The following is a 114,135-nucleotide window of genomic DNA, read 5'->3' as shown; positions in this document are numbered from 1 at the left end:
GCGGTGTTGCTCGTGTTCGCATCGCACTTTTACGATTCGGCGGATTACATTCGCGAGTACGGCACCTTCATCGAACAGGTTCGCGCGAACCACGCATGAGCATGCATGTGCTGCAACAGGCGAGGAAACTGGTAAGGACATCTAGCTTTGTTCGGTTCCTCATTTCGGGAGGCCTAAACACCGCTGTCACTTACATTACCTACCTCGCGCTACTCCAAGCCACTTCTTACAAAGTGGCTTACACTATTGCGTACGCATTCGGCATCGTCATCGCCTTCTTCATTAATCGCCTCTTTGTCTTCCAGACACACCGCGGCTGGCGCTCGCTGATAATGTTTCCGCTTATCTACCTTGCTCAGTACCTAGTGAGCTTGGCTGTGGTGTTTGCGTGGGTGGAGCATCTCGGCTTTCCAGTCGCCCTCGCCCCCCTAATGGCAATACTGGTAACCATTCCACTGACATTCTTGCTCTCGCGTTTCGTTTTCGGCTCCCGAGCGACCTCAGAATGAGGTATTAGTCCTTTGCCTTGAAAACAAGGTAATAGGGATTGGATGATGGCAGCCGTTCGAAATGCGCCTCAATGTAAGCCAGAGTCAATGGGTGGGTTTTGCTGTAGCGAAGTTCTTCTCGGCTATCAAGTGGGAAGTCGAGTACGATCGCAAATCCAGGATTAGCTGCTTTTAGCCGTTCCACCTCCTCCTGCTGGAAGGAATCGTTACGCCCTGTAGTTGCATATATTTCCCACAGAGGCGAGCGCCTTTGTTCCATTGCATATGCACCCGGCCAATAGGGCGTCGCAACAAAGGCACGACCATCAGGCGCGTACCGACTCACCATTCGGTTAATCAAATCGACATCCGAAAAAGTGGGACTGTCGAGTACGAGCCTCTGTCCATCCACGACCCTTGTTTCACAATCCCCTGACTGCATACATCTGAACCGCGGATGGGACGGCAGAGTTACACACGCTGTCGCCATGAGTACGAAGACGCCGGAAGTCCAACACAAAATTCTCCGGCCGGAACTTAATAATAGAAAAAGCCCCATAAGCATGGGAAAGATACCTTGCGCAAGATGGCCGACGTCGGCACGCGAGAATGCGTAATGCGCATATGGCACCGCTGTGCACACTGTTGCCACCACGGCAACGTTCACACGGATACGCTGGCGTAGTTGCCTCCACAAGTAAAAACCAGCAACCACCGGATACGCAATCAGACCGGCGAAGCAAAAGCCAATAAAGACCTGGCGTAAGTTACCCCAGGTATCCACTGAGAAAGGCCCTGACCACGGCCAAGGAATGGGCAACGGTAGGTTTGTGCCCTTTAGATCGATCAGGAACAGGATACTTCGCCAGAAGGCGCCGGCAAAGCCTTCAATAAAAAGGCAGGCGAAAATAATCGGAAGAAACCCCGCTGCAATACCGGCGACCCATGCGCAAAGATGGGCAACACGGGGAGCTCTGCCCGAGGCTACCCATGTCCATGCGAAAGCCAGGACCGTCGCCGCCACGGCGTAAACACCATGGTTGCGGCCAAAACAAGCGATGACACCTGTGCAGCAACCTAGCAATAATGAACGGCGTGCATTTGGTTTTTCGATCCACCAGGCAAGCAGTGCCGTAGTGAACATAGAAATCGCGATGTCGAACAGCTTATGCCGGGGAAACATCCACGAACACAATACGACGGACGCGATAATGAGCAGCACTGGATCGCGACGATTTGTATTGTTTTGCAGCAGAAGCAAGCCAAACCCGAGCCCCGCGATCTGAAAAACAAGCACGGCGACGCGGATATCGAGAATGCCTCGACCACCCCATAGCGAGGTCAACCAAGCAACCCAGTAATAACGTGCTGGGTCATACGCCATGAAATCGCGGATGGGAACTTCGCCTGCCCAAATTCGCTGCACGCCATACCATAGAAATCCTTCGTCCCAAATATTCAAACCGAAACGGATCTCCGCGAATTGGAACGCGACGACGACGATGGTAGCCAGTGCGAAAGCCACAAAAACTCGTGACCATTGCCAGTCCGCAAGATCCGAATAGGACATAGTTTTCATTATTTTCTTGGGGCGACGCGTTTGGCCGCGTCACGGAACACCGGTGCATCCTCCAAGGCGGCCGCGCGTTGATAGGCCTCATAGGCCATGGCAGTATGTCCGAGCGCTTCGCTCGCCTTACCGCGCTCGTACCAGACCCATTGGTTCGTCCTACCTACCGCAGCAAACTGTGCACCAAAACTCTCGGCAGCCGCCGCTTCGCCCTGGCGGGAAAGACACTGCATCACCCCGATTACGCGCGCACCTTCATCAGCCAACTGCAATTCGTCGTGGCAATACATGCGTGCCGCGGCCTCGTGCACTGTCATTACCCCAAATTCGGTGGCGGGCTCAAGTTCAATGAGATCCCCCCTCGCATCAAAGACTGCAACGCGATCAAAAGCTGTGTAATCCAAAGAAGAGAACGGTATGTGCACTTTTGAGTCATTCGACATCGCAACGAGCGCCGCCGACGACACAGGGAAACTAACTGCCCACGTGAATGCGACCTCTGAAGTGAGCCTGATGAAGTTATCGCTTTGAAACGGGCTGAATGGCATCAACGGCCCGGCGACAAGGATACGTTCACCAGGCAAGACACGCCCTTGCAGTGCCTCTAACCCGGCAAATGCATGGGTGTTGAACTCATGGTTGGCTTTCACCCACTGGGGCACGATGTTATTTCGCTCGATGCCAGCAATCCCTGCCCCAAGCGCAAGTACCGTCAGCAACACGATGATCCAGCTGCCGCCCTTTCTTCGCTGCCCCGCTAAGATTGGCGCGAGCACAGCTGCTAGCACAACTGTCCCATACCAACCGTACATGGGCAGTAGACGGTCAGGGATCGCGCACATTGGCACTACCGCCAGAACCGGTGCAACGATGGCTATGGCAAAAATGTAACGATCGACGCACCACGCACGCCACAAACCGAAGAGTGCGATAGGAACAAGCGGACCTGGCAGGATTTCACTCGTATAAAACACCAGCGCCTTCATGAAGCTTAGCGGGCCAAGACCCACTTTATAGGGACTGGGTGCACCGCCTAGCTGGATGAAAGGCGATTTGAGCACAATATCTTTCACCACCGAAGCAACGATGACAGCCACACAAGCGGCACAAAGGTAAAGCGTCTTGCGATACCCGTATTTTCGGACCAATACTAGTGGCGCCACGGGGATCAGCGCTGCAAAAGTGGGTTTGGTTTCGAAAGAAAGGTATCCCAGAAGCGCTGCGATTGACGCCATACGTACGAATGCCCAACCGTCGAGTGCCACGCTATTGTCACGTTCGCGGACCAGCCAACCAAGTTGCAGTGCGAGAATCGCACCAGCAAGCATGCCGCCATAGTCGAGCGGATTGAGTTCGTAAAAAGCAGCGGTGCCGAAGACGACCAGGAACACCGCAAAGGCCTGCCAGGCGAGCAACGTTCGCCGCATTAAACCCTCTGCTGACCGCATTAGAAGGCAAGCGAAAAGGATTGCGGGGACGTTGAGGAGCACAAAGAAAGTATGCGCATTATGCACGCCCTGAAGAGCTAACAAAGCGAGCAGCATCAAAGGCCTTGGGCTGCTAATAGCAACCTGCCACGACATCTCATGTGCTACGACGTAGTAGCGCCACAGGTCAGAATGACTCGGAACATCCAGGGCTAGCAGGCCTGGCATGATGAACCACTGGGCAAAGATGAATGCAATTACCGCCAGAACGACACGATTGAACATTGGGGCAGGCCGCTGGACCTTCGTCTCGAGTAGCATGGGCTTGGTCGTCTGTGCAGATGCTTTCAATACTTTTACTCCACTACAGCCGGGGATTTCCGGGAGAAAACGTGCTTTAACTTGAGGCACGGCTTCTCGATCACATGCCAAGAAAGGTAACCAGCGCCGATCGCCACTGCTGCTGAAAGGAAGAAATTCACCGTAGATGTCTCGCCAGGAAACAATCTGACGAACATCTGCTGGATCGGCCATCCCCATAAATAGATAGCGTACGAAGGGTCTCCCCACCCATCAATGGAAGGCAGGCGAAAAGCATAAGCACACCAAAAGCAGAAGTAACAAAGAGCAAAAGCGAACATGTAAAGATAAACGTCGAGACCACGACATAGGTAAGTGGTAAAAGCGATCGCCACCATGCCCGCCGTACTGACGCTCAGCTTGTCCCTAAATGCGAAGATCAAGACACCGCTAGCAAAGTAACCCGAGAGCCGGACCCAGTCAGGATGTAATGGCAAGCCCCACGGAGCAACCACGCCTACTAACATCAGCGCCGAGATGAATCCTAGTAGCGCCCAGCGCTGCGCCAATATGCCTAGCGAACCAATTATCGCCACAAAGACATACATCCTAAACTCGGCCGGCAACGTCCAGAGACTACCGTTCACCACATTCACGGCTCCGCTCTCGAACACACCAGGCAGCGTGAACTGCATTGCCGAAGAAAATGCTAGGTTTCGATATACATACGAAAATGCCTCACTGGACTTAAAGTACGAGCCCAGTGGTAGAGACGATGCCAGCGGCCCTACGATGAATGCCAAAATCATGAGACACACAAAAAAAGCGGGAAAGACACGCAGCACACGCGCTTTCATAAACTCCCATAGGTCTGGTTGCCGGACAAAACTGCCAGCAATCATGAACCCGCTTATTACAAAGAACATGTTGACCGCAATGTCTCCACTGTATATTTGCCAACCCATCGAGACAAATACCTCTTTCGCGGCCCCATTGGGCGCAATATGGAAGCTATGACCGTAGATGACAAGGATAGCGGCAACTATGCGCAACCAAAGAAAGTTATCCTGACGCCGTGCAAGACCCTCGGCTACAAGTATTGAGCGTTGCATGGTTGATCCCCAAGGTCTGAGCTATCTTACGTCGAAGAAAACATCGTCCGACTGGACCAGCTCACCGCTAGGACCTCGCGTCGTCACGAACAGTTTTAACTTGCCTGACACTGAAACGATCTCCAGCGGGACGACCGCTGTGATGGTGGTGCTTTGAGTGGTAGTCACTAGTGGCTTTCCAGCAAGTATCACGCGCGTTACTGATGCGTCGACCGGGCTGCTGAGCTTGACCCATAAAGCGGATGCGCCATCAGGCTGGATGTTGAACGGTTGACCTCTATGTGTCCCGTGCGGACCATAACCAACAATGCGTAAGGGCAAAGCCGGTGTGACCGCCACCGAAGTTGCAGGAGAAGCTATCTTAACTCCGAAACGCTCAGGATACGCAGCCCGCCCACCCTCCTGGCTACACGCCACCATGGCAGCTGTGCAGAGAATCACGAGCGCGCGGAAACTTGATCCAATTCTTCCGAACATCGTCAATGGCTTCCACTTACTGGCGGCAATTCATTCGACAGCGCGCGGAATACGGTTTCGCTTGAGAAGTTCTGCAAGATAAAGCTCTGAGCGGCTTTAGACCTTATCAGCCAGTCTTCGTTATCTTCAAGCAACTTGAGGATGTACTCGGCGTAACTGGGTGCCTCGTTCGTTGCGTAAACGAAAGACTCAGCGTCTGAAAGACCTTGCATACCCGTTGTCGTAGTAACCATGGGAAGACCATGCCGCATGGCCTCCAGTACCTTGCCCTTCATCCCGCCGCCGAATCGCAATGGTGCCACCGCCACACGTGCCCGCTTGTATAGCTGCTCAAGAGCATGATCGCTGACAAAACCCGTGACTGTTACCCTGGGGCCTGCCAAGGCCTGGACGCGTTCAGTTGGCTTGGAGCCGGCGAGCGTGACATGAATGTCAGGCCGCTTCGCGCAGACCAACGGCATGACGTTATGGATCAGCCATTCAGCGGCATCAGCATTTGGCGGGTGGCCGAAACCCGCAACAAACAAAATGTCGCGTCGTGAGGCCAAGTTATCCTGCGCGCCAGCCAAGACCCCGTCGTACGCGTAAAGAGGTACGGTACGGACTGCCGCTTTCATATCATGTTCTTTGGCCCATTGCCTGACGTAGGCTGATTCAAGCTCAGACGGATAATAGATGCCATCCATCCGGGGCCACAACATTTCCTCAAGCAATCGGAAACGTTCTATCTCTGCCTCAACAGCAGGCGAGGGGTCAACTTTCATCTGTTCCATAAGACGCAAGTGATGAATATCGTGACCATAATAGAGGCGTGAAGCACGGCTATGTGCAGAGACGTCATCGATGAAACATGCGCTGATGTGCGGACGACTAAAGATCACCGCGTCGATACTCGCGCCGTTCTCGGCAATCCAACTTCTAAAACCAGTCACATACTCGCCACCATACATTATCTCCACGCCCGCATCCTGGAGGGGTCGTGCATAAGGCTCGTCGTACCACATATTTTCTGGCCAAAACTTCACTGAGTAACCGCGATCCACCAGCAACATGAGCAGCTGATACATGGCGCGCGAGCCTGCATCCCGATCTGGCTGTGGGATATAGTGATCGATGACAAGCACTACCTTCTTAAGGTGGCTACGATCGCGGGCGAGAAAGGGGCGATCGGCGTTTTCCAGGTGCTCGCGCTCAAGAACATCACTCCAACGCTTGCGAAACTTATTCTGATTCTCCAACTGGTACGCCTTGATACCAGCCCCTGTATCAGTGCCATGCGAGATACCTTCGTAGTGAACCACAACCGACTTCGGCTCATAAACGACCTTGCGCCCTGATGCACGCAATTTAAACGCAAGGTCGGTGTCTTCGAAATAAGCAGGCAGATAATATTCGTCGAAGCCGCCAAAGGAATCGAATAACGCTTTTTCGATCATAATCGAAGCGCCAGAAATGTAGTCAACCTCACGCGTGTAGTTGTAGATACTACGGGAAGGGTCGTCCAGTCGACCATAATTCCAAGCACTGGCATCCTTCCAGACAATTCCACCAGCTTCCTGTAAACGCCCATCAGGATAAATAAGCTTGGAGCCAACCAAACCACAGTCAGGCCAGGAACTGGCAGTACTCATCAACGCATCCAACCAGCCTTCAGTCACCTCGGTATCGTTGTTTAGGAAATAGATGTATCGCCCCTTTGCAAGGGAGGCAGCATGATTACATGACCGAAGAAATCCAAGATTAACCGGATTTTCGAAGTATCGCAGCCCAGGCACTTCCTTCAGCGCGCCAATTTGCGTATCGCCGGACGCATCCTCAACAACTAGCACCTCCATTGTTACACGAGGTAGATTTGCGTGAATCGACCTCACACAAGCTGCAGTATGATCAAGCCGTCCATAGGCAGGAATAATGATGGTGACTTCAGGCTTATCGACCACGTCGAAAACAACACCATCCAACAACTTTATCGGATCCTCGTGCGCATTCATCAACAAGCCTTTGGGCGTGGCCGGGCTTGCTTTTCCGCGCTGCATTAGAATGCGCTTCACCGGAGACCGAACGGCATTCAACAGCGGTGTCTGCGTCCAGCGCTTGCCGCGCAAGGAACTTGCTACAGTGCCCCAGTCGCCACGCACCAAGCGCATCGCAAAACGCAGCGGCTTTGTTACACGCCATGATTGCGACCTAAGCAATAAGCTCTCGCGGGCTAGAACTTCCTTCTCACGGGCCAAAGCCTCTTTGAGATGAGCTTTGTCGACTGCTGATTGAGCTATCAGCACGTCAACCTGCCTATCCAGATTTTTTGCCCAAGTGGCAACTTCCTCATGCTCAGTCACCAATGCTGCGTTGCTTTCACGCAATCTCATCAGCTCTGCATCTAGTTGCTTTGCCCACTCCGCCACATCATGATGTTCGATCGACAGCGCTTTATGTTGGGCGAGCACACGCTCCAAACTCTCACGGGTATCACTGAATTCGGCAAGCACATTACCCAGCGGACCTTCCTGGGCCGAACTAATACTCGCCGGCAGTCTGGATTGCGAGAAGTCCGCATAATCTGGCATTCCCGACCTACCTGAAACGGCTAATTGAAAGCGGCTTTCCATTGCCAGATAACGCACGAAATCCTGCACAGAAGGTACCAGCAGATCGCCGCATTCCCTCATTGCGTCTGAGATAAAGTGCACAACTTGCAAATGGCGTGCATCATAGGGCCGAGCCACTCTGACGCAGGCAGCCACCACCTCAAACAGTGCCCGGAAGACTAGATATCCCAGAGGCACAGAACCCGCCGCCCGCCATTCCAGATCGATGAAAACACGAGCTCCGTCGGCACTTTCTATCAGGTTATGCGGCACTAGATCGACTACATTACCCGGCAGTGGCAGACCAGCATCGTAACGCGCCTTAATAAGTACCTCGGGATCAAGGCCAACATGCACACCAACCGCGTCAAGCCACTGCCTGACCCAGGATCCGACATCTTCAATTCGCCATCCATCACGCAGCAGCATCTCGTAAAACGACTTGGTGAACGCACTGCCAGCGATGTAAGGCTCATCCGCAATAGCGCATCGAAACCCATCGACCTCATGGGTCAGGTCAGGCATCAGGAATTTGCGCGTCACCCAGGGTTGGCCGCTGCGCAACTCAAACCGCGTTTCTTTCACAAATGGCTTGTCGCGCTCTGTCGAAAAGTGATATCCCGATACATCGCTGTTATCCACGCCGAACTGCGAGCTACCCGACTGGGTATGCGCGACAATCAGAAATGAATTCGCCATGTCAGGCAGTAGTCCGTTGCGCGCCACTACATCCCAGACGCGATCGATTGCAAACAACGGGGGGCGGCCGACCTGGGGATCGCGCGTAACAGATGCGGCCGCAAGCGCTGCGCCACCATCAAAACATGTTGCGGTCTGCACATCCCTTGAAAACCAAACCGACGTTGGAAGCTTATAATCCGGAAAAGGCAATGCAACCGCGATATCAGCGAAGCCAGCGGCGTAGACCATACTTTCCAGTTCACGACGCCCATAAGTGCGTGCTCCGCTACCTTCATAGATATCTTCCAGACCCAGCATAGGACGTCCGAGATGATCTTCTGGTGCCCCGGCAAAATATTTCAGGCCCAGTTGATTCTCAATCGCAAGCAGTAAAACCCCGCCTGGTTTAAGCAGTTTGCGCGCACAATCTAACCAGTACGAAGCTGCATCCTCTCGATCTGAAAACCGTTCAGCATACTCAAGGACGCCAATGAGGGTAACTACATCAAACTTCTTTTCAGTAACGAATTCTTCAAGGTTGTCGACCACGACGTGAACATTACTGAGATCCTCGCAACGCTTCTTGGCCACTCGCGCTCTACGTATAGCAGGCTCCAATGCCACGACAGTGTTGGCCGTTTCGCCTAGATAGCGCGTAATCGCACCGCAACCTGCCCCAACCTCAAGAACATCCCCTTGCAGCATTCCGGCAAGGGGCCTGAGTAGATTCGCACGGCGTGCGCTGAAATAGTAGCGCGTTGGCCAGTCGGTAATTCGGTCAGCTAGTTCGACGGACTGCACACTTCGATCCATGCAAGATCCAACCAACTGATAGAGATTATCCTCTACCGCATAGCCGTCAGAATAGGCCCACTCTATGCCACTCTCCGCGCGCTGCCAGCAGTTGGTTTGCTTATCGAAAACGTATGCATCTAAAATTGCACTTGGGTCAGAATACTGGGTCATATCAGTTTCAAACTAGCTCGGAGATCAGTGATTCCGATGAAGGGAAGAGTCGACTCGACACATAAGTGAATTGCATCGTATCGCCGATCGTGCGGAACGACCTCGCCATTAGTCTCCCGGCTAGCCAATCCCACGGAAATAAAGTAATCGCCTGCTGCACAATTCAACCTCATTCGGCATTGGGCTATCCCGCTCTTGCCCTCGGCTTTAAATACGCCCTCTACCGCCGCCATCTCGGTATTGGTTCCATACACAGTCAGCCCCTCCTTGGTTTTCAAAGTGATACCTAGAATCGGCCTTATTAGATCGGCGTCGCAACGGTAACGCAAATAAAGTTCTATCTCAGCACCAGCAGGCAAGCTATTAGGAAAAGCTTGGCCTTGAGAGAATAGGGCAAAGTCAAGCAACTCAGCCTTTCCGTCGCCCCAACGGTGTTCGTATGGATTGAACAGTGGACGCGAAGCGAACATCGTTTCTTCACGCTCGCCAAATTCGGAGTCGAACTGAGCCAATTGGTGATCGAGTTGCACGCTGCTTGTTGGCATGACTTGCGATGATGCGGACGCCGCAGCAGATTTCTGACGACCATAAAGCAGATCGAGATACAGATTCACGACAGGGCGAGGCGCACCATCTTCTAACTTCTGGCCCTGATCGATCAAAATCGCGCGATCGCAATGTGTGACTACCTGCTCTGTCGAATGCGTCACAAGTAAGATAGAAGTTCCGCGCTCCCGTAGTGATTTCAGTCGAGAAAAGCACTTCGCTTGAAAGCGGGCATCGCCAACCGCCAACGCTTCATCAACGATTAGCACATCCGGATCGATCTGAGCTTGCACAGCGAACGCCAACCGCACGGTCATTCCACTAGAATAAGTGCGCACGGGCTGGTGAACGAATTCGCCAATATCTGCGAATGCAAGGATGTCATCGAGCTTTGCTTCTACCTCGTCGCGCGAGAGTCCGAGAAGGGATGCGTTGAGATAAACGTTCTCAAGCCCCGAAAATTCCGGATTAAAGCCTGAACCCAGTTCTAGCAACGCGGCGACACGTCCATTAACAGAAACCGATCCAGTGGTCGGCGTGACGGTTCCCGCAATGATCTGCAACAAGGTGGACTTGCCGGACCCATTACGCCCAATTAACGCAACACACTCTCCGCGCTGCACCTGAAAAGAAACCCCATGCAGCGCCCAAAATTCCTTGAAATAACGCCGCTCCCTTAATGAAAAGACGCGCCCCAGGGCGGAGACTGCCATCTGCTTGAACCTGTCGGAAGGCTCGGCGTAGATCTCGTAGCGCTTACTGACTTGATCGACGTCGATAACCGCGTCAAAGGACATCGGCGAACCCCCTGCGCGTCGCATTGAAACCCAGCCAACCGAACCAACAGACCAGGGAGGACACCAAAAAGTAAAGCAAGACGTGGGTTACTTCCGGCAGCGTATTCCAAAGCGCTACACCACGGCCCGCCTCTACTACAAACGTCAGTGGATTGAGCATTGGCAACCACTGATAATCTTGAGGCAAACTGCTACGCGGATAGAAGATAGGTGCTAGGAACACAAGCGCAGTCGAGACGACGGCCATGATCTGCTGCGCGTCACGAAAATAGACGCCCAAGGCAGATATCAACCAGGTGACCCCAGACGCCATTGGCAGGAACAAAATCATGATGAATGGAAACAGCAAAGCAGTTACCGACATGGACGCGCCAGTCAGCAACATTGCAATCAGTAATACCATAAAACTTATTAGCGCATGAAAAACTGAGGTCCCCACCACCACCCAAGTTAGAACCTCGAGTGGAAAGACCACTTTCTTAACGTAGTTCGGGTTGGACGTGATCAAAACCGGCGCCCGACTAAGGCACTCCGAGAAGAAATTTCCAAAAATCAATCCTGAGAATAAAACAACCGCAAAGTGCGTCTCAGTTACGCCCGACCCAGACCAGCGGGATTTGAAAATGTAGCCAAAGACAAAAGAATAAATTGCCAACATTAGCAAAGGATTGAGAAAGGCCCAAAATGTACCACCGAGTGAGCCGCGATACTTTCCGGTCACATCGCGCTTACACAGCTCCCATATCAATTGCCGATGTCGAAACAACGATAAATAGGGAGCGAGTGGACTCAAGCCTGGATGAAAATCTCGCTTATTTTGATTCGAATGACTCATTGCAACGCTTGTTCCAAATCCCCACGCAAATCCCCCACATCCTCAACCCCCACGCTCAGCCGCACCAGCGCATCGCTGATACCGAGTTGTTCGCGGCGGGCTACTGGGATGGAGGCGTGCGTCATGACGGCGGGGTGATTGACCAGGCTTTCCACGCCGCCCAGCGATTCGGCCAGGGTGAACAGTTCGGTCTTTTCGCAGAAGCGCTTGGCTGCGTCGAAGCCGCCCTTGAGCACGATGGAGACGATGCCGCCGAAGCCGGACATCTGGCGCTTGGCCAGTGCGTGCTGCGGGTGCGAGGCCAGGCCGGGGTAGATCACCTTTTCAATGGCGGGATGGGTTTCCAGCCACTGCGCCAGCGCCAGTGCGTTCTCGCCGTGCGCACGCATGCGCAGCGGCAAGGTCTTCAATCCGCGCAGTGCGAGGAAGCTGTCGAACGGGCCTTGTACGCCGCCGATGGAGTTCTGCAGGAAGGCCAGCTGTTCGGCAAGCTCGGCGTTGTCGCCAACCACCGCGATGCCGCCGACCATGTCGGAGTGACCGTTGAGGTACTTGGTGGCCGAGTGCACGACGATGTCGGCGCCCAACTCAAGCGGGCGTTGCAGCATCGGCGAGGCGAAGGTGTTGTCGACCACGATCAGCAGGCCATGCTTGCGGGCGATCGCAGCAATCGCGGCGATGTCGACCAGCTTGAGCATCGGGTTGGTCGGTGTCTCGATCCATACCATCTTGGTATCGGGGCGGATCGCGGCTTCGAAGGCGGCCGGGTCGGTCAGGTCAACGAAGCTGAAATCCAGGCCGGCGGTGCGGCGACGCACGCGCTCGAACAGGCGGAAGGTGCCGCCATACAGGTCGTCCATCGCCACCACGTGGCTGCCGGCATCCAGCAATTCCATCACGGTGGAGGTGGCGGCCATGCCCGAGGCAAACGCGAACGCGCGCGTGCCGCCTTCCAGCGCGGCAACGCAGCGCTCGTACGCGAACCGCGTGGGGTTATGGGTGCGCGAGTACTCGAAACCCTGATGCTCGCCGGGGCTGGACTGCGCGTAGGTGGACGTCGCATAGATCGGCGGCATCACTGCGCCGGTGCTGGGATCTGGCGACTGCCCTCCATGGATCGCCAGCGTTGCAAGCGCCAATGCGCGCTCGCCATCGTGGCTCTTGGTAGTGCGGTTGGACATGGAGGTTCCCGGAAAAAGTGGGCGATTGTATCAAGCAGGTCTGAACGGCCAATGCCGCGCGCCTCACTGACACGCGCGGCCTTGCGCGATCACTGCACGCGGCGACGCAGGTAGTTGAGCAGGTCGATGCGGGTGATCAGGCCCAGGAATTGCGTGCCGTCCATGACGATGGCGACCTGGCCGCGGTCGAACACCGGCAGCAGCGCTTCGATCGGGGAAGCGACATCCAGGCGATCGAGTTTGCTGACCATGGCAGTGGAGATCGGATCGCGAAAGCGCGCTTCGTCGCCATACACATGCAGCAGCACATCGCTTTCGTCGACGATGCCGACCAATTGGCCATCATCGATCACCGGCAGCTGCGACACGTCGTAGAGCTTCATGCGCTGGTAAGCGGTGGTCAGCAGATCCTTCGGACCCACGACAACGGTGTCGCGCTTGTTGTACGGGCGCAGGATCAGGTCGCGCAGGTCGCCGTGTTGCGGGCGCTCCAGGAAACCGTTGTCGAGCATCCAGTAGTCGTTGTACATCTTCGACAGATACTTGTTGCCGGTATCGCACACGAACACCAGCACCCGCTTGGGCGTGGTCTGCTCGCGGCAATACTTCAGCGCTGCGGCCAGCAAGGTGCCGGTGGACGAGCCGCCGAGGATGCCTTCTTTGGCCAGCAGCTCGCGCGCGGTGTGGAAGCTTTCGGCATCGCTGATCGAATAGGCCTTCTTGACCCGCGAAAAATCCGAGATATCCGGCAGAAAATCTTCGCCGATGCCTTCGACCAGCCAGCTGCCGGACTTCTCGCTGACGGTGCCTTCTTCGATGTACTGGGTCAGGATCGAGCCCACCGGGTCGGCGAGCACCAGTTCGGTGTGCGGCGAGGCGGTGGCGAAGGCGCGCGACAGGCCGGTCATGGTGCCGGAGCTGCCGCAGCCGAACACGATCGCGTCCAGCTGGCCGTCCATCTGCGCCAGGATTTCCGGGCCGGTGCCGAATTCATGCGCAGCCGGGTTGTCCGGGTTGCCGAACTGATTGATGAAGTACGCGCCGGGGGTTTCGGCGGCGATCTTGGCAGCCAGGTCCTGGTAGTACTCCGGGTGGCCCTTGGCCACGTCCGAACGGGTCAGCACCACGTTGGCGCCCATGGCCTTGAGATTGAAGATCTTCTCGCGGCTCATCTTGTCCGGCACCACCAGAATCAGCTGGTAGCCCTTCTGCTGCGCCACCAGGGCCAGACCCAGGCCGGTATTGCCGGCAGTGCCTTCCACCAGCGTGGCGCCGGGGCTGAGGTCGCCGCGCTGCTCGGCCGCTTCGATCATCGACAAGCCGATGCGATCCTTGATCGACCCGCCGGGATTATTCGCCTCCAGCTTGAGGAACAGCTCGCAGACGCCGGTGTCCAGGCGCTGGGCCTTGACGATCGGCGTGTTGCCAATCAGTTCGAGTACGGAGGAATGAATCGCCATCGGGATATCGTCGCTGCGCCGCGCGGGCTAGGCCGATCATTATCCGACGAACGGCCGGGGAATGCTCATTCAGGCGGGAAACGATCGTGTCCGCCCATGAACGAGCGTGCTCAACTGCTCACAAAGAGCAGCACGTCGCACAACGGGCCTCTGCCAAAACGAAAGACGCGGACGGTGACAGCCGACGAGGAGGCTGCCACCGCCCGCGACGGTGAACTTGTTCTAACGGTGGGGAAGGATCAGTGCGTGAGCTGGTCGTACATCCGGGTGAGTTTTTCTTTGGCCTGCAATTTTTCGCGTTTCATCTGACCCAAGGTCACGTCGTCGATGGGGAGCACCCCAAGTTCGGCATCCATGCATTTCTTGTTCAAGAGCTTGTGGCGTTGGTACAGCTGCTTGAACTCGGGATCGGACTTGATCAATGCGTCGATTTCGGTCTGCGGTTGCCCTTCGAACATGGCGTTACCTCCTTCACTTAAAACAAGAACGCCCCGGCCGCGGACGGCACAGGGCGCTGCTTGGGAATGGAAGACCCACGAGTCACGTTGACAAAGGTCACAACGGCAGACGCACTGACGAAACCACCATCTGTTCCAACCGCTTGCGTCGCTGCGTGCCCTTGCGTCACTGGCCCGGCCCTCCGTACTTTCCGGGCGGCGGAGTTGCTGCCCGGAGGTACGACCCTACGCCGGTCGCGGAGGGGGTTCAAGGCCGGAACGGCTGCTTTTGCCGTTCCTTGGCGCAATCAGTGACCGCGGTTCAACCGGGCGTCATGCCCGGGTTAAAAGACCTTAACTTCCAACCACTTGCACTACGGCGCCACAACGACCTCGGCCGCACGCGTTTTGCTGGCGGCACCCTTGCCAGCACTGACCTGCAGCCGCGAGGCCGCGACACCGCCAGCGACCAACGCGTCGCGAAGCGCCTCGGCACGCTTCTTGGCTGTGCCCGCATCGCTGTCGAAGCCAACGATGCTGACCCGACCCTTCTTGCCGATGTTCAGATATTCGGCCAACGCCTTGGCCTGCCCGGCCGCATCGCCGGACAAGGCCGCCTTGCCACCAAACGCGCCGCTGCCCAGCGAGAACACTTCGCCGCGGCTGTCCACCTTGGACGACGGCAGCTTGGCGCCGGCCACCAACTCGGCTTCTTCATGGGCGAGCTGGATGGCCTTCTGCTGGGCGGCATTGAGCTTGGCGGTCTGCTTGCCGGCCACGCTGGTCAGCGCCAGCTCGGCATCCTGGCGGGCCAGGGTTTCCTGTTCGGCGGCCTGCCGCATGCGCTCGGCCTCCTCGGCCTGGATCTGCGCCTGCACACGCAGCCGCTCGGCCTCCTGCCGGGCGCGCGAGGCGTCACGGCGACTGGCTTCGATCAGCAAATCGTTGCGCGTGCCTTCCAGGCGGTCCAGCTCGCGCCGGGCCAGTGCGGTGCGGGCGGTCAGCTCGGCGATCTCGACCCGGCGGTCGGCCAGAAACACCAGCGCATCGCGGTCGCGGCGCTTGGCCTCGGCCAGTGCCGCCACGCTTTGCTGGGCCTGCAGCCGCTCGTAGCGGGCCAGATCGCTGGTCTGCGGGTCGTTTTGCAACGCTGCCAGGCGCCGATTGAGCGCGTCGGCCTGCGGGTCGTCCTTGGCGGCCATGGCCAGCGGAGACAGCGTGGCCAGGCTCAGCGCACCGATGTAAAGCAAGGGACGCAGGTTCATCGGCCGTTCTCCCCGGTGTTGAGGGTGTTCTGCAGCTGCGCCACTTCCTTGCGACGTTGCTCCAGCTGGGCGCTGACCACGGCCTCTTCGCTGCGCGCCTTGGCCAGATCGGCATCGGCGGCGGCGCGCAGGGCGATCTGCGGCACCTCCTTGCGCTGGCGCTTGTCCAGTTGCGCCTGCTGGGCCTGCATCAATTCCTGGCGGGCCAGATTGACCAGATCCGGGGCGTATTGGTCGGCATCGGCCTGGGTGGCGCGTTGTACGGCCTGTTCGGCGGCAGTGAGCTCCGGTGCCACCTGGGCGGCGGCCGGAGAGGAAAGAACCATGAAACAGGCGATGCCATACAGGGATCGCCGCAAGTATGCGAAGCTAGCCGTCATTAGGGGAGCCGTAGCGAGGAAGTCTCGAGCACGGCCATTGTCGGAAGCCTGCGGCGGACTTGCAACGAGACGCTGCTGTTTGTTGGGGAACCATTGCGCATGGATATCGGCTACTTCCTGAAGCTGATGACCGAAAAGAATGCCTCGGACATGTTCTTGACCACCGGCGCGCCGGTGTACATCAAGATCGAAGGCAAGCTCTACCCGCTCGGCAACACGGGGTTGCCGCCGGGGATGGTCAAGAAAATCGCTTACTCATTGATGGACGAAGGCCAGGTGCCGCAGTTCGAGCGCGAGCTCGAGCTCAACATGGCCATCGCCCTGTCCGATGCCGGCCGCTTCCGCGTGAACGTGTTCAAGCAGCGTGGCGAAGTGGGCATGGTGATCCGCGCCATCCGCAGCCGGATCCCGAGCATCGAAGAGCTCAACCTGCCGCAGGTGCTCAAGGACGTCATCATGACCCCGCGCGGGCTGGTGCTGGTGGTCGGCTCGACCGGCTCCGGCAAGTCGACCTCGCTGGCGTCGATGATCGACCACCGCAACAGCACCACCACCGGGCACATCCTCACCATCGAGGACCCGATCGAATATCTGCACAAGCACAAGATGTCGATCGTGAACCAGCGCGAGGTGGGCCTGGACACGCACGCCTTCCAGAGCGCGCTGAAGAATGCGATGCGCGAAGCGCCGGACGTGATCCTGATCGGCGAAATCCTGGATGCCGAGACCATGGAGGCGGCCATCGCGTTCGCCGAAACCGGTCATCTGTGCCTGGCGACGTTGCACTCCAACAACGCCGATCAGACCATCGAGCGCATCCTCAATTTCTTCCCGGAAAGCGCGCACAAGAACGTGCTGATGAATCTGGCGCTGAATCTGCGCGCGGTGGTCTCGCAGCGTCTGGTCAAGGGCGTGGATGGACGCCGCCGCCCCGCCACCGAGGTGTTGCTCAATACCCCGATGATCCGCGACCTGCTGCGTCGCGGCCAGGTGCACGAGGTCAAGGCGGCGATGGAAGAGTCGCTGGAAGAAGGCATGCAAACCTTCGATCAATGCCTGTTCCGCATGGTCAAGACCGGCGAGATCGAGCAGGAAGAAGCGCTGCGTGCAGCCGATTCGCGCGATGGCCTGGCGCTGAAGTTCCGCCTGTCCGAAGGCGGCTCCGGCGAGCACGACCCGTATGCGGATTACGAGGCAGCGTCGGCGCCGAAGATCAGTCACGGGTTTATTTGATCTGGAATGCGGCAGCGCCCTCATCCGGCGCTGCGCGCCACCTTCTCCCGCTAGCGGGAGAAGGACTTGGGCGTTGCGGCGCGCTGTGACTGCTCTGCTTCTGGCGCGGCCCGTCGCTGGGGTTTGGCGCTTATCAGGGCTGTCGTTCAAGCCCTCTCCTTACTAGGCACCGCTTAGACACTAGGCACCGCTTCAACGCGCCGCACGTCCCCTGCCTGTGGGAAACGATGGCCGAAGGACTGATGCCGCCCGGACATCTCACCGCACTCACACCGCCGCGTCGGGCTGGGCCTCTGGCCGGGCAGCGTCGAATGGCGGGAGTGCCAGGCACTGTCGTTCGATCCGTTGCAAGGTGGGATACGGTGTCAGATCGACCTCGAACCGACGCGCGTTGTAGAGCTGCGGGATCAGCACGCAGTCGGCCAGGCCCGGCGTCTCGCCATGGCAAAACGTTCCGGTGCGCGAGTCCTGTGCAAGCTGCGCTTCCAGCGCGCTGAAGCCGCACTGCATCCAGTGCTGCGTCCACTGCTGGCGTTGCGCCGCATCCAGCGCAACGCCGCGCTCCAGGTAGTGGGTGACGCGCAGATTGTTGAGCGGATGCACATCGCAGGCGATGACCTGCGCCAGCGCGCGCACGCGGGCGCGGTCGGCTGGGGCGGCTGGCAACAGCTGCGCACTATCCGCAAAGGCCTCTTCCAGATATCCCAGAATCGCCAGCGACTGCGGAATCACCACCGCGCCGTGGCGCAGCGTCGGCACCAGCTCCTGCGGATTGAGTTGCGCGTAGGCGGCGGCATGCTGCTCGCCGCCGTCGCGCACCAGATGCACCGGGTGCGTGACATAGGCCAGCGACTTCAGGTGCAGCCCGATGCGCACGCGATACGCCGCGCTCGAACGCCAGTACGAAAACAGCTCCAGCGCCGCGCTCATGCGCGGCCGCCAGTCACCGCGTCCGCCGGCAGGACGCTACGCGTCATGGCAATGGCTGCCGTTCGACGCGCTGCTCGATCGCGCCGAAGATACTGGCGCCGCTGGCATCGAACATCTCGATCCGCACCACATCGCCGAACGCCATGAACGGCGTGCTCGGCTTGCCATCGCGCAAGGTCTCGACCACGCGCTGTTCGGCGAAACACGACGCGCCCAGGGTGGTGTCCTGATTGGCGATGGTGCCGGACCCGACAATCGTGCCGGCCGACAACGGACGGGTCTTGGCGGCATGGGCGATCAGCTGGGCGAAATCGAACTGCATGTCGTTGCCCGCTTCCGGCGCACCGAACCAGGCACCGTTGACGTGGGTCACCAGCGGCAGATGGACTTTACTGTCGCGCCACGCATCGCCCAGCTCGTCGGGGGTGACGAACACCGGCGACAACGCCGAGCGCGGCTTGGACTGCACAAAACCAAAGCCCTTGGCGAGCTCGGCCGGAATCAGGTTGCGCAGCGAGACATCGTTGACCAGGCCGATCAGCTGGATATGCGCAGCCGCCTGTTCGGGCGAGGCCCCCATCGGCACGTCGTCGGTGATGACCACGATTTCGGCCTCCAGATCGATGCCGTGGTCTTCGCTGATCACCTTGATGGCATCGCGCGGGCCGTAGAAGCCGGCACTGGTGGCTTGGTACATCAGCGGATCGGTGTAGAAGCTCTCCGGTACCTCGGCATTGCGCGCGCGGCGCACCCGCTCCACATGCGGCAGGTAGGCGCTGCCATCGACGAATTCGTAAGCGCGCGGGAGCGGCGCGGCCAGCGCCTGCAGATCCAGATCGAAGACGCCATCGGCGCTGCCGTCGTCGAGCGAGGCAGACAAGGCGTTCAGCCGTGGCGCGACGTTGCTCCAGTCTTCCAGCGCACGCTGCAGCGTCGGCGCGATGCCGGTGGCATGCACGGCCTTGCTCAGGTCGCGTGAGACCACGATCAGGCTGCCATCGCGGCCGCCTTCCTTCAGGGAACCTAGCTTCATGACGATCCTGTTGCTGTGGCTGATCGGCCGATTGTACGACCTGTCGCAACAGTGGTTGCACCTGAAACAACTGACCCGTAGCCCAACCGCAGACGCGGTCTTTTGTGCAGCGCGCCAAACGCGCGTACACTTGCCCGGTCTGCATGCGGCCGTCCGTTTCCCTTTGGGACCGCCGGCGAGGCCAGGATCGATCGATCCGCTCGCCCGCCCCACCCGACGCCTTTCGTGGTGCCGACAAACCCATCGCTTCTTGATCGGGTTGTTCCACCATCTCGCAGCGCGGTTCACGGGAACGCTCCGAGCCTCACTTTTTGCATCTGCAATGCGTTTGCGCTCCGGGCCTGGCCTGGTGGCGACGCTTTACTTGGAGCTTCCTGATGTCTTTTGAATCCCTGGGCCTTGCGCCCTTCCTGCTGCGCGCGTTGGCCGAGCAGGGCTACGAAACCCCCACAGCGATCCAGCAGCAGGCGATCCCGCTGGTGCTGGCCGGTCACGACCTGCTGGCGGGCGCGCAGACCGGTACCGGCAAGACTGCCGCGTTCGGCCTGCCGCTGCTGCAGCACCTGGGCACCACCCCGCAGCCGGTCAATGGCCCGCGCAAGCCGCGCGCGCTGATCCTGACCCCGACCCGCGAGCTGGCCACCCAGGTGCACGACAGCCTGCGCGGCTATAGCAAGTACCTGCGCATTCCCAGCGCGGTGATCTACGGCGGCGTGGGCATGGGCAACCAGCTCGACACCCTGCGTCGTGGCGTGGACCTGCTGATCGCCTGCCCGGGCCGTCTGATCGACCATATCGAGCGTCGCAGCGTGGATCTGTCCGGCATCGAAGTGCTGATCCTGGACGAAGCCGACCGCATGCTCGACATGGGCTTTTTGCCGTCGATCAAGCGCATTCTGACCAAGCTGCCGCGCCAGGACCGTCAGACCCTGCTGTTCTCGGCCACGTTCGAAGAGAACATCAAGCAGCTGGCGCTGGAGTTCATGCGCAACCCGATGCAGATCCAGGTCACCCCGAGCAACACCGTGGCCGAGAGCATCACCCACCGCGTGCACCCGGTCGATGGCGCGCGCAAGCGCGATCTGCTGCTGCACCTGTTGGCGCAGGACAGCCGCGAGCAGACCCTGGTCTTCGCGCGCACCAAGCATGGCAGCGACAAGCTGGCGCTGTTCCTGGAAAAGTCCGGCATCAAGACCGCGGCGATCCATGGCAACAAGAGCCAGGGCCAGCGCATGCGTGCACTGAGCGACTTCAAGGCCGGCCGCGTGACCGTGCTGGTGGCCACCGATATCGCCGCGCGCGGTATCGATATCGACCAGCTGCCGAAGGTCATTAACTACGACCTGCCGATGGTGGCCGAGGACTACGTGCACCGTATCGGCCGTACCGGCCGTAACGGCTCCACCGGCGAGGCGATTTCGCTGGTGGCGCAGGACGAAGCCAAGCTGCTGCGTCAGATCGTGCGCATGCTGGGCCGCGACGTGGAAATCCGCGACGTGCCGGGCTACGAGCCGCAGACCCCGATCCGTTGGGGCAACAGCGCCCCGGGCCGTGCCGAACAGCCGGGTGGCGATCGCGCACCGCGCAAGAGCCACGCGCGTCGTCCGCATGGCGATGCACCGCGTCAGGCGCATGCGCATGCCGGCCCGAAGAAGCCGGGTGGCCAGCGCAGCGCTGGGCCGCGTCAGGCCAATGCGGGCGCAGGTGCCGGCCGGCGCGACAGCCGTGGCGGCGCTGGCCGTCCGGCCAACCGCGGCGCCTGATAGGCAGCGTCTGCTGAGCACAAGGGCCGCCATGCGGCCCTTGTTGTATCAGGCTCGCGTTGTATCCAGGCCTGCTTTGTATCGGGCCCGGCCGGTCCGGACCCTTGCGTGATCCGGCACCACGCCGGCACCTGCCCTTCCCTTTCGTTACTGCTTGCCGATCACCGTCATGGATATCTTCAAAGTCTTTACGCTCGAAGCCGCGCATCGGCTTCCCAATGTGCCGCCCGGCCACAAGTGCGCCCGGCTGCATGGCCATTCGTTCCGGGTCGAGCTGCACGTCAGCGGCGAACCGGGTGCCGACACCGGCTGGATCATGGATTTCGGCGATATCAAGGCGGCCTTCCAGCCGATCTACGACCGCCTGGACCACCACTACCTCAATGACATCGAGGGGCTGGAGAACCCGACCAGCGAACGGCTGGCGATCTGGATCTGGCAGCAGCTCAAGCCGGCCTTGCCGCAGTTGAGCGAAATCGTGGTGCATGAAACCTGCACGTCCGGCTGCCGCTATCGCGGTTGACCGCATGCGCACTGTTCGACCCGAAGCCGCCTGATGGGCGGCTTCGTCGTTTTTGACGATCATCTAACCGATTGAATTGCAAAGCCTTCCAACAGAGTTTGGGGAAACTTCAGGAAACGTGTTGCATCGCAACAATATCCGAGTATGCTGCAACGCAACAAACGGTCACGGCTTTCCCGAAGGGGTTCGCAATGTCGGCGCAGTTCGAAAACAGCTTTACCAGTCAGTTCGCCTCCGCTGCAGCACGTGCCAATCAATTGGCATTGGACACGCTGGAGCAGAACGTCACCGCCACCACCAGTTTCTTGGGTGAGTTTGCGCAGGCACGCGACCTGGGTGCCTACCAGACGCTCTGGCCGAAAGGTCTGCAACTGGCCCGCGACAACCTGGAACGTTCGGCCTCGGCCAACCAGGAAGTGGTCGGGATGGGTTTGAAGATGTCCAGCGAGCTTGGGCAGTTTGCCAAGCAGCAGTTCGACACCGGCAGCGAGCAGGCCGGCGCAGCAGGCAAGACACGGCGCAGCTAACCGCCACCAAAAATTCAGCGTCTTTGCATGGGTCCCTCCCCCCATGCAATCCGGCCCGACAGATCCCTCCCTCTGTCGGGCTTTTTTATTGTGCGTTTGCCGGCCATCTGTCGCCGCGGCTTGCGCGCGGCGAGTGGTACTGGCGTGCTTGCCGCCTGGGCGCTACTAAATCGGTAGCCGCAGCTCCTGCGCCTGGCTGGCGGCATCGGCGCCTGGGCGCCAACGGATCCGCCCCCAGCACGGCATCGCCAGCCGCTGGTGCAGCATCTGGATGTTCTCTTCGACGCGCTCCATCTGCGGGTCGATTGCGTTGGCGATCCAGCCGATGCATTCCAGCCCGTCGGCGGCGATGGCGGCAGCGGTCAGGCGCGCGTGGTTGATGCAGCCCAGCCGCACGCCGACCACCAGCACCACCGGCAGTTGCAGCGCGCGGACCAGATCGGCCTGGTCCAGATCGGCGCTGAGCGGCGCGGCCCAACCGCCGACACCTTCGACCACCACCACCTCGGCCTGGCGACGCAATTGCGCAAAGGCCTGCGCGATCGGGTCCAGCGACAGGGTCACGCCGACGTCGGCGGCGGCCAGCTCCGGTGCCAGCGGTGCGGGCAAGGCGTAGGGGTTGAGGGTGGCGTAGTCCGGTTGCGGGTCGCTGGCCGCTTGCAGCGCCAGCGCGTCTTCATTGCGCCAGCCATCCGGCGTCTGTTCGCAGCCACTGGCGACCGGCTTCATCCCCACCGCGGTGTGCCCGCGCGCGCGCAATGCGTGCAGCAACGCCGTGCTGCCCATGGTCTTGCCGATGCCGGTGTCGGTGCCGGTGACGTACAACGCAGGGTGCTGCATGCGTTCGATCCTGCGGCCGGGCCGCCATTGCCGAGAGGGCGCGCAGCATAACGTGCGGATCCGAGAGCGCGGCTGAGTCGCAATGCCGCTGCGGATGGCCGCTGCTAAACTTCGACCATGTTCGCCACCTCGTCGCTGACCGGCAGCAAGCCGGAACAATATGCCCAGCTCACCGCCCAGGCCAAAGCCCTGGTGCACGGCGAGCCGGATCGGATCGCCAACGCCGCCAATCTGGCCGCACTGATCTTCAATTCGCTGCCGTCGCTCAACTGGGCCGGCTTCTATTTCTACGATGGCCGCGAGCTGGTGGTGGGTCCATTCCAGGGCTTGCCGGCCTGCGTGCGTATTCCGCTGGACAAGGGCGTGTGCGGTGCGGCCGCCAGCACCCGACAGAGCCAGCGCATTGCCGACGTGGACGCGTTTCCCGGGCATATCGCCTGCGATTCGGCATCGCGCTCGGAGCTGGTGATTCCATTGGTCAAGGGCGATACGTTGATCGGCGTACTGGATCTGGACAGCCCGGAGCTGGATCGCTTCGACGCCGACGATCAGCAGGGCCTGGAAGCCATCGCGCAGATTTTCGTCGGTGCGTTGACGTGACCACCGAACGGCTGCGCAACATCGGCCCGAAAAGTGCGGCGTGGCTGCGCCAGGTCGGTCTGCGTACGCAGGAGGATCTACAGGCAGTGGGCGCGGTGGGCGCCTTCGTCAAAGTGCGCCGCGCCGGTTTCAAGCCCAGCCTCAATCTGCTGTATTCGCTGGAAGGCGCGTTGACCGATTGCCACTGGCAGGACGTGCCGGAAGCGCGTCGGCATGCCTTGCTGGCGGAATACGAAGTGGCCAGTGCGCTGTTGCCGGTGCGCGGCCGCGCGGTCGCGGGGCCGGTGGAAACCGTGCACTACGCGCGGGCGGACAACGACGATACGCACGGCGACATGCTCGAAGGACACGATGACGCTGCGGATCCGAGCCAGACGCGCGAGGATTGAGCCCACACAGCGGATGGAGCGCCGTTGCAGTGTCCGCGGTATCGGCGCCCGTACGGCAGTGCCTGACACGATGGCTGCGAGCGTTACGCGCAGCACTTGGTCGCAACGTCAGCGGCACGCCACACAAAAATCCCGCTGCGAACTCCAGCTAGCGCACCCACTCCGCTGTCGACCGCATTGTCGTGTCGCGCCATACACCAGACGCAGTTAACAGCAGCTACGAAGCGATCGTCGGTTGGATGCGGACGCTAGGCTCAGAACCGCAGGACGGAAACAGGACGCGCTGCACCGATCACGTCCGCCTGGCTACCGCGCGGTCGTTTTGTCGGTCGATCTAGGTCAATGCCAGCAGCTCGCGCATGTCATCCATGATCGCCACCGCACCGGAGCTCTGCACATCGAAGCCGCGCAGATAGCCGTAGCGCACCATCGCCAAGGGCATTGCCGCTGCGTTTGCGGCCGCTGCATCGGTGGCCGAATCGCCAACCATCAGGCACTGCTGCGGTGCATGCTGGAATTGCCTGGCCAGGTGCAGCAGCGGCGCGGCATCGGGTTTGCGCTGCGGTAGCGAATCGCCACCGAGCACGCTGCTGAACTGCGCCGCGATGCCCAGATGCTCCAGCAGCGGCGCGATAAACCGCGACGGCTTGTTGGTGCATAACGCCAGCGTGGCACCGGCCTCGCGCAGGCCGGCCAACGCCTCGCCGACACCGGGATACAGCTGCGGGTTATGCAGCAGGCTGGCTTCGTAGTGACGCATCATCACCGGCATCGCGGTATCGGCATCGTGCGTGCCGCCGGCTTCGCGCAAGGCAGTGGCAAGCAGCACGTGCACGCCTTCGCCGATCCAGCCGCGAATCGTTGCCTCGCTGAACTGCTGCAACCCAAGTTCGTGCAAGGTGGCATTGAGCGCTTCGGCGATATTGGGTGCGCTGTCCACCAGCGTGCCGTCCAGGTCGAAGATCACCAGCGGATACGGAAACATGCACAACGCCTCGTTGGGGAGCGGACTGCAGTGTACGAGCGGCTGGATTCAGACCGTGTCAGCGTGCGCGATGCAGATGCGTGATGCATGCAGCGGGCTGAGAGCAGCTAACACAACGTCGCGAGCAGTCGTCAGGTGGGTGTGGAAGGCGCGCTCAGACCTGGGGTGTTCGCGTGGTAATGCCGCACCGAGCGCCGGCTGCGCCCGCTCGGCGCTGAGCACAGTCGTTTGGTAGCTGCTTTACCACACGGCATCGCAGGCACGACGTTGCACTCACTGCGCCGGCGACATCTCGCCGAATAACTCGCCCTGCACCGCGCCCTCTTCGGCATCGCTGAAACCGCTCAGCCCCACACCGACCAGGCGATAACGCGTGTCGTCGGGCAGCTCCACGCGCTTGGTCAGTGCCAGCGCAATCTGCGCCAATGCATCAAAGGAAGCCGGCGGCTGCTCGGGCGTGTACGAGCGGGTCAGGATGCGAAAGCTTGAGGTCTTCAGTTTCAGCACCACCGTGCGCCCGATCCGCTCGGTGCGCCGCGTGGCGAGCCAGGTTTTTTCGGCCAGACGCAGGATGTGCGGGTCCAGTGCATCGAGCGCGAGGTCCTCGCTGAAGGTATCTTCCGAGGACACCGACTGCACTTCCTGGTCTGGCTCCACCGGGCGATCGTCGATGCCGCGCGCACGGCGATACAGGCTGTGTCCGAAGCTGCCGAAATGCGCCTGCAATTCTTCCAGCGGGCGCAGTCGCAGATCGGCCACGGTGACGATGCCCAACGCCGCCAGCTTGCCGTCCATCACCTTGCCCACGCCTGGGATGCGATTGACCTTGAGCGGCAGCAGGAACGCATCCACGCGACTGGGTGCGATGACGAACTGGCCATCGGGCTTGCGCCAGTCCGAGGCGATCTTGGCCAGGAACTTGTTCGGCGCGATGCCGGCCGATGCGGTGAGCCGGGTTTCGTCGCGGATCTGGGTGCGGATCAGCTGCGCGATTTCGGTGGCCAGCTGCATGCCGGTCTTGGCGTGCGTGACATCCAGATAGGCCTCGTCCAGCGACAACGGTTCGACCAGATCCGTATGCCGATAAAAAATCTCGCGCACCTGCCGCGACACCGCCTTGTAACGCGCAAAATCCGGCGGCACGAACACCGCATCCGGACAGAGCCGCTCGGCGCGCAGCGCCGGCATCGCCGAGCGGATACCGAAGGTGCGTGCCTCGTAGGAGGCCGCGCAGACCACCGAGCGCGCGCCGCGCCAGGCCACCACCACCGGCTTGCCGCGCAGGCTGGGATCGTCACGTTGCTCCACGGACGCGTAGAACGCATCCATGTCCACGTGCACGATCTTGCGCATCAAGCTGGTGTCTCTTAACAGGGCTGTGGCCATGATAGAGCAGCCGCGTCTCACGCCTTGATCCAGTACTCACGGCAAAGCGGCACGAAACGGGCGCGACCGTCGCCGGTTCTCGCCTTCGCCATCGCGCTGGACCGTCATGGCGGCGTCCCGATGTCGCTGTTGCCGACGGCTGGATTGCGTGTGCCGGGTCGAGGTGGCGACGCACCCCATTGCGTGCCGCAGCGCGCAATCGTCTGAAAACAGCACGCATGCGTACGGATAAAACGTTTGATTGAACCGCGCCGGCTCATGCACCCTTGCCGGCTTCGCCATTCGCTCCTTGCAGGAAACGTTTGTCATGACTCGTCAAAGTGCGTATTCGCGCGACCAATTGCTGGCCAGCGCGCGCGGGGAATTGTTCGGACCCGACAGCGGCCGGCTGCCGAACGACCCGATGCTGATGTTCGACCGCATCACCGAGATCAGCGACACCGGCGGCGCGCACGGCAAGGGCGTGATTCGCGCCGAGCTGGATGTGCGCCCCGACCTGTGGTTTTTCGGTTGCCATTTCATCGGCGACCCGGTGATGCCCGGCTGCCTGGGGCTGGATGCGATGTGGCAGCTGACCGGCTTCTTCCTGACCTGGATCGGCGCTGCAGGCCGCGGCCGCGCGCTGGGTTGCGGGGAGGTCAAGTTCACCGGGCAGGTGCTGCCCAGCGCCAAGCTGGTGAGCTACGAGATCGATGTGAGCCGCGTGATCAACCGCAAGCTGGTGATGGCGCAGACCGATGCGCGCATGCTGGTGGACGGGCGCGAAATCTATACCGCCAAGGATCTGCGCGTGGGCATGTTCACTTCGACGGAGAACTTCTGATGCGTCGTGTCGTCGTCACCGGAATGGGCATCAATTCGTGTCTGGGCAATGACCTGGACACCGTCTCCACCGCATTGCGCGAAAGCCGCTCCGGCATCACCGCCCTGCCCGACCATGCCGAGGCCGGTCTGCGCAGCCAGGTGGGCGGTGCGGTCACGCTGGATCTGGAAGCACTGATCGACCGCAAGCTCAAACGCTTCATGGGCGACGCCTCTGCGTACGCCTATCTGGCCATGCGCGATGCGATTGCCGATGCGGGCCTGAGTGCCGAACAGGTCAGCGATATGCGCACCGGGGTGATCGCCGGTTCCGGTGGCGGATCCAGCCAATGGCAGGTGGAAACCGCCGACCTGCTGCGCAACCGCGGTGTGCGCAAGGTCGGCCCGTACATGGTGCCGCGCACGATGTGCTCGGCGGTGTCGGCCTCGCTGGCCACCGCGTTCAAGATTCGTGGTCTGAGCTATTCGCTGTCGGCCGCCTGCGCGACCTCGGCGCATTGCATCGGCGCGGCAGCCGATTTGATCCGGCATGGCGCGCAGGATGTGATGTTCGCCGGCGGCGGCGAAGAACTGCACTGGACCATGAGCGTGATGTTCGATGCGATGGGCGCACTGTCCACCGGCTTCAACGATCGCCCGGCAGTGGCCTCGCGCCCGTACGATGCGCAGCGCGACGGTTTTGTCATCGGCAGCGGCGGCGGCATGCTGGTGCTGGAAGACTACGACCACGCCGTCGCACGCGGCGCACGTATCCATGCCGAACTGCTCGGCTATGGCGTGACCTCCGATGGCGCGGACATGGTGGCGCCCAGCGGCGAAGGCGCGGTGCGCTGCATGCACATGGCCATGCAGGGGCTGGATCGCCCGATCGATTACCTCAACACGCACGGCACCTCGACACCGCTGGGCGATGTCACCGAACTGGGCGCAGTGCGCGCGGTGTTCGGCGATAACGTACCGCCGCTGTCGTCGACAAAGGCGCTATCCGGCCATTCGCTGGGCGCAGCCAGCGTGCACGAGGCGATCTACAGCCTGCTGATGTTGCGCGATGGCTTCATGGCCGGCTCGGCGCATATCGACGAACTCGACCCGCGCGCCGAAGGCTTCCCGATCCTGCGGCAGACACAGGAAGCCACCTTGAATACGGTGATGTCCAACAGCTTCGGCTTTGGCGGGACCAACGGCACCCTGGTGTTCGGGCGGGTGTGATGGCTGCAAGCGAACGCGCGTGAGCGCGTTGTGCTGCCACGCGGGTACGGAGAGTCGATCCGTGTCCGCGCCGTGCAAGGGCTTGCCCCTCGTCCATCAGTGGAAGACGGGCGGTGCAACTTCAAGCAACCGCGATGCGACAGAACAGCGTTGCCAGCGCACATGTTGCCGACATGCCTATGTGAAAGCAGCGACGTGCAATCACGCTTTACCTCCCTGCGCCAAGGTGCAGGTGCGGTGCCTTATTCGTCCCGCAAGCGGTCGCAATCTTCCATCGAGGTCCCGCTGCTGGCGGGCTGGCCATTCGCGTCCCTGGCAGCGCTTTGCTCTTGTGCGCGCTGCCTGCTGCGGCACGCCGTGCGGGCCTGATCGCGCTTGAACTGCAAGCTCCTGGCCGCATCGATCTCGGCCCGCTCGCGGTTGGTCCGTTCGGTGTTTACGCGTGTCTCCTGCTTGGCGCGTCTTGCGATGGAGGGGTCGCCGGTTTGCGGCAGGCCCTCACCGGGCGCAAGCACTTCCAGCGCCGGCGAGTTGCCGGGTGAATGGTCGCGCCACAGCGCGCGCTCACTCTCCACGGTCCATTCGCGGCCGCGGTAATGCGCGTCCCAATACGCGTCCAGCGAAAACTCGAGTTTCGGCACCACGCGGCTCAGATCGCCGCGCTCCAGCGCGATCGCTTGCGCAGGCATCCAGCCGCGCGCATCCGGCGTACGCACATCGCACCATCTGCCGTTCTTCAGGCATCCATAGACCGTGAGCGCGTTGCCGGCGCTGGCCTCGCCCACGCGCCGGTATTCCTCGCCCGGGCCTGCGCGCAGGCCGGCGAGACTACTGGCGTGACCGGCGTGCTGCGCCGCGGCCGGTACCGCCGCGGCAATCAACACCACCAAACTCCATGACAGACGTTGCTGCATTGCACGTTCCTTGATGTGCTGATCCAGTCGCGCATCGGCCACCTGAGTGACCGCGCTGCTGCGCTTATACGACAACCCACCTCACTGCATTGCGAACGCTTGCATTGCGAACGCACCGCCTGCCAGCGATGGCAGGCGAACGACTGGCCCGCTCAGCCCGCCATGCCGTTATGCCGCAGCAGCGCATCGATGCTGGGCGCGCGACCACGGAAGGCGCGGAAGTTGTCGGCAGCGCTACGGCTTCCGCCACGCGACAGCACCTCAAAGCGGAAGCGCGCACCGGTCTCGGCCACCTGCTCGGGTGCTTCTTCGAACGCGGCGTAGGCGTCGGCGCTGAGCACTTCGGCCCATTTGTAGCTGTAGTAACCAGCCGCGTAGCCACCGGCAAAGATATGGCTGAACTGATGTGGGAAGCGATTCCACGCCGGCGGGCGATTGACGGCCACCTCGTCGCGCACGCGCTCGATCAGCTGCAGCACGCTGTCCTGTGCCGGGTCGAAACTGCTGTGCAATTGCATGTCGAACAACGCGAATTCCAGCTGCCGCACGGTGAACATGCCGCTCTGGAAATTGCGCGCGGCCAGCAGCCGGTCGAACAGATTGCGCGGCAGCGGCTCGCCGGTCTGCACGTGCGCGGTCATCGCCTGCACGCGCTCCCATTCCCAGCAGAAGTTCTCCATGAACTGGCTGGGCAATTCCACCGCATCCCATTCCACGCCATTGATCCCGGCCACACTCAGCTCGCCGATACGGGTGAGTAGCTGATGCAGGCCATGGCCCATTTCATGGAACAGCGTAGTGACTTCGCCATGCCGGAAGGTGGCCGGTGCATCGCCGCTGCCACGGCCGAAATTGCACACCAGATACACCAGCGGCGTCTGCACGCCGTTGGCGGTCTCGCGGCGATTGCGGCAATCGTCCATCCAGGCGCCACCGCGCTTGCCTTCGCGCGCGTACAGATCCAGATAGAACTGGCCGACCAACGCGCCTTGCGCATCTTCGAGCCGGTAAAAACGCACATCCGGATGCCAGACCGGCGCGCTGTCGGGCTTGACGCGCAGGCCGTACAAACTGTGGATCACATCGAACAGGCCGGCCAGCACTTTCGGCTCGGTGAAATACTGCTTCACTTCCTGCTCGGAGAAACTGTAGCGCGCCTGCTTGAGCTTTTCGCTGACGTAGGCCAGGTCCCAGGCCTGCAGGTCGTCCAGGCCAAGTTCGTCGCGCGCAAAGGCTTCGAGTTCGGCGCGGTCGCGTTGCGCATACGGCTTGGCGCGCACCGCCAGGTCGCGCAGAAAGCCCATCACTTCATCCGGGCTTTGCGCCATCTTGGTGGCGACCGAATAGTCGGCATACCCGGCAAACCCGAGCAGCTGCGCCAGCTCTGCGCGCAGGGCGAGAATGCGATCGATATTGGCGCTATTGTCCAGCGCGGCATCGCCAAATTCGGACGCGCGCTCGGCGTTGGCGCGATACAGCAGCGCGCGCAGGTCGCGGCTATCGGCATCGCTTTGCACCGGCAAATAGCACGGCATCTGCAAGGTGAACTTCCAGCCCGGCACGCCATCTTTTTCTGCGGCAGCGCGGGCGGCGGCGATCACTTCGGCCGGCAGGCCGGACAACTGGGTGTCGTCTTGGGTCACGTACGACCATGCGTCGGTGGCGTCGAGCACGTTCTGCGAAAACTTGGCCGCCAACGCAGACAGCTCTTCCTGGATCTGCGCAAAGCGCGCCTTGGCCTCGTCGTCCAGCTCGGCGCCGCCGAGACGGAAATCGCGTAGCGCGTTGTCCAGCACCTTGTGGCGTGCCGCGTCGTAATCGGCCGCTTCCGGCGATTGCGCCAGCGCCTTGTACTGTGCGTACAACGCCAGGTTCTGGCCCAGCGCGCTGCCGAAGCGGCTCACCTTGGGCAGATTACTGTTGTAGGCCTCGCGTAGCTCTGGCGTGTTCATCACTGCCTGCAGATGGCCGACCTGGCCCCACGCGCGCCACAGCCGCTCGGTGGCATCGTCCAGCGGCACCACGAAGCTGTTCCAGCTCACCGGGCTGACCTGCTCGGCCGCCTTCACCGCCGCTTCCGCCTCGGCCAGCAGTTGGTCGATCGCCGGGCCCACGTGCGCAGGAAGAATGGCATCGAAGGACGGCAGTCCGGACAGGTCGAGCAGCGGGTTGGTCATGAGGCGCTCCGGCGGTGGACTGGATCAGGGATGACGAAGATGTCGGTGACACCTGCCGACACGCGGCGCGGGTCAGCAGGCTCCCGATATGGCGATCATTCCAGCGCAGCACAAGGCAGCTGCGGCAATGCGCCGCCGTTGACCGCGCCGGCAATGGCCGCATCGCTGTCGGTGACATCGATCGCGCGTTCCACATACCAGGCCGGGTTGTAGTAACTGTGCGCATAGCGCTCGCCGGCATCGCACAGGATGCTGACGATGGAGCCCTGGCGGCCTTCCTCGCGCATCCGCTGCGCGGCGTGCAGCACGCCGATGAAGTTGGTGCCGGTTGAACCGCCCACGCGACGGCCCAGGGTGGCGCTGACGTGGCGCATCGCGGCCAGGCTCAAGGCATCGGGCACCTTGATCATTTCATCCACGCAACTGGCGATGAAGCTCGATTCCACCCGCGGCCGGCCGATGCCTTCGATGCGCGAGCCGCCGGTGATCGCCAACTCCTTGGGGCACTGCCCGTCCACCGCGCGGCAATAGCCGTCGAAGAACACCGACACTTCCGGGTCCACGCACAGGATGCGGGTGTGATGGCGGCGATAGCGCACATAGCGCCCCAAGGTGGCGCTGGTGCCGCCGGTGCCGGGGCTGCAGACGATCCAGTCGGGGATGGGGTGCGGTTCTTCGGCCAGCTGCTTGAAGATCGATTCGGCGATGTTGTTGTTGGCGCGCCAGTCGGTAGCGCGCTCGGCGTAGGTGAACTGGTCCATGAAGTGCCCACCGGTCTCGCGCGCGAGCTGGTGCGAGGCGCTGTCCAGATCGCAGGCGCGCTCCACCAGATGGCAGCGGCCACCCTGGAATTCGATCGCGGCGATCTTCTCCGGCGAGGTCGAGGCCGGCATCACTGCGATGAAGGGCACCCCCAGCAAGCGCGCGAAATAGGCTTCGGAAATCGCAGTCGACCCGCTGGAGGCCTCGATCACCGGGCGCCCTGCACGCAGCCAGCCATTGGTCAGCGCATACAAAAACAGCGAGCGCGCCAAGCGGTGCTTGAGGCTGCCGGTAGGGTGGCTGGACTCGTCCTTGAAATACAGGTCGATGCCCGGATAGCCCGGCAGGCCCATCGGAATCAGATGGGTGTCGGCCGAACGATTGAAATCGGCCTCGATCTTCTGGATGGCGGCGGCCACCCACTGGCGCTGCGACATGGGCACGGACGTGATGCGAAAGAGACGCCGATTCTACCGCCGCCAGGCGCGCACCCGGGGCGGGCAGTCATCGGGCGGACAGTTGCGGGCCGGTGGTATGCTCGCAGCGTCCTTTGCCAGCCCCGACCGCCCGTGCTGCGTTGCCTGTTCCGCCTGCTGTTATGCCTGTGCCTGGTCGCCAATACGGCCACCGGCGCGTGGGCGTCGGTAGGCATGGCGATGCCGGACATGGCCAGGCCGCAGGTAGCAGCACACGCGATGCAGGCGCGCATGACAGCAGCAATGCCTTGCCATGACGCCATGCTAGCGCCCGATACGGCGCCGTTGCCCGACAAAACCCAACACGCGCACGCAAGCGACTGCTGCAAGCTGGGCAGCTGCGACTGCCTGCAACATGGCAGTCTGGCCTTGCTGACCCTGCCTGCGGTTCCGGCAGGGCTGCTCGGCCATTCCGCGGTGGCTGCCGCCCTGGACGAAGGCCGTGCCAGCCCGGCACACGAACAACCGGTTCGACCTCCCATCGGCTAACGGCCGATACGACACGACGCGCTTCATCAGCGCTGCGTCGCCGCTGCTCAGCATCGGCAGGGGCTGCGCGAACGCTTCGACGATCCGTGCGTCGTCCGTCTGATCCGACGATCGCGCACCGCGTCCATCGGCCATTCCACGCATGCTTTGCCCCGCGTCCTCGCGCGCGGGATTTCCCAGCGATGCGCTGCGTCTGCCTGCTGTTGCAGACGCGCCGGAGGTGACATGTCTTCCGATTCCCCTGTGTTCGATCCAACATCCACGCCCGCCATCAGCCGGCGCCGTTTTGTGCAGGGCCTGGCCCTGGGCGGGCTTGCCGCAGGCGCCGGGCTGTGGCGCACCGATGCGCGTGCGGCCGGCGCGGTCTCCACGCCGGTCCTGCGCGGCAGCAGCCAGTCGCTGCAGATTGGCCGGCTGCCGGTCAATTTCACCGGGCGCACGCGCCCTGCCATCACCGTCAATCAGAGCCTGCCTGCGCCAACGCTGCGCTGGCGCGAGGGCGACACGGTGAGCGTGCGTGTGCGCAATGCGCTGACCGACCAGCCCACCTCGGTGCATTGGCATGGCCTGCTGCTGCCCGCCAACATGGACGGCGTGCCGGGCATGAGCTTCGATGGCATCGCGCCGGGCCAGGAATATCACTACCGCTTCGCGCTGCGCCAATCCGGCACCTACTGGTACCACAGCCACTCGATGTTCCAGGAGCAGGCTGGTCTGTATGGCGCCATCGTCATCGACCCGCTGACACCGCCGCCGTACCGCCACGATCGCGAACATGTGGTGCTGTTATCGGACTGGACCGATCTCGACCCGGCGGCGCTGTTCCGTCGTTTGAAACAGATGCCCAGCCACGACAATTACGCGCAACGCACGGTGGGCGATTTTGTGCGCGATGCGCGCGAAGATGGCTTGCGCGCGACACTGGCCGACCGCGGCATGTGGGGGCGCATGCGCATGACACCCACCGACCTGTCGGACGTCAACGCCAACACCTACACCTATCTGCTCAACGGCGTGGCGCCGGCCGGCAACTGGACTGGCTTGTTCACCCCCGGCGAAAAGGTGTTGCTGCGTTTCATCAATGGCTCGTCGATGACCTACTTCGACATCCGCATCCCTGGCCTGCGCATGACCGTGGTCGCCGCCGACGGCCAATACGTGCATCCGGTCAGCGTGGACGAGCTGCGGATTGCCGCGGCCGAAACCTTCGATGTGCTCATCGAGCCGACCGGCCAGGACGCGTTTACGTTGTTTGCGCAGGACATGGGCCGCACTGGATTTGCCTGCGGTACGCTGGCAGTGCGGCATGGCCTACGGGCGCCCATTCCCGCACTGGACCCACGCGCGATCCTGACCATGCAGGACATGGGGCATGCCGATCACTCCATGCACGCTGACGATGCCATGCAGGGCGACATGCATGCCGGACATGCGATGCCGATGCCGATGCCGGCCCAGCATGCGCACACCCCGGACAGCGCATCGGACAGGACACCGCACCACCCCGCCAGCGAAACTGGCAATCCGTTGATCGATATGCGCAGCAATGCCACTGCACCGCGACTGGACGACCCTGGCGTCGGCCTGCGCGATAACGGCCGCCGCGTGCTGTGTTACGGCGATCTGCACAGCCTGTTCGACGACCAGGATGGCCGCGAGCCTGGTCGCGAGATCGAGCTGCATCTGACCGGCCACATGGAAAAATTCGCATGGTCCTTCGATGGCATCGCCTTCGCCTCCGCCGACCCGCTGCGGCTGCGTTACGGCGAGCGGCTGCGCATCGTGCTGGTCAACGACACCATGATGCAGCACCCGATTCACCTGCACGGCATGTGGAGCGACCTGGAAGATGCCGACGGCAATTTCCAGGTGCGCAAGCACACCATCGACATGCCGCCCGGTACGCGCCGCACCTACCGCGTGCGTGCGGATGCGCTCGGCCGCTGGGCCTACCACTGCCATCTGCTGTACCACATGGAAGCGGGCATGATGCGCGAAGTGCGGGTGGACGCATGAGCGCGTTACGTATACGCCCACTGTTCGTGAGCACGTGGTTGTTCAGTGCATCGTTGGCCGCACGGGAACATGTGGATGCGCCGAGCAACGACGCAATGCACGACCCGCATATGCACGCGATGCAGATAACCGCCGAAGCTGACGATACCGATTCGCACACAGTGACAGCGTCGGATGCGGAGTCGGCAACTGCGCAGGACACGCTGCCTGCCATGGAGATGGCTTACGCGCATATGCAGCACGTCGGTCAGGCGTCATCGCCTGCAAAGACTGCTAACCACAACGCCGCACAACATGCAGCACACACCGATGTACCGGCATTGCAGCACGCTGAGACGCAGGAATCCGCATCAAATCCGCCTACTGATCACAGCCACATGTCGCACGCGGGCATGGAACATGGCTCCATGGATCACACGGCGATGAATCACGCTTCCATGGATGAATCCCCAACGCAGCAGATGCCGATGGATCACACACCTATGGACCATGCGCAGATGCATCACGACGCACCTACAAACGTGCCGATGCAAACGCATGTCTCCACCCACAGCACCGCACTACCACGCGAGCCGATTCCAGAGCCGACCGCCGAAGACATCGCAGCGGCCTTCGCACCCCTGCACAGCCACGCGATGCATGGCATGGGAATCAACCGGTACGTGCTGCTCGATCGACTGGAGACCTTCGACAGCGATCGCGGAAGCGGCCAGCAATGGGAGGCGCGCGCGTGGATCGGTGGAGACATCAACCGGCTCTGGCTACGCAGCGAAGGCGAGCGACAACAGGGGCGCACGCAAGATGCGTCGGTCGAAGCGTTCTACGGCCATGCCATCTCGCCCTGGTGGGATGTGCTGGTGGGCGTGCGTCAGGATATCGGCACCGACCATCGCAGTTGGGCAGCATTCGGCGTGCAAGGCCTGGCGCCGTACAAGTTCGAAACCGAGGCTACTCTCTTTGTGGGCAGCGGCGGTCGCGCGGCCCTGCGCCTGGAAGGCGAATACGACGTGCTACTCACCAACCGCCTGATCCTGCAGCCGCGTGTGGAAGCAAACATCGCATTGAGCGAGGATACGCAGCGCGGCATCGACAGCGGCCTGGAGCAGCTCGAAGCGGGCGTGCGACTGCGCTACGAAATCACGCGCCGGTTTGCGCCCTACATCGGCTGGGTGCATCAGCGCAGCTTCGGCGACCGGGCCCAGCGCGCCACGATGGATGACGAACCGGCACGCGACAGCCACTTCATCGCCGGCGTGCGCATCTGGTTTTGAGATGGTCACAGCCGTGCGCATGGACCTGGCCGCTCCGGCCCATGCGCACGGCCTGTACGCAGGCAAACTTAGACATACAGCGATGATCGACTACAGCGCGTTGCGGCCAGATCACCGACGCGCGCAATGCAGACACGCCGACAACCATTGCCTCGCTAACATCGGCCCCCACTGCAGCACTGATCTGTGCCCCGATTTCAACAAGGAACCCAACATGCCTCTGACCGATCTGCAACATGTTCCCGGCGCCAGCACCGCGCCCGCTGAAACCAGCGGTTTCGTGTTCAACCACACCATGCTGCGCATCAAGGATGCGCAGCGCTCATTGGACTTCTACACGCGCGTACTCGGCTTCCGCCTGCTGGATGCGCGTCACTTCGCCGAAGCAGAGTTCAGCCTGTACTTTCTCGCACTGCTGCCGGAAGGCACAGCGATTCCCGACGACGACGCAGCGCGCCGTCTGTGGATGGCCGGCATCCCTGGCGTGCTGGAACTCACCCACAACCACGGCACCGAAACCCAGGACGGCCCGGTCTATCACGACGGCAATAGCGACCCACGCGGCTTCGGCCACATTTGCGTCTCGGTACCGGACATCCACGCCGCCTGCGCACGCTTCGACAGCCTCGGCGTGGCATACCAAAAACGCCTGCAAGACGGCCGCATGAAGCACCTGGCTTTCATAAAGGACCCGGACGGCTATTGGGTGGAGATCATTTCCAATACACCGCTGGCGTAATCCACAAAAATGCCCGGGGGTACCCGGGCATTTTTTCAACCTTCACGCATTCCGTTGTGCAGGCAGCCGTGTCGGTCAGTTGCCTTCAAGTCTGGTGCTGATCAGTTGGAGGCAGTCACAGTCGCTCTGTCGGGAAACCACTGCGGCAACTGCTCGGCGAATTTCGCTGCGCATTCGTCGCTATAGGCTTGTGCGGCCTCTTTGACCAATGCGTAATCGTTGGCTTCCCACTCTTCCAACGAGGCGGTGCGCGGTGTGGGCGTACAGTCCAGACTGACTGGGCTCGCCTTGCGCTTGAGAAGGCCCGTGCGTTCCCCACCGATCGTCACTGCGTAGCGTAATTCGTAGGGCGATTTGGTGTCGGCCAGGCTCTGATAAACCAGCAGCCAGTCGGACATCAGCACCTGCAATGGGAACGGATCCACCGGCAGCGCTGCCGGATGCCCGGTGAAGTAGGTCTTCAAATGCGCGTTGACCGCATCGCGCTGCAGTTGATAACCGGGATTGCCCACACCTTCCATCTTCTCGCCTTTCAGCTGACCCTTGCTGAAGGCAGATACAGTAACGCCGCGTGCAAACAAGCTGGTCGCGATCTGCAACCCCACTAACGCTCCGGTATGCCCGCGCCGCACCACGCGCAACATTTCATCGCCGTTGGGCAGGCCGTTCGAGCCTACCCGCATGCTGGAATATAACGGAAGCTGCAAGGCCCAGTCAGACGACGGTGCAGTGACATCCTCTACATCGGCTGGTGTTTGCGTCGATGGCTGCCCTTCTGCCGACGCAACCGCAATCGTCCCCGCTTCAGCCGCCGCCGCGTAGGCGATTGCCGTGGAAAAATCACCGCCCGCCAACGCAGGTACCACCGCAGCGGCTTCCGTCACGCGCGCAGGCGTACAGAACGTGGCAGCTGCACGCATCTGCGCTGCATGGAAACCGATGCCGTTAGTCTGGTGCACCACGGCATCCTTGCCGTACTGCTCCACCAGCTTGGCGATCACTGCATCCGATGGCGGTTGCTGTGCGCAAACCTCGGCAGCGGCGATGCGCGACCAGGCGAACTGCAGTGCAGGATCCCAGCCCATCGCATCTTCGCCCACGAAGCCGTGGTCGTAGTGATACGCATAGATGGCAGGGTCGATTTCCTGCAGCGTCATTCCGCCCTCACCGGCATAGCCCGGCGGCAGGTCTTGTGCAATAGCAAGCCCAGGCAGTGCCAACAGCACCGCCGCGATACACGTCTTCATGAATCCACGTCCCTCTGGATGATTGCGACGCGCAGCATGTCCCCCATGCTGCGCGCACGATGCGCCGCAGCGCATCGACGCTACGACGATCAACACTGCAGGGCACTGATCGTTAGGTAATGGCACTCACCCGGCGGATCTGCCTGCCGGGGTAGTGTGCGCGCAGACGCGGTCAATCGCAGTCGGGGCGGGCCCGACGCGTGTGTCGGGACCACCCCTGCCCAGGCTCACTGCTCAGGCATGCAAGATCCCGCCCGCCCCAGGTTGCCAATTGGGTGGCGTGCGTAACGCAGCAAGGACGCGAACCAACTCGCGATAACTATCGGCCAGTTGCGCGAACAGGCTTGCATCGCTGCAGCGGGTGTCGGCAACGTCGGAATAGGCGCCACGTCCGAGATCGATGAAGTAGTCCACGCTGACCCGGCGACGTTGTGCCAGGCCGGGAAACAGCCCGGCAATCAGCAGACAGCCGTCGCCCACATCCCGCAACAAATCGGCACGCACACTGCCGACCTGCTCCTGCGCGTGCAACCACGCCAATGCCTGCGTGCGCGACAACAGATGCGCATCGCGCTGAAAGCGCAGCAATACGAAGACCAGATAATGCTCACGCGACTCGTCCAGCGGACGTGCGATCCGCTGCCCCGCCTCGCGCACCAACGCCTGCCACAATTCGGCCGGCGCTCCCTGTTTGAAAGACTCGTGCATACGTCCTCCTGCGTGGTGTGGACCCTCGCAAGAAGCTTATGCATAACCTGGGCCAAAGCGTTGGCAGAGGCTGTGCTCGAGCGCCAGAAACCGCTGGCCAAGCTGCTGCCGGCCGTCAGGCAAGTCTGGTCGTTGCGCGAATCGACCCGCGCTACTCGCAACAGCAGAGATGTCTGCGCCTCGCGACCACGGCACAACCACGGCGATGCACGCTCCACTCGCAATCGCTGCCTTGCCGATCGCATCGCATCGCATCGCATCGCAGAATGATTCCGTCGCGAGGGCGGAGGGAAGCGAACGATTCCGCAGCGCGATGCAGAAGCGGGCGACCACCCCACATCACCTTCACATGTCTCAAAGAGTGACTTGGCTCCCGCAGCGAGACATTGGAACCAAGCGAGCACGACTGTGTGACATCTGTTCGCATTCAAACAGCTGCGCATCTCTAGGATGGCGCCTGCCCAGCGAGCCCCACGCCACTGAGCATCATGGTTCTGCGGTTGTAGCAGGCGCATGCGCGTGTGCGATGCACCGCTGTCGTCATCCAGCAATAACCGTTGAACCGTCTTGCACGATCCTTGCGCAACGCATCGCGTGGTGGTCGCACGTTCCGGAAGCCCTTCGCTTCCGCATCAGGAGTGATCCGACATGGGTGTAAAAACCTCCAAACTTACGGCCTTTATCGCAGTGACGCTTTGCGTTGCCAGCACTGATGGCAGCGCATCCCAACGGCCTGATCTGGGCGCTAACCAAGCGCGCACGGGAGGCGCGGCTTCTCCTGCATCGTTTGCTTATCCACGGCCTGACGAGGTGCCGCCAGGTACCGCAATGACGTTCTGGGCATCGCAGCCGGTCGATCGCAACGAGACGGTTGTCGTGAGCGGCGGCAATCTCAACCCAACCGCCACAGTGCGCCTTACCCGGCTCGACGATGGCGCAGTAGGCAGCCCATTGGATGTCGCCGACAGCACCAACAGTGGTTGGATCAACGTGGTGCCGAGCCAGGCCACCGAGCAATCACTCAAGTTTCAGCTGCCTGATCGTGCGCGCGGCGTCTACGCGTATCGGATCGTCACCGGCATCGGGACCGGTGCGACAACGCTGGTAAATGCGCCGGATATCTGGTTCGTGCAAGGCAACGTCGGCGGTGGTGCGTCTCCAGGCGGCAGACTCAACGTCTTCGGCACGGCACTGGGCAGAATGTCGGCATCGAGCCAACCGGTACGGATCGCATTGGTCAGAAACGGAAGCGTGCAGCGAATCCTGAGCGCAGATCTCTCCAATCCGAAGGAAGGCATGTATGTGCAGAGTTTTGCCATTCCCGCCGACGTGCCGCAAGGCGATTATGAGCTGTATCTACACAATGGCTCTGGTGGCCCAAGCGCGTGGAGTCGTTATCAAAACTTCGGCAGCGGACCGGATCGCACGGCGCCGCGCACTACCATCACCAGTATCAACATCGGGTATGCAACCAATTGGCCGCAAACCCGATGCAATGTCGCGCCGCCCATCGGCAACGGCGCTTCGGACGACGCCAGCTTTGCGGCCGCATTCGCCTGCGCGGCCAATGCAAAGGGTGGCGTGGTGTCCATTCCTGCGGGCAGCTACACCTTGTCCGGCCGAGGCTTCGACAATATCCCCAACCACACAGTCATCGCAGGTGCGGGCAAACAGGCAACCGTGCTGAACTTTCCGCAGGTGGTCGGCAGAAAGGATGCGCCGGCGGTGATCTTCAAGGGTGGCTCCACTGCCTACAACCAGGCCAAACAACCTAAATGTGGCCGCCCGATCAATTATGCCGCTGGCGTGTATGGCATACGCGATCTCTCCATCAACGCGCCGAATCTGCGCGAAGGCAGTGCAATCCTGTTCGAACACATGTCCGTCGAGGACCTGCATTCGATTCCGTTCGTACGCGACTCAATCATCACACTCGGCAAGTCGTCAGATCGGACAAGAACCGATCCGCACACGACCGGCATCAAGGCCATGGATACGTCCAACTTGCAGATCACCGGCAACGACATCACCAGTAGCAAACCAATTTTCATGGACAGCAATGTTTATGGCGTGACAGTGCAGGGCAATACCTTGCGTTGGCACGAGACGGCGCTGGCGTTTAACCACGACGCGCAGAACGCGCTCATCACCCACAACAGGAACATTTCCGCAGGGGCGCCCTATTACGGTACACCGTCGGAACTGCAATTCAGCGCGCCAAGCCGGGATGTGTATTACGCCAACAACGCCAATCAATACCCAGTCGACGCCGAGCCCCCACCGTGGCAGCTCACGATGGACGAAGGCACGGGCAACTACCTCGGGAAGGTTGCTGCGGTCTCGGGGAAGCAACTGACATTGGCAAGGCAAGCCATCGATCTGGCGTACCGCTGCAATGCCGACGGCAACTCAGCGATGATCGTCGCTGGAAAAGGCACCGGACAGCAGCGCTACCTGACAGGCAACCCGCTGACTCTCGGCAACACCGTCACCCTAGACAGCGCCTGGCAGATCCCCCCTGATCAGCAATCGGATCTGAGCATCGTGACGACCAATGGCAGGATGCTGTTCGTCAACAACGATTACAACGGGTCCGGCCCTGTCACCAACTTTTATCCATCCGCTGATGTGATCCATGCGTACAACCGTTTTAATCGCTTCGGCGGGAGCCTGGTGCAGCCGAACGGTTTTTACACCGATGCCCAAGCGCTGCTACCCGGTTGGCATTCGCAAATGCTCAACAATGAGGTCACCGCCGAGGCGACGACGAATCCATTGTCGTCGCAAGACTCGACCGCAACGTTTACCGTACATGGCGGCAATCGGATGATCAGCCAAGGCGAAGATCTGCAGAACCGCACGTACACCGGCTCCGTTCTCAGTACCGCCATCATCCGCAACAACCGGTTTGCCACCGGTGCGAGCGGCAGCGTTGGGCTGTGGGATCGGGTGAGCAATTCGCTGCTGGAGAACAACATCGTCCCGGCGTTTCGAATTCAGAATGAAAACGTCAAAGACTCGCTGATCCGCGCCAATCGCACTGCGGGCGGAGGCGAACCGCAGCGCTTGATCAATGAGCCCCGGCCTGGCAACGGCAACATGCTTTGCACAAGCACTGACGCCAGCACCTGCGCAGCACTCAACCGCTAGCGCGCACTCCCGGATGGACGCCGGCGCTGCACGCAAGCAGCGCTGGCGTTACTCCACCGTCACCGACTTGGCCAGGTTACGCGGCTTGTCCACGTCGGTGCCGCGTGCCAGTGCGGTGTGATACGCCAGCAGCTGCACCGGGATGGTGTGGATCACCGGCGACAGCACGCCGGCGTGGCGCGGGGTGCGGATCACGTGCACGCCTTCGGACTCGCTGAAGTGGCTGTCCTGGTCGGCGAACACGAACAGCTCGCCGCCGCGTGCGCGCACTTCCTGCATATTGGATTTGACCTTTTCCAGCAGCCGGTCATTCGGTGCGATCACCACCACCGGCATGGCTGCATCCACCAGCGCCAGCGGGCCGTGCTTCAACTCGCCGGCCGGATACGCTTCGGCGTGGATATACGAGATTTCTTTAAGCTTGAGCGCGCCTTCCAGCGCGATCGGGTAATGCAGGCCGCGGCCGAGAAACAGCGCATTTTCCTTCGGTGAGAAGCGCTCGGCCCAGGCCATGATCTGCGGTTCCAGATTCAAGGCGTGTTGCACGCTGCCGGGCAGGAAGCGCAGCTGCTCCAGATAATCGGCTTCTTCAGCCTCGCTGATGCGGCCCTGCAGCTTGCCCAGCACCATGGTGAGCTGGAACAGCACCGCCAGCTGGGTGGTGAAGGCCTTGGTCGAGGCCACCCCGATTTCGGCACCGGCGCGTGTGTAGCAGACCAGTTCGCTGGCGCGCGGGATCGCGCTCTCGGGCACGTTGCAGATCGACAGGGTATGCAGATGGCCCAGCGATTTTGCGTATTTCAGCGCTTCCATCGTATCCAGCGTTTCGCCCGACTGCGAAATGGTGACGATCAGATGCTTGGGATTGGCGTACGCAGCGCGGTAACGGTATTCGCTGGCGATCTCCACGCTGCACGGCAGCCCGGCGATGGCTTCGATCCAGTAGCGCGCGGTCATGCCGGCGTAATAGCTGGTGCCGCAGGCCAGGATCTGCACGCCTTCGATCTCGCGCAACACCGCTTCTGCGTTGGCACCGAACAACGACGCCGGGAAGCCCTTCGCATCGATCGCCGCTTCGATGGTGTCGGCCAGCGCACGCGGCTGCTCGTGGATTTCCTTCTGCATGAAATGGCGGAACGGCCCCAGTTCCAGCGATGCCAGCGACACATCGGACAGATGCAGCGGGCGCTCGACCGGCGCGTCGTTGGCATCGAAGATGCGCACGCCCTCGCGACGTAGCTCGGCGGTATCGCCTTCTTCCAGGAAGATCACCTGACGGGTGGCCTGCACGATGGCCGAGACATCGGAGGCGACGAAGTTTTCGCCCTCGCCCACGCCGATCAACAACGGGCAGCCCATGCGCGCGCAGACGAAACGCTCCGGCTCGGCCTGGCTCATCACCGCCAGCGCGTAGGCGCCGGTGAGTTCCTTGACCGTGCGCTGTAGCGCGCTGAGCAAATCGCCCGCGTCGGCCAGATGGTGATGGATCAGATGCGCGATGACTTCGGTGTCGGTCTGCGACTCGAAGCTGTAGCCGAGCGCACGCAGCTTTTCGCGCTGTTCTTCGTGGTTTTCGATGATGCCGTTATGCACCAGCGCCACCCCGGCACTGATGTGCGGGTGCGCATTGGCTTCGGTGACGCCGCCGTGGGTGGCCCAGCGCGTATGGCCGATGCCCAGCGTTGCGCCGAACTGTTCGGCCTGCGCCGCCTGCGCCATCTCGACCACCCGCCCGGTCCGCCGCACCCGCCGCACCTGCGCGCCATCGAGCACCGCAATGCCGGAAGAATCGTAGCCCCGGTATTCCAGGCGCTTGAGTCCTTCGATCAGGACCGGGACCACATCGCGCCCGGCGATCGCTCCGACAATGCCGCACATAGGGACAGCTCTTTAGGAAGAAGGCCGGCATTTTAGCGTGTCCGCTGTTGTCCACTGCATGACCGTGCCCGGACAGCGTGTCCGCGTCGGTGTCCGCGGACACTGCGGACACGCGCCCGTCCGGGATGAATGTCTTTTATTTCAGCCACTTGGCGGTTGGCACGCGCCCTGCATTGTCAGCGTGACGCCACCGAGCACGCCGACCATGATTCGCGACACTTCTGCCCAGGACCAGGTTCTCCGTACCCCCGCCCACCACGCGCCATGGCGCCGTTGGCTGTGGCCCAGCGTCGCCACCGTGGCGGTGCTGGCCGGTATCGGTTGGGCGATCAGCGCGTGGAGCGCCGGCAGCAGCTCGTTCGATGCCAGCAGGGTGCGGATCGCCACGGTGAGCCAGGGCGATCTGGTACGCGACATCGCCGCCGATGGCCGGGTGATCGCCGCCAACAGCCCGGTGCTGTACGCCATCTCGGCCGGCACAGTGACGCTGAGCGTGGTGGCCGGCGATGTGGTCAAGCAGGGCCAGGAGCTGGCGCGCATCGACAGCCCGGAACTGCGCAGCAAGCTGGCGCAGGAACAAGCCACCCTGGCCGGACTGGAAGCCGAATCCAGCCGCGCAGGGCTGGACGCCACGCTCGCCCGTGCCAACGCCAGCAAGCTCACCGACCAGGCCAAGATCGACAAGCAGGCCGCCGCGCGCGACCTGGAGCGCTATCAGCGCGGCTACGACGGCGGCGCGGTGCCGCAGGTGGAGCTGGCCAAGGCGCAGGACACCTTGAAGAAAACCGACATCGACCTGCAGCACGCCGAGCGGGATGCGTCGTTGAAGAGCCAGGGTGCGGATCTGGATTCGCGCAACAAACGTTTGCTGGCCGACCGCCAACGTGCAGTGGTGGCCGAGGTGCAGCGCCAGGTCGATGCACTTACGCTGCTGTCGCCATTCGATGGCCAGGTCGGCCAGGTGCAGGCGGTGCAACACACCCAGGTCGCAGCGAACGCACCGATCCTGGGTGTGGTGGATCTGTCCAAATTTGAAGTGGAGATCAAGGTGCCGGAAAGCTTCGCGCGCGATCTGGCGATCGGCATGCCGGCCCAGCTCACCAGCGGCAGCGGCGAACCCTTCCCCGGCGCCATTTCGGCGGTGTCGCCGGAAGTGGTCAACGGCGAAGTCACCGCGCGCATCCGCTTTACCGACAAGCAGCCGCCAGGCCTGCGCCAGAGTCAGCGCATGAGCGCGCGCGTGGTGATGGACACGCGTCGCAATGTGCTCAAGGTCGAACGCGGCCCGTTTGTCGAACAATCCGGCGGCAGCTACGCCTATGTGATGGATGGCAATACCGCAGTGCGCCGCCCTGTGCGCACGGGTGTCAGCAGCCTGGGCGAAGTGCAGGTGTTGTCCGGGCTGCAGGTCGGCGACCGCGTCGTGGTGTCCGGTGCAGATAATTTTGGTGACGCGCCGCGCGTCACCGTTCACTGATTCATTCAATCCTCTTCGTCGCACTCTCTTTCGCAAAGGAATCGGCAATGCTCAAGATGCAAGCGGTCTCCAAGGTCTTCCGCACCGAACAGGTGGAAACGCACGCGCTGCGCTCGCTGGACCTGCATGTGCGCGAAGGCGAATTCGTCGCGGTGACCGGGCCGTCCGGCTCGGGCAAGACCACCTTCCTCAACCTGGCGGGCCTGCTGGAAACCTTTACCAGCGGCCAGTATCTGCTCGATGGCGAAGACGTCAGCCATCTCTCCGACGACGCGCGTTCGCGGCTGCGCAATCAGAAGATCGGTTTCATCTTCCAGGGCTTCAATCTGATCCCCGACCTCAACCTGTTCGACAACGTCGACGTGCCGCTGCGCTATCGCGGCATGCCCGCATCCGAGCGTAAGCAGCGCATCGAAGAAGCCTTGACCAAGGTCGGGTTGGGTTCGCGCCTGAAGCATTACCCCACCGAACTGTCGGGCGGCCAGCAGCAGCGCGCCGCCATCGCACGCGCGCTGGCCGGCAGCCCGCGCCTGCTGCTGGCCGACGAACCCACCGGCAACCTCGACTCGCAGATGGCACGCGGGGTGATGGAGCTATTGGAAGAAATCAACAGCCAGGGCACCACCATCGTGATGGTCACCCACGACCCGGAACTGGCCGCACGCGCGCAGCGCAATGTGCACATCGTCGACGGCCAGGCCACTGACCTGGAACGCAATCCCAGCCTGATGCGCGCGCCCACCGCCACTGCAAGCCTGGCCGAATAAGGACCGCCCCCATGTTCGGCTATTACTTCAATCTCGCGCTGCGCAGCTTCCGTCGCAATAAGGTGCTCACCGCGCTGATGGTGCTGGCGATCGCACTGGGCATCGGCGCCAGCATGACCACCTTGACGGTGTTCTATGTGCTATCCGGCGATCCGTTGCCTGGCAAGAGCCAGACGATTTTCATCCCGCAATTGGATGCGCGCTCGCGCGATCACCGGAGTAAAGAAGCACTCGAGCAGTTCACACGGTTCGACGCAGAAGCCTTGCTCCGCGAGAAGCGCGCAGATCATCAGGCGATGATGAGCGGCGGAAAGGTGGCTTTGGAACCCGACAATGCATCACTACGCCCATTTTCGATCGATGCGCGCTATACCTCGACCGACTTTTTCCCGATGTTCGACGTGCCCTTTCTGTATGGCGGCGCCTGGTCGACCAGCGATGATGGCAGCCGCGCACGCGTCGCAGTTCTGTCGGAGGCGCTGAACAAGCAGCTCTTCCACGGCGAAAACAGCGTGGGCCGAACCGTGCGTGTGAATCGCAACGCGTTGCGCGTCGTCGGTGTCCTCAAGGACTGGCGTCCTACCCCGAAGTTCTACGACATCAACACCGGCAGGTACTCCAAAATCGAACAGATCTTCATTCCCTTCAGCACAGCAGTCGAGCAAAAGTTCGCAACGACCGGCGCGCGTTCCTGCTGGGGTAACAGCTCTGGGTCCAGCAATGAAGAAAAAGGAATTAATGAGCCCTGTGCCTGGGTCCAGTATTGGGTACAGCTGGACAGTCCACAGAAAGCCGTCGCCTATCGCCAGTACCTGGAAAATTATTCCGATCTGCAACGGCGTGCCGGTCGCTTCGAGCGACCCAACAATGTAGAGCTGCGTAGCCTGATGGAATGGCTGGACTTCAAGAAAGTGGTGCCCAGCGATGTCCGCCTGCAGACCTGGCTGGCATTCGGGTTTCTGCTGGTCTGCCTGGTCAACACCATTGGTTTGATGCTGGCCAAATTTTTGCGGCGCAGCGGGGAGATCGGTGTACGCAGAGCGCTTGGCGCGACCAAACGCAGCATCTTTGCGCAAGCGCTGGTGGAAGCCGGGACGATCGGGTTGACCGGCGGCCTGCTGGGTCTCGGCCTGGCCAGCCTGGGGCTCTGGGGCGTACGACAACAGCCCAGCAGCTATGCCGATCTCGCGCATCTGGATCCAGCCATGCTGCTGAGCACCTTTGTGATGGCGCTACTCGCCAGCATCCTGGCTGGAATGCTGCCGGCATGGCGTGCCTGCCAAGTCGCTCCTGCCATTCAACTCAAGTCTCAGTGATGCCTTGTCGGCCGATACGACCTTCGTCGCGTCGGCCGCAGCCAGCAACCAGAAAGGACACGCTCATGGAAATCCGCCCCATCCTATCCACGCTGCAACGGCACAAGACGGCTGCCGCATTGATCGTGCTTGAGATAGCACTGAGCTGCGCCATCATTTCCAACGCGCTGTTCCTCATCGGCAACCGGATAGAGCGCATACAGCGCCCCAGCGGCCTGGCCGAAAACGAAATCGTCAGCATCAGCATCGCTGGCATCGGGGAAGATCAAAACGCCAATGCATTGACCGAAACCGACCTGGCTGCGCTGCGCGCTATTCCAGGGGTGAAGTTCGCCTCCTCGGTCAGCCAGGTCCCGTTCGGCGATAGCATGTGGGTCACCGGTATCAAGCTGACCGCAGATCAACGGGTCCCGACCGTTGACCTCAATACCTACCATGGCGATTCCCAGACGCTCGATACGCTCGGCCTGCGGCTGGTGCAGGGGCGGCGTTTCACCGAAGGAGAATTCAGCTGGAACAATGACGAGAAGGCCACGATTCCCAGCGTCATCATTACCAAGAGCGCAGCGGAAAAATTGTTTCCCGGGCAATCGGCATTGGGTAAGTCGATCTATACCGAAGACACACCTAGCAAGATCGTCGGCATCGTGGAGCACTTCGCGCGTGTCAACGACTATGGTGGAGAGGCTTCCTATGACGACTCGATGCTATCCCCAGTCAAAATTTCCTACAACGATGGGCATCGTTACCTGCTGAGGACCGATCCGGATCGACGTCAGGAGGTACTGCGTCAAGCGGTCGCGATCCTGGAGAAGAACAGCAACAGTCGCATCATCGAGGAGAAGAAGACGCTGGAAGAGATGCGTCGCGACTTCTATCGCCAGGATCGTTCGATGTCCTGGCTGCTCGTCACCATGAGCATCGCCCTGCTGATCGTCACCGCACTGGGCATCGTCGGTCTTGCCAGTTTCTGGGTGCAACAGCGCACCAAGCAGATCGGCATTCGCCGTGCACTCGGTGCCACGCGCGGGCAGATCCTGCGCTACTTCCAGATCGAGAATTTTCTGTTGGCCTCGGTCGGGATCGTGCTCGGCATGTTGATGGCTTACTCGATCAACCTGTGGTTGATGGCGCGCTACGAATTGCCGCGCCTGCCGTTGATCTACCTGCCGATCGGCGCGCTCACGCTGTGGATGCTGGGCCAGATTGCCGTGTTCTGGCCCGCACGTCGCGCGGCGTTGGTGCCGCCGGCAGTCGCGACGCGCAGCGCCTGAGCACACCATGGGACGCTGCCTCAAGCCCATCACCACACCCTGGCGCCCGGCGATGCCGGCCGCTGGTCAGCTGCGCATGCCGACAAACCGCGATACTCACCTCCCAAGGACTCTCTCCCTATGCGTCCGATCGTCCATCCCCATATCGTCGCCGCTGTACTCGCCATCGCTGCGATGAGCGGCACGCTGCATGCCGGCAGTGGCGCCTCCGTGCACCCCACAACGCAGACGCGTAGCGAAGTGACTGAGCGCACCGCGCTGCGTATCGACGATCATCAGCTGCGCTGGCAACACAACGCACAAACGCTGGCACTGACCGCCACAGCCGCCGGTCTGCTGGTCACGCAGGCCAGCGATACGCTGGTACTGCAGCTGCGCAAGGGCGATACCCTGCGCGCAGCCGATGGCCGCGGCATCGCCACCGTGGAAGAACTGCTGCACGCATTACGCGCTGCCGCCGGCCGTCCAGTGCAGGTCCAGGTGGCACGCGGGCAGGCGCCCTTGAGTCTGACCTGGACCGCGCAGATGTATGCATCGTTGCTGCCGCCATTGCCGCCCGCGCCACCGGCACCACCACAAGCGCTGCGGTAGCCGTCGCTTGCAGCCGGGGCCCGCGCGCGCGCGCGCCTGTCGCACGTCCAGCGCCAACTAGACCGGCGCACTGCCCCGTCGCAACGTCCGTTGCCATCGCCATCGGCTTGCGGCACGCGGTGTGCGGCGACGCCGGCTGGCGCCGTATGCTGTAGCAAGTACTTCCCCAACACCTTTCGCCTTTCGAGCGCGCAATGCCGCATATCCTGATCATCGACGACAACACCGCCGTGGCCACCGCGCTGGAGGTGCTGTTTTCCTTGCACGACATCGAAGCGCGGCATGCGTCATCGCCGCAGGCCGGATTGGCCCTGCTGGACGAGCAGGCGTTCGACCTGGTGATCCAGGACATGAACTTCACCGCCGACACCACCTCCGGTGAAGAAGGCGAGGCGCTGTTTACCCAGATCCGCCAGCGTCATCCGGATCTGCCGGTGATCCTGCTCACCGCCTGGACCCATCTGGGCAGCGCGGTGGGCCTGGTCAAGGCCGGCGCCGCCGACTACATCGCCAAACCGTGGGACGACACCAAGCTGCTGACCACGGTCAACAATCTGCTCGAACTCTCCGAGGCGCGCCGCGAACTCGCGCACCGCCGCGAACGCGAGCACCGCGGCCGTGAGCAACTGACCCTGCGCTACGATCTGCGCGGCGCGGTCTTCGCCGACCCCGCCAGCGAGCGGGCCATCGCGCTCGCCTGTCAGGTCGCACGCTCGGAGCTGCCGGTGCTGATCACCGGCCCCAACGGCAGCGGCAAGGAAAAGATCGCCGAGATCATCCAGGCCAACTCGGCGACCAAACATGGCCCCTTCATCGCGCTCAATTGCGGCGCTCTGCCGGGCGACTTGATCGAGGCGGAATTGTTCGGTGCCGACGCCGGCGCCTACACCGGTGCCAACAAGGCGCGCGAAGGCAAATTCGAAGCGGCCGATGGCGGCACGCTGTTCCTGGACGAAATCGGCAACCTGCCGCTGGCGGGCCAGATGAAGCTGCTGCGCGTGCTGGAAACCGGGCGCTATGAGCGACTGGGTTCCAATCGCGAGCGGCATGCCAAGGTGCGCGTGATCAGCGCCACCAATGCCGACCTGCCGTCGATGATCCGCGATGGCAGCTTCCGCGAGGATCTGTACTACCGCCTCAACACCGTGGAGATCGCGCTGCCCGCACTGGCCGAACGTCCGGGCGACATCGCGCCATTGGCCGAGTATTTCCTGGCGGGCGGCAAGCCGTTGTCTGCACAGGCGCGCGATGCGCTGCAACGGCACGCCTGGCCGGGCAATGTGCGCGAGCTGCGCAACGTGCTGCAACGTGCGTCGCTGCTCGCGCAAGGTGCACGCATCGAAGCCAGCGATCTGAACCTGCCACGCGCCGTCGCGGCGCGGCCGGTAGCGGCAGTCGCCGGCGAGCCCGATCGCGCGCGCATCGAACAGGCGTTGGCACGCGCGCAAGGCGTGATCGCGCAGGCCGCCGCCGAATTGGGGTTGAGCCGGCAGGCGCTGTACCGGCGCATGGACCGTTACGGCATCAAACCGGAATGAATCTCCGCATGCGGCATCGCTCCTTCACGTTCGCCCTGTTTTTACGGCTGTTGCCGGTGCTGGCACTGGCGGCCGCGCTGCCGTGGTTCATGGCGTACTGGCTGGATCGCGGCTGGCAGGTGACTGCGATTTCGGTCGTCGTTTTGCTGGCCGCAATGTGGTTCAGCCTCAACCGCGCTACCGCACCGATGCGCTCGCTGTTCCGCGCACTGGCCGGCACCACCAGCAGCTACCGCGATGGCGAATACAACTTCGGCGTGCATTGGCGCGGCACCGACGAACTGGCGCAGTTGGTGCAGGCACATGCCGAACTCGGCGACGTGCTGCGCGCGCAACGGCGCGATCTGGTGCAGCGCGAATTGATGCTCGACACCATGCTGCAGAACACCCCTGTCGCGATGCTGCTGGTGGTGGCCGGCGGCGATGGGCTGCGCCGCATCGGATTTTCCAACAACGCCGCGCGCAAACTGCTTTACGGGGGACGCAAGCTCGAAGGCCAGCATCTGGACGACGTGCTCGAACGCATGCCTGGCGAGCTACGCGACGCATTGGCACGCGGCGGCGACTGCCTGTTCGCCGTGCGCGAGGACGGCGATGACGAGGACGACGAGCAGATCTACCACCTCTCGCGGCGCAGCTTCCACCTCAATGGCCGCGGCCACGAGTTACTGCTGATCCGCACCCTGACCACCGAATTGCGTCGGCAGGAAGTGCAGACCTGGAAGAAGGTCATCCGCGTGATCAGCCACGAATTGAACAACTCGCTCGCACCGATCGCCTCGCTGGCGCATTCCGGCGCCGAGCTGTTGCGGCGCGAGCGCACCGACCGCCTGGGCACGGTTTTCGAAACCATCGAAGAACGCGCGCGTCATCTGGAAGGCTTTATTCGCGGCTATGCGCGCTTTGCCAAACTGCCGCAGCCGCAATTGCAGACCATCGCCTGGGCGCCATTTCTGGAACGCCTGCAACAGCAGATTCCGTTCCAGGTGCAAGGCGACCTTAGCGATGTCAGCAGCCGTATCGATGCAGCGCAGATCGAACAGGCCATGCTCAATCTGCTCAAGAACGCACATGAGGCCTGCAGCGAAGCGCAGCCGCCCAATAGCGACGTTGCGGTGCGCGTGACACGCGTATCGCAGTGGCTGCGGATCGAAGTGCTCGACCGCGGCAATGGCATGAATGAAGCGGTCTTGCACAATGCCCTGATGCCGTTCTATTCGACCAAACGCAATGGAACCGGGCTGGGGCTTGCGCTCACCCGCGAGATTGCCGAAGCGCATGGCGGGCGTATTTCGCTGCACAACCGCGAGCATGGCGGCCTGTGTGTGACCTTGTTGCTGCCCTCGGCATCGGCTGCGTAGGCATCCACTCGCGGCACCGTGGCCCGCTCGAACGCGTGAGCTGACGCGGCTCCCTGATCGATTGCCGGGCTGGCAGGACCACTCCCGCCGCACAGACAGTGACTGAAACACACGCGCGCAATCGCTTTATGAGTGCAGCGCCATCAACCGGATTTCAGCGTGCCACGCTCTGCAATGCGCGGCCGTTTAAGCGCGCCACATGCATCATCTGCACCGGTGGTACGTGTCGCATCGATGGCACGGTAGTAACCGATGCCCACGGTATTGCCGACAAACTCACCGCCCTGCGAGGGACACTCGCCATCGGCTTTGAACCAGTCGGAAAACGCGGCGTATTTGCCGGCCCTGAGAAAGTGGTTACCGCCGACATAGGTCTGGTCGGACGCATCGCGCGTGCGTATTGCGTCGCCGTTGACGTCCACAAACGTATTGCCCTCGATCCGGTTACCAGACGAGTGCCGCGCCAGATACAGCGCGTGGATGAAGCCCGAAGTGTCGGTATCGTTTTCGATCGACTCAAAGCGATTGTGTTCGATGCGGTTGTCGCGCGACTGCTGCAGGCGGATCGCCGCAAACGAATATGCGGCCTCGTCACTGCGGCCGTAGCGCCCACCGATCCGTGCGAACTGCATGTTGCGGATCGTGTTGCCACCATTACCGTCTTCATCGGTCTTGCTGCTGCCCAGATCCAGCGCCATCCAGTAATTGCTGACCTTCAACCCATCGAAGGTCAGGCGCGTCGGTACATTTCGACCGCCTTTCAAGGCGAACCAGGTCGCGCCGCCGCATCCGTCGAAGAGCGGCGGCGTGGTAGCGCCGGGAGCGGCGATAAAACGGATGGGCGCGCCGTTGGCAAAGGTCCATTGCACCGACTGCTGAAGATAGGTGCCCGAGGCGATCACCACCTCCACCGCCGCTGCCGGCCGTCGCTCGACCAGGCGTTGCTGCGCAGCACCGAGACTGCGCAATGCGGTCGAAGGCTCGGTGCCTGCCGCCGCATCGTTGCCATCGGGCGCCAGATACAGCCGATAGCTCGACGCCGCTGCAGTGGCCGGCTGCAGCATCAGCACGCTAAGAGCGGCCAACAACACGTAGCGAGCAATCGTCAGACGGGTGTGGCCGGCGAACGGCAATCTGCGATTGGTCCATGCCGCGTCCGAGCAACCGCCACGCCCGCCTGGCGGCTGCGCCGTCGTTCGATCAGCTGCGCCATGTAGCAGGATCAACAGCGTGTCTGGTCGTAGCTGCATCGTGCACCTTCCGTCATGACCTGCAACGCAGTCCACCGTCGCAGCAGAGGACAACTGCTGCCTCATACGTCCGCACCGCGATAGCACTCCATGCTACTTCTTGGTCGGCCGCTCCCAGCCTTCGATCACGGTCTGACGCGGGCGCGCAACGCTGAGCTGGCCGGCCGGCGCGTCGCGCGTGATCACCGAGCCCGCACCGATGGTGGCATTGGCTCCGATCTCGATCGGCGCCACCAACGCGCTGTTGGAGCCGACGAACGCGTTATCGCCGATGGTGGTCTGCGACTTGTTCACGCCATCGTAGTTGCAGGTGATGGTGCCGGCGCCGATATTGACCTTGCTGCCGATCGTTGCATCGCCCAGGTAAGTGAGGTGGTTGGCCTTGCTGCCCACCCCCATCGTGACCTTCTTGGTCTCGACGAAGTTGCCGATATGCACGCCATCGGCCAACAGCGTGCCCGGACGCAACCGCGCGAACGGGCCGATCATCACCGCACCCTCGGTCACCACGCCTTCCAGATCGCAGTGCGCACGTACCTGCGTGCCGGCACCCAGCGTCACATCGCGCAGCCGTACGAACGGGCCGATCACCACGTCATCGCCCAGCGTCACATCGCCTTCCAGAATCACATCGATGTCCAGTTGCACATCGCGCCCTACCTGCACCGTGCCGCGCTGCTCCACGCGCGCCGGGTCGGCCATGCGCACGCCCTGCAGGCATAGCGCACGCGCCGCACGCAGCTGCCAGGCGCGTTCGAGCTGAGCGAGTTGCCAGGGGTCGTTGGCACCTTCCACATCCTGTGGGTCGCCCACATGCACCATGTCGGCCGGGGTGAAGTCGCCGGCGGCGCTGGCAAACACGTCGGTGAGATAGAACTCGCCCTGCGCATTGTTGTTGGACAAGCCACCCAGCCAACGCCGCAGTGCAGTGGATTCGGCGGTAAGGATGCCGGTATTGATGGTGCGGATGCGTCGCTGTTCGTCGTTGGCGTCCTTCTGCTCGACGATCGCCGCCACCTTGCCTTCGGCATCGCGCAGGATTCGTCCATAGCCGGTGGGGTTGGCAAGCTCGGCGACCAGCACCGCCATCCGGCCGGGCGCATGCAACAACTGCAGCAGGCTCTCGCTCTGGATCAGCGGCACATCGCCGTACAGCACCAGCACGGTGGCCGCATCAGGAATCGCATCCATCGCCTGCTGTACCGCGTGGCCGGTGCCCAGCTGCTGCTGTTGCTCGGCCCACTGCAGATCTGACTGCCCGGCAAATGCGGCACGCACCTGATCGCCGCCATGCCCGTAGACGATATGGATCGCGGCCGGCTGCAGTTGCCGTGCGGTGGCGATGACATGCGCCAACATCGGCTGGCCCGCCAGCGGCTGCAGCACCTTGGGCAGGGACGAGCGCATGCGCTTGCCCTCGCCCGCAGCCAGGATCACGACGTGCAGGGGCAGGGTCATCAAAAATTCCAAAGGCGGGAGATGGGCTAAATTCTAGTCGCAGCCATGCAAAACCGCGTGCTCGATCGATGTCTTAAAGCGACTAACAAGACGTAGCGAGCAGTCGTCAGGTGGGTGCGGGCGGCGCGGAGGAACCGGAGTGTATAAGTGGTACATGCCGCACCGAGCACCGGCCGCGCCCGCCTGGCGGTGAGCACAGTTGTTTTGTTGGCTGCTCTTAAACACGCAATGACAACTTTTTTAGCACTGCGGCGGCTAGGATGGGCGCCCTTTCTTCGTCCCCGGCACGCATGAGCCTGTTTCGCCAAGGCAGTCAGTTCACCCTGATTGGCGGCCTGCAATTGGCTGTGGATTGCGGCATCTTCATCGCCGCCACCGCCGCCGGCATGCCGACGGTGCCGGCCAATCTGCTCGGGCGCATCAGCGGCGCGGTGCTGGGGTTCTGGCTCAACGGCCGCTACACCTTCGCCCAGCCAGGCGGCGCGCGGCTGGGCTGGCAGCGCTTTCGCCGCTTTGCGGTGATGTGGCTGGCGTTGACGCTGATCAGCACCTGGCTACTGTCGGCGACGGTGGATCTGGTCGGCCTGCGCCAAGCCTGGCTGGCCAAGCCACTGGTCGAAGGCGGGCTGGCGATCGTGTCGTTCTTTCTCGGCCGGCATGTGGTGTATCGCTGAATGCACGCGGGCGACCGAGGCTGGAGCGCGCGTCGTTGAACCAAGGCAGCCGACTGTTTCCCGCTTAAGTCACTCAGCAACGCGCGCACTGCAGGCGTCCGCCAAGCGTGCGCTGTCCACACGCTGACGAGGCTTAAGAGCGGCATCTGCGAACGCACCGCCTTTGCGCACCACGGCGACAGCACACCCCATCTGTTGCAGGAAAACGGCAGCCAGCAAGCGGTGCACATTGCACCGCTGCCGGCTTCATCACCTCGATTGCGTTTACAGGCGGATTGCGATCGAGGTGGAAGCCGCGCGGGGCCCTGCGGCGGCTTGGTTCGTATGGAACTGCGTCGACCTTGCTGAAACATCATCACGGCAGTCGCGTTGAGCCACCGCGCCGTGTGCCGACCACACCGCACTAGCTCTTGGCGGGTGCCTGCTGGCAAAAGTCGCCCAGGCCACGCACCAGTGCCGCGCGATGCAAGGCATCCAGCTGCCATTGCCCAGCGTAATGTGCCGCCGCATGTGCCGTGCTGGCCGAGCATTGCGCCGCCGAGCGCGCCGCTGCGGCATCGGCCAGCGCATCGAGCAACTCGCCCTGCAGCTGGTCCAGACGCGCGCGCAGTGCGGCCAGATCCGGACGGGCGGTGTCCGGTGCCCGTCCACGTTCATGCCAATGGTTCAACAGCGCGTACTGCACCGATTTATTGGCCTCGATCTGCGCCGCAAAGAAGCGCGCCGCGTCGTCGGCATCCAGTCCGTGCGCCGGCGCCTGATCGCGCACGCTCTGCAGCACCGCCGCTTCGCGCGCCTGGTCCAGCACCGGCTTGCCGCTATCCCACTTGCTCAGCGCCACCGCATCGCCGATCGCATTGCGTTGCACGATGCGATCCAGCAGCGGATCCAGCGGCGGCTGGCTGCGTACCGGAAGCGCGCAACCCAGCAGTGCAACCGCAAGCGCGCACGTCAGTGCATAACCGCGTAAGCCATTGATCGAGCGGGTCATGGGGTGTCCTCAATGTCGGTGGTGACCATGCCATGGCGCAGCGAAGCGCTGCATGGCAACCAGCCACGCAGTGTGCGCGCTGTCCACAACACGCGGCCTTGTGCCACGCAGGCGCATCTCCCAAAACGAAAACGCCGACACGAAGGTCGGCGTTTCCAATCCACATCTGCCTGCGGCATTACAGCTGGAGCATGTCGCTTGCCTACAGACAATGGGGCAGGCAATCGATCAGTGCTTGAGGGTGCGGCGCAACCGCTCCAGTGCCTGCAACTGCACCGTCGCCTCGGCCAGCTGACGCTGCGCCTGGGCCACGTCCACCGTGTCGCCACGGTTGGCCAGCAAACGCTCGGCTTCTTCCTTGACCTTGCGGACCGCAGCCTCGTCGATATCCTGGGCCCGTATCGCGGTGTCGACCAGCACGGTCACCACCTGCGGCTGCACTTCCAGGATGCCGCCGGAGATGGCGAAATCCAGCTGTTCGCCGCTGGCGGTGGTGACCACCACCTTGCCCGGCTTCAGGCGGGTGATCAGCGGCGCGTGCTTGGGCGCAATGCCCAGCTCGCCCAGTTCGCCGGTGGCCACGACCAGCGTCGCCTCACCGTGGAAGATTTCCTTCTCGGCGCTGACGATGTCGCAACGAATAGTGCTCATGGTGCCTCACTGTAGTGAGGCGGGGAATCGGGAATCGGGAATCGGGAATCGGAAGAGCGGCTGACTGCACGCATTTCCAGCTTCCCGTGACTTCCAACTCACCTATCACCCGCCTTTACGATTCCCGATTCCCGATTCCCGATTCCAGCCGCATAGCGGCTGGGATCAATCAGGCCTTGGAGCTCATCTTGTTGGCTTTCTCGACGGCTTCTTCGATGTTGCCGACCATGTAGAACGCCTGCTCCGGCAGGTGGTCGTATTCGCCATCGCAGATCGCCTTGAAGCCGCGGATGGTGTCCTTCAGCGACACGTACTTGCCCGGCGAGCCGGTGAACACTTCGGCCACGTGGAACGGCTGGCTGAAGAAACGCTCGATCTTGCGTGCGCGCGACACCGACTGCTTGTCTTCTTCGCTCAGCTCGTCCATGCCCAGGATCGCGATGATGTCCTTCAGTTCCTTGTACTTCTGCAAGGTCTGCTGGACGCGCTGGGCGGTGTCGTAATGCTCGTTGCCGATCACCAGCGGATCCATCTGACGGCTGGTGGAATCCAGCGGATCCACGGCCGGGTAGATGCCCAGCGAAGCGATGTTACGGCTCAGCGTAACGGTGGAATCCAAGTGGGCGAAGGTGGTCGCCGGCGACGGGTCGGTCAGGTCGTCCGCAGGCACGTACACGGCCTGGATCGAGGTGATCGAACCGCTCTTGGTCGAGGTGATGCGCTCCTGCAACACGCCCATTTCTTCGGCCAGGGTCGGCTGGTAACCCACCGCCGACGGCATACGGCCGAGCAGCGCCGACACTTCGGTACCGGCCAGCGTGTAGCGGTAGATGTTGTCGACGAACAACAGCACGTCCTTGCCCTTGCCGTTCTCGTCCTTCTCGTCGCGGAAGTACTCAGCCATGGTCAGGCCGGTCAGCGCCACGCGCAGACGGTTGCCCGGCGGCTCGTTCATCTGGCCGTACACCATCGCGACCTTGTCCAGAACGTTGGAATCTTTCATCTCGTGGTAGAAGTCGTTGCCCTCGCGGGTACGCTCGCCCACGCCGGCAAACACGGACAGACCCGAGTGCGCCTTGGCGATGTTGTTGATCAGTTCCATCATGTTGACGGTCTTGCCGACGCCGGCGCCGCCGAACAGGCCGACCTTGCCGCCCTTGGCGAACGGGCACATCAGGTCGATGACCTTGATGCCGGTTTCCAGCAACTCGGTGCTAGACGACTGGTCTTCGTACGACGGTGCGGCGCGGTGGATTTCCCAATGGTCCGCTGCCTGCACGTCGCCGGCTTCGTCGATCGGACGACCCAGCACGTCCATGATGCGGCCCAGCGTACCGGCGCCGACCGGTACCGAAATAGCGCGCTCGGTGTTGGTCGCCAGCAGGTTGCGCTTCAAGCCGTCGGTGGAGCCGAGCGCAATGGTGCGCACGACGCCGTCGCCGAGCTGCTGCTGCACTTCCAGGGTGATGGCGGTGCCTTCGACCTTCAGCGCGTGATAGACCTTCGGTACTTCGTTGCGCTGGAACTCGACGTCGACGACCGCGCCGATGATCTGAACGATCTTGCCCTGACTCATTTGGATAACTCCACTAATGTCTGTTCGATTCTTGTGTCGGGAATGGGAAATCGAGAATGGGGAATGGGAAGATCAAGAGCACCGAAGCCTTGCCTATTCCCGTTTCACGATTCTCCATTCCCGGCTAGACAGCGGCCGCGCCGCTGACGATTTCCGAAATTTCCTGGGTGATCGCCGCCTGACGTGCCTTGTTGTAGATCAGTTGCAAGGTGCCGATCATCTTGTTGGCGTTGTCGCTGGCGGCCTTCATCGCCACCATGCGCGCGGCATGTTCTGACGCGACGTTTTCCAGCACGGCCTGGTACACCAGCGACTCGATGTAGCGCGTCATCACGTGCTCCAGCACGGTCGCCGCATCGGGTTCGTACAGGTAGTCCCAATCGTGATGCGCCACCTTGTGCTCGGCGGCCGGCAGCGGCAGCAGCTGATCGAAGCTGGCCTTCTGCGTCATGGTGTTCACGAAGCGGTTGTAGACCAGATACACGCGGTCGACCTTGCCGTCGATGAAGGCATCGATCATCACCTTGATCACACCGATCAGCTGCTCGACCTGCGGGCTGTCGCCCAGATGGGTCACGCTGCCGACCATGTTGACCTTGATGCGACGGAAGAACGCCGACGCCTTCTGACCGATGGTCACCACGTCGATCTCGGCGCCCTTGTCCTGCCACGGGCGCACTTCGCCCAGCATCTTGCGGAACAGGTTGTTGTTCAGACCGCCGGCCAGGCCGCGGTCGGAAGAGATCACGATGTAACCGACCCGCTTGACCTGCTCACGCTCGACCAGAAACGGATGCTGAAAATCGGTGCTGGCCTGCGCCAGATGCCCGATCACCTGCTTCATCGCCTGCGCATACGGACGCGAGGTCTTCATGCGCTCCTGCGCCTTGCGGATCTTGGAGGCCGAGACCATTTCGAGCGCGCGCGTCACCTTGCGGGTGTTCTGCACGCTCTTGATCTTGGTTTTGATTTCGCGTCCGCCTGCCATTGCTCGCTCCGCTCGTGAGAATCGGGAATCGGGAATCGGGAATGGCCAGAGCCTCCCGCGTCCCACTTCACGACTCTCTAATTCCTAAATCTGGGATTCGGCAGCGGTGATTCGACATGGGCCAACGCCCCGAACCACCGCTCCTACAAACCCCGAATGCCCAATCCCGAATCCCGGCGCCTTACCAGGTGCCGGTGGTCTTGAACTCTGCGATGCCCTTCTTGAACGCGGCTTCGATGTCGTTGTCCCAACCGCCGGTGCTGTTGATCTTGGAGATCAACTCGCCCTGGGTGTTGGCGAAGTGCGCGTGCAGGCCTTCTTCGAACGCCAGCAGCTTGTTGACCGGCACTTCATCGAGGTAACCCTCGTTGACGGCATAGATCGACAGCGCCTGGTTGGCGATGGACATCGGTGCGTACTGCTTCTGCTTCATCAGCTCGGTGACGCGCTGACCGCGCTCAAGCTGCTTGCGGGTGGCTTCGTCCAGGTCCGAGGCGAACTGCGCGAACGCCGCCAGCTCACGGTACTGCGCCAGCGAGATACGAATGCCGCCGGACAGCTTCTTGATGATCTTGGTCTGGGCTGCACCACCGACGCGCGACACCGAGATACCGGCGTTCACGGCCGGACGAATACCGGCGTTGAACAAGTCGGTTTCCAGGAAGATCTGGCCGTCGGTGATCGAGATCACGTTGGTCGGCACGAACGCGGACACGTCGCCGGCCTGCGTTTCGATGATTGGAAGCGCCGTCAGCGAGCCGGTCTTGCCGGTCACCGCACCGTTGGTGAACTTCTCCACATATTCCTCGGACACGCGCGCTGCGCGCTCCAGCAGACGGGAGTGCAGATAGAACACGTCGCCCGGATAGGCTTCGCGGCCCGGCGGACGCTTGAGCAGCAGCGAGATCTGACGGTAAGCCACGGCCTGCTTGGACAGATCGTCGTACACGATCAGCGCGTCTTCGCCGCGGTCCATGAAGTACTCGCCCATGGTGCAGCCGGCATACGGGCTGATGTACTGCATTGCGGCCGATTCGGACGCGGTCGCAGCCACCACCACGGTGTGCGCCAGCGCGCCGTTTTCTTCGAGCTTGCGCACGATGTTGGCAACGGTCGAGGCCTTCTGGCCGATCGCCACGTACACGCACTTGATGCCGGTGCCCTTCTGGTTGATCACCGCATCGATCGCCAGCGCGGTCTTGCCGGTCTGACGGTCGCCGATGACCAGCTCGCGCTGACCGCGGCCGATCGGGATCATCGCATCGACCGACTTGTAACCGGTCTGCACCGGCTGGTCGACCGACTTACGCCAGATCACGCCCGGCGCAACGCGCTCGACCGGTGCGGTCTGGGTGGCACCCAGCGGGCCCTTGCCGTCGATCGGCTCGCCCAGTGCATTGACCACGCGACCCAGCAGCTCCGGACCCACCGGCACTTCCAGGATGCGACCGGTGGTCTTGGCCACGTCGCCTTCGCGCAGGTTTTCATAATCGCCCAACACCACGGCGCCGACCGAATCGCGCTCCAGGTTCAACGCCAGGGCGAAGGTGTTGTTGGGCAGTTCGATCATTTCGCCCTGCATCACGTCGGCCAGGCCGAAGATGCGCACGATGCCGTCGGACACGCTGGTCACGGAGCCTTCGTTGCGCGACTCCGCGGACAGCTTGACCGTCTCGATGCGGGTCTTGATCAGGTCGCTGATTTCGGAGGGGTTGAGCGTGGTTGCCATCGTTCAGTCCTAGGTGCCGGCCGCGAGGGCCATGCGTTTATGTGAATTCAGTGGGCGAGCGAGCTTTGCAGACGCGCGAGCTTGCCCTTCAGCGAGCCGTCGATGACCACGTCGCCGGTGTCGATCACCGCGCCGCCGATCAGCGATGCATCTACCGCGGTGGTGATGTCCACCTCGCGGCCAAAACGCTTCTTCAGTGCAGCGGCGATCGTGTCCAGCTCGGCCGGCGTCATCTCGGTGGCCGAGGTCACGGTCGCCTTGACGACATGTTCGGCCTCGGCACGCAGCTGTTCGTACAGCCCCGCCACTTCCGGCAACAGCGACAGCCGATGCGCATCGGCCAGCAGGCCGAGGAAACGCAGATAGTGTTCGCCAGCCTGCGGCGGCGCCAGCAACGTCACTGCCTGTTCCTGGCGCAGGGCCGGGTTGAGCAGCAGCGCAGCCACGCGTGGGTCGCCGGCCACCTGCGCCGAAAACGCCAGCGCATCGGACCAGGGCGCGAACGTGCCGCCCTCACGCGCGATTGCAAACGCGGCACGGCCGTAGGGACGGGCAAGTGTGAGGGCCTGACTCATCGGTTAAATCTCCGCCGCCAGCTCGTCGAGCAGCGCCTTGTGGGCGTTGGCATCGATTTCGCGCTTGAGCAGCTTCTCGGCGCCGCTGACCGCCAGCACCGAGATCTGCTTGCGCAGTTCTTCGCGGGCACGGGTGGCAGATGCGTCGATTTCGGTCTGGGCCAGATCCTTCTGACGGTTGGCTTCGGCAATCGCCTCGAGCTTGGCCGCTTCGATGATCTGATTGGCGCGCGCATGGGCCTGATCGATGATCTCGTTGGCCTTGGTGCGTGCGTCTTTCAGTGCTTCGTTGACCTTTTCCTGGGCCTGCGCCAGATCCTTCTGACTACGATCGGCGGCAGCCAGACCTTCAGCGATCTTTTGCTGACGCTCTTCGATCGCCTGCAGCAGCGGCGGCCAGATTTTGGTCGCGACGATCCAGATCAGACCGGCGAAGGCCAGCGCCTGGGCAAAGATGGTAAGGGTGATATCCATGGGTCGCTCAATCGCTGTTTAGGGGTGAAAGCGCCGCCGCAGTGGCGACGCTTTCCGACCTTCATCCGCGGGCGCAGCCGCACTGGCTGCATCCACATCCTGCTACCGCTGGATCAGCCGGCAGCCTGCGACAGACGCTCGATGAACACCTGGGCCAGCGGGTTGGCGAAGGCGAACAGCAGGCCGACGGCGACGCTGATGATGAACGCGGCGTCGATCAGGCCGGCGGTGATGAACATACGCACCTGCAGCACCGGAATCAGTTCCGGCTGGCGCGCGGCCGATTCCAGGAACTTGCCAGCCATGATGGCCAGACCGAGGCCGGCACCCAGCGCGGCCAGGCCGATCATGATGCCGACGGCGAGGACGGTGGAGCTCTGGACTTGAGCGAGGTTGGTCAGGACGGCGAGGTACATGGTGATCTCCGAACGAAAGTTTCTAAGGGTGATGGATGAATCGAGATGAAGCGTATGAAGGGTGTAGCGAAACTCAGTGACTGTCTTCCGCAAGGCTCAGATACACGATCGACAGCATCATGAAAATGAAGGCCTGCAGCGGAATCACCAACAGGTGGAACAGCATCCAGCCAAGGCCGAATACGCCGCCAGCGACCATGCCGGCGATGCCCGCACCGCCCAGCACCCAGATCAGCAGGAAGACGATCTCGCCGCCGAACATGTTGCCGAACAGTCGCATCGCCAACGAAATCGGCTTGCTCAGCCACTCGACGATGTTCAAAAGCAGGTTGAACGGCATCATCCATTTGCCGAACGGAGCCGTCAGGAATTCCTTGGTCATGCCGCCAACGCCCTTGGAGCGCAGCGAGAAGACGATCATCAGGAAGAACACGCTGATCGACATGCCCAAGGTGGCATTGACGTCGGCGGTGGGCACCGGCTTCCAAGCGTGGATGCCTGCCCAACCCAGCGGAATGGCGATGAAATCGGCCGGAACCATCTTGATGAGATTCATCAACAGGATCCAGAAGAAGATGGTGATCGCGATCGGCGTCACCAGCTTGCTGCTGCCGTGATAGGTGTCCTTGGCCTGCCGGTCGACGAACTCCAGGCAGATTTCCACGAATGCCTGCCACTTGCCCGGCACGCCGGCCGTGGCATTGCGGGTCGCCGTCCAGAACGCCAGCACCATGACCAGGCCCATCAACACGGCCATGACCAGGGTATCGACGTGGATGGTCCAAAACGTGCCGCCACCCTCGCGAACCGGATAGATCAGGTTCTGCAAGTGATGCTGGATATAGGAGGTAGGTGTTGCTGCCTCGCCCGCCATGTGTCTGGAGCCCTTTAAGTTCGAATCAACGCCTGGCCAGAGCCAGAACCTGAAAAATCAACCCGATGGCGATACCTGCCAACAGAGCCAGAGGAGGCAACCGCCACAGGGCAAAGCCCAGCGACAACGCCGCAAATACCAACACCCACTTCAGCACCATCGCCAGCACCAACCGCACCATCGCGATGCCGGCTGCCTGGATGCCGCCGCCGAGCGCGGTGCGTGCCGCAACCCAACCGCCCAGCACCGTCGCAAACCCGGTCAATGCCAGACCGGCAGAGTAACGGGGACCGACCAACAGCAACCCCAGACTGGTTATAGCTACAGCAGCAAGCGGATATACCGCAGCGCGCAGCATCAACCGCCGACCCGCGTCAACGGAGTTCAGCACTACGATTACCTTACGTGTGAATGAGGGGGGAAGCGCAGTTGCGCCTCGTCGAGCCGCGAAAGTATAGCAATGGGACAAATTGCGAGACAACCGGCAGAAGTCATTCGCTGCTGCAATGCACCAAGCATGCGTCGTGGCGGCGGGTGGGAACTTTGCCACAAACCGGCGGTCAGAACCTGCGAGGCCTGCACATCCTCGTCGAAAGGTACCGCCGCAGGTCGCGTATGGGAGCCCTGGGAGACCGGGGCTCCCGCTTTATTACGCATTTTGTCGCACCCTGACACTTTCCCATCCGCGGTCCAATCCGCCGCACTGCACGATATTTCGATCTGTGCAGTGACTGGGTTCGGGGCACAGCAGCGTGTGAAACGTCATCCGCTGCGCAGTTGGCGGGCATGACCGTACTCGATGGTATGCGCTGCGACACATTTTGCGCGGTTCGTCTTCAACCCTGGATTTGCCGCGCCCTGCGCGCGATGCCCATGCCTGTTGAACCTGCGGACCGTTTTGTCCGATTGCTATATCGGCCTTCACGCGTGTGCGACGATTTCTTCACTTTTGAAAGACGCCGCCTTATCGATAGTGCGCGCCACTGGCCCATCGGCCTGACCATTCCAAGATTACGGAGCTCCCCATGAAACACCTCCTTGCACTGGCGATCCCGTGCGTTCTGGCCGTCGCCTACGTCGCCCCCGCGCACGCCGAAGATACCGATGACCGCTTCCAGATTCGCCTCGGTGCGATGAACGTGGACAACGACAACACCATCCGTGGCAACACGCTTGTGGCAGGCAACAATGTGTCGGTCAACGAAGATTTCAAGCTGGGCGGCAAGGAATGGGAGCCGCGCGTCGATGGCGTGTTCCGTATCAGCACCCGTCAGCGCCTGATCTTCGATTACTTCAAGTACGACAAGGATCGCCGCGAGACCCTGACCCAGGATCTGAGCGCCGGTGGCGTGACCGTGCCGACCGGTAGCTTCATCAAGGGTGAGCTGAAGTATCAGGTCGCGACCCTCGTGTACGACTACTCGGTGATCGATTCGCCGGAATTCAGCCTGGGCCTGCAGATCGGTGCCGAATACGCCAAGGTCGAAGCCAATGCGTATGCCGATCTGGGCAGCGTGTTCTCCGGCGATGTGCTGGACGAGAAGGCCGATGGCGTTGCGCCGGTGGTTGGCGTCCGCTTCACCGCGCGTCCGAGCGAGCATTGGCTGTTCAACGTGCAGGGCCAGTACCTCAACACCAGCTGGGGCAACTTCGACGACTACGAGGGCGACCTGAGCCGCGCCAACGCGATTGCCGAATACCGCTTCACCAAGAACTTCGGCATCTTCGCCGGCTACGACTGGTTCAAGCTCGATGTCGACCAGCGCGGCAGCGATGGCCTGATCGGCCTGAAGCAGGAGTTCAAGGGCCCGGTGGCAGGCGTGACGTTCGCGTTCTGATCTGCGCCACTGTTGCAAGCGAACGGCCCGCTTTGTGCGGGCCGTTTGCGTTTCAGCTGCCAGGCGGCGTCGACGGCACCGGGAACAGCTGGGTGGCCACGCACACGTAGTCGGCCAGCGGCATCTCGTCCATGCCGGCGCGCAGTACGTCCACCTGCGCCGGATCGGCGATCGGCTTGGATACCCAACGTCCCTGCTCTGGGACCAGTTGGCTGCCGTAACGCTGCGGCTTGCCGTTCGCGATGAGCACGCGATCGGTGAGCAACACCAGTTGGTGCGCCGACACCTCGCCACCGCGTGCGCCGTGCCGGGTCAGCGTGCCCAGCACGCGCTCCTGCAAGGCCGGATCGGCGTCGGCATGCTGCACCAGCAGCCAGGCGGCGGCCACGCCGTCGCGTCCGACCTGCGCCACGCTGGGCAAACCATCGTGTCCGGCGACGATGCGACGCATCTGCGGCAGATGCTCGGCGTCCATCGCCACCATCTTGCCCATCGCTTCCTGCGACCAGTCACCGTTGCGGACCTGTTGATCCAGGTGCTCCATCTCCAGCAACCGCGCGCGCAATGCGGGGTCGCTGGGAGTCGCCGTCGCCTCGGCAAGGGTAGCCGTCGCGGCATCCGCCTTGGCCTGCTCCTGCGCGCGCACGAACGCCGCCGCACTTGGGCATTTGGCCAGCGCCGCCGCCATCTCCGGATCGTCCTGCGTGGACGCAGCTGCGGCGGTCACCGTCGCGAGCATGCAGCTCATCCCTATTCCGAGCACGGCCTTGCGCATCGATCGACACTCCGTGTGATGGACTGCGTGGCCGGACATCCGGACAGCTTCCACCTGCAGCATGCCCACGCCACGATGCCTCGTGCAAGACGGGGCGACGGGGTCTTGCAGCGGCTGAGCGGCGGACGCCTGCGCTGTTGGCAGCGTGCGCAGACGTGGCCGCTCGCAGGGATGTCGTCCACATCTGGTTCCGAGTAAGGGCGGCTAACAACACGACTGCGCTCACCGCCATGCGGGGGCGGCCGGTGCGCGCTGCGGCATGGACCACGCGTTCACTCCGGTTCGTCCGCGTCGTCCATACCCACCTGACGACTGCTGGCTACATCCTGTTAGCCGCTCTGGGGCGCGGTTACGTAGCCACGCCATCGGCCGGCTTGTACCGCCATACCCACCTGACGACTGCTGGCTACGTCCTGTTAGCCGCTCTGGGGCGCGGTTGCGCAGCCACACCATCGGCCGGCTTGTGCCGCCATACCCCCCTGACGACTGCTGGCTACGTCCTGCTAACCGCTCTGGGGCGCGGTTGCGCAGCCACGCCATCGGCCGGCTTGTACCGCCCATGCCGCCCTTGCCTGCCGAAGTGCGGTTCTGCGTGCTCTTTCCAGTTCCGATCGCGTTGCCACGCGGCTCGGTGAGTCCCTTGTCGATCAGCGCACCAATGGCGCGCGCAGCGTCAACCAGCGGCATGCTGCAGCTACGCACCGGCGAGCGCCAGGGTGCTCACTCGGCGACGCGTTCGCCGCCCTTGATCACGCCCTCTACCTGCCGCAGCACGGTGACGTCCTGCAGCGGATCGCCACTGACCGCAATCAGATCGGCGTAGCGGCCCGGGGCGATGGCGCCGACGTCACTGCTGCGCCCCAGGGCCTCGGCTGCATCCACGGTGGCGGCGCGGATCGCCTCCAACGGCGTCATGCCCCACTCCACCATCTTGGCGAACTGGCGGGCGTTTTCGCCGTTGGGATACACGCCGCCATCGCTGCCGAACACCAGCTTCACTCCGGCTGCGTGCGCGGCGCGGAAGGTCTCACGCTGCTTGCGCCCGATCTGGCGCTCCTTTTCCAGCGATTCGGCGAACAGGCCGTTCTTTTCGCCCTCGGCCAGAATATAGTCGTCGTTGTAGATGTCCATCGAAAACCAGGTGCCGTGTGCCTTGGCCAGCTTGAAGGACTCCGCATCGGCCAGGCTGGCGTGCTCGATGGTGTCGGCACCGGCGCGGATCGCATCGTTGATGCCGGCGGTGCCATGCGCGTGCACGGCGACCTTCAGGCCCAACCGGTGCGCTTCGTCCACCAGCGCGCGCATTTCCTCCAGGCTGTATTGCTGCCCGCCGACGCTGTCAGTCTTGGACAGCACTCCGCCGGTACCGCAGAACTTGATCACTTCTGCGCCGTATTTGCGCAGCGTCCGCACCGCGGCGCGGATCGCGTCCGGACCATCGGCGACACCGGGGCCGCTGACCTTGACCGAGGGCGGGAATTCGGTGGCATCGCAGTGGCCACCGGTTGCGCCGATGCCGTAGGTCGCCGGCACGATGCGCGGGCCGGGCACGGTGCCGCGCTCGATCGCCTGTTTGAGCGCGACATCGTCGTAGTTGAGCGAACCGACATTGCGCACCGTGGTGAAGCCTGCGCGCAGCGTTTTTGCGGCATTGGCCACACCGACCACGGTCCAGAAATTGTCGGTGTACTCCAGGCCCTTATAGCCGCCCAGGGTGGGGTCCACGGTGAGATGCACATGCATGTCGATCAACCCCGGCAGCAGCGTGCGCTCGCCCAGATCGATGCGCTGCGCATCGGCCGGCAGCGGATCGCCCTGCCGACCGACGCGGGTGATACGGCCGGCGGCCACTTCAATCTGCGGTTTGTCCACATAGCGGCCGGTCTGCACGTCCAGCAGGCGCGCGGCGGTGATCACGGTGGTCTGTGCGTACGCACACAGCGAGGCACACAGGCAGCCAGCAGCGGCGAGCAGCGCCGGCAAACGCATCTTCGACATCGGGGTCGTCCCTGAGCTGCGAACGGCGTGTCCGCGACCCGATGGTGCAAGCGCGCTGCGGGCTGTGCAAGCGCCATGGAGATCGCACTGTGGCAATGCCATGCGCGGCGGCGTCAGCCCTGCCTAGCGCGCGCAATGCACGGGCGCCACGCGCACAGACTGGAGGCTGCCGGATGACCTGCGAAATCCGCTAGCAGGGGTCAGCATTGTCGACGCATGCGATCGAGTGCAGCCGCCAAGCCTGGTCGCCACATGCGGCTGCGTACCACGCTGGAAACCGCGGAAAAATCCGCGCGTGCGCAGTAGCACCGCATGCACTTGACGCCTACCACACGCATGGCACCGCAACGGCAACGGCAACTGCAACTGCAACTGCAACTGCAACTGCAACGGCACCGGCACCGGCACCGGCAACGACCACAACAAAAGCAATCACGCGGACTGATCCCCATCACGACAACGCCCCGCACAAGGCGGGGCGTTGCTGACAGCAGCCGAGGCGAGCCGTTACTTTTTCTTCGGGATGTACAGATCGGTGATGGTGCCGTCGTACACCTCGGCCGCCATGCCGACCGATTCGCTCAGGGTCGGATGGGCGTGGATGGTGTGGCCGATGTCTTCAGCTTCGGCGCCCATCTCGATGGCCAGGCCAATCTCGGCCAACAGGTCACCGGCATGCACGCCGACGATTGCGCCACCGATGATGCGGTGGGTGTCTTCGTCGAAGATCAGCTTGGTGAAGCCTTCGGTGCGGCCGATGCCGATCGCGCGGCCACTGGCGGCCCACGGGAACTTGGCCACGCCGACCTTCAGGCCCTTGGCCTTGGCTTCGTTCTCGGTAACGCCGACCCAGGCGATTTCCGGGTTGGTGTACGCCACCGACGGAATCACCCGCGCCACCCATTCCTTCTTCTCGCCGGCAGCCACTTCAGCGGCCAGCTTGCCTTCGTGGGTGGCCTTGTGCGCCAGCATCGGGTTACCGACGATGTCGCCGATCGCGAAGATGTGCGGCACGTTGGTGCGCATCTGCCGGTCCACCGGAATGAAGCCGCGCTCGGTGACGGTGACGCCCGCCTTCTCCGCGCCGATCTTCTTGCCGTTGGGCGAGCGGCCCACGGCCACCAGCACGCGATCGAAGGCAGTCGCCTGCAGGCCGGGCTTCTCGCCCTCCACGGCCGCTTCGAAGGACACGGTGATGCCGCTCTTGTCGGCCTTCACGTCGGTAGCCTTGGTCTTGAGATGGACCTCGACGCCCTGCTTCTTCAGGCGATCGGCCAGCGGCTTGACCAGGTCCTTGTCGGCGCCCGGCATCAGCTGATCCATGAACTCGACCACGGTGACCTTGCTGCCCAACGCGCTGTACACCGTGGCCATTTCCAGGCCGATGATGCCGCCGCCAACCACCAGCAGGGTCTTGGGAATATCGTGCAGCTCCAGCGCGTCGGTGGAGTCCATCACGCGCTTGTCGTCCCACGGGAAGTTGGGCAACTTCACCGCCTGCGACCCGGCGGCGATGACGCAATGCTCGAAGCGCAGCAGCTGCGTCTTGCCGTCGTCGCCGACGATCTCCAACTCGTTGGGCGAGACGAAACTGGCCACACCGGTGACGGTGCGCACCTTGCGCTGCTTGGCCATGCTGGCCAGGCCGCCGGTGAGCTTGCCGACCACTTTTTCTTTGTACTCGCGCAGCTTGTCCAGGGTGATCTTGGGCTGGCCGAAATCCACGCCGAAATCGCCGGCATGGGCCACTTCGTCGATCACCGCGGCGGCATGCAGCAGCGCCTTGGACGGGATGCAGCCGACGTTGAGGCAGACGCCGCCGAGGCTGGCGTAGCGCTCGATCAGCACCGTGTCCAGGCCCAGGTCGGCAGCGCGGAACGCGGCGGTATAGCCGCCGGGGCCGGCGCCGAGCACCACCATCTTGCAGTCGATGTCCGCGGTCCTGCCGCTGGCCAGCGCCGGCTTGGGCGCTGCCGGCTCGGCCGGGGCGCGATGCGACGGCGTCACCGGCGGCTTGCTGCCGGGTGCGGCGGCCGCAGGAGCTGCAGGCGCGGCGGCCTTGGTCTCGGCCTTGGCGGGCGCAGGCGCGGCGGCCTCGCCTTCGGTTTCCAGCAGCAGCACTACGGCGCCTTCGGACAGGTTGTCGCCAATCTTGACCTTGAGCTCTTTGACCACACCGGCGGCCGAGGACGGCACTTCCAGCGTGGCCTTGTCCGATTCCAGCGTGACCAGGCCCTGGTCCTTGGCCACGCGGTCGCCCACGGCGACCAGCACTTCGATGACGGGGACATCGCTGTAATCGCCGATGTCAGGAACCTTGATTTCAATGACCGCCATTTGCTTCTCCTGTGGCTTAACCGGCCGTGCCGGCAAGCGTCTGCTGGAGTTCATCCAGCGACGATTCGATTTGGGTCCAGCGCTTGTCGCGCTTCTTTTCCTTGCCGTCGCTGGCTTCGATCAGCAGCGCGGCCTGTTGCAGCAGCAGTTCGCCAGCGCCGCAGCTCGGGCGCGTGCCGCTGTAGCGCACGCCCTCAACCTGGAACGACAGCACCTCGCCCTCGGTCACCGGCGCGGTGCGTCCGCTCGGTGCCAGCTGGGTCAAGGCCGCGGTCCAGTTGCTGACCAGCCGTTTGGCCAACGCCGCCGGAATCGGGATCTCGACCGTTTCAGGCGTCTGCTCGGTGCGGAACTGCACACTGCCGCGATCGCTCTGGCTGACCCAGCTGTAGACGCGCTCGTCGGCGCGGCTGTGGCGCAGGGTCCAGTCGGCGCCGTCCTTACCCGGCACCAGCGACACGCCGCTTTCCACGCCACGTGTGGGCAGGGTCAGCAACGACAATGCCGGCTTGTTGCCGCCGTCGAGCAGCGTGCTCACCGCGGTGCCGTAGTTGCCCACGGCCGGTGGCCAGCCGCGCCCCAGCGTGCTGTCGCACTCGCGTGCCACCGCGCAGGTCCAAGGCAACACGCCGAGCACGGCGATCGTCAGCAGTGCAGTCCTCACAGCAGGACGCGACGCATGTCGGCCAGCACCTGGCTGAGGTAGGTGGTGAAGCGCGCCGCCAGCGCGCCGTCGATGACGCGGTGGTCGTAGCTCAGCGACAACGGCAGCATCAACGTCGGCACGAACTCCTTGCCGTTCCAGACCGGCTGCATCGCCGACTTGGACACGCCCAGGATCGCCACTTCCGGCGCATTAATGATCGGCGTAAACGCGGTGCCGCCGATGCCGCCGAGCGAGCTGATCGAGAAGCAGCCACCGCTCATGTCGGCCGGGCCCAGCTTGCCGTCGCGCGCCTTCTTGGCCAGCTCGCCACTTTCCTGGGCGATCTGCAGCACGCCCTTCTTGTCGACGTCGCGGATCACCGGCACCACCAACCCATTCGGCGTATCGGCGGCAAACCCGATGTTGATGTACTTCTTCAGCGTGAGGTTTTCGCCAGCCGCATCGAGCGAGGCGTTGAACTCGGGGAACTTCTTCAGCGCCGCAGCGCTGGCCTTGACCAGGAAGGCGAGCATGGTCAGCTTGATGCCGGCCTTCTCGTTTTCCTTGTTCAACGCCACGCGCAGGGCTTCCAGGTCGGTGATGTCGGCCGATTCGAACTGGGTGACGTGCGGAATCATGGCCCAGTTGCGCGCCAGGTTGGCACCGGAAATCTTCTTGATGCGCGACAGCGGCTGGGTTTCGGTCTCGCCGAACTTGCTGAAGTCCACCTTCGGCCAGGCCAGCAGGTTCAGGCCGTTGCCACCACCGGCCGGTGCGGCACCGGCTGCGGCAGGCACACCACCGGTGAGCGCAGCCTTGACGAAGCGCTGCACGTCTTCACGGGTAATGCGGCCGCCCTTTTCGCTGCCCTTGAGCTGGTTCAGATCCACGCCCAGCTGGCGTGCGAACACGCGCACCACCGGGCTGGCATAGGCCACCTTGGACGGCAGCACGCTGTCGGCGTCGAAGGTCACCGGCGGGCTGCTCGGGTTGCCGGCCGATGGCTGGCTGCCTTGCGAGGCGTCGCTGGAACGTGCGCCCTGCACCTGCGCAATCTCGCGCTGGGCCAGCTTGTCCGGCTCGGCCGACACCGCGACCGGCTCGACCTTGCCGGCAGTTTCGGCGGTGTCGGTGGTGGGTTTGGCCGGAGATTGCGCCGCACCGGCGCCGCCATCGCTGGCAGCGATGATCGCCACCACATTGCCCTGCGACAGCGTGTCGCCGACCTTGACCTTGAGCTCCTTGACCACGCCGGCGGCCGAGGACGGCACTTCCATCGTGGCCTTGTCCGATTCCAGCGTGACCAGGCTCTGGTCCTTGGCGACGGTATCGCCGACAGCGACCAGCACTTCGATCACCGGGATGTCGGTGTAGTCGCCGATATCGGGCACGCGCGCTTCGACCAGACCGCCTTCGGCGGCAGGTGCAGCTTGCGCGGCCTTGGCAGCAGGTGCCGGTGCAGCAGCGGGCGCAGCCTTGGCCGGAGCAGCAGGAGCAGCAGCGGCGGGCTTCGCCGCAGTCTCGGCGCCGGCATCGGCGACTTCGATCAGCGCCACCAGGGCGCCCTGCGACAGCGAATCGCCGACCTTGACCTTGATCTCCTTGACCACGCCGGACACCGACGAGGGCACTTCCATCGTGGCCTTGTCCGATTCCAGCGTGACCAGGCTCTGGTCCTTGCTGACCGTATCGCCGACCGACACCAGCACCTCGATTACCGGGACGTCGCTGTAGTCACCGATATCGGGGACAAGTGCTTCCTTGATTTCGGCCATACGGGGAACTCCGGCAACAGATGGGGAAACCCCTATTGTGGCCGGCCACGGGCCGCAGCGCCAACCATTGGCGTCGAAAAAATCGCACAGCCCGCAGGATGCAGCGTCCGCGCACGCAGGTGCATGCTTATTTCGAGGCGCGTCGATCCACCTGCAACAGTTGCAGTGGCGCGCCCGAAGGCAAACGATACGCCAGCGCATTGTCCAGCCCATCCAGCGCTTCGACGCGGTCACACAAGCGCTGCGCACGCGGGCGCAATGCACGCGCCTGCGGCTCGACCAGACGCTCGATGCGCGCTTCCAGCCCATCGAGCGAACGCAGCTGCATATCGTTGCCGGTGAGCCCGGATTGCACCGCACCGGCGATCACATCGCCGATCAACTGCGGCAATACCTCGGCGACCAGCGCGCCGATGTCGTCGTCGATATTCACGGGCGTGAGCTGGCTTTTGCTGAAGCTCTGCTTCAAGCGCAGATCGATCTTTTCGCGCACGCTGGCCAGCTGCGCGCGGGTCGCCTCGGGACTGCGGCTGAACCCGGCCGCCACTTCGCCGAGCGCGGTGACCGCGATGTCGGCGGCCTCACGCCCGACCTCCTGCGCCAGCGGCACCACCTCACGGGTCTGCCGCTCGAACTGGATCAGGCGGGTACGGTCGTCTGCACTCAGCGTCACCCAGCGATCGTCGACGAACAACGCGCCCTGGCGCATCACCAGGCGCTGCGGCGTCCCGGCGTTACGAATCAGGATGAGGCTGCGCGGATTGAGCGTGAGGTCGTAATCGCTGCTGACATCGCACTGCATCTCGTCGGCAAGCGCCACATCTGCGGCAGTGAGCATGCCCAGTGCGAGCGTTGCCGCCATCGTGACTGCATGTCTGATCGTCATCGCGGTGCTCCTTCCTGTGCTGCCTGCACTGTGCGGCCACGCGCTGCGGGCTGCCTGTGCCGGACGCTGGCATGACTTATGGCGGCAGCTGGCGACGTGCTGGTTGCATGCGCACGCGCTGACGGGCGCGCATTGCGCAGACACGCATCATCGTCGGCGATTCATTGACGTGGGCCAGGGCCGCATCAGTCCAGCACATCGCGCACCGGTTGCCATGCGGCGCACAAACGCGGCAACGACCAGGCGGCGTTGGCCGGACTGGTGGACGGCAAGGCCAGCAGCGGTACGTTGCACGCGTCCTGCGACAACAGCGGCTGTACATGGCGATGCCAGGCCTGCGCCGCCGCGGCGCCATTGCAGGCCACCATGCGCAGCTGCGGCAAACCTGCCAGCAAAGCAGGTAGCGGATTGACCACGACACTGTCTGCGACGATCGCAGCGTCCAGGCTGCCGCGACGCGCGCATTGGCCGATCACATCCCATAACCCGACACCCTGTGCGTTCAACGCCTGCATGCGTGCGGCATATGTGGCGGCAGCATCAATACCCAAGAGGGCATGCATCACTGGCCAGAACCGATTGCGTGGATGCGCGTAATAGCGGCCTGCCTCCAACGAGGCGATACCTGGCATCGAGCCGAGTACCAAGACACGGCAATCGTTAGGAATGTGCGCTGGCAAGCCGTCACGCACGGCGTTTTTCGTCACGGCAATCGCATCTGCGTGAATGTCTTTTTCAGCTTGCATGTCGCAACCACGGCCTTCTTGGGAAAGTTCCTGAACAAACGAAATTTTAGCGAGTCGCAGGTGGGCGTGGATTCAGATTTTCAGGAATAGCTTTGGCGCGGCCCACTCCACGGGCCTAACAAAAATTATGCGAGGAGACCCCCAATGCGTGCCATTTCCATCCTGAGCCTGGCTGCTGTATCCGCACTTGCGATTGCACCGTCCGCGTTCGCGCAGGACACCACCTACACCGGCGATACCTCCTCGACTTCCACCAGCGCTGAGAGCGCGTCCGGCAAGCATTGGGCAGTGGTCGGCGGCGTCGCCTTGATCAAGCCGAAGAACGATCCGGCTCCGGGCCTGGACGTCGATGGCGGCCCGGCACCGACGCTGAGCGCCAGCTACTACATCAACGACAACTGGGCTGTTGAAGTGTGGGGCGCTGCCGACAAGTTCAATCACCGCGTCAACGCCGATGGCGTGGGCAAGGTGGGCACCGTCGAGCAGCAGCCGATCGCCATCAGCGGCCAGTACCACTTCGGCCAGGCCGACAACGTGTTCCGTCCGTTCGTGGGCGTGGGCTACTACGAGTCGAATTTCAGCAACGAGAAGATCGATGCGGCGTCGACCACCGGTCAGCACGTTGGCCTGGATACTGCCAAGGGCGTGATCGGCACCGTCGGTGTTGACATGAACATCAACTCCACATGGTTCGCACGTGCCGACGCCCGCTACATGCGTTCGCGTCCGGAACTGCGTGTCGGCGGCCAGGGCACCGGCAGCGAGCTGGAACTGGATCCGTGGACCGTTGGCTTCGGTGTCGGCGCGCGCTTCTAAGCACGTCGCGACACGTAACGTCTGAGTCGAAAAAACGGGCCGCAAGGCCCGTTTTTTTATGTCCAACATCCACGTGCGCCAGCCTGGATCGACGCATTCGGCATTGCTGGCTGGCGTGCGCGTCGCACTTCAACGCCAGTAGACGCTGCCACGCAACCGCGCGGCGCGCCAACGCCACCACAGCAAGGTGGCGTAAGCCAGTGCATAGCCAAGCAGTACGCCGGCGGCGCCCAACAGGCTGGCGTGGCTGAGCCAGCCATCGACCGGCCACGCCACGCCCTGCCAGGCACTGCGCCAGCCCTGCACCATGCCGGCGATCACCCGCACCACCACCAGCGCCGTCAATGCCAGCACCAGCCAGAGATTGGGTCGATAGAACAACCCTTGGCCGGTGCGCTCGAAGCGGGTCAGGCGCAAGGCCAGCACACCCAGCGCCAGCCCGCAGGCCCAACCGAAGGCGGCATGACGGATGGAACCCGGCCAGAATGCCGCAGCGATCGCGGTAAAAATGACGAACAACACGCTGGAAAGCGCCGCTGAGGCCAGGTTGATCATCAACAACCAGCCACGCGCCTGACGCCGCGCAGTACCGACACGAAAACGTTGCAGCAGCGATAACGGAAACAGCACCGCGAACACCGCCAGGGCGATGATCACGGCCAGCGGGATGGCAAGAAGCAGGGGCATCGCGTCAATGGCCGAAGAAGATGGCCGACCACGCTACTACGCCTGCGTCAGGCGCGCGTGTTCGGCGCTGCACGCGCAATCGGCCGCGTACGCTTGCGCGCTTCTACTTGGCAGCGCGCGGCGTAATGAGTGGCTGGGTGGGCGGTCTGCGCCCGCATCGCACTGCATGGATTCGCAAGCGTCAGACGCCCCATCTCGGCAGCATCGCATGCGGTACCGAGGGCATCGCTGCGGAGTGGGTGCGGTTGCAGGGAATGCGCAGTCCGCGCCCCGCATCGGCAGCACGCGCGCACGAATGGCTCAAGGATGAGCGACAACCGTCGCCACAGTGCCGAGCTCCGTTTTGAGGCTCGCGCGTTGTCGTTGAGCTCCGTCAAACCGCCAAGGCAGCATCGCATGCGGTGCCGAGGGCATCGCTGCGGAGTGGGTGCGGTTGCAGGGAATACGCATTCCGCGCCCCGTATCGGCAGCGCGCACGCACGAATGGCTCAAGGATGGGCGACAACCGTCGCCACGGTGCCGAGCTCCGTTTGGAGGCTCGCACGTTGTCGTTGCGCTCTTTCAAACCGCGATGACAGCGTTGTTGCAAGCCGTCGGGCACGGATGGACGGGGCGATCAGAGCGTGCAGCTCAGACTTGGGCTCTGCGCATGCTGCATGCCCGACCGGGCCATCAGCCACGCGCACCAACTGGTGCACGCGGCCGTGTCGTTATCGCCCTCAGAACGCCGGCAGTACCGCGCCTTTGTACTTCTGTTCGATAAAGGCCTTCACTTCCGGGCTGGTCAATGCCTTGGCCAGCTTCTGCACGCGCGGGTCGTCCTTGTTGTCTGCGCGCGCCACCAGGAAGTTCACGTACGGCGACTCCTTGCTTTCGATCGCCAGCGCGTCGCGGGTGGGGTTGAGCCCGGCGTCGAGTGCGTAGTTGGTGTTGATCAGCGCCAGATCGACCTGATCCAGCACACGCGGCAACATCGCCGAATCGAGCTCGCGGAATTTCAGCTGCTTGGGGTTGTCGACGATGTCGCGCTGGGTAGACAGCGCGTTGCTCGGATCCTTGAGTTTGATCACCCCGGCCTTGTCGAGCAGGATCAGCGCGCGGCTGTTGTTGCTCGGGTCGTTGGGGATCACCACGTCGGCGCCGCTTGGCAGATCGGCCAGCGCCTTGAAGCGGCGCGAGTAGGCACCGAACGGCTCGATATGCACGCCGACCACGGTCACCAGCTGGCTCTTGCGGTCGCGGTTGTACGCGTCCAGATAGGGCTCGGTCTGGAAATAATTGACGTCGATCTGCTTCTGCACGACCTGGTCGTTGGGCTGTACGTAGTCGTTGAACACGCGCACGTCCAGCTTCACGCCCTGCTTGGCCAGCAGCGGTTCGACCACTTCCAGGATTTCGGCGTGCGGCACGGCGGTGGCGGCCACGGTGAGGGTGTCGCCACCGCTGCCGCCATTGCCGCTGCAGGACGCCAATGCCAGCGTGGCCGCAGCAAGAAGGGAACGAAACGCAAATGTGCTCATGAAAGGGTCCGTGGGAGGAGGAATGCGGACGGGCCGCAGGCGTTAAACCTAGCAGACCGCAGGTGCAGCGGCGATGCGGCGGCCCGCACGGGCTGTGCCTGCAAGACACCCACCGGGGCGATGCCAGCGCATCCGCCTGCAGCCCGCAGCAGCGATAGACGCCGCAGCGGCATGCAGCGTCGCATCTACCGCGAGGCAGATGGCTCAGCGGCGGCTGTAGCGCGCCACCAAACGGTCGCCCAGCATCTGCAGCAGTTGCACCAGCACCAGCAAGGCGATGACGGTGATCAGCGCGACGTCCGCATGCGAGCGCATATAGCCCTCGCGGTAGGCCACATCGCCCAGGCCGCCGGAACCGATCGCCCCGCCCATGGCGGTGAAGCCGATCAACGCGATGGTGGTGACGGTGGCGCCGGCGATCAGGCCAGGGCGCGCTTCGGGCAACAGCACCCACAGCACCAGCTGGCGGGTGGTGGCGCCCATCGCCTGGCTGGCTTCGATAATGCCGCGGTCCACCTCGCGTAATGCGGTTTCCACCAGGCGCGCATAGAACGGCGCGGCGCCCACCACCAGCGGCAGGATCGCGCCGCGCACGCCGAGCGAGGTGCCCATCAATGCCAGGGTGAGCGGAATCATCGCAATCATCAGGATGATGAAGGGCACCGAGCGCAGCAGGTTGATCACCAGCGCCAGCGCGCCGTACAGCACCGGGCGACGGCGCAGCTGCGGGGCGCCGCACAGGAACAGCGCAACCCCCAGCGGCAGGCCGATCAGCAAGGTCAGCGGCAGCGCGCCGGCCAGCATCAGCAAGGTGTCCAGGGTCGCCTGCCCGATGTCGCCCCACTTGGCGGCATCGAGATTGCGGAAAAAGCCGCCAGCGGCGGCGATCGGCAGCAGGTTCATACGCGCAGGTCCTCTACGTGCACGCCGGCGGCGACGAAGCCGGCGCGCGCTGCATTCTGATCGCCACCGGTCAGGGCGACGATGAGCTGGCCATACGGCGTGTCCTTGATGCGGTCCACGCGCCCGGACAGGATGTTGTAGTCCACCCCGGTCTCGCGGGCGATGCGGCCCAGCACCGGCTCATAGGTGCCGTTACCCAGGAAGGTCAGCCGCACCACACGTCCGCCGACGGCGGCGAAATCGCGGTGCAGCTCGGCCTCGTCCACGTGCTCGGCTTCGGACACGAAGCGCCGCGTAGTGGCATGTTTGGGATGCAGGAAGACTTCGGTGACCGGGCCGGTTTCCACCAATTTGCCGGCGTCCAGCACTGCCACGCGGTCGCAGACGCGGCGGATCACGTCCATCTCGTGGGTGATCAGCACGATGGTCAGGCCAAGCTCGCGGTTGATCTGCGCCAGCAGCTGCAGCACCGAGGCGGTGGTCTGCGGGTCCAGCGCACTTGTGGCCTCGTCGCACAGCAGGATCTGCGGGCGGGTGGCCAGCGCACGCGCAATGCCCACGCGCTGCTTCTGGCCGCCGGACAGCTGCGCCGGATACTTGTTGGCGTGCTCCTGCAGGCCGACCCGCGCCAGCAGCTCGGCCACCCGCGCATCGATCTCGGCGCGCGCAGTGCCGGCCAGTTCCAGCGGAAAGGCGACATTGCCGGCCACGGTGCGCGAGGACAGCAGATTGAAGTGCTGGAAGATCATGCCGATGCGCCGGCGCAAGCCACGCAGGCCCTGGCTATCCAGCGCGGTGACGTCTTCCTCGCCGATCAGCAATCGCCCACCGCTAGGCTCTTCCAGCCGGTTGATCAGCCGGATCAGCGTGGATTTGCCGGCACCGGAATGGCCGATGATGCCGAACACCTCGCCGGGGCCGATCCGCAGATCGAGCGGGTGCAACGCCACGATCTGGCGACCGTCGACGGAGTAAGACTTGTGCAGGCCCTGAAACTGGATCACCGCGGGTGGCCGATTGGGGGGTCGTGAAGCCTACCAGTCAATGTTTACGGCCGTCATTCCATTCGGTTCTATGGTTCGGGATTGGGGAGGCGTAACAGCGCAGCGCTCTTGCCCTTGTGAATTGCGAATCCCGAATCCCGACTCCCCAATCCCCAATCACGGCCGCTCAAGCGGCAACGGGCGATCGGTCTGCCGTATCCGCTCCCGGCGCAGCAGATACAGCCCGCTGGCGACGATGATGCCGGCGCCGGTCCAGGTCCAGCCGTCGGGCAAGGTCTGCCACAGCAGCCAGTCCCAGCCGATCACCCAGACCAGGCCGGTGTATTCCAGCGGCGCGATCATCGAGGCCTCGCCGCGCAGGAACGCCTGGGTTAGCGCAATCTGCCCCAGCGCGCCGGCCAGGCCCATGCCGGCGATCAGCCAGCCGTGGCTGGCCCGCAGCGGCACCCAGTCGGGGATGGCCAGCACCCCGGCGCCGATCGCCATGAACAGCAAAAACCACACCACCATGGCCTGCGGCGTATCGGTGCGGGTCAGCAGGCTTACCGTGACCGCGGCGATGGCGTAGGCAGTGGCCGCCAGCAGCACCATCAGGCCAGGCAGCGAGACCAAGCCGCCCACGCCCGGGCGCAGCACCACGATGACCCCGACCAGGCCGATACCGATCGCCGTCCAGCGCCGCGGCCCCACGTGCTCGCCCAGCAGCGGCACCGACAAGGCGGCCACCAGCAACGGCGCCACAAAGTAGAGGGTGTAAGCGGTGGACAGCGGCATGCGCTTCAGGCCGTAGACGAAACAGCCGATCATCACCATGCCCAAGGCCCCGCGCAGCAGATGCAGGCCCCAGCGCACCGGCACGATGGCACGCGGCCCGGCAGTGGCGAACACCCACACCAGCACGAACGGCAGCGACGCGGCACCGCGCAACAGCGTCACCTGCAATGGCGGGTACTGCGCAGCCAGCAGCTTCATCGCCGCATCCATCAGCGAGAAGCAGGCCACGGCGGCGACCATCCAGGCGATGGCGGGGAGCGGAGAACGGGTGCTGGGCATGGGCGCATTATCGCCGTCGCAGCGCGCCGACCGCCATGCGTCGATGACGGCCATCGCGGCACGATGGCCTAGAATGGCGGCTGTTTTCAGCCAACAGGAGCTTTGCATGCCTTCCTTCGACGTGGTGTCCGAAGTCGACAAGCACGAACTGACCAATGCGATAGACCAGGCCAACCGTGAACTGGACACGCGTTTCGACTTCAAGGGCGTGGAAGCCAAGTTCGAACTGGAAGACGGCAAGGTCATCAACCAGTCCGCCCCCAGCGACTTCCAGCTCAAGCAGATGACCGACATCCTGCGGGCGCGGCTGTTGGCGCGCAGCATCGATGTGCGCTGCCTGGACTTTGGTGATGTGGAAACCAATCTGGCCGGCGCGCGGCAGAAGGTCACCGTCAAGCAGGGCCTCGAGCAGAAGCAGGCCAAGCAGCTGGTGGCCAAGCTCAAGGAAGCCAAGCTCAAGGTCGAAGCGCAGATCAACGGCGACAAGCTGCGCGTCACCGGCAAGAAGCGCGACGATTTGCAGGACGCGATGGCGCTGCTGAAAAAGGCCGATTTCGAGCAGCCGCTGCAGTTCGACAACTTTCGCGACTGAGCGTGGTTGAACGATGCCGGTGAGTGCGGTGACCGACGCGCACCTGCAGACATCTGCAGGTGCTGCGCAGTGGGGCAACCGAGGCCTGCGGCATCCCTGCGTGGATCACCATCGCCGCAACGGGCTGCGGGGCTAGCGGCCCCGATGCGCTCGCTGCTCACCCGCCTGTTGCATCGCCTGCACGCCCGGCAGGCGAACGCGTCTGCCGAAGGTGGTGTGCAGGCGACCAAGATCCATGCGCAACCGCAGATCGAAAGCGGCTCGACGCTGCACACCATCGCCGGCCTCGATCCGGTGGCTGCAGCGGCCTTTGCCGACGCCTTTGCGGTGGAGATCGAACACGCCATTGCGCGCTGCACGCTTGGCGATGCCGACACCAGCCAGGCGCAGGCGCTGGAACAGATCCATTCGTTGAAGAACACCATCTCGCTGACCGGCTCGCAGCAGTTGCTCAAGGCCTGCGACCAACTGCGCGGCGAGGTGGAGCGCGACGCGTTGAGCGACACGCTTGCGCACCGTTTCACCGCCGTGGCCACTGCCGCAGGTCTACTGGTCAAGCGCTACCGGCGCACCCTTCCCATCGACGACGCGGACCCTCATGCGTAGCACTCCCAACCACGCAGCGACCGGCCTGATTCTGGCGGCCAGGCAGTTGCGCAACGACAGACTCGTACGGCTGTTCGAGTCGTTTCTGGAATACCGCGCCTGCGTCGGCCGGGTGATCGTGCAGACCATGGTGACACTGTGGTGCCTGGGCTGGCTGTACGGCCCACAGCCGGTGCTGGTCAAGGATGCGCACAACGTCTTCCCCACCGCAGTGACCGTGTGGTTCGTCTCGGTGGCATGGATGGTGCTGGTGCGGCGCCGGATCATCCCGCCGGGTGAGTGGCTGGATGCGATGGGCTTTGCGATGAGCCTGTTGTTCATCGGCATCCAGACCACGCTGGCCTTCATTCTGTTGATGTCGTTGAACGCGTTTCTGCCGTTCATCACCATCGCTGCGGTGGCGCGCTATGGGCAACGCGCCACCTTGCCGGTGCTGCTCAGCACCTTCGTGCTGATGCTACTGACCGCACCCAGCGGCTACTGGCTGTCGCGGCCGGCGTACTTTGTGTATGCGGTGGCGCTCAGCATGGTATTGCCGCTGCTGGTGGCGCGCATCGTGCTTGCGATGCAGGAAGTGGCGCTGCAGGCGCTGGCCTCGCGCGATGCGCAAAGCCGCTTCATCAGCACCATGAACCATGAGCTGCGCACGCCGTTGAATGCGGTCATCAATTGCGCGCAGCTGATCGATACCGACGGCATGCCAGCCGAACAGCGCGACCTGATGCAGGCGGTGACGGTCAATGCGACCGCGCTGCGCCATCGCGTCAATGAAGTGCTGGACGTGGCCAGCATCGACGGTGGGCGGCTGCAGCTGCAGAGCAAGCCACTGAGCATGCTGGACGTGCTGACCACCGTCAAAGCGGTCTGCGCGACCGCCGCATCCACCAAGGGCGTGTCGCTGAGCGTGCGCATGGAGGCACCGGAGACGCCTCATGTGCTGGGCGACGAGGGCCGCATCGAGCAGGTCATCAGCAACCTGGTCATCAATGCGATCAAGTTCACCCCGGCCGGTGGCGCGGTCGAGTTGCTGATCGAAGCCACGCAGCTACAGCAGCGCTGGTCGATCGCCGCGACGATCACCGACACCGGCATTGGTGTGCCCGACGACAAGAAGGCCTACATCTTTACGCCGTTCACCCAGCTCAGCACCGGATTCAGCCGTGCCGAGGGCGGCGTCGGACTGGGGTTGTATATCGCCTTGTCGGTGTCCGATGCGATGCACGGCAGCCTGACGGTGAGCGACAACCCCGACGGTGGCAGCATCTTCCGCTGGATCTTCGAGCTACCCGTGGCCGCGGCCGACAGCAGCCGCACGCTCGGCCTGCGCGATGCGCTGGCGCACCACGCGCAGACCGTACCACCGCTGCATTGCCTGGTCTTCGAGGACATGGACACCAATCGCCTGGTGATCGGCAATCTGCTAACGCGCGCAGGGCATCGGGTGAGCTTCCATGTCGATGGCACCGATGCGGTGCAGCGCATTGCCCAGGCCGCGCCGGATCTGGTGTTTCTCGATCTGCACATGCCCGGCACCTCCGGCTGGGATGCATTGGGCCAGGCCCGCGATGCGATTGCCGCGCTGCCGCCAATCATCGTATTGACCGCCGATACGCGCGCCGATTCAATACGCGAAGCAGCAGCCGCCGGCGTGGCAGGTTATCTATCCAAGCCGATCAACGCCCACGAACTGCTCGCACTGCTGGCCCACCATGCACACCAACGACAGCACTGAGTTGAAGCCCGGCAATGCGGCGCGCTGGCATTGGCGCAGCGCTACCCAGACACGCACCGCCGTGGCGCTGCTGTTCCTGCACGGGTTTTCTGCAAGCCCGGGCGAGGCCGGCGCGCTGCCCGAACAGATGGCCGATGCGCTGGGTGCCAACGGCTACGTGCACCGCTGGCCCCGCCATGGAGGCAGCGCGCCCGATGCGATGCAGGGGCTGACGACGGCGGCGCTGCAACGCTCTGCGCTGGAGGCGCTGGCGCAGGCGCGGCGGATGGGCGAGCGTGTGGCGATTGTCGGCTCATCAATGGGCGGCACCTTGGCGCTCTGGCTTGCGGCGCAGCATCCCGAGCAGGTTGCGACGGTAGTGGCATGGTCGCCCGGCATCCAGCCGGTCAATGCGGGCTTGCTCGATCGGCTTTGCGACGCCGATGCGCCGATCGCCGACCCGTACCCGCGCAGCGCTGAAGAACTGGCGTATTGGTCGGACACCATCCACCCGGACGGCTTTCGTAGCTTGCGCGGTCTGTTCGACGCACTCGCCGCCGCGCCGCCGTGGCCACAGGTGCGCTGCCCGGTGCTGTTGGGCTATTACCGCGCGGCCAATAGCGACGAAGATCAGATTGCCTCGGTGCCGGCGATGCTGGCCATGTTCGATGCGCTGGGCACGGCTGCCCCGCTCAAGCAGGCGATCGCCTTCGACAGTGGCGCACATGCCATCGGGTCGCCGCACAAGACGCCACTGGCCGAGTACGTCGCCCAGGTGTCGGTGGAGTTCTTGCGCGCGCATGTCGGTGCGCACGTTGGCGAGGCGCCGCGCAGCGACGACAGCGACACACGCTGATTGCGCGTGCGCGGCAGCATGGCGCCGGGCAGCATCGGTTGCGCTGGCTGCGTGATCGCCGATGAATCGGCCTGGGCGGCCGCCTCGGCAGCGATCGCATACACTGGCGCGCCATCACGCCGCCGCCACGATGACCACCACGCCTGCCACGCCCGATCCGTTGACCGCTACCCGCACGTGGATCGAACGCGCGGTGATCGGGCTGAACCTGTGTCCGTTCGCCAAGGCGGTGTACGTCAAGGAACAGGTGCGGCTGGTGCTCAGCGATGCCAGCACGCCCGAGGCGCTGCTGGAACAACTGGCCGAAGAACTTGTCCTGCTGCGCGACACGCCGGCCGAGCAGATCGACACCACCCTGATCGTGCATCCGGACGTGCTCACCGACTTCCTGGATTACAACGACTTCCTCGACAATGCCGACGCGGCGGTGGAAGCGCTGGACCTGCAAGGCATCCTGCAGGTGGCCAGCTTCCACCCCGACTATCAATTTGCAGGCGCCGCGCTGGACGATGTGGCCAACTTCACCAACCGCTCGCCCTTCCCAACCTTGCACCTGCTGCGCGAGGACAGCGTGGAGCGTGCGGTGGCGGCGTACCCGGATCCGGACGTGATTGTCGAGCGCAATATTCAGACGTTGGAACGGCTGGGCCGCGCGGGCTGGGAACGCGTGTTGAACGGCGCCCAACACTGAGCCTGCGCCCTGCCGCGCGCCAATGCGTGCAGCAGGGGCCGAATCCGGCACCGTGCGGCGGCGGCAGTCCGTTGAAATGCACCTGAAAAGCGCGGTCGCGTCGCTGCCGTAGGCGTCGCCGGTGCTGCTGCAGCACTGACATGGCGCGCGCTACAGTGCCGCACCCTTTCGTTATGCGCGCACGCCATGGCCCTGATTCCCGCTGTTTCCGCATGGAACCCGTCACCGCTGCAGGACCGCGTGGTGGTGATCACCGGTGGCGCGCAAGGGATTGGACGCGGCATTGCGCAGGCCGTGCTGGGTGCCGGCGGCAGCGTGGTGATCGGCGATCTGGACGCCGCTGCCGGAAAAGCCTGTCTGCAGGACTGGGCGCTGCCGCAACGCAGTGCGTTCGTGCGTTGCGATGCAGCGCGCGAGACCCAGGCCGCGCGTCTGATCGCCACGGCGCACAAGCGCTTCGGCAGACTCGATGGTCTGGTCAATAACGCCGGCGTACCGGACCCGCACGTTGCGCCGTTGCCGCAGCTGGAATGGGATGACTGGAACCGGCGCCTGGCAAGCCTGCATGGCGCGTTTTTATGCAGCAAACATGCCTTGCCTGCACTGGCGCAGGCAGATGGCGGTGGTGCGATCGTCAACATCGCCTCTACCCGCGCCTGGCAGTCGGAGCCGCATAGCGAAGCCTATGCGGCGGCCAAAGGTGGCCTGGTCGCGTTTACCCACGCATTGGCACTGAGCGAAGGCCCGCAGGTGCGCGTCAACAGCATCAGTCCGGGGTGGATCAGCACCGACGCCTGGCGTGCACCGCAGCGTCGTCGTGCGCCCAAACTGTCGCGACGCGACCATGCGCAGCATCCGGCCGGACGTGTGGGCACGCCGGAAGACATCGCGCAGCTGGCGGTGTACCTGCTGTCGCCGCAACTATCCGGGTTTGTCACCGGGCAGGACTTCATCGTCGACGGCGGCATGTCGCGCAAGATGCAGTGCGTGTGAGGGCGTGCTGCTGATACGGCTTGGGTGATGCGCTTTGCAGCGCGCTGCTGCGACGCGGGGACGCGCGTGCTTGCCGGTCTTTGGTGTTCGTCATGCACGACATCGACGTTGGGATCGGTGAGGCGAAAGCTCGGAGATCAGCACGCGCGTCGTGCATCCGCTGCTGCGCTTTGGGCATTGTCCATGCGTGGTGTGGTGTGGGTCGATTTGCTCGCACCCTCACCCCAACCCCCGCTCCGCGTCCCAGCCCGCGTTTGCAACGCGGGTGCTCAAAGGCACGCGCACCAGTGGCGCGCGAACCGTGCCTTCTCGCACCGGCGGGAGCTGGGCTTTGGTTGTTGCGCACTGATCGCTCGTGCGTGGTGGACTGATCGCCAGCACGTGTTGCTGCGCCTGTCATTTGGGCGCTGCGTTCCAGACGCTTTTTCGGAGACTTTTTCGGACGCTAATCCACACCCGCTGATCAACCCGACAGTTGCGCTTCCAGTAGGCGCTGCGCATCGCCCAGCGAGGGCATGATGCGATGGCCCAACGCGCGCACGTCCGCATCGGGTTCGAGCAGGTCCGGGATCTGGATCGGGGTCATGCCTGCCGCCAATGCAGCGCGCACGCCGGTCGGCGAGTCTTCCAGCACCAGACAGTGTGCAGGCTCCACGCCCAGCGACTGCGCTGCCAGCAGGTAGATATCCGGCGCCGGCTTGGGATGCTGCACATCGCTGGCGGTGCACACCGCATCGAAGCGCCACAGCAGATCGGCCGCTTTCAGCTTGCGCAACGCAAGCGGGCGTTGGGTGGAGGTCGCCACCGCACGTGGCATGCCGAGCGCAGCCAGATACTCCAGCAGCGCAATGATGCCGGGCCGGTGCGGAATACCACGCTCTGCGACGGCGTCATAGAGCAGTTGGGCGCGCGCCAGCATGCGTTCGGCAGCGGCGTCACCGACGCGTTCGCCAAGCAGACGGCGGCAGGCCACATCGCCGGTACCGACCATCTGCAACCAGAACGTCGGCTCGATTGTCAGCCCCTGCGCATCGGCCGCCTGCGCCAGACAGGTAGTGATGGCGCGCTCGCTGTCGAGCATCAAACCATCCATATCGAAGATCACCGCCTGCGGGCGAAACGGCAGCGGCGTGGCCGCCGTCATGCAGTCGCTCCGCGCCCGAACAGCACCTCCAGATCGCTTGCCTCCAAGGCACGCCATTGGCCCGATGGCAGCGCGTCCAGCGACAAACCGCCGATGCGGCTGCGATGCAATGCCGCCACGTGATTGCCGGCGGCGGCGAACATGCGACGCACCTGGTGATAGCGGCCCTCGTGCAAGGTCAGCCGTGCCTGGCGCGCGCCAAGTACCTCAAGCTCGGCGGGAAGCAATGGCTTGGTTTCGCCTTCCAGCAGCAGCTCGCCGCTGGCAAACAGCGCCGCTTCATCGCCGCGCAGGTCTTCGGCCAGGCTGACCTCGTAGACCTTGTCCAGTGCGGATTTGGGCGAAATGATCCGATGCAGCAACGCGCCATCGTCGGTCATCAGCAGCATGCCGCTGGTCTCGCGATCCAGCCGCCCCACCGGTGCCAATACTGGCGCACGCGAGCGAAAACGCGGTGGCAGCAACTCGTAGATCAACCGGCCAGTGTCCTTGGTCGAGCAGGTGTAACCGCTGGGCTTGTGCAGCAACAGGCTAAAACCCGGCGGCGGGTCCAACGGCTCGCCATCGATGCGGATGGCGTCGTGCTCCACCTGATCGTCGGCATACAGCACCTCGCCCTGCACATCGGTCACGGCGCCCTGGCGAAACAGCTGGGTCACCTGCTTGCGGCTGCCATAGCCAAGATTGGCGATGTGTTTGACCAGTTTCATGCGCGTGCCGCCTTGCCGCGCACGGCAGCGATCAACTTGAAGCCGCCGCGCTCGGCGGCCACGCGTACCTGGCCGAAGCTTTCGTTGAGCACCTGCTCGTAAGGCAGATGCCGGTTGGCCACCAGCAGCAGCTGCCCGCCCGGGCGCAATGCCTGCGCGGCCACGGCGATGAAACGCTGGCCAATATCCGGGCGATCGGCGCGCGAGGGCGTGTGGAATGGCGGGTTGCTGACGATGAAGTCGTACTGCGCCGCAAGCCCGGCGGTGACGTCCTGCCAGAGGTACTGCAGCTGCGCCGGATGCGCGATGTCCTGCAGATTGCGCCGCGCCAGCGCGAGTGCACGCGCTTCGGCCTCGTAGAGATCCAGCGCGGTGACCTTGGCGCAGCGGGCCAGTACTTCGGCCGAGAGATAGCCGAACCCCGCACCCAGGTCGGCACCGTGCCCGGCCAGGGTGGCGGGAAGGTGCTCGACCAGCAACGCCGACGCAGGATCGATGCGATCCCAGGCGAACACACCCGGTCGGCTCACGAAGCGTCCATCCAGAATCTTGCGCGGCGCATCCAGCGCCGCCCAGCGCGCCTGCAGCGCGGCATCGGTGTCGGCGGGCAGCGGCGCGGTCCAGTAGGTGCGGCAATGGTGCTTGGTCAGGCTGCCGGCCAGACCGGCGAGCTGGCGCAGATCGGCCTCGCCCGAGCGCGCGCCCTCGTTGTTGGACTGGCACGCCACCACCCGGCCACCGGGCGCGGTCAGCGCCAGCGCGCGCGCAAACAACGCGCGCGCTTCTTCGCGCTGCCGCGGCGGCAACACCAGCACCAGCGCGTAGCGGGTGCTGTCGGCCTCGATCTCGCTCTCTTCGCGCACGCTCCAGCCATTGCCCTCCAGCGCCTGCGCAAACGGGCGGAAACTCTGCTCGCAGGTCAGCGCATCGGCGGACGCGTGCTCGCGCAGCGGAAAGCCGTCGCGCGCACGCAGAAACAGCACAGGGCCTGTCGGCCACGGCAGCGCGCCTTGGGCGAAGGGCAGGAACAGGGCTTGAAGCGGGGCATCGTGCGGGCCAGCCATCGGATCATCAGGTCGGGAACAGGCCGCCATTGTAAGGGAGCCCTGCCTGCCGCCCGTGCTCGCCACGCGATCCGTGCTTGCCATGCATTGACGCGGGTCGTCCATTGCGTGACCTGCGAACGGATTGCCTTGCGCTGTTTATACGGACCGTTGATGCGCACGCAACATCTGCCGGCCTAGGCTGGAAGCCAAGCCCACACCGGAGATACGCGATGCGAGCCCTGTTCGTAGGTGGAGTCGTCGACAACAGCGAAATGGACCTGGACGACACGCCGCCACCGATGCATTACCCCGAAAACACCGGCGCCGGTCGCCCCCGTTACCGCCTGCATCAGGTCGGTGAGCGCGACGATGGCAGCGTGGCCTACGCGGTCTACGGCGCGCCAGAAATGGCCGACGCCGACGTCATCCGCATCACCGAAGAGCGCGGCTACGCACGTCGTTTCAGTGCATCGCCAGAGGCGCCACGCTGAGCATGGCTCTTTGTGCAGATGAGTGAACTGCGTGCGGAATGTGCTGGCATCAGCTAAAGGTTCGGCTAGCAGCGTCTTGTTGAAGTCTGTCTAGCGGCTGCTCGTCGATAAGCGCACAGGGGCTTGGCGCAGCAGGCATGGATGCGCTGGCTGTCATGCTTCCATTGACGATGTGGTGCCCACGTTGAATGCCACAGTATCTACGCTGCATATGGCCATGGTGCCCGCACCGCATGGCCACCAAGAACCGGGCAAATGCCCGGTTTCTTCTGACCGCCCTTGTTGCGACTACTAATCTCCTGGTCGCCAAACACGGCTGCATAGATCGAATTGGCGCGTCCGCAGCTTGGGCGCCTCCCAGGACATCGGCTATAGACCAAAGCCCCTTCCCTTCGCAGGAAAGGTGTTGGAATAAGAGTGCGGGGCGAAGCCCAGTACGCAGCAAGTCTACGAGGCTGTGCACGTACCCTCATCCGCCCTTCGGGCACCTTCTCCCGCCGGGAGAAGGAACAAAGCCCCTCTCCCCTCGGGAGAGGGGTTGGGGTGAGGGTACGGGGCGAAGCCACGCTATGCGGCATGTTCACGAGGCTGCGCACGTACCCTCATCCGCCCCTCGGGCACCTTCTCCCGAGGGGAGAAGGAACAAAAGCCCCTCTCCCCTCGGGAGAGGGGTTGGGGTGAGGGTATGGGGCGAAGCCACGCTATGCGGCATGTCAACGAGGCTGCGCGCGTACCCTCATCCGCCCTTCGGGCACCTTCTCCCGGCGGGAGAAGGGACAACGCCCATGAAACGCCCTCGCTTACCGCGCCTTCGGCGTCACACGCCAGATCACGTTGCCCACGTCATCGGCCACCAGCAGGGCACCGCTGTTGTCGGGTGCAACGCCCACCGGGCGTCCCTGCGCATTGCCTTCGGCGTCCAGAAATCCATCCAGCACGGTGATCGGCGTCCCGCTAGGCTTGCCATCGACAAACGGCACGAACAGCACCTTGTAACCACTGGGCGGGTCGCGATTCCACGAGCCGTGCTGGCCGATAAAGGCGCCCTGGCGGAAACGCTCCGGCAGCAAACTGCCGCTGGCGAAGGTCAGGCCAAGCGAAGCGGTATGCGGGCCCAGCGCGTAGTCCGGTTTGATCGCCTTGGCCACCAATTCGGCATTTTGCGGTTCCACCCGCTCATCCACGTGCTGACCGTAGTAGCTGTATGGCCAGCCGTAGAAGCCGCCATCGCGCACCGAGGTCAGGTAGTCCGGGACCAGATCGCTGCCGATTTCGTCGCGTTCGTTGACCACCACCCAGAGCGATTTGCTCTGCGGTTCCCACGCGGTGCCCACCGGATTGCGCAGCCCGCTGGCGAACACGCGGCTGCTGCCGGTGGCCGGATCGATCTCCAGGATCGCCGCGCGGTTAAGCTCGGCCTCCATGCCGTTTTCGGCCACATTGCTGTTGGACCCGACGCCCACGTAGAGCTTGCTGCCATCGGCGCTGGCCAGCAGCGACTTGGTCCAATGGTGGTTGAGCCCGCCAGGCAGATTGGCCACGAACGTGGGCTTGGCGTTGATGTGCGTGTCGCCCGGCTTGTACGGAAAGCTCACCAGCGCATCGGCATTGGCCACGTAGAAGCGGTCGCCGACCAGCGCCATGCCGAACGGCGAGAACAGCCCGCTGATGAACTGCGTGCGCACCTCCGCCACGCCGTCGCCATCGGCATCGCGCAGCAAGGTGATGCGGTTGGCGCTGGGCACCACCGCGCCGGCTTTCTTCATCACCGCGCCCTGCACTTTCTTGCGCAGACCACCACCGCTTTCGGCATCTTCAGGCTTGGGCGGTTCGGCGGTTTCGGCCACCAACACATCGCCATTGGGCAGCACGTACACCCAGCGCGGGTGATCGAGATCGCGCGCAAAGGCATTGACCTGCAGATCGTCGGCCGCCATGGGTTTGGCGTTGGCGGCCCAGCGCTTGACCGGGGCCACTTTTACCGTGGGGATCAGGCGTTTGACTGGTTCGGGCAATTGCGGGTCAGGCCCGGTCCCCTGTTCGATGGCCAGCGTGGCGGTGTCGCCGCATCCGGCGAGAACGGCAACCGCCAGCAACGACAGCGGCCAGCGAATGAGCGGGAGCAGGGGTGCATGCATTGCGAGCCAATCCTGAACAGTTGCGACAGTCGGCCATCATGCCGGCAACCGCCCAGGAAGAAGTAAATACATCGTCAACACGTCCGCGTCACGGCATCACCTGTGGATCGTCGCCCAGTGGCAGCGGGTGCACGGCCACGATGCGATCCATCCAGATCCAGTGCGGCTCCTGCGAGGCATCCAGTTGATCCAGCCGCAACTGCCCGTTGACGCCTTCGTTGTCGTTGTCATCGAGATAGGTCTGGATGGTCGGGCGCACTGCGACGGTGCCGCTGAGCATGCTGCCGTCGTCGAGCTCGATCCGCACACGCTCCTGTCCGTTGAGCAATGAGACCCAATGTTCGAGCGTGGCGATTTGCACGTGTTCGGAATACACGTGCGGAGCATATTTGGACATCGCGATGTCTCCCTGAGCGGAGCGCATCACGCTAGGCCATCGTGCGTGAACGATGCAGCAAACGCTGCACCTGTGTTTGCCTGATGTGTGCGCCGCGCATGCATGGGCGGCGATCTCACGCAGTCCACGCCTAAACCGAGCGACCCGTGCCTGTGGCGACACCTTCAGCTGCGCGACGTTGCCGCCGCGCCGGCATCACTCCACCGCTTCGCGCGCCGCACGGACCGCGGTGACCAGCTGCGCCACGCTATACGGCTTGGCCAAGTGTTCCTGAAACCCGGAGTCCAGCGCGCGCTTGCGATCGTCGTCGCGGGCCAGTGCGGTCACCGCGACCGCCGGCAGTGCATGGGCATCCAGACCCAGGTTATCGCGCACGGTGCGGATCAATCCGTAGCCGTCCATGCCGGGCATGCCGATGTCGGTCAACATCACGTCGAAGCGTGCGTGGCCGCGGTGATCGATCAATGCCAATGCATCGGTGGCGCTGCCGGCGGTGACCACTTCGGCACCCTGCTCTTCAAGCAGGCGACGCAGGTAATCGAGCATATCCGGTTGATCTTCCACCGCCAGCAAGCGCAGGCCGTTGAGCGCACGCGCTTCGACGATCTGTTCGGACATCAGGCGCCGACGCAACTCGCGGCGCGGGCGCTTGGCCTGATCGGGAATATGCTCGGGCAGACGCACCGTAAAGGTGGCGCCCTTGCCACGCCCGCCACTGGTGGCGCCGACCTGCCCACCGTGCATTTCCACCAGCTGCTGCACGATCGCCAGACCCAGTCCCAGGCCGCCGTGCTGGCGTGTGGTGGTGCCATCGGCCTGACGGAATCGGCCGAACAGATGCGGCAGGAACTCGGCCGCGATGCCGTCGCCGGAATCACGCACAGAGACCAGCAGGTGCCCGTCGTCGCGTTCGATGGTGACATCGATGCGGCCGTGCGCCGGGGTGAATTTGATGGCGTTGGAGAGCAGATTCCACAACACCTGCTGCAAGCGGGTGGCATCGCCCAGCACCAGACACGGTGTCGGCGGCACATGCAGTTCCATGACCTGATCTTTGCCGTCGGCGGCCAGTTCCTGCGTGCTCAGCGCCTCGCGCACCTGCTCGGCCAGGTCCAGCGATTCGACTTCCAGCTGCACCTTGCCCAGCAACATGCTGCTGAGGTCGAGCATGTCCGAGATCAGCCGCTTCTGCGCGCGTGCGCTGCTGGCAATCACCGACAGGCCCTTGTAATTGGGATGTCCTTCTTCGACCCGCTGCAACAACAACTCGCTCCAACCCAGGATGGTGGTCAGCGGCGTGCGCAACTCATGCGACAGCGTGGCCAGGAACTCGTCCTTCAGCCGCGCCATGCTTTCGGCTTCGTTACGCGCACTGCGCTCCGATTCCAGCAGTTGCTCGCGGGCCAGTTCGATTTCGCGCTGCTCGGTCACGTCCGGGCTGCTGCCGGCCAGGCCGATGAAACGCCCATCGGCCGAATAGCGCGGTGTGGCGGTCATTTCGATCCAGCGCCACTGCCCGTCGTGGCGGCGCGCACGCACCAGCGCACGCAGGCCGCGTTGTTCTTCCAGGGCGGCGGAGAGCTCGAACTGGAAGACGGGCAGATCGTCCGGGTGCAGCAATTCGCTCCATGCCGACACGGTGCCGCTGGAAATATCCAGGCCGAAGAATTCGCCGTACGCACTATTGACGAAGCGCACCACACCCTGCGCGTCCAGCACCCAGACCGGCATCGGCAGGCCGTCCGCCAGCGCGGAAAAACGCGCCTCGCTTTCGGCCAGCTCGCGCTCCACGCGTTTGCGCTCGGTAATGTCCATGAACAGCACCGCGACCCGCGCCTGCTCCGGTTGACCGACCCGGAACGCGTCCACCGAATACCAGCGGCGCAGCGCCTTGGCCTGCATTTCGAAGTGAATGCGGTTGCCGGTGCGGGCGACCTGGCCGTAACGGTCGAACCATTCCTGCTCATGCTCGGGGAGCATGTCGCGAATGGACACATTGAGCGCATCGGACAGACCGGTATAGCGCTCGAACGCGCCATTGGTCGTGCGGATCACGTAATCGACCGCCTGCTCGCCCTCGAACACCATGTCGATGACGCAGAAACCGGCATCGATGTTGTGGAAGATCTCGTGATACATCGCCGGATCGAGAAACGGCTCGGCGATGACGGCCGGCAAGGCGGCGGCCAGATCGGGGCTGGAACTGGAGGTGCTCAAATCGGAAACCACGGATGCTGCCGGAGCGGATGACGGGCAGATGAAACCACGGCCGGTGTCGTCAGCGGGTGCACAGGGGGCCGGCCTGGTTCACACCGCCATTGCAGGGTGCCATTCCGCCCCTGTGTCGCGGGCTCACCACAGCGTGGCGGCGGCCAGGGCGATGCAGGTCGCCAGCACCACGATGCCGGCGATCACCCCGCGAAATACCCACTCGCCCTCACGGCGCAGCTGCTCGTCCATCCAGCGCTGCGCCTCTTCGCGCCAGGCGGTGGAGCGTGCGTAGTCGGCGTCCAGCAGTAGCAGCCTCACCCGCGACAATCCGAGTTCTGCGCACTCACCACGGCAGCGCTGGCTGAAGCCGTCGTCACCCGTGGCCACCTGCGCGCCGAGCGGCAGTTCCAGTTCCAATTCATGCCTGGACATAACGCGGGCGCTCCTGATCAAGCTCGTTTTCCAGCGCCATGCGCGCCAGCTGGGTGTAATTGGCACGCGGCCCTTGTCCACGGCCGGTGAGCATTCCCTGGTAATCCAGGTCCTGCCAGATCCGCGCGGTCCACTCGACACAGTCCTCGGCGATCACCAGCATCAGCGAGTAGCGATAGGTCAGACCCGTCGCGGCGGTGTAGGCGTACACCGGCGGAAACTGCACTGCCACATCGACCTGACGTGCCAGCCCGGCCAAGTGCTCGCGCAACGCATCGCGTGGGTCGGTACCGGGTTCCATGTGCAGGGCGCGCGTGGCCAGGTCCAGGTCCACCTCGCTTTGCAGGGCGACGAAGGCGGCGGCCCCGGTGGCGGGGTTGTGGCCGTGCTGTTTTGCCCAGTCGATGAACTGCAGGCGCACGTCCGCCGGCATGTGCGCCGGCGCCGAAGAAACTGACTTTGTGCGAAAAGAGTGGGTATCCATGCGAGCGATCTTCCGGCCTGTGCCGTGAAGCGCGGGCGCAGGCGCAGTGAACTCGCCGTCATGGTCGCTGCGGTGCGGATTAACCGGGCGGCAACGCAAGACGCCCCCGCGCGCAGCGTGCGTTGCGGGCGGCCTGGTGCAGCCCCACACTGCTGTGACAGCGGGTACGCAACGTACCTTCCGCTTGGAGGCTTTCCATGAAACTTTCCAGTGTTTCCGGCGCCGGCCTGTTGCTGGCAGGACTGCTCGCGGCGACCGGTGTGCAGGCCCGCGTGCGCAACGTCACCGACCCGCAGGCGCCACGTGCGCTGAGCAGCGATGGCAAGGTGGACGTGCGCTGGACCGACCCGGCCGACTTCTCCGAAGTGCGCTTCAGCGGCAACCGTTGGGAAGCGCAGCGCGGCGATTGGGTAACCCAGCTGGCGACCCATTTCCAGCAGAGTGCCGCCCGCAAGCTCCCCGACGGCCAGCACCTGAGCGTGACCATCACCGACATCCGCCGTGCCGGCCAGTACGAGCCCTGGCACGGGCCGCGCATGCAGGACGTGCGCGTGGTCAAGGACATCTACCCGCCGCGCCTGAGCTTTACCTACACGCTGACCGGTGCCAACGGCCAGGTGATCGACCAGGGCGAACGCAAGCTGGTGGACTCGGCGTTTTTGATGAGCGGCCCACGCCTGACCGATAGCGACCCGCTGCGCTTCGAGAAAGCGATGATCGACGACTGGGTACGCAAGCAGTTCCGCGGCGATCGCAGTACGGCTGGGTTGTGAGCTGACGCTTCGAGCCCCTCTCACTTCGGCAGAGGGGTTGGGACGAGCGAAGCACTCGTATCGCCCAGCCTGCACGAGGCTTCGCCCGTCCCCTCATCCGGCGCTGCGCGCCACCTTCTCCCGCCCGGCGGGAGAAGGGCAAGCGGTCGAGCTGATGCTCAGGCCCCTCTCCCCGCGGGAGAGCGAAGCAATCGTATCGCCCAGACTGCACGAGCTTCGCCCGTCCCCTCATCCGGCGCTGCGCGTCACCTTCTCCCGCCCGGCGGGAGAAGGACAAGCAGTCGAGCTGCTGCTCAGGCCCCTCTTCCCTCGGGAGAGCGAAGCACTCGTATCGCCCAGCCTGCACGAGGCTTCGCCTGTCCCCTCATCCGGCGCTGCGCGCCACCTTCTCCCGCCCGGCGGGAGAAGGGCAAGCGGTCGAGCTGCTGCTTGAAGCCCCCCTCATCTCCTCTCCTCTCCTCTCGGGACAGGGGTTGGGGTGAGGGGGGCGAAGCACTCGTGTCGTTCAAACTGCTGCAGCCTCGCCCACATATACCCGCGGCACACGCTTGAGTCCGCACAGCAACTGATAGGCGCTGACGTTGCACTGCGTCGCCAGCGGGCTGACGCGTGGCGCATCGCCCCAGAGCTGGACGCTGGCACCGATGTCGGCCTGCGGGTGATCGGTGAGGTCCACGGTGAGCATGTCCATCGACACGCGCCCGATCAGCGGGCACACCTGGCCATCCACCAGCACCGGGGTGCCGTTGGGCGCGAACTGCGGGTACCCGTCGGCATAGCCCATCGCCACCACGCCGACGCGCGTCGGCCGCTCGGCCACGAAGCGCGCGCCATAGCCCACCGGCTCGCCGGCCGGCAGGTCGCGCACCGAGATGATGCGCGAGCGCAGCGTCATCACCGGGCGCAGCTGCGCGGTGATTTCGGTGTCCTGCGGGAACGGGTTTGCGCCGTACAGCATCAGGCCCGGGCGCGACCAATCGTTGCGCAGTGCCGGCCAGCCCAGCAGGCCGGGCGAATTGCGAATGCTGGTTTCCGCACGCATGCCGCCAGCGGTAAGCGCGAACGCCACCGCCTGTTCGTCGGTGCGGCTGCACTCCAGCTCGTCGGCGCGCGCCAGATGCGTCATCAACACCAGCGAGGCGATCTGCGGCAGCCCGCGCAGACGCAACCAGGCAGCGCGAAAATCCTCCGGCGACAGCCCCAGCCGGTGCATGCCGCTGTCCAGCTTCAGCCAGATACGCAACGGGCGCGGGCTTTGGAACTCGGCCAGCGCGCGTACCTGTTGCGGTGTGGCCACCACCGTCCACAGATCATGCTCGGCGATCAGGCGCAGCTCGTCCTGCTCGAAAAAACCTTCCAGCAGCAAGATCGGTGCGCGGATGCCGGCCTGGCGCAGTTCCAACGCTTCTTCGATGCACGCCACCGCAAAGCCGTCGGCCTCCGGCTCCAGCGCCTGCGCGCAGCGCACCGCGCCGTGCCCGTAGGCATCGGCCTTGACTACCGCCAGCGCCTTGCCGCCACCCAGCTGCTTGGCCAGGCGGTAGTTGTGACGCAATGCATCCAGATCGATCGACGCTTGCGCAGGACGCACTACGCGGCCTCCCGCTGCGGGCGCTGGCTGCGCGTGGACAGGTAACGGAATACGTCCAGGCCCTCGGTATCGATCTCGGGCGTGCGGCCCTGCATCAGGTCGGCCAGGTAACGACCGGAGCCGCAGGCCATGGTCCAACCCAGCGTGCCATGGCCGGTATTGAGGAACAGGTTGGCGTACGGCGTGGCGCCCACCACCGGGGTGCCATCCGGGGTGGCCGGGCGCAGGCCGGTCCAGAACTCGGCCCGGGCCAGATCGCCGCCGCCGGGATACAGGTCGTTGACCACCATTTCCAGGGTGGCGCGACGGCGCGGATTCAACGACAGGTCGAAGCCGGCCACCTCGGCCATCCCGCCGACGCGGATACGGTCGTCGAAGCGGGTCAGCGCGATCTTGTAGCTTTCGTCCAGCACCGTGGAGGTCGGCGCGCGCGCGGCATCGACGATCGGGATCGTCAGCGAATAGCCCTTGAGCGGGTAGACCGGCAGATGCAGGCCGAGCGAGAGCAGCAGGTCGGCCGAATAGCTGCCCAGCGCCAGCACGTAGCGGTCGGCGGTGTCGAGACGGCCATCGATCTGCACGCCGGTGACGCGGCCGCCGCTGTGTTCCAGGCGCTCGATCTGCTGCCCGTAGCGGAATTCCACCCCCGCCTGCGCAGCCAGCTCGGCCAGGCGTTGGGTGAACAGGCGGCAGTCGCCGGTCTGGTCTTCGGGCAGGCGCAGCGCGCCGGCCATCTGCGCGCCACCGCCGGCCAGGCCGGGCTCGAACTGCGCAATCTGGGCCGGACTCAGCAGCTCATAGGGCACTCCGTATTGGGCCAGGATCTCGATGTCCTGTGCGGCGGCGTCCAGTTGCTGCTGGGTGCGGAATAACTGGGTGGTGCCGAGCTGGCGGCCTTCGAATTCGATCCCGGTGCTGGCCCGCAGCGCGTTCAAGCAGTCGCGGCTGTAGTCGGACATGCGCACCATCCGCGCCTTGTTCACCGCGTAGCGCTCGGCGGTGCAATTGCGCAGCATCTGGCTCAGCCACGTCAGCTGGCGCAGGTCGCGGGTGGGGCGGATCGACAGCGGCGCATGCTGCTCGAACAGCCACTTCATCGCCTTGCCCGGCACGCCCGGCGCGGCCCACGGGGAGGTGTAGCCGAACGAGAGCTGGCCGGCGTTGGCATAGCTGGTTTCCAGCGCAGAGGCCGGCTGGCGGTCGACCACGGTGACCTCGCAGCCCGCCTGGGCCAGATACCACGCGGTGGTGGTGCCGATGACGCCGCTACCGAGAATGAGCACCCGCATGTCGCTCTCCTGAAAGGGTATTCCCCCACAAGCACGCGCTGGGGGAGACAGTTAGACGCAGTATATTGCGATCCAGGCAGTGCGATTTCTGGAATCGGCTCGCCTTTGCAGTGAAACTTCCTGTCAAAGCTTGTGGAGACAAACCCCATGGCCACCCGCGCGCGCGAGCTGGACAAGATCGACCGCAAGATCCTGCGCATCCTGCAGCAGGAAGGGCGGATTTCATTTACCGAACTGGGCGAACGGGTCGGCCTGTCGACCACGCCGTGCACCGAGCGCGTGCGCCGGCTGGAGCGCGACGGCGCCATCACCGGCTACTACGCGCGGTTGGACCCGCACTACCTCAAGGCCAGCCTGCTGGTGTTTGTGGAGATCAGCCTGGCTTACAAATCCGGCGACATCTTCGAAGAGTTTCGCCGCGCCGCGTTGAAGCTGCCCAACGTGCTGGAGTGCCATCTGGTGTCCGGCGATTTCGATTACCTGCTCAAGGCCCGTATCAGCGAAATGGCGTCCTATCGCAAGTTGCTAGGCAGCACCCTGCTCACCTTGCCGCATGTGCGTGAATCCAAGAGCTACATCGTGATGGAAGAGGTCAAGGAGACGCTGGCGTTGCCGATTGAGGGGTGAGATTGGGGATTGGGGATTCGAAAGTGCGGCTCGCGAGGGCCGGTGGCAATGCCGCTGCGGCGGTGGCCGGCTCGGCTTGGCGCTTTGTGTTTGGCGCTTCGTGTTTGGTGTTTGGTGTTTGGTGTTTGGTGTTTGGCGGCTAGCGGCTGGCGGCTGGCGGCAGATGTGCGGGGAGTGTGTCGGCTGAGCATCTGCCTGCTGGATGGCCGCTGATGCGATAAGCACAGTCACCCTGCGGCGCTGACCACGTTGCCATTGCATGCCGGCGTTGCCACTGGCTGACAGTCGGCAGCACCAATGCCGCTGTCAGCGCACCACGCGCATGCCGTCGCCAGCCGGGACGGCGTCGTAGTAGCGTCCGGTCTTGGTATCCAGCACCCGGTTGGGGCCGGCCGGCTGCATGCCTTGCAGCAGACGCCCGTTGCGGTCGTAGACCATCGGCGTGGCGGTCGGTACCTGACTGCCCGCTGGCGCAACCGGCGTTGCGGCCGGGCCGCGCGTGGGGATGCTGGGAGCGGCCGGGCGCTGGCTCAGCTGTGACGGCACCGGGCTCAACGCATTGGATGGCTGCAGCGCGCGCGGTGGCGCCACCTTGGGCTGCGCGGGAGCCGGCGTCGCGATGGGCTGCAGCGTGTTCGACGAGCGCGTGCTGGTGGCGGACTGCGCCAGGGCAGCACCGGCAATGCCGAGCAGGGCGCAGGCCATCAGGGCGCGCGTGGAAGGATGGATCGCCATGTCAGCCGCCGCAGTGAGTAAGGACACTCACGGAGTGGGGGCGCCACCGTTGCGTGGCAATGGATGTGCCCGGCCGGCACATGAACGTCGGTGCTCGACGAACCATCCAGGTGCCGGGAAACGGACCTATCCGGGCGCGAAACAGACGTGTCCGCGGCAGCGGATCCCGATCAGGCATGGGAACCACCGTTGGCAGACCCCCGGTGCTCACTGTTCCATCCCTTGTCGGCAATGCTCCCCTGCCCCGCAATCGCCACGCAGGTGGGCATTGCCGCCACGACAGTTCGGCAGAACGACCGATGCAATCAGGCCGATCCCCGCACGTCTGAGCGAAGACTCGGCGAGCGTGTGCCCTCGCCTGGGGAACGCCTGCGGGCAGCAGCGACCGGTGAACGGGTCGGCCAGCGTTGCGCCCCCGCTCCCGCTCCCGGCTCCCCGTTCACCGCTCCCCGTTCACCGTTCACCGGTCGCCGGTCGCCGGCCGTCGCCAGCCAACACGGTTGAACCGGGCCCGCCGTGCCCATATCACCTGTGCAGACGCCGGTACGTCGCCAGCGCGCGCATGCGAGAGCCCTATGAGCCAGTTCGACCTGACCCCTCCCTCCCCCGCCCAGCGCGATGCCTTGATCGCCGGGCTCAGCGACGAGGAACAGCGCGTGCTGCTGCACCATGGCACCGAGGCGCCGTTCTGCGGGGTCTTCCTGGACAACAAGCTCGACGGGGTCTACACCTGCCGGCTGTGCGGGTTGCCGCTGTTCCGCTCCAGCGCCAAGTTCGAATCCGGCACCGGCTGGCCGAGCTTCTTCGCACCCTACGATGTCGCCCATGTGCGCGAAATCCGCGATATCAGCTACGGCATGATCCGCACCGAAATCGTCTGCGCACGCTGCGATAGCCACCTGGGGCATGTGTTCCCCGACGGCCCGCCGCCGACCGGCGAGCGGCATTGCCTCAACTCGGTGTCGCTGGGCTTTACCGAAAACGGCCAGGCGCTGCCCAACCCGCTGCATCGTGACGGCGCCGAGGCACAGCCGGCCTGATGGAGCGATGGGTACGGGAGCGTGGCTGAGGCAATACCGCATCCCGGCTGGTGCAGACCGCAGCTAGCACCACGCCGGCCTCTGCTGCCACCGCCCACCTCGCAGACGCAGTGAGCTGGCGCTGCGGCGAGCGGGTGATCGCCGCCTGTTTCGATCCGGCCACCGAGCGGTGCGGCTGATCTTCGCCGGCCGCATGCTGGCCCTGCTCGGTGCCCAGGCCGCCTCCGGCACGCGGTTTGCCGACGCCCAGGGCAATCGATTCCGCGAATATGCCGGCCACGCGCCGCTATCGCTGACGGGCGGCGATGCGGTCAAATGCGTGCATGAGGCCGCCACGACAATCGGCTGAGCGTTCAGTTACAGCGCACATCTTCACGCCGTGCACTTCAAGAATCCGCCGCGCAAGCCGAAACAACTAGCACTCCCAGCTTGCTTCCGGCTTCGCCATGCTCATCATCGTTGGCTTCATTGTTGTCATCGTCAGCGTCCTCGGCGGCTACGTGCTGTCGCACGGAAAGCTGGGCGCGTTGTGGCAGCCGTACGAACTGATGATCATCGGCGGCGCGGCATTGGGCGCGTTCCTCGTTAGTACGCCGGCCAAGATCGTCAAGGAGACCGTCGCCGACGTGCTGGGCGTGTTCAAGGGTCCGCGCTACAAGTCCGACGACTACAAGGACACCCTGAGCCTGATCTACGAGCTGCTGAACAAGGCGCGTCGCGATGGGTTCATGGCGCTGGAAGATCATGTCGAAAAACCGCAGGACAGCACCATCTTCGGCAACTACCCCAAGGTGGTGGCCGACCATCACTTGCTGGACTTCATCACCGACTGCCTGCGTCTGATGATCGGCAGCAACATCGAGCCGCACGAACTGGAACCGCTGCTCGAACTGGAGCTGGAAAAGCACCACCACGAAGCGATGGCGCCATCGCATGCGCTGAGCAAGGTGTCCGACGGCCTGCCCGGCTTCGGCATCGTGGCGGCAGTGCTCGGCATCGTGATCACCATGGGGTCGATCGGCGGCCCGATCGAAGAGATCGGCCACCACGTCGGCGCCGCGCTGGTCGGCACCTTCCTGGGCATCCTGCTGGCGTATGGCTTCGTGGCGCCGCTGTCGGCGGCGATGGAAGCGCGCGCCGATCAGGACGGGCGCATGTACGAAGCGGTCAAGACCGCGCTGCTGGCCTGCCTGCGTGGCTACAACCCGAAGATTGCACTGGAATTTGCGCGCAAGACCCTGCCGTCCAACGTGCGTCCGAGTTTCGGCGATTTCGAAATGCACCTGAAGACGATCAAGTAGGACCGCGGTCATGGCCGAGGGCAAATCCACCGTCGTCATCCGACGGGTCAAGAAGGTGCAGGGCGGCGGCCATCATGGCGGCGCCTGGAAAGTGGCGTTTGCCGACTTCGTGACCGCAATGATGGCCTTCTTCCTGGTGCTGTGGCTGATGGCCGCCACCACCAAGGAACAGCGCGCGGCGATCTCCGAATATTTCCGCAACCCCAGCCCGTTGTCCGGCAAATCGCCGGCGCCGTCGCCCGGCATGAACGGCCCCGGTGGCGCCAGCACCTCGATGATCAAGCTCGGCGGTACCGCCGACATGGCCAAGGGGCAAAAGGACGAGATGGGCCGCAAGCGCGACAACGCGGCCGATACCGACGTGGACAGCCGCGCCAAGGACAAGAAGCGCCTGGAAGCGCTGATGCAGGACCTCAAGGAAGCCATCGACAAGAGCCAGGCGCTGGAGCCGTTCAAGGACCAGTTGCTGCTGGACCTCACACCCGATGGCCTGCGCATCCAGATCGTGGACAAGCAGAACCGCCCGATGTTCGACATCGGCCGCGACCAGCTCAAGCCGTACACGGTGGACATCCTGCGTGAGCTGTCCAGCTTCATCAATCAGGTGCCCAACCACATCAGCATCACCGGCCACACCGACACCACCGCCTACAGCAGCGATGCCGGCTACACCAATTGGGAACTCAGCGCCGACCGTGCCAACGCCGCGCGGCGTGCGCTGGTGGTTGGTGGCATGTCCGATGCCAAGGTGACCCGCGTTGTCGGGTTGTCGTCATCGGTGCTGTTCGACAAGACCGATCCGCAGAACCCGATCAACCGCCGCATCAGCATCGTGGTGATGACCCAGGACGCCGAACAGGCGGCGCTGGCCGGCGCTGGACAGGGCGTGGCGCTGGGCAAGTCGGTACACGACGCCGACACCCAGGTGCCGGACCTCAGCGCCGCTGCTGCTCCCGGCACGGCCACGGTGGGCGCGCCAGCAGCCGGTGCTGCGCCGGCTGCGTCGGCCACGACGCCGCCCGCTGCAGCAAAGGGCGCCGCGGAGGCGACTCCGGTGCCGGCCAGCACCGCCGCTGCACGCCCGGCCGCACCGCGGATGTCGTCCAGCGCACAGGTGGCTTCGGCCGCTGCGCTCGCCAAGGCGGCCGAAGCGGCGGTAGCCGCGCCGCGGGTGGCGGTGGAGGGGCAGTGAGTGGCGCTGGGGAGCAGTGAGTGGCGCTGGGGATTCGAGATTCGGGATTGACCAGGTCTGCGGGATTCGGACTTTGAGCTCCAGAATTTGCCAAGCAATCGCACTTGGAACGTGGACTCCGCCTGGCCCGTGACCCCGCCGATTCCCGCGACTCATCGCATCGTGCGGCGCACGTTCTAGAATGGCCGGCCATTCCCAGCGTCGAGAACACCGTGTCCCGCAATTCCAAGGCCAAGCGCGACAAGCGCAAGAAGCAGCTCCCCAAGCGCCCCATCGTCCGTCTGGGCCAGGCGCCCCAGGTCACCAACCACGCCGTGCTGCAGGACGCCGACGGCCGTGTCGTGGCAGCGATCGGTCTGCAGGGTGGCAGCGAGTGGATGCTGTCGATCGGTGGCCAGACCATGGGCAGCGCCGACAATCCGGTTCCGATGCTGGCCATGCTCAAGCACCTGGCCAACCTGCAGGAAGCCGAAGGCAAGACCATCTCGCTGGAATATTCGACCCAGCTGCAGCAGATGATCGACGACCTGGCCGCCGAAGAAGGCCAGACCGCCGAGGAATATCTGACCACGCTGGTGGCCGAATTCCAGAACGCCGATGCCGATGAAGACGGCGAGGCCGAAGACGCAGCCGACGATGCCGGCACCGACGCCGTTGCAGAAGAGGCGGCTGGCGACGACGACGACAGCGCGGCAGACGCAGACGCCAGCGATGCCGCAGAAACGGACGAAGCCGACGGCGAGAACGCCGCTAAAAAGCCGAAGAAATCCAAAAAGGCCTGACCCGGCCGATGGCTGTCTACATCGACGATGCGGTGCATCTGTGGCGCGACCAGCGCTGGGCGCACCTGCTCGGCGACACGCTGGACGAGCTGCATGCCATGGCGGCGCGGTTGGGCATTCCCCGCCGCGCCTTCCAGAACAAACTCAGCGGTGCGCACTACGACGTGCCCGCACCGCTACGCCTGGAGGCCATCGCCCTGGGCACCATCCCCATCTCCCGCCATACCGACCGCGCACTGCTCAAGGCGCTGATCGCCAATGCACGTGCGCAGGCGCGCGGTGAGGTGCCGTAGCGCCGATCCAGCGATCGCGCCAGTCACGCGACAGGCACAGGTACCGCCGAAAGCGCATGCCCGCAGCCATCGCGCGAGACTGGCAACGGTGTGCGTTGGCTGACAGCAGTACGCCGGCGTCTCCAGGTGTTGCAGCGCCACATCAAACCACAAGCCGCACACCTAACGCCGCAGACAGCAGCGAGCATCGAGCATCGAGCATCGAGCAGCGCAGATCAGCACGATGACGCAACCAACGCGAGTCGCGCGCAGGCGAAACACGCATGGCACTGCAACTGCGCATCATGCTCGCGCATACAACGCATGCATCTTTGCAACCCGATGACGCCTGTGGCGCACACACCCGTGTGACCGGCTAAGCCGCTTCCGTGCCCACGCACAAGCCTGTCACTATCGAAGCGACCCATCTTCCGGAGCCGTTGCATTGCCTGTTCGCGTCCCGCCCTCCGAGCTGCCGTCCATGTTGCGCGTCGCCGTTCTTGAAGACGACGATGTTCTGCGCGAAGAAATCCTGATTCCCGGCCTGCAGGAGTTCGGATTCGCGGTCAGTGGCGCCGGCACCGCCGGGGCGCTGTACCGGCTGATGCTGGAGCAGACCTTCGACATGGTGTTGCTGGACCTTGGGCTTCCGGACGAGAGCGGCCTGAGCGTGGTTGCGCATCTGCGTTCGCTGTTCACTGGCCTGGGCATCGTGGTGCTCACCGGCAACCGCGGCCGCTCGGACCACGTGCATGCGCTGAGCAGTGGCGCCGACGCCTTCCTGCGCAAGCCCGCCGACCCGGAGATCCTGGCGCTGACGCTGCGCAATCTGTCGCGGCGCTTGCGCCCGGCCGATGCCAGCAGCGTGGAAAAACCGGCGTGGCGCCTGGAATCGGATGGCTGGTGCCTGGTCGCGCCGGATGCGCGGATTGTCGTCCTGACCTCGCTCGAACGCTGCCTAATGGCTTGCCTGGATGCACAGCGCGGCCAGGCGGTGGAGCGCGATGCGCTGGTGTCGGCATTGGAAGCGTGCGTCGGCGATTTCGATCTGCATCGGTTGGAGATGCTGATCCATCGCCTGCGGCGCAAGGCCGCGCGCATCACCGCAGCGGATGCGCCGGCGTTTCCGCTGCTGTCCTCGCGCGGAATGGGTTACCTGCTGGCTAGCTGATCGGCACGACTCGCTCGCTCCGGCGGCGCCGCAGCCGGTAACAACAGGCGGATACAGGCACCATCGCCCGTGTTGCCGACCTCCACACGCCCGCCGGCGGCGATGACGATTTCGTTCACCACCGACAACCCTAAACCGGTGCCCTTGCCGGCCGGTTTAGTGGTGTAGAACGGCTCCAAAATGCGCGCCAGCAGCTGCTCGGGAATCCCCGGGCCGGTGTCCGAGAACTGCAGCACCACCATGCCGGCCTGCTGCTCGCCGTCGATGCGGAACAACCCCTGCCCGTCCATCGCATCGCGCGCATTGGCGGCGATGTTGAGCAATGCCAGTTCCAGTTCGTCCAGATCCATCGCGATCCACAGCGGCGGCCCCGGCGCGATGCCTTGCAGGCGGATCTCGTGGCCGAACAGTTGCCTGAGCGTGGGTTCGATCTCCAGCAGCGCTTGGCGCGCATCGAACAGGCGCGCAATGCCGGGTTCGGCGCGGCCGAAATTGAGAATCCTGCGACTGACAGTCAGCGCGCGTCGCGATGCGGCTTCGATGCTTTCCAGCGTCTTGAGCAACGGCGCCTCGCCACGGCCTTCCAGCGCATCGCGACGCTGCGCAAAGCCGATGATGACGTTGATCAGATTATCGAAATCGTGCGCAACGCCGGAGGCCAGGCGTCCCAGCGCTTCCATCTTCTGCGTATGCAGCAGTTGCTCCTGCACTCGCTCGCGCTCTGCCATTTCGCGCACCAGCTTGCGGTTCACCGCTTCGAGTTCGCGGCGGCGGCGTTCCGATTCCACCAGGCTGTCGCGCAGCGCGGCGATGGTGCGATCAAGCATCAAGGTGATCAGCAGATACACCACAACCGTCAGCAGTCCCAGCCCGACATTACCCCATGTCGAACGCGATGGCGGGAACCACAGCAATTGCGCGGCCAGCGCCATTGCGCACACCGTCGCCAGCAGCGCAAACACGCGCCATAGATTGCGCCGACCGAGCACCATGCCGGCGAGCACCAACGCAATCACCGGCATCGGATTGGTCAGCAGGTCGAAGATATCGACCCGCACGTAAGTGACGAAGGTGCCGAGCAACGCGGCGGCAATGAAGACCTTGACGCCTGCCGCACTGCGGCCGCGCCGGATCATCGGCACGCCCGCCAGCGCGCCGAACGCGGTGAGCACAGTCCCGGCCAACGCACAGGCCAGATCGGGCCTGGCCTGCAAGCGGCTCAATCCCGCGAAGTAGAGAAAAAATCCGACATCGCCCAGGTTGTACAGCGCGATGGCGATCAGCAGCAGCTGCAGGAAGGCCACCTGCCGTCGGTCGATCGGCTCCTCGCGCCAGCGCGTGGCCAACCAACGCGACACGAACCTGGATTTTGCGGCAGACAGCATCACGACAGGACGTCTTGGGGTGTTTTTGCATCCTCACATTCGTGGTGAGTGGATGCAATCGTGGCTTGGTGACACGTGGCGGAGCGCATGACTATGTTGCGTTGTCCCGCAACATGAAATGTACGGAATTCCAAGACACGTGGGGATGTCTGGGAGCCGATGTGCAGCGGTCGACCACTCCATCCACGCGCCAGGGAATCTCCATGAGCCAGATTGATCGCTTCTCGAACCGGGCCTGCGCCCGGCACGCGACCACCACCGCGCCGCACCCCCATGCCGGCAAGCGTCCGCAGCGCGTGCTGCTGCATGCTGCGGTCCTGACCGCGCTGCTGCTCAGCAGTAGCGCGGTGATGGCGCAGGTCGCCACCCCGCAGGCCGACGCTGCTGCCGCCGCCGCTGCCGTAACCGATGGTCAGACCGGTACCGATACAGCCGCCATCGCGGCCGACCAGGACACCACGGCGCAGGCTGATGCCGACCAGGACGATGCTGCCGACACCGGCAAGCATTTCCATATCGTCGGCGGCGCCGACGCCACCACCGATGTGGGCGCGTTCGCCGCTGAGCCGTATGCAGTGGCGATCGGCGAAGCAAGCAATGCGCTCGGTGAGGGCGGCATCGCACTGGGCGCCGGTGCCACGGTCACCGAAAAGTTCGCCATTGCCGCCGGCTACGCGGCAGCGGCCACCGGCGAATCGGCGGTTGCGGTGGGTGGCACCACCGACGTGTTCGATTACGACGACGGCGGCAATATTCTCGCCGTGCACGCCGAGTCCACCGAAGCCAGCGGCTTCGTCTCCACCGCGCTCGGCGGCGGCGCCAAGGCGCTGGATGCGATGACCACCGCCGTGGGCAGCGGTGCCGAAGCCAGCGTCTTCGAGGCCACTGCACTGGGACATCGCGCACGCGCACTGGAGCAGGGCGCCACCGCCATCGGTACCCGCTCGCAGGCGATCGGGCTGGGCAGCAGTGCGCTCGGCAACGGCGCACGCGCGGTCGCCGACAGTACCGTGTCCATCGGTTTCAATTCCTTGGCCAGCGGCACCGACAGCGTCGCGATCGGCGGCATCAGCACCGCTGCGGAGAGCGCAGGCAACAGCATCGGGATCGCGGCAGCCACCGGCACCGGCGCGATCGCCCTGGGCGCGGGTGCGCAAACCCAGTCCGACTACGCCATCGCCATCGGCTACAACGCCAACATCTTCCCCAACCTGCCGGGCAACACCGATTCGGTGGCGATCGGCCACAGCGCCGGCACGTTCGGGGCCAACACCGTGTCGCTGGGCGGGTTTGCGTTGACCCACGACGCCGACTCGGTGGCGATCGGCCACAACGCCGAAACCTACGCCGTCAACAGCGTGGCGCTTGGCGTCAATGCCAAGACCTCCTGGTTCAACCCCAATGGCACTGCGATTGGCAACGACACCGAGGCCAATGGCGTCGATGCAACCGCCATCGGCTATGGCGCCAAGGTGGGCAACTGGGTCGACGACTCCTGGAACCGCTCGGCCAGCAGCGCGGTGGCGCTGGGTGCGTATTCGCATGCCACCCGCAGCAATAGCGTGGCGGTGGGCGATGTCGCGTCCGGGTTGACCCGGCAGATCACCAGCGTGGCCGCCGGCAGCGAGGCCACCGACGCGGTCAACCTGGCACAGCTGCGCAGCGTGGCCACCGCACTGGGCGCCGGTAGCGCTTTCGACCCCACCGGCAACCTGATCAGCGGCAGCTACCTGGTGCAGGGCGCGAGCTACGGCAATGTCGGCGAGGCGATGGGCGCCATCGATGCGGCCCTGACCGTGTTCGATGGCCGCATCGGCGCCTTGCAGAACGTGTCTGCGGGTGGCGTGGCAGTTGGCGGCGGCAGCCTGGCGCCGGTGGTCGGCAGCGGCACCAACGCCGTGGCGATCGGCTCGTCCGCCACCGCCAATGGCGAGAACGGCCTGGCGGTCGGCGCCGACGCGCTGGCCTACGGCCCGCAGGACACCGCGCTCGGTGCCAATGCCAAGGTCAACGCCGACGGCAGCACCGCAGTCGGCGCCAATACGACCATCGCCACCGCCGCCACCAACGCGGTGGCCGTGGGCGAAAGCGCCAGCGTCACCGCAGCCTCGGGTACCGCGCTCGGCCAGGGCGCGCGCGTCGACGCCGATAACGCAGTCGCGCTAGGACGTGGCGCGGTGGCCGATCGCGCCAACAGCGTCTCGGTCGGCAGCGCCGGCAACACGCGACAGATCACCAATGTCGCTGCCGGACAAAGCGATACCGACGCCGCCAACGTGGCCCAGCTCAACGCCGGCAACAGCCGCACGCTGAGTTCGGCCAACAGCTACACCGACAGTCGGGTGTCGGCGCTGAGCGACAGCTTCACCCAACTGCGCGATGGCAGCGAACGGCGCTTTCAGACGATGGATCGCCGTATCGACCGCATCGGCGCAATGAGCGCGGCGATGCTCAACATGGGCATCAATGCTGCCGGCACCCAGAGTGCCCGCGGTCGCATAGCCGTCGGCGCCGGCTTCCAGAGCGGAGAGCGCGCGCTCTCCATCGGTTACGCCAAGAAGGTGGGCGAGCGCGCCTCGTTCAGCCTCGGCGGCGCGTTCAGCGGCAGCGACTCGTCGGCAGGCCTGGGCTTCGGCGTGGACTTGTAACTCCTGCGCCGCGCCGTGCACGTCTTCCCCTTAACTCCATCGATTCTTGCGAGAGCCATCCCATGAACAACGCTTCGCTGCCGCTCAAGCCCCTGCTATTGAGCGCAATCCTGGCCACGGCCACGTTTCAGGCCCATGCGGCCACCGATCAACTCAGCCTGCGCGGCCTGCCTACGGCCACTTCCCCAACCGCACTCCCCGCCCGGCTGATCGTCAAATACAAGAGCAGCGTGCCGTCCGACAGCTCGCGCCTGTCGATCCTGTCTGCAGCCGCCAACCGCGCCGGTGTCCTGCGCGCGGCCAGCGGTGCCGCGCGTGCCACGCCGCTCAACGCACGCGTGCTGCGGCGCACCGGGACCGGCGCCAGCCTGCTGGACCTTGCGCGCACGCTCAGCAGCGCCGACCAGGCCAAGTTGCTGACCGAACTGCGCGCCGATCCACAAGTGCAATACGCCGAGTTCGATCGCATGCTGCGCGCGGTCGATGACGTAGCCGGGCCCAGGCTCAAGGCCGGTGCCGTCGCAGTGACGCCGCAGGCCACCGCCACCGCCGTAACCCCCAACGACCGCCTGTATGCCGGGTTCCAGTGGCATCTGCAGGACAGCATCGGCGGCATTCGCGCTCCACAAGCCTGGGAGAGCTCCACCGGTGCCGGCGTGGTGGTGGCGGTGCTCGACACCGGCATCCTGCCCGACCATCCGGACCTGAAGAACAACGACCACATCCTGCCGGGCTACGACTTCATCAGCAACGCGGCGATCTCCCGGCGCGACAGCGACGCCCGCGTGCCGGGCGCGTTGGACTACGGCGACTGGACCGAAGAGGACAACTTCTGCGGACTGCCGGCGCGCTCCAGTAGCTGGCACGGTACCCATACCGCGGGCACGGTCGGCGAACTCACCAACAATACGATCGGCGGCGCCGGTGCTGCCTACGACGCGCAGATCCTGCCGGTACGCGTACTCGGCCAATGTGGCGGTACCAGCTCGGACATCGCCGATGCCATGGTGTGGGCCTCCGGCGGCCATATCGACGGCGTCCCGGACAATCTCCATCCGGCCGAGGTCATCAGCCTGAGCCTGGGCGGCCCGGGCACATGCGACAGCACTACCCAGAGCGCCATCGACACCGCAGTGGCCAATGGTGCTGTGGTGGTGGTGGCGGCTGGCAACGAGGCCAGTAACGCCTCGCAGTTCAGCCCGTCGAGCTGCGGCAACGTGATCACGGTGGGCGCCACCCGCATCACCGGCGGGATCGCGTTCTACTCCAATTTCGGCAGCAGCGTGGACCTGTCCGGCCCCGGCGGCGGTGCCACCGACGACACCGGCAACGGCGGCTGGGACGGGGTGGTGCTGTCGACCGGCTATAGCGGCAAGACCACGCCGACCTCCGGCGAGTACGAATACATCGGCTTTGCTGGCACCTCGATGGCCACGCCGCATGTGGCCGCGGTGGCCGCCCTGGTACAGAGCGCGCTGGCCGCCTCCGGCAAGACCCCGCTGGCCGCTGCGCAGATGGAAGCCATGCTGCGCCAGACTGCGCGCGCCTTCCCGGTCAGACCACCGACCGGTCGCCCGATCGGCACCGGGATTGTCGATGCCACCGCGGCACTGGACTATGTGCAGAACAGCTGCAGCGGCAGCGCCTGCATACCGGTCACCGTGAGCCTGACCAACCGCGATGCCCTGACCGGCCAGAGCGGCGGTCAAAGCGAGGAAAAGACCTACCGCTTTACCGCCAACGCCGGCAGCGCCTTGAATGTGCTCAGCTTCGGTGGCGGCGGCAACGTCGCGCTGTATCTCAGCTACGACGTCGAGCCGACCACCAGCAGCTACCAGTTGAAATCCGCACGCACCGGCAGCGCGCAGACGCTACGGCTGACCGCACCGCAGACCGGCACCTACTACATCAAGTTGGTCGGCGGCACAGGGGGGTTCAACAACGTGTCGCTGATGGCGCGGCAGTAATCGGCAAGCGTGCCGGAGGTGGTGCACGCCACCTCCGGCACCAGGCGTGCGGCTGGCTTGGAGCAGCTAAGCAAGAGGACCGTGCTCACCGCCAGGCGGGTGCGGGCGCGGTCGGTGCTCGGTGCTCGGTGCTCGGTGCAGCATGGACCACGCGTAGGCTCCGGTTCCTCCACGCCGTCCACACCCATCTGACGACTATTCGCTACGTTGTGTTCGCCGCTCTTAGAACGCCTCGTTGCCCAGCCGCACTTCCACGTCCAGCAACGAGGTCAGCGCCAGCATCGCCTCGTCGTCGCGACTGAGCGCGATCCAGCCGGCATAGGCATCGCCGCCGGTGTTCCAGTTCCACAGCGAATAGCCATGCTCGCGCAGGCGGTCGAACGCCACCGCCATCAGGTCGGGCACGCCAAGGCCGTTGGCGAAGTCTTCATCGTCCAGATCGCCGCCCCACGCGATGCGCAAGTTCCAGCGCGCGCTCAGTTCGTCGATGGCGGCAATGAACGAATCGGTATCCTTCCAGTCGACATAAAACCCCGAGCGCCAGTCGATCGCGTCCTTCAGCGCCCACAGCCAGGCATCGTCGCCCTCATCGTCGTCCGCCTCGGCCTGCGTTTCGCGCCAGGCGTCGAACTGCCCCAGTGCGGTGTCTTCGTCGCCCGGGTTGATCAGCACAAGCAAATTCCAGACCCGCGCCGGATGGTCGTCGACATCGTCTTCGTCGGTCTCGGGCGGCAGGCCTTCGTCGTCTTCGTAATCGGCACTGTTGTCGGGCATGGCGGTCTCGCTCAAGGATTGCAGGTGCGAAGTGTGACGCCTCACGCGGCGCAAGCAAACCGGCGGGCGAGCGCGTCTGTGGCATCAGGGCTGGTCTTCCCGGCACAGGCCCGTATCCTGTGCGGCCGAAGACGGCTATCCCGGTCTGTCATGACGCCTTTCCCATGAGCGATACCCCTCCCGATCATCTGGCCATCGACCCACGCAGCCCGTTCCACGATGCCGACGTCCTCAATCGCGGTATCGGCGTGCGCTTCAACGGGGTCGAACGCGACAACGTGGAGGAATACTCGATGAGCGAAGGCTGGATCAAGGTGCAGGTCGGCAAGGCACGCGACCGCCGCGGCAACCCGATGACGATGAAGGTCAAGGGTGAGGTGGTGGCCTACTTCCTGGACACCAAGAGCGACGCCCAGCCTGCTGCCGAGTAAGAGCAGCTGACCACATTACTTCAAGCTGTTCTACTGGAGAGCTGCTGAGCTGCGAGTTTGCTGCAGGGCCCTTGCCCGCCCACCATCGCGGGACACGCCGTGAATCCGTCCCTG

104 protein-coding genes and 5 other RNA genes (1 of these 109 only partly in view) are annotated in these 114,135 nt (G+C 63.7%); 47 read left to right on the top strand and 62 right to left on the bottom strand.

The window, feature by feature from the left end; genetic code table 11:
• Together RQH86_RS10950 and RQH86_RS10945 are read left to right on the top strand one after the other, a co-directional pair.
• Positions 1–99: the 3' portion of a WxcM-like domain-containing protein gene (locus RQH86_RS10950; RefSeq protein ID WP_311238784.1), read on the top strand. Its footprint begins 840 nt before the window's first position; 99 of the gene's 939 nt are visible here — the last part of the coding sequence; the start codon falls outside the window, past its left edge; its stop codon occupies positions 97–99.
• Complete coding sequence (locus tag RQH86_RS10945; protein WP_311238785.1) at positions 96–509, top strand: GtrA family protein; 414 nt, start codon at positions 96–98, stop codon at positions 507–509. Before RQH86_RS10950 ends, RQH86_RS10945 begins: the two co-directional genes overlap by 4 nt.
• Before the next feature lie 4 nt (positions 510–513).
• On the opposite strand, the gene RQH86_RS10940 is transcribed toward RQH86_RS10945, so the two are convergent.
• The 11 genes from RQH86_RS10940 to RQH86_RS10890 all read right to left on the bottom strand — a co-directional run bounded on the left by RQH86_RS10940 (position 514) and on the right by RQH86_RS10890 (position 16,510).
• Positions 514–2,067 carry a hypothetical protein gene (locus RQH86_RS10940; protein ID WP_153066281.1) on the bottom strand — a complete coding sequence of 518 codons (1,554 nt, stop codon included), beginning with the start codon at positions 2,065–2,067 and terminating at the stop codon, positions 514–516.
• Positions 2,067–3,770: a hypothetical protein gene (locus RQH86_RS10935; protein WP_153066282.1), complete on the bottom strand. Its 1,704-nt coding sequence runs from the start codon at positions 3,768–3,770 to the stop codon at positions 2,067–2,069. Before RQH86_RS10935 ends, RQH86_RS10940 begins: the two co-directional genes overlap by 1 nt.
• A 71-nt stretch (positions 3,771–3,841) precedes the next feature.
• Positions 3,842–4,897, bottom strand: a complete 1,056-nt coding sequence (locus tag RQH86_RS10930; protein ID WP_311238786.1) for an acyltransferase — start codon at positions 4,895–4,897, stop codon at positions 3,842–3,844.
• 479 nt (positions 4,898–5,376) lie between these two features.
• Positions 5,377–9,609, bottom strand: coding sequence for a glycosyltransferase (locus tag RQH86_RS10925; protein ID WP_311238787.1), 4,233 nt, complete (start codon positions 9,607–9,609; stop codon positions 5,377–5,379).
• Positions 9,606–10,952: an ABC transporter ATP-binding protein gene (locus tag RQH86_RS10920; RefSeq protein WP_311238788.1), complete on the bottom strand. Its 1,347-nt coding sequence runs from the start codon at positions 10,950–10,952 to the stop codon at positions 9,606–9,608. The genes RQH86_RS10925 and RQH86_RS10920 overlap by 4 nt, the downstream gene beginning before the upstream one ends.
• A complete protein-coding gene (locus RQH86_RS10915) occupies positions 10,942–11,787 on the bottom strand; it encodes an ABC transporter permease (RefSeq protein WP_115528938.1) in 846 nt (281 codons plus the stop codon). The genes RQH86_RS10920 and RQH86_RS10915 overlap by 11 nt, the downstream gene beginning before the upstream one ends.
• Positions 11,784–12,968 (bottom strand): cystathionine gamma-synthase, encoded by a 1,185-nt coding sequence (locus tag RQH86_RS10910; RefSeq protein ID WP_311238789.1) that lies wholly within the window; start codon positions 12,966–12,968, stop codon positions 11,784–11,786. The genes RQH86_RS10915 and RQH86_RS10910 overlap by 4 nt, the downstream gene beginning before the upstream one ends.
• 89 nt (positions 12,969–13,057) lie before the next feature.
• Positions 13,058–14,428, bottom strand: coding sequence for a pyridoxal-phosphate dependent enzyme (locus tag RQH86_RS10905; RefSeq protein WP_055848094.1), 1,371 nt, complete (start codon positions 14,426–14,428; stop codon positions 13,058–13,060).
• A gap of 239 nt (positions 14,429–14,667) precedes the next feature.
• Positions 14,668–14,886, bottom strand: a complete 219-nt coding sequence (locus RQH86_RS10900) for a YdcH family protein (protein WP_005991804.1) — start codon at positions 14,884–14,886, stop codon at positions 14,668–14,670.
• Between the two features lie 353 nt (positions 14,887–15,239).
• Positions 15,240–16,130 (bottom strand): hypothetical protein, encoded by an 891-nt coding sequence (locus tag RQH86_RS10895; RefSeq protein ID WP_311238790.1) that lies wholly within the window; start codon positions 16,128–16,130, stop codon positions 15,240–15,242.
• Positions 16,127–16,510, bottom strand: a complete 384-nt coding sequence (locus RQH86_RS10890; protein WP_055848089.1) for a DUF4398 domain-containing protein — start codon at positions 16,508–16,510, stop codon at positions 16,127–16,129. Before RQH86_RS10890 ends, RQH86_RS10895 begins: the two co-directional genes overlap by 4 nt.
• Before the next feature lie 99 nt (positions 16,511–16,609).
• On the opposite strand from RQH86_RS10890, the gene RQH86_RS10885 reads away from it, so the two are divergent.
• Positions 16,610–17,743, top strand: coding sequence for a PilT/PilU family type 4a pilus ATPase (locus RQH86_RS10885; protein WP_115562920.1), 1,134 nt, complete (start codon positions 16,610–16,612; stop codon positions 17,741–17,743).
• 267 nt (positions 17,744–18,010) lie between these two features.
• Here the strand turns inward: RQH86_RS10885 and maiA are convergent, their stop codons facing one another.
• Positions 18,011–18,673, bottom strand: a complete 663-nt coding sequence (gene maiA, locus RQH86_RS10880) for a maleylacetoacetate isomerase (protein ID WP_311238791.1) — start codon at positions 18,671–18,673, stop codon at positions 18,011–18,013.
• Between the two features lie 43 nt (positions 18,674–18,716).
• Entirely contained in the window at positions 18,717–19,706 is a 990-nt protein-coding gene (locus RQH86_RS10875; RefSeq protein ID WP_115554628.1) for a fumarylacetoacetate hydrolase family protein, read from the bottom strand.
• On the opposite strand from RQH86_RS10875, the gene RQH86_RS10870 reads away from it, so the two are divergent.
• The 4 genes from RQH86_RS10870 to RQH86_RS10855 all read left to right on the top strand — a co-directional run bounded on the left by RQH86_RS10870 (position 19,705) and on the right by RQH86_RS10855 (position 22,519).
• Positions 19,705–20,094 carry a hypothetical protein gene (locus RQH86_RS10870; RefSeq protein ID WP_311238792.1) on the top strand — a complete coding sequence of 130 codons (390 nt, stop codon included), beginning with the start codon at positions 19,705–19,707 and terminating at the stop codon, positions 20,092–20,094. The two genes, RQH86_RS10875 and RQH86_RS10870, sit on opposite strands and share 2 nt — an antisense overlap.
• Positions 20,084–21,469 carry a DEAD/DEAH box helicase gene (locus RQH86_RS10865; RefSeq protein ID WP_055848080.1) on the top strand — a complete coding sequence of 462 codons (1,386 nt, stop codon included), beginning with the start codon at positions 20,084–20,086 and terminating at the stop codon, positions 21,467–21,469. Before RQH86_RS10870 ends, RQH86_RS10865 begins: the two co-directional genes overlap by 11 nt.
• 169 nt (positions 21,470–21,638) lie before the next feature.
• Positions 21,639–21,992, top strand: a complete 354-nt coding sequence (queD, locus tag RQH86_RS10860; RefSeq protein WP_055850251.1) for a 6-carboxytetrahydropterin synthase QueD — start codon at positions 21,639–21,641, stop codon at positions 21,990–21,992.
• A 191-nt stretch (positions 21,993–22,183) separates the two neighbouring features.
• On the top strand, positions 22,184–22,519 hold the full coding sequence (locus RQH86_RS10855) for a phasin family protein (RefSeq protein ID WP_311238793.1): 336 nt from the start codon (positions 22,184–22,186) through the stop codon (positions 22,517–22,519).
• A 165-nt stretch (positions 22,520–22,684) separates the two neighbouring features.
• On the opposite strand, the gene bioD is transcribed toward RQH86_RS10855, so the two are convergent.
• Positions 22,685–23,359, bottom strand: a complete 675-nt coding sequence (bioD, locus tag RQH86_RS10850; RefSeq protein ID WP_311238794.1) for a dethiobiotin synthase — start codon at positions 23,357–23,359, stop codon at positions 22,685–22,687.
• A gap of 117 nt (positions 23,360–23,476) precedes the next feature.
• Between bioD and RQH86_RS10845 the strand changes: the two genes are divergently transcribed.
• Positions 23,477–23,959, top strand: a complete 483-nt coding sequence (locus tag RQH86_RS10845; protein WP_055848072.1) for a GAF domain-containing protein — start codon at positions 23,477–23,479, stop codon at positions 23,957–23,959.
• The gene (locus RQH86_RS10840) at positions 23,956–24,348 is read left to right on the top strand and encodes a TfoX/Sxy family protein (protein ID WP_311238795.1); all 393 of its coding nucleotides are present in this window, start codon (positions 23,956–23,958) and stop codon (positions 24,346–24,348) included. The genes RQH86_RS10845 and RQH86_RS10840 overlap by 4 nt, the downstream gene beginning before the upstream one ends.
• A gap of 334 nt (positions 24,349–24,682) precedes the next feature.
• Here RQH86_RS10840 and gph read toward each other — a convergent pair whose 3' ends face one another.
• The 3 genes from gph to dinB form a co-directional block, all read right to left on the bottom strand.
• Positions 24,683–25,333: a phosphoglycolate phosphatase gene (gene gph / locus RQH86_RS10835; protein WP_311238796.1), complete on the bottom strand. Its 651-nt coding sequence runs from the start codon at positions 25,331–25,333 to the stop codon at positions 24,683–24,685.
• Between the two features lie 105 nt (positions 25,334–25,438).
• Positions 25,439–25,514: non-coding RNA, sX9 sRNA (locus tag RQH86_RS10830), on the bottom strand.
• 92 nt (positions 25,515–25,606) lie between these two features.
• Positions 25,607–26,686 (bottom strand): DNA polymerase IV, encoded by a 1,080-nt coding sequence (gene dinB, locus RQH86_RS10825; RefSeq protein ID WP_115559178.1) that lies wholly within the window; start codon positions 26,684–26,686, stop codon positions 25,607–25,609.
• Between the two features lie 340 nt (positions 26,687–27,026).
• Between dinB and fabA the strand changes: the two genes are divergently transcribed.
• Positions 27,027–27,542, top strand: a complete 516-nt coding sequence (gene fabA / locus RQH86_RS10820) for a 3-hydroxyacyl-[acyl-carrier-protein] dehydratase FabA (protein ID WP_039421849.1) — start codon at positions 27,027–27,029, stop codon at positions 27,540–27,542.
• Positions 27,542–28,750: a beta-ketoacyl-ACP synthase I gene (fabB, locus tag RQH86_RS10815; protein ID WP_311238797.1), complete on the top strand. Its 1,209-nt coding sequence runs from the start codon at positions 27,542–27,544 to the stop codon at positions 28,748–28,750. Before fabA ends, fabB begins: the two co-directional genes overlap by 1 nt.
• A 242-nt stretch (positions 28,751–28,992) precedes the next feature.
• Here the strand turns inward: fabB and RQH86_RS10810 are convergent, their stop codons facing one another.
• The 3 genes from RQH86_RS10810 to RQH86_RS10800 all read right to left on the bottom strand — a co-directional run bounded on the left by RQH86_RS10810 (position 28,993) and on the right by RQH86_RS10800 (position 33,040).
• The gene (locus RQH86_RS10810; protein WP_311238834.1) at positions 28,993–29,664 is read right to left on the bottom strand and encodes an SH3 domain-containing protein; all 672 of its coding nucleotides are present in this window, start codon (positions 29,662–29,664) and stop codon (positions 28,993–28,995) included.
• 152 nt (positions 29,665–29,816) lie between these two features.
• Positions 29,817–31,841 carry a M3 family metallopeptidase gene (locus RQH86_RS10805; RefSeq protein WP_311238798.1) on the bottom strand — a complete coding sequence of 675 codons (2,025 nt, stop codon included), beginning with the start codon at positions 31,839–31,841 and terminating at the stop codon, positions 29,817–29,819.
• 95 nt (positions 31,842–31,936) lie between these two features.
• On the bottom strand, positions 31,937–33,040 hold the full coding sequence (locus tag RQH86_RS10800; RefSeq protein ID WP_055848051.1) for a PLP-dependent cysteine synthase family protein: 1,104 nt from the start codon (positions 33,038–33,040) through the stop codon (positions 31,937–31,939).
• Between the two features lie 132 nt (positions 33,041–33,172).
• Between RQH86_RS10800 and RQH86_RS10795 the strand changes: the two genes are divergently transcribed.
• The 4 genes from RQH86_RS10795 (at position 33,173) to gloA (ending at position 37,594) form a co-directional block, all read left to right on the top strand.
• Positions 33,173–33,568 (top strand): CopL family metal-binding regulatory protein, encoded by a 396-nt coding sequence (locus tag RQH86_RS10795; RefSeq protein ID WP_311238799.1) that lies wholly within the window; start codon positions 33,173–33,175, stop codon positions 33,566–33,568.
• Positions 33,569–33,793: 225 nt separating this feature from the next.
• Positions 33,794–35,584 carry a copper resistance system multicopper oxidase gene (locus RQH86_RS10790; protein WP_311238800.1) on the top strand — a complete coding sequence of 597 codons (1,791 nt, stop codon included), beginning with the start codon at positions 33,794–33,796 and terminating at the stop codon, positions 35,582–35,584.
• 233 nt (positions 35,585–35,817) lie between these two features.
• Positions 35,818–36,855 (top strand): copper resistance protein B, encoded by a 1,038-nt coding sequence (locus RQH86_RS10785; RefSeq protein WP_311238835.1) that lies wholly within the window; start codon positions 35,818–35,820, stop codon positions 36,853–36,855.
• A gap of 214 nt (positions 36,856–37,069) precedes the next feature.
• The gene (gloA, locus tag RQH86_RS10780; RefSeq protein WP_115562932.1) at positions 37,070–37,594 is read left to right on the top strand and encodes a lactoylglutathione lyase; all 525 of its coding nucleotides are present in this window, start codon (positions 37,070–37,072) and stop codon (positions 37,592–37,594) included.
• A gap of 101 nt (positions 37,595–37,695) precedes the next feature.
• Here gloA and RQH86_RS10775 read toward each other — a convergent pair whose 3' ends face one another.
• Together RQH86_RS10775 and RQH86_RS10770 are read right to left on the bottom strand one after the other, a co-directional pair.
• On the bottom strand, positions 37,696–38,841 hold the full coding sequence (locus RQH86_RS10775; RefSeq protein WP_311238801.1) for a hypothetical protein: 1,146 nt from the start codon (positions 38,839–38,841) through the stop codon (positions 37,696–37,698).
• A 234-nt stretch (positions 38,842–39,075) separates the two neighbouring features.
• Complete coding sequence (locus tag RQH86_RS10770; RefSeq protein WP_311238802.1) at positions 39,076–39,549, bottom strand: hypothetical protein; 474 nt, start codon at positions 39,547–39,549, stop codon at positions 39,076–39,078.
• 648 nt (positions 39,550–40,197) lie between these two features.
• Between RQH86_RS10770 and RQH86_RS10765 the strand changes: the two genes are divergently transcribed.
• Positions 40,198–42,699, top strand: coding sequence for a hypothetical protein (locus tag RQH86_RS10765; RefSeq protein WP_311238803.1), 2,502 nt, complete (start codon positions 40,198–40,200; stop codon positions 42,697–42,699).
• 48 nt (positions 42,700–42,747) lie between these two features.
• Here the strand turns inward: RQH86_RS10765 and glmS are convergent, their stop codons facing one another.
• Complete coding sequence (gene glmS / locus RQH86_RS10760; protein WP_055848030.1) at positions 42,748–44,577, bottom strand: glutamine--fructose-6-phosphate transaminase (isomerizing); 1,830 nt, start codon at positions 44,575–44,577, stop codon at positions 42,748–42,750.
• Between the two features lie 205 nt (positions 44,578–44,782).
• Here glmS and RQH86_RS10755 point away from each other — a divergent pair, with 205 nt between their 5' ends.
• The 7 genes from RQH86_RS10755 to RQH86_RS10725 all read left to right on the top strand — a co-directional run bounded on the left by RQH86_RS10755 (position 44,783) and on the right by RQH86_RS10725 (position 52,901).
• Positions 44,783–46,054, top strand: coding sequence for an efflux RND transporter periplasmic adaptor subunit (locus RQH86_RS10755; RefSeq protein WP_115513939.1), 1,272 nt, complete (start codon positions 44,783–44,785; stop codon positions 46,052–46,054).
• A gap of 47 nt (positions 46,055–46,101) precedes the next feature.
• The gene (locus tag RQH86_RS10750) at positions 46,102–46,821 is read left to right on the top strand and encodes an ABC transporter ATP-binding protein (RefSeq protein WP_115528958.1); all 720 of its coding nucleotides are present in this window, start codon (positions 46,102–46,104) and stop codon (positions 46,819–46,821) included.
• Positions 46,822–46,832: 11 nt separating this feature from the next.
• Positions 46,833–48,137, top strand: a complete 1,305-nt coding sequence (locus tag RQH86_RS10745) for an ABC transporter permease (RefSeq protein WP_311238804.1) — start codon at positions 46,833–46,835, stop codon at positions 48,135–48,137.
• A gap of 65 nt (positions 48,138–48,202) precedes the next feature.
• Positions 48,203–49,411: an FtsX-like permease family protein gene (locus tag RQH86_RS10740; RefSeq protein WP_115562936.1), complete on the top strand. Its 1,209-nt coding sequence runs from the start codon at positions 48,203–48,205 to the stop codon at positions 49,409–49,411.
• Between the two features lie 120 nt (positions 49,412–49,531).
• A complete protein-coding gene (locus RQH86_RS10735; RefSeq protein ID WP_311238805.1) occupies positions 49,532–50,002 on the top strand; it encodes a hypothetical protein in 471 nt (156 codons plus the stop codon).
• Positions 50,003–50,196: 194 nt separating this feature from the next.
• On the top strand, positions 50,197–51,540 hold the full coding sequence (locus RQH86_RS10730) for a sigma-54 dependent transcriptional regulator (RefSeq protein WP_311238806.1): 1,344 nt from the start codon (positions 50,197–50,199) through the stop codon (positions 51,538–51,540).
• Between the two features lie 8 nt (positions 51,541–51,548).
• The gene (locus tag RQH86_RS10725; protein WP_055850242.1) at positions 51,549–52,901 is read left to right on the top strand and encodes a HAMP domain-containing sensor histidine kinase; all 1,353 of its coding nucleotides are present in this window, start codon (positions 51,549–51,551) and stop codon (positions 52,899–52,901) included.
• A gap of 143 nt (positions 52,902–53,044) precedes the next feature.
• Here RQH86_RS10725 and RQH86_RS10720 read toward each other — a convergent pair whose 3' ends face one another.
• From RQH86_RS10720 to RQH86_RS10705, 4 genes are all read right to left on the bottom strand, one after another.
• The gene (locus tag RQH86_RS10720; protein WP_311238836.1) at positions 53,045–53,965 is read right to left on the bottom strand and encodes a right-handed parallel beta-helix repeat-containing protein; all 921 of its coding nucleotides are present in this window, start codon (positions 53,963–53,965) and stop codon (positions 53,045–53,047) included.
• Positions 53,966–53,980: 15 nt separating this feature from the next.
• Positions 53,981–54,050, bottom strand: a non-coding RNA gene (locus RQH86_RS10715) — sX9 sRNA.
• Between the two features lie 194 nt (positions 54,051–54,244).
• Positions 54,245–55,609, bottom strand: a complete 1,365-nt coding sequence (gene glmU / locus RQH86_RS10710) for a bifunctional UDP-N-acetylglucosamine diphosphorylase/glucosamine-1-phosphate N-acetyltransferase GlmU (RefSeq protein ID WP_311238807.1) — start codon at positions 55,607–55,609, stop codon at positions 54,245–54,247.
• An 80-nt stretch (positions 55,610–55,689) separates the two neighbouring features.
• Positions 55,690–55,765, bottom strand: a non-coding RNA gene (locus RQH86_RS10705) — sX9 sRNA.
• A 134-nt stretch (positions 55,766–55,899) separates the two neighbouring features.
• Here RQH86_RS10705 and RQH86_RS10700 point away from each other — a divergent pair.
• Positions 55,900–56,283: a GtrA family protein gene (locus RQH86_RS10700; RefSeq protein WP_311238808.1), complete on the top strand. Its 384-nt coding sequence runs from the start codon at positions 55,900–55,902 to the stop codon at positions 56,281–56,283.
• Positions 56,284–56,686: 403 nt separating this feature from the next.
• Here RQH86_RS10700 and RQH86_RS10695 read toward each other — a convergent pair whose 3' ends face one another.
• From RQH86_RS10695 to RQH86_RS10650, 10 genes are all read right to left on the bottom strand, one after another.
• The gene (locus RQH86_RS10695; RefSeq protein ID WP_311238809.1) at positions 56,687–57,274 is read right to left on the bottom strand and encodes a chorismate mutase; all 588 of its coding nucleotides are present in this window, start codon (positions 57,272–57,274) and stop codon (positions 56,687–56,689) included.
• A 228-nt stretch (positions 57,275–57,502) separates the two neighbouring features.
• Positions 57,503–57,925, bottom strand: coding sequence for a F0F1 ATP synthase subunit epsilon (locus RQH86_RS10690; protein WP_055848010.1), 423 nt, complete (start codon positions 57,923–57,925; stop codon positions 57,503–57,505).
• A gap of 169 nt (positions 57,926–58,094) precedes the next feature.
• Positions 58,095–59,501 (bottom strand): F0F1 ATP synthase subunit beta, encoded by a 1,407-nt coding sequence (gene atpD, locus RQH86_RS10685; RefSeq protein ID WP_055848007.1) that lies wholly within the window; start codon positions 59,499–59,501, stop codon positions 58,095–58,097.
• A gap of 124 nt (positions 59,502–59,625) precedes the next feature.
• Positions 59,626–60,489 carry a F0F1 ATP synthase subunit gamma gene (gene atpG, locus RQH86_RS10680; protein ID WP_055848004.1) on the bottom strand — a complete coding sequence of 288 codons (864 nt, stop codon included), beginning with the start codon at positions 60,487–60,489 and terminating at the stop codon, positions 59,626–59,628.
• A 181-nt stretch (positions 60,490–60,670) separates the two neighbouring features.
• Positions 60,671–62,218 carry a F0F1 ATP synthase subunit alpha gene (gene atpA, locus RQH86_RS10675; protein ID WP_055848002.1) on the bottom strand — a complete coding sequence of 516 codons (1,548 nt, stop codon included), beginning with the start codon at positions 62,216–62,218 and terminating at the stop codon, positions 60,671–60,673.
• Positions 62,219–62,265: 47 nt separating this feature from the next.
• Complete coding sequence (locus tag RQH86_RS10670; RefSeq protein WP_055847999.1) at positions 62,266–62,793, bottom strand: F0F1 ATP synthase subunit delta; 528 nt, start codon at positions 62,791–62,793, stop codon at positions 62,266–62,268.
• A gap of 3 nt (positions 62,794–62,796) precedes the next feature.
• A complete protein-coding gene (locus RQH86_RS10665) occupies positions 62,797–63,267 on the bottom strand; it encodes a F0F1 ATP synthase subunit B (RefSeq protein WP_055847997.1) in 471 nt (156 codons plus the stop codon).
• 113 nt (positions 63,268–63,380) lie between these two features.
• Complete coding sequence (atpE, locus tag RQH86_RS10660; RefSeq protein ID WP_002814105.1) at positions 63,381–63,683, bottom strand: F0F1 ATP synthase subunit C; 303 nt, start codon at positions 63,681–63,683, stop codon at positions 63,381–63,383.
• Between the two features lie 73 nt (positions 63,684–63,756).
• Positions 63,757–64,557 carry a F0F1 ATP synthase subunit A gene (gene atpB, locus RQH86_RS10655; RefSeq protein ID WP_005992073.1) on the bottom strand — a complete coding sequence of 267 codons (801 nt, stop codon included), beginning with the start codon at positions 64,555–64,557 and terminating at the stop codon, positions 63,757–63,759.
• A gap of 25 nt (positions 64,558–64,582) precedes the next feature.
• The gene (locus RQH86_RS10650) at positions 64,583–64,948 is read right to left on the bottom strand and encodes a hypothetical protein (protein ID WP_074059361.1); all 366 of its coding nucleotides are present in this window, start codon (positions 64,946–64,948) and stop codon (positions 64,583–64,585) included.
• A 634-nt stretch (positions 64,949–65,582) separates the two neighbouring features.
• Here RQH86_RS10650 and RQH86_RS10645 point away from each other — a divergent pair.
• Positions 65,583–66,395: a hypothetical protein gene (locus tag RQH86_RS10645; RefSeq protein WP_311238810.1), complete on the top strand. Its 813-nt coding sequence runs from the start codon at positions 65,583–65,585 to the stop codon at positions 66,393–66,395.
• Positions 66,396–66,447: 52 nt separating this feature from the next.
• Here RQH86_RS10645 and RQH86_RS10640 read toward each other — a convergent pair whose 3' ends face one another.
• Positions 66,448–67,134, bottom strand: coding sequence for a DUF6624 domain-containing protein (locus RQH86_RS10640; protein ID WP_311238811.1), 687 nt, complete (start codon positions 67,132–67,134; stop codon positions 66,448–66,450).
• A 295-nt stretch (positions 67,135–67,429) separates the two neighbouring features.
• Between RQH86_RS10640 and RQH86_RS10635 the strand changes: the two genes are divergently transcribed.
• Positions 67,430–67,505: non-coding RNA, sX9 sRNA (locus tag RQH86_RS10635), on the top strand.
• 385 nt (positions 67,506–67,890) lie between these two features.
• Here RQH86_RS10635 and RQH86_RS10630 read toward each other — a convergent pair.
• The 6 genes from RQH86_RS10630 to RQH86_RS10605 all read right to left on the bottom strand — a co-directional run bounded on the left by RQH86_RS10630 (position 67,891) and on the right by RQH86_RS10605 (position 75,558).
• On the bottom strand, positions 67,891–69,168 hold the full coding sequence (locus tag RQH86_RS10630; protein ID WP_311238812.1) for an amidohydrolase family protein: 1,278 nt from the start codon (positions 69,166–69,168) through the stop codon (positions 67,891–67,893).
• 507 nt (positions 69,169–69,675) lie between these two features.
• On the bottom strand, positions 69,676–71,505 hold the full coding sequence (gene lpdA / locus RQH86_RS10625; RefSeq protein WP_311238813.1) for a dihydrolipoyl dehydrogenase: 1,830 nt from the start codon (positions 71,503–71,505) through the stop codon (positions 69,676–69,678).
• 16 nt (positions 71,506–71,521) lie between these two features.
• Entirely contained in the window at positions 71,522–72,169 is a 648-nt protein-coding gene (locus RQH86_RS10620) for a hypothetical protein (RefSeq protein ID WP_115562941.1), read from the bottom strand.
• Positions 72,166–73,926, bottom strand: a complete 1,761-nt coding sequence (locus tag RQH86_RS10615; RefSeq protein ID WP_311238814.1) for a dihydrolipoyllysine-residue acetyltransferase — start codon at positions 73,924–73,926, stop codon at positions 72,166–72,168. The genes RQH86_RS10620 and RQH86_RS10615 overlap by 4 nt, the downstream gene beginning before the upstream one ends.
• Positions 73,927–74,053: 127 nt before the next feature.
• Positions 74,054–74,812 carry a DUF2884 family protein gene (locus tag RQH86_RS10610; RefSeq protein ID WP_311238815.1) on the bottom strand — a complete coding sequence of 253 codons (759 nt, stop codon included), beginning with the start codon at positions 74,810–74,812 and terminating at the stop codon, positions 74,054–74,056.
• Positions 74,813–74,997: 185 nt separating this feature from the next.
• Positions 74,998–75,558 carry a DNA-deoxyinosine glycosylase gene (locus tag RQH86_RS10605; RefSeq protein WP_311238816.1) on the bottom strand — a complete coding sequence of 187 codons (561 nt, stop codon included), beginning with the start codon at positions 75,556–75,558 and terminating at the stop codon, positions 74,998–75,000.
• Between the two features lie 144 nt (positions 75,559–75,702).
• Here RQH86_RS10605 and RQH86_RS10600 point away from each other — a divergent pair, with 144 nt between their 5' ends.
• A complete protein-coding gene (locus tag RQH86_RS10600) occupies positions 75,703–76,374 on the top strand; it encodes an OmpW family outer membrane protein (RefSeq protein WP_055847974.1) in 672 nt (223 codons plus the stop codon).
• A gap of 129 nt (positions 76,375–76,503) precedes the next feature.
• Here RQH86_RS10600 and RQH86_RS10595 read toward each other — a convergent pair whose 3' ends face one another.
• From RQH86_RS10595 to RQH86_RS10575, 5 genes are all read right to left on the bottom strand, one after another.
• The gene (locus RQH86_RS10595; RefSeq protein ID WP_311238817.1) at positions 76,504–77,061 is read right to left on the bottom strand and encodes a DUF1453 domain-containing protein; all 558 of its coding nucleotides are present in this window, start codon (positions 77,059–77,061) and stop codon (positions 76,504–76,506) included.
• Between the two features lie 719 nt (positions 77,062–77,780).
• Positions 77,781–78,581: a MetQ/NlpA family ABC transporter substrate-binding protein gene (locus RQH86_RS10590; RefSeq protein ID WP_311238818.1), complete on the bottom strand. Its 801-nt coding sequence runs from the start codon at positions 78,579–78,581 to the stop codon at positions 77,781–77,783.
• A gap of 204 nt (positions 78,582–78,785) precedes the next feature.
• Positions 78,786–79,478 carry a methionine ABC transporter permease gene (locus RQH86_RS10585; RefSeq protein WP_193552510.1) on the bottom strand — a complete coding sequence of 231 codons (693 nt, stop codon included), beginning with the start codon at positions 79,476–79,478 and terminating at the stop codon, positions 78,786–78,788.
• A gap of 2 nt (positions 79,479–79,480) precedes the next feature.
• Complete coding sequence (locus RQH86_RS10580; RefSeq protein WP_055847963.1) at positions 79,481–80,488, bottom strand: methionine ABC transporter ATP-binding protein; 1,008 nt, start codon at positions 80,486–80,488, stop codon at positions 79,481–79,483.
• A gap of 156 nt (positions 80,489–80,644) precedes the next feature.
• Complete coding sequence (locus RQH86_RS10575) at positions 80,645–81,541, bottom strand: DMT family transporter (RefSeq protein WP_311238819.1); 897 nt, start codon at positions 81,539–81,541, stop codon at positions 80,645–80,647.
• A gap of 106 nt (positions 81,542–81,647) precedes the next feature.
• Between RQH86_RS10575 and RQH86_RS10570 the strand changes: the two genes are divergently transcribed.
• From RQH86_RS10570 to RQH86_RS10545, 6 genes are all read left to right on the top strand, one after another.
• A complete protein-coding gene (locus tag RQH86_RS10570; protein ID WP_311238820.1) occupies positions 81,648–82,133 on the top strand; it encodes a YajQ family cyclic di-GMP-binding protein in 486 nt (161 codons plus the stop codon).
• 144 nt (positions 82,134–82,277) lie between these two features.
• Entirely contained in the window at positions 82,278–82,739 is a 462-nt protein-coding gene (locus RQH86_RS10565; RefSeq protein ID WP_311238821.1) for a hypothetical protein, read from the top strand.
• Positions 82,732–84,471 carry an ATP-binding protein gene (locus tag RQH86_RS10560; protein ID WP_311238822.1) on the top strand — a complete coding sequence of 580 codons (1,740 nt, stop codon included), beginning with the start codon at positions 82,732–82,734 and terminating at the stop codon, positions 84,469–84,471. Before RQH86_RS10565 ends, RQH86_RS10560 begins: the two co-directional genes overlap by 8 nt.
• Entirely contained in the window at positions 84,449–85,306 is an 858-nt protein-coding gene (locus RQH86_RS10555) for an alpha/beta fold hydrolase (protein ID WP_311238823.1), read from the top strand. Before RQH86_RS10560 ends, RQH86_RS10555 begins: the two co-directional genes overlap by 23 nt.
• 130 nt (positions 85,307–85,436) lie before the next feature.
• The gene (locus RQH86_RS10550) at positions 85,437–85,997 is read left to right on the top strand and encodes a DUF1415 domain-containing protein (RefSeq protein WP_055847951.1); all 561 of its coding nucleotides are present in this window, start codon (positions 85,437–85,439) and stop codon (positions 85,995–85,997) included.
• Positions 85,998–86,183: 186 nt separating this feature from the next.
• Positions 86,184–86,990: an SDR family oxidoreductase gene (locus tag RQH86_RS10545; protein WP_311238824.1), complete on the top strand. Its 807-nt coding sequence runs from the start codon at positions 86,184–86,186 to the stop codon at positions 86,988–86,990.
• 463 nt (positions 86,991–87,453) lie between these two features.
• On the opposite strand, the gene RQH86_RS10540 is transcribed toward RQH86_RS10545, so the two are convergent.
• From RQH86_RS10540 to RQH86_RS10530, 3 genes are read right to left on the bottom strand one after another with little or no spacing between them, the layout of a single operon-like run.
• Complete coding sequence (locus RQH86_RS10540) at positions 87,454–88,134, bottom strand: HAD family phosphatase (protein WP_055847945.1); 681 nt, start codon at positions 88,132–88,134, stop codon at positions 87,454–87,456.
• Positions 88,131–88,844 (bottom strand): pseudouridine synthase, encoded by a 714-nt coding sequence (locus RQH86_RS10535; RefSeq protein ID WP_104615048.1) that lies wholly within the window; start codon positions 88,842–88,844, stop codon positions 88,131–88,133. The genes RQH86_RS10540 and RQH86_RS10535 overlap by 4 nt, the downstream gene beginning before the upstream one ends.
• Positions 88,841–89,908 (bottom strand): class I SAM-dependent methyltransferase, encoded by a 1,068-nt coding sequence (locus tag RQH86_RS10530; RefSeq protein ID WP_311238825.1) that lies wholly within the window; start codon positions 89,906–89,908, stop codon positions 88,841–88,843. Before RQH86_RS10530 ends, RQH86_RS10535 begins: the two co-directional genes overlap by 4 nt.
• 212 nt (positions 89,909–90,120) lie before the next feature.
• Between RQH86_RS10530 and RQH86_RS10525 the strand changes: the two genes are divergently transcribed.
• The gene (locus RQH86_RS10525; protein WP_115513966.1) at positions 90,121–90,381 is read left to right on the top strand and encodes a hypothetical protein; all 261 of its coding nucleotides are present in this window, start codon (positions 90,121–90,123) and stop codon (positions 90,379–90,381) included.
• 800 nt (positions 90,382–91,181) lie between these two features.
• Here RQH86_RS10525 and RQH86_RS10520 read toward each other — a convergent pair.
• The 5 genes from RQH86_RS10520 to RQH86_RS10500 all read right to left on the bottom strand — a co-directional run bounded on the left by RQH86_RS10520 (position 91,182) and on the right by RQH86_RS10500 (position 95,992).
• On the bottom strand, positions 91,182–92,519 hold the full coding sequence (locus tag RQH86_RS10520; RefSeq protein WP_311238826.1) for a sorbosone dehydrogenase family protein: 1,338 nt from the start codon (positions 92,517–92,519) through the stop codon (positions 91,182–91,184).
• Positions 92,520–92,607: 88 nt separating this feature from the next.
• Complete coding sequence (locus RQH86_RS10515) at positions 92,608–92,916, bottom strand: DUF3247 family protein (RefSeq protein WP_115562951.1); 309 nt, start codon at positions 92,914–92,916, stop codon at positions 92,608–92,610.
• 195 nt (positions 92,917–93,111) lie between these two features.
• Positions 93,112–95,145 (bottom strand): ATP-binding protein, encoded by a 2,034-nt coding sequence (locus tag RQH86_RS10510; protein WP_055847933.1) that lies wholly within the window; start codon positions 95,143–95,145, stop codon positions 93,112–93,114.
• Between the two features lie 123 nt (positions 95,146–95,268).
• Complete coding sequence (locus tag RQH86_RS10505; protein ID WP_055847930.1) at positions 95,269–95,559, bottom strand: hypothetical protein; 291 nt, start codon at positions 95,557–95,559, stop codon at positions 95,269–95,271.
• On the bottom strand, positions 95,546–95,992 hold the full coding sequence (locus tag RQH86_RS10500; protein WP_161961691.1) for a hypothetical protein: 447 nt from the start codon (positions 95,990–95,992) through the stop codon (positions 95,546–95,548). Before RQH86_RS10500 ends, RQH86_RS10505 begins: the two co-directional genes overlap by 14 nt.
• Positions 95,993–96,240: 248 nt before the next feature.
• Between RQH86_RS10500 and RQH86_RS10495 the strand changes: the two genes are divergently transcribed.
• Positions 96,241–96,816: a DUF3016 domain-containing protein gene (locus RQH86_RS10495; RefSeq protein WP_115513971.1), complete on the top strand. Its 576-nt coding sequence runs from the start codon at positions 96,241–96,243 to the stop codon at positions 96,814–96,816.
• Positions 96,817–97,321: 505 nt separating this feature from the next.
• On the opposite strand, the gene alr is transcribed toward RQH86_RS10495, so the two are convergent.
• Positions 97,322–98,407: an alanine racemase gene (gene alr / locus RQH86_RS10490; protein WP_115528978.1), complete on the bottom strand. Its 1,086-nt coding sequence runs from the start codon at positions 98,405–98,407 to the stop codon at positions 97,322–97,324.
• Positions 98,407–99,696, bottom strand: coding sequence for a D-amino acid dehydrogenase (locus tag RQH86_RS10485; protein ID WP_055847919.1), 1,290 nt, complete (start codon positions 99,694–99,696; stop codon positions 98,407–98,409). Before RQH86_RS10485 ends, alr begins: the two co-directional genes overlap by 1 nt.
• A 147-nt stretch (positions 99,697–99,843) precedes the next feature.
• Between RQH86_RS10485 and RQH86_RS10480 the strand changes: the two genes are divergently transcribed.
• A complete protein-coding gene (locus tag RQH86_RS10480; RefSeq protein ID WP_005992148.1) occupies positions 99,844–100,323 on the top strand; it encodes an Lrp/AsnC ligand binding domain-containing protein in 480 nt (159 codons plus the stop codon).
• Positions 100,324–100,629: 306 nt separating this feature from the next.
• Here the strand turns inward: RQH86_RS10480 and RQH86_RS10475 are convergent, their stop codons facing one another.
• Entirely contained in the window at positions 100,630–101,058 is a 429-nt protein-coding gene (locus tag RQH86_RS10475; protein WP_311238827.1) for a hypothetical protein, read from the bottom strand.
• Positions 101,059–101,633: 575 nt separating this feature from the next.
• Here RQH86_RS10475 and msrB point away from each other — a divergent pair.
• The 7 genes from msrB (at position 101,634) to RQH86_RS10440 (ending at position 106,816) form a co-directional block, all read left to right on the top strand.
• Entirely contained in the window at positions 101,634–102,098 is a 465-nt protein-coding gene (msrB, locus tag RQH86_RS10470; RefSeq protein WP_055847914.1) for a peptide-methionine (R)-S-oxide reductase MsrB, read from the top strand.
• Positions 102,099–102,267: 169 nt separating this feature from the next.
• Complete coding sequence (locus RQH86_RS10465) at positions 102,268–102,447, top strand: hypothetical protein (RefSeq protein WP_311238828.1); 180 nt, start codon at positions 102,268–102,270, stop codon at positions 102,445–102,447.
• Positions 102,448–102,544: 97 nt separating this feature from the next.
• On the top strand, positions 102,545–103,399 hold the full coding sequence (motA, locus tag RQH86_RS10460) for a flagellar motor stator protein MotA (protein ID WP_055847909.1): 855 nt from the start codon (positions 102,545–102,547) through the stop codon (positions 103,397–103,399).
• Positions 103,400–103,409: 10 nt separating this feature from the next.
• Positions 103,410–104,591, top strand: a complete 1,182-nt coding sequence (gene motB / locus RQH86_RS10455; RefSeq protein ID WP_311238829.1) for a flagellar motor protein MotB — start codon at positions 103,410–103,412, stop codon at positions 104,589–104,591.
• A 212-nt stretch (positions 104,592–104,803) separates the two neighbouring features.
• Positions 104,804–105,373, top strand: a complete 570-nt coding sequence (locus RQH86_RS10450) for a hypothetical protein (protein WP_311238830.1) — start codon at positions 104,804–104,806, stop codon at positions 105,371–105,373.
• Positions 105,374–105,381: 8 nt separating this feature from the next.
• Positions 105,382–105,666, top strand: a complete 285-nt coding sequence (locus RQH86_RS10445; protein ID WP_104615032.1) for a DUF4031 domain-containing protein — start codon at positions 105,382–105,384, stop codon at positions 105,664–105,666.
• Between the two features lie 463 nt (positions 105,667–106,129).
• A complete protein-coding gene (locus tag RQH86_RS10440; RefSeq protein ID WP_055850232.1) occupies positions 106,130–106,816 on the top strand; it encodes a response regulator transcription factor in 687 nt (228 codons plus the stop codon).
• Here RQH86_RS10440 and RQH86_RS10435 read toward each other — a convergent pair.
• Positions 106,798–108,174: an ATP-binding protein gene (locus RQH86_RS10435; protein WP_311238831.1), complete on the bottom strand. Its 1,377-nt coding sequence runs from the start codon at positions 108,172–108,174 to the stop codon at positions 106,798–106,800. The two genes, RQH86_RS10440 and RQH86_RS10435, sit on opposite strands and share 19 nt — an antisense overlap.
• Positions 108,175–108,404: 230 nt before the next feature.
• On the opposite strand from RQH86_RS10435, the gene RQH86_RS10430 reads away from it, so the two are divergent.
• From RQH86_RS10430 to RQH86_RS10420, 3 genes are all read left to right on the top strand, one after another.
• The gene (locus tag RQH86_RS10430) at positions 108,405–110,849 is read left to right on the top strand and encodes an adhesin (protein ID WP_311238832.1); all 2,445 of its coding nucleotides are present in this window, start codon (positions 108,405–108,407) and stop codon (positions 110,847–110,849) included.
• A 62-nt stretch (positions 110,850–110,911) separates the two neighbouring features.
• Positions 110,912–112,816, top strand: a complete 1,905-nt coding sequence (locus RQH86_RS10425; RefSeq protein WP_311238833.1) for a S8 family peptidase — start codon at positions 110,912–110,914, stop codon at positions 112,814–112,816.
• Between the two features lie 142 nt (positions 112,817–112,958).
• Positions 112,959–113,034: non-coding RNA, sX9 sRNA (locus RQH86_RS10420), on the top strand.
• A 4-nt stretch (positions 113,035–113,038) separates the two neighbouring features.
• On the opposite strand, the gene RQH86_RS10415 is transcribed toward RQH86_RS10420, so the two are convergent.
• Positions 113,039–113,590, bottom strand: coding sequence for a hypothetical protein (locus RQH86_RS10415; RefSeq protein WP_055847893.1), 552 nt, complete (start codon positions 113,588–113,590; stop codon positions 113,039–113,041).
• A 164-nt stretch (positions 113,591–113,754) separates the two neighbouring features.
• Between RQH86_RS10415 and RQH86_RS10410 the strand changes: the two genes are divergently transcribed.
• Positions 113,755–114,021, top strand: a complete 267-nt coding sequence (locus tag RQH86_RS10410) for a DUF3297 family protein (RefSeq protein WP_115562962.1) — start codon at positions 113,755–113,757, stop codon at positions 114,019–114,021.
• Positions 114,022–114,135 lie beyond the last annotated feature (114 nt).

The sequence above is a fragment of the Xanthomonas sp. WCS2018Noco2-27 genome (genome assembly GCF_031843525.1).
Classification (GTDB): domain Bacteria; phylum Pseudomonadota; class Gammaproteobacteria; order Xanthomonadales; family Xanthomonadaceae; genus Xanthomonas.
The sequence above is the reverse complement of the archived record's forward strand: the minus strand, read 5'-3'. Positions and strand labels throughout refer to the sequence as shown.

What these genes read in the sequence shown, in the direction of transcription:
- RQH86_RS10945 (WP_311238785.1), top strand. Translation starts at nt 96, where the DNA reads ATGAGCATGCATGTGCTGCAACAGGCGAGGAAACTGGTAAGGACATCT.
- RQH86_RS10940 (WP_153066281.1), bottom strand. Translation starts at nt 2,067, where the DNA reads ATGAAAACTATGTCCTATTCGGATCTTGCGGACTGGCAATGGTCACGA.
- RQH86_RS10935 (WP_153066282.1), bottom strand. Translation starts at nt 3,770, where the DNA reads ATGTTCAATCGTGTCGTTCTGGCGGTAATTGCATTCATCTTTGCCCAG.
- RQH86_RS10930 (WP_311238786.1), bottom strand. Translation starts at nt 4,897, where the DNA reads ATGCAACGCTCAATACTTGTAGCCGAGGGTCTTGCACGGCGTCAGGAT.
- RQH86_RS10925 (WP_311238787.1), bottom strand. Translation starts at nt 9,609, where the DNA reads ATGACCCAGTATTCTGACCCAAGTGCAATTTTAGATGCATACGTTTTC.
- RQH86_RS10920 (WP_311238788.1), bottom strand. Translation starts at nt 10,952, where the DNA reads ATGTCCTTTGACGCGGTTATCGACGTCGATCAAGTCAGTAAGCGCTAC.
- RQH86_RS10915 (WP_115528938.1), bottom strand. Translation starts at nt 11,787, where the DNA reads ATGAGTCATTCGAATCAAAATAAGCGAGATTTTCATCCAGGCTTGAGT.
- RQH86_RS10910 (WP_311238789.1), bottom strand. Translation starts at nt 12,968, where the DNA reads ATGTCCAACCGCACTACCAAGAGCCACGATGGCGAGCGCGCATTGGCG.
- RQH86_RS10905 (WP_055848094.1), bottom strand. Translation starts at nt 14,428, where the DNA reads ATGGCGATTCATTCCTCCGTACTCGAACTGATTGGCAACACGCCGATC.
- RQH86_RS10900 (WP_005991804.1), bottom strand. Translation starts at nt 14,886, where the DNA reads ATGTTCGAAGGGCAACCGCAGACCGAAATCGACGCATTGATCAAGTCC.
- RQH86_RS10895 (WP_311238790.1), bottom strand. Translation starts at nt 16,130, where the DNA reads ATGAACCTGCGTCCCTTGCTTTACATCGGTGCGCTGAGCCTGGCCACG.
- RQH86_RS10890 (WP_055848089.1), bottom strand. Translation starts at nt 16,510, where the DNA reads ATGACGGCTAGCTTCGCATACTTGCGGCGATCCCTGTATGGCATCGCC.
- RQH86_RS10885 (WP_115562920.1), top strand. Translation starts at nt 16,610, where the DNA reads ATGGATATCGGCTACTTCCTGAAGCTGATGACCGAAAAGAATGCCTCG.
- maiA (WP_311238791.1), bottom strand. Translation starts at nt 18,673, where the DNA reads ATGAGCGCGGCGCTGGAGCTGTTTTCGTACTGGCGTTCGAGCGCGGCG.
- RQH86_RS10870 (WP_311238792.1), top strand. Translation starts at nt 19,705, where the DNA reads ATGACGATCCTGTTGCTGTGGCTGATCGGCCGATTGTACGACCTGTCG.
- RQH86_RS10875 (WP_115554628.1), bottom strand. Translation starts at nt 19,706, where the DNA reads ATGAAGCTAGGTTCCCTGAAGGAAGGCGGCCGCGATGGCAGCCTGATC.
- RQH86_RS10865 (WP_055848080.1), top strand. Translation starts at nt 20,084, where the DNA reads ATGTCTTTTGAATCCCTGGGCCTTGCGCCCTTCCTGCTGCGCGCGTTG.
- queD (WP_055850251.1), top strand. Translation starts at nt 21,639, where the DNA reads ATGGATATCTTCAAAGTCTTTACGCTCGAAGCCGCGCATCGGCTTCCC.
- RQH86_RS10855 (WP_311238793.1), top strand. Translation starts at nt 22,184, where the DNA reads ATGTCGGCGCAGTTCGAAAACAGCTTTACCAGTCAGTTCGCCTCCGCT.
- bioD (WP_311238794.1), bottom strand. Translation starts at nt 23,359, where the DNA reads ATGCAGCACCCTGCGTTGTACGTCACCGGCACCGACACCGGCATCGGC.
- RQH86_RS10845 (WP_055848072.1), top strand. Translation starts at nt 23,477, where the DNA reads ATGTTCGCCACCTCGTCGCTGACCGGCAGCAAGCCGGAACAATATGCC.
- gph (WP_311238796.1), bottom strand. Translation starts at nt 25,333, where the DNA reads ATGTTTCCGTATCCGCTGGTGATCTTCGACCTGGACGGCACGCTGGTG.
- dinB (WP_115559178.1), bottom strand. Translation starts at nt 26,686, where the DNA reads ATGCGCAAGATCGTGCACGTGGACATGGATGCGTTCTACGCGTCCGTG.
- fabA (WP_039421849.1), top strand. Translation starts at nt 27,027, where the DNA reads ATGACTCGTCAAAGTGCGTATTCGCGCGACCAATTGCTGGCCAGCGCG.
- fabB (WP_311238797.1), top strand. Translation starts at nt 27,542, where the DNA reads ATGCGTCGTGTCGTCGTCACCGGAATGGGCATCAATTCGTGTCTGGGC.
- RQH86_RS10810 (WP_311238834.1), bottom strand. Translation starts at nt 29,664, where the DNA reads ATGCAGCAACGTCTGTCATGGAGTTTGGTGGTGTTGATTGCCGCGGCG.
- RQH86_RS10805 (WP_311238798.1), bottom strand. Translation starts at nt 31,841, where the DNA reads ATGACCAACCCGCTGCTCGACCTGTCCGGACTGCCGTCCTTCGATGCC.
- RQH86_RS10800 (WP_055848051.1), bottom strand. Translation starts at nt 33,040, where the DNA reads ATGTCGCAGCGCCAGTGGGTGGCCGCCGCCATCCAGAAGATCGAGGCC.
- RQH86_RS10790 (WP_311238800.1), top strand. Translation starts at nt 33,794, where the DNA reads ATGTCTTCCGATTCCCCTGTGTTCGATCCAACATCCACGCCCGCCATC.
- RQH86_RS10785 (WP_311238835.1), top strand. Translation starts at nt 35,818, where the DNA reads ATGCAGCACGTCGGTCAGGCGTCATCGCCTGCAAAGACTGCTAACCAC.
- gloA (WP_115562932.1), top strand. Translation starts at nt 37,070, where the DNA reads ATGCCTCTGACCGATCTGCAACATGTTCCCGGCGCCAGCACCGCGCCC.
- RQH86_RS10775 (WP_311238801.1), bottom strand. Translation starts at nt 38,841, where the DNA reads ATGAAGACGTGTATCGCGGCGGTGCTGTTGGCACTGCCTGGGCTTGCT.
- RQH86_RS10770 (WP_311238802.1), bottom strand. Translation starts at nt 39,549, where the DNA reads ATGCACGAGTCTTTCAAACAGGGAGCGCCGGCCGAATTGTGGCAGGCG.
- RQH86_RS10765 (WP_311238803.1), top strand. Translation starts at nt 40,198, where the DNA reads ATGGGTGTAAAAACCTCCAAACTTACGGCCTTTATCGCAGTGACGCTT.
- glmS (WP_055848030.1), bottom strand. Translation starts at nt 44,577, where the DNA reads ATGTGCGGCATTGTCGGAGCGATCGCCGGGCGCGATGTGGTCCCGGTC.
- RQH86_RS10755 (WP_115513939.1), top strand. Translation starts at nt 44,783, where the DNA reads ATGATTCGCGACACTTCTGCCCAGGACCAGGTTCTCCGTACCCCCGCC.
- RQH86_RS10750 (WP_115528958.1), top strand. Translation starts at nt 46,102, where the DNA reads ATGCTCAAGATGCAAGCGGTCTCCAAGGTCTTCCGCACCGAACAGGTG.
- RQH86_RS10745 (WP_311238804.1), top strand. Translation starts at nt 46,833, where the DNA reads ATGTTCGGCTATTACTTCAATCTCGCGCTGCGCAGCTTCCGTCGCAAT.
- RQH86_RS10740 (WP_115562936.1), top strand. Translation starts at nt 48,203, where the DNA reads ATGGAAATCCGCCCCATCCTATCCACGCTGCAACGGCACAAGACGGCT.
- RQH86_RS10735 (WP_311238805.1), top strand. Translation starts at nt 49,532, where the DNA reads ATGCGTCCGATCGTCCATCCCCATATCGTCGCCGCTGTACTCGCCATC.
- RQH86_RS10730 (WP_311238806.1), top strand. Translation starts at nt 50,197, where the DNA reads ATGCCGCATATCCTGATCATCGACGACAACACCGCCGTGGCCACCGCG.
- RQH86_RS10725 (WP_055850242.1), top strand. Translation starts at nt 51,549, where the DNA reads ATGCGGCATCGCTCCTTCACGTTCGCCCTGTTTTTACGGCTGTTGCCG.
- RQH86_RS10720 (WP_311238836.1), bottom strand. Translation starts at nt 53,965, where the DNA reads ATGCTGCAGCCGGCCACTGCAGCGGCGTCGAGCTATCGGCTGTATCTG.
- glmU (WP_311238807.1), bottom strand. Translation starts at nt 55,609, where the DNA reads ATGACCCTGCCCCTGCACGTCGTGATCCTGGCTGCGGGCGAGGGCAAG.
- RQH86_RS10700 (WP_311238808.1), top strand. Translation starts at nt 55,900, where the DNA reads ATGAGCCTGTTTCGCCAAGGCAGTCAGTTCACCCTGATTGGCGGCCTG.
- RQH86_RS10695 (WP_311238809.1), bottom strand. Translation starts at nt 57,274, where the DNA reads ATGACCCGCTCGATCAATGGCTTACGCGGTTATGCACTGACGTGCGCG.
- RQH86_RS10690 (WP_055848010.1), bottom strand. Translation starts at nt 57,925, where the DNA reads ATGAGCACTATTCGTTGCGACATCGTCAGCGCCGAGAAGGAAATCTTC.
- atpD (WP_055848007.1), bottom strand. Translation starts at nt 59,501, where the DNA reads ATGAGTCAGGGCAAGATCGTTCAGATCATCGGCGCGGTCGTCGACGTC.
- atpG (WP_055848004.1), bottom strand. Translation starts at nt 60,489, where the DNA reads ATGGCAGGCGGACGCGAAATCAAAACCAAGATCAAGAGCGTGCAGAAC.
- atpA (WP_055848002.1), bottom strand. Translation starts at nt 62,218, where the DNA reads ATGGCAACCACGCTCAACCCCTCCGAAATCAGCGACCTGATCAAGACC.
- RQH86_RS10670 (WP_055847999.1), bottom strand. Translation starts at nt 62,793, where the DNA reads ATGAGTCAGGCCCTCACACTTGCCCGTCCCTACGGCCGTGCCGCGTTT.
- RQH86_RS10665 (WP_055847997.1), bottom strand. Translation starts at nt 63,267, where the DNA reads ATGGATATCACCCTTACCATCTTTGCCCAGGCGCTGGCCTTCGCCGGT.
- atpE (WP_002814105.1), bottom strand. Translation starts at nt 63,683, where the DNA reads ATGTACCTCGCCGTCCTGACCAACCTCGCTCAAGTCCAGAGCTCCACC.
- atpB (WP_005992073.1), bottom strand. Translation starts at nt 64,557, where the DNA reads ATGGCGGGCGAGGCAGCAACACCTACCTCCTATATCCAGCATCACTTG.
- RQH86_RS10645 (WP_311238810.1), top strand. Translation starts at nt 65,583, where the DNA reads ATGAAACACCTCCTTGCACTGGCGATCCCGTGCGTTCTGGCCGTCGCC.
- RQH86_RS10640 (WP_311238811.1), bottom strand. Translation starts at nt 67,134, where the DNA reads ATGCTCGCGACGGTGACCGCCGCAGCTGCGTCCACGCAGGACGATCCG.
- RQH86_RS10630 (WP_311238812.1), bottom strand. Translation starts at nt 69,168, where the DNA reads ATGTCGAAGATGCGTTTGCCGGCGCTGCTCGCCGCTGCTGGCTGCCTG.
- lpdA (WP_311238813.1), bottom strand. Translation starts at nt 71,505, where the DNA reads ATGGCGGTCATTGAAATCAAGGTTCCTGACATCGGCGATTACAGCGAT.
- RQH86_RS10615 (WP_311238814.1), bottom strand. Translation starts at nt 73,926, where the DNA reads ATGGCCGAAATCAAGGAAGCACTTGTCCCCGATATCGGTGACTACAGC.
- RQH86_RS10610 (WP_311238815.1), bottom strand. Translation starts at nt 74,812, where the DNA reads ATGACGATCAGACATGCAGTCACGATGGCGGCAACGCTCGCACTGGGC.
- RQH86_RS10605 (WP_311238816.1), bottom strand. Translation starts at nt 75,558, where the DNA reads ATGCAAGCTGAAAAAGACATTCACGCAGATGCGATTGCCGTGACGAAA.
- RQH86_RS10600 (WP_055847974.1), top strand. Translation starts at nt 75,703, where the DNA reads ATGCGTGCCATTTCCATCCTGAGCCTGGCTGCTGTATCCGCACTTGCG.
- RQH86_RS10595 (WP_311238817.1), bottom strand. Translation starts at nt 77,061, where the DNA reads ATGCCCCTGCTTCTTGCCATCCCGCTGGCCGTGATCATCGCCCTGGCG.
- RQH86_RS10590 (WP_311238818.1), bottom strand. Translation starts at nt 78,581, where the DNA reads ATGAGCACATTTGCGTTTCGTTCCCTTCTTGCTGCGGCCACGCTGGCA.
- RQH86_RS10575 (WP_311238819.1), bottom strand. Translation starts at nt 81,541, where the DNA reads ATGCCCAGCACCCGTTCTCCGCTCCCCGCCATCGCCTGGATGGTCGCC.
- RQH86_RS10570 (WP_311238820.1), top strand. Translation starts at nt 81,648, where the DNA reads ATGCCTTCCTTCGACGTGGTGTCCGAAGTCGACAAGCACGAACTGACC.
- RQH86_RS10565 (WP_311238821.1), top strand. Translation starts at nt 82,278, where the DNA reads ATGCGCTCGCTGCTCACCCGCCTGTTGCATCGCCTGCACGCCCGGCAG.
- RQH86_RS10560 (WP_311238822.1), top strand. Translation starts at nt 82,732, where the DNA reads ATGCGTAGCACTCCCAACCACGCAGCGACCGGCCTGATTCTGGCGGCC.
- RQH86_RS10555 (WP_311238823.1), top strand. Translation starts at nt 84,449, where the DNA reads ATGCACACCAACGACAGCACTGAGTTGAAGCCCGGCAATGCGGCGCGC.
- RQH86_RS10550 (WP_055847951.1), top strand. Translation starts at nt 85,437, where the DNA reads ATGACCACCACGCCTGCCACGCCCGATCCGTTGACCGCTACCCGCACG.
- RQH86_RS10545 (WP_311238824.1), top strand. Translation starts at nt 86,184, where the DNA reads ATGGCCCTGATTCCCGCTGTTTCCGCATGGAACCCGTCACCGCTGCAG.
- RQH86_RS10540 (WP_055847945.1), bottom strand. Translation starts at nt 88,134, where the DNA reads ATGACGGCGGCCACGCCGCTGCCGTTTCGCCCGCAGGCGGTGATCTTC.
- RQH86_RS10535 (WP_104615048.1), bottom strand. Translation starts at nt 88,844, where the DNA reads ATGAAACTGGTCAAACACATCGCCAATCTTGGCTATGGCAGCCGCAAG.
- RQH86_RS10530 (WP_311238825.1), bottom strand. Translation starts at nt 89,908, where the DNA reads ATGGCTGGCCCGCACGATGCCCCGCTTCAAGCCCTGTTCCTGCCCTTC.
- RQH86_RS10525 (WP_115513966.1), top strand. Translation starts at nt 90,121, where the DNA reads ATGCGAGCCCTGTTCGTAGGTGGAGTCGTCGACAACAGCGAAATGGAC.
- RQH86_RS10520 (WP_311238826.1), bottom strand. Translation starts at nt 92,519, where the DNA reads ATGCATGCACCCCTGCTCCCGCTCATTCGCTGGCCGCTGTCGTTGCTG.
- RQH86_RS10515 (WP_115562951.1), bottom strand. Translation starts at nt 92,916, where the DNA reads ATGTCCAAATATGCTCCGCACGTGTATTCCGAACACGTGCAAATCGCC.
- RQH86_RS10505 (WP_055847930.1), bottom strand. Translation starts at nt 95,559, where the DNA reads ATGTCCAGGCATGAATTGGAACTGGAACTGCCGCTCGGCGCGCAGGTG.
- RQH86_RS10500 (WP_161961691.1), bottom strand. Translation starts at nt 95,992, where the DNA reads ATGCCGGCGGACGTGCGCCTGCAGTTCATCGACTGGGCAAAACAGCAC.
- RQH86_RS10495 (WP_115513971.1), top strand. Translation starts at nt 96,241, where the DNA reads ATGAAACTTTCCAGTGTTTCCGGCGCCGGCCTGTTGCTGGCAGGACTG.
- RQH86_RS10485 (WP_055847919.1), bottom strand. Translation starts at nt 99,696, where the DNA reads ATGCGGGTGCTCATTCTCGGTAGCGGCGTCATCGGCACCACCACCGCG.
- RQH86_RS10480 (WP_005992148.1), top strand. Translation starts at nt 99,844, where the DNA reads ATGGCCACCCGCGCGCGCGAGCTGGACAAGATCGACCGCAAGATCCTG.
- RQH86_RS10475 (WP_311238827.1), bottom strand. Translation starts at nt 101,058, where the DNA reads ATGGCGATCCATCCTTCCACGCGCGCCCTGATGGCCTGCGCCCTGCTC.
- msrB (WP_055847914.1), top strand. Translation starts at nt 101,634, where the DNA reads ATGAGCCAGTTCGACCTGACCCCTCCCTCCCCCGCCCAGCGCGATGCC.
- motA (WP_055847909.1), top strand. Translation starts at nt 102,545, where the DNA reads ATGCTCATCATCGTTGGCTTCATTGTTGTCATCGTCAGCGTCCTCGGC.
- motB (WP_311238829.1), top strand. Translation starts at nt 103,410, where the DNA reads ATGGCCGAGGGCAAATCCACCGTCGTCATCCGACGGGTCAAGAAGGTG.
- RQH86_RS10445 (WP_104615032.1), top strand. Translation starts at nt 105,382, where the DNA reads ATGGCTGTCTACATCGACGATGCGGTGCATCTGTGGCGCGACCAGCGC.
- RQH86_RS10430 (WP_311238832.1), top strand. Translation starts at nt 108,405, where the DNA reads ATGAGCCAGATTGATCGCTTCTCGAACCGGGCCTGCGCCCGGCACGCG.
- RQH86_RS10425 (WP_311238833.1), top strand. Translation starts at nt 110,912, where the DNA reads ATGAACAACGCTTCGCTGCCGCTCAAGCCCCTGCTATTGAGCGCAATC.
- RQH86_RS10415 (WP_055847893.1), bottom strand. Translation starts at nt 113,590, where the DNA reads ATGCCCGACAACAGTGCCGATTACGAAGACGACGAAGGCCTGCCGCCC.
- RQH86_RS10410 (WP_115562962.1), top strand. Translation starts at nt 113,755, where the DNA reads ATGAGCGATACCCCTCCCGATCATCTGGCCATCGACCCACGCAGCCCG.